This is a genomic window from Rhabdochlamydiaceae symbiont of Dictyostelium giganteum (assembly GCF_964291045.1).
Lineage (GTDB): Bacteria > Chlamydiota > Chlamydiia > Chlamydiales > Rhabdochlamydiaceae > PALSA-1444.
Window position 1 is genome coordinate 346,030 of record NZ_OZ197277.1, and the last position, 115,343, is coordinate 461,372.

A 115,343-nucleotide genomic window follows, 5' to 3' on the forward strand; every position below is an offset into this window, starting at 1 on the left:
TAATCGTTGAGGTAATAAAGAAAGGGAAGAGAGATGGGAAAAATCGACATTTCCTTTTACATAAAGTTGCTGAGGTAAAAAACAAAACGGATCTTCTGGAGCATGTAAAATCTCTTTCTGTAAGAATTGGGAAACAAAAGGAGCATCACAGGTAAGAGACCCTTCTATTTCAACATCTTTAGTCTGTAAAAGCAAAAATCCTTGAATATTTGAAGAAGAGAGTTTGATATTCCCTTGAATGAGAATACGCTTTGGTAAATGTTCTCCATTTGTCAGGTGATTGAGCTCTTCTGCTAAAAGCGTATAACGCTCATCTTGTTGATCTAACCCTAGTGATGGATGAAGAGAAGAAGAAGTGAGTGGCCAAATGTTTGAAAGATCCATAATAATCCTGAAAATTTTTCTTTAGTAAACCGTTTTACAATGCATTTTTTGCAAGAGGCGCTCTTATACACATAGGAGTATGAATTGATAATAAGGGATTTTTCCATACAGCTTATTTTTTGTACATGATCCTATTCACTAGTAAAACAATTTATTTTAATTGTTTGCTGCTTTAGAGAATGAGCTATTTCCCAAAATCTCCCTTCTCGTAGTATACTACTTTCATGTTAATGCATTTAAATCCTGAGCAGCAGCAAGCTGTCTATCATATTGAAGGGCCAGCACTGATCATTGCAGGCGCTGGATCTGGAAAAACCCGGGTGGTAACCCACCGTATTTCCCATCTCATTGAAAAGGGAGTTCCCTCTGATGAAATCTTAGCTGTGACCTTTACGAATAAAGCAGCTGGTGAAATGAGAAAGCGGGTGCAAGAAAGCTCAAATCATTTGGTGCTAACCTGTACATTTCATAGTCTTGGAGCAAAGATTTTAAGAGAGTCTATTTCTCATTTAGGGTACGATGCAGATTTTACGATCTATGATGAAGATGATAGTGAGAAGTGTTTAAAAGAGTGCTTAATCTCTTTAAATCTGCAAGGGGATAAAGCTATACTTAAAAACTTTCGCAGCCAAATTTCTGCCTGTAAAAATGGTCTTTTGTCTCCTGAGGATCTAGCTAAAGAAGATTCTACAGCTGGAGCTGTCTATGCACTGTATCAAAACCATTTAAAATCCGCAAATAGCGCCGACTTTGATGATCTTCTCTACTTGCCAATTCAGCTTTTTAAAGAACATCCAGATGTTCTTGCCCTATATCAAAAGAGATGGTCATTTATTTTAATCGATGAGTATCAAGATACCAACCACGCTCAGCATGCGCTCATTAAACTGCTCTCAGCTCACCATAAAAATGTGTTTGCAGTAGGGGACCCGGATCAATCGATCTACTCTTGGCGAGGCGCCAATGTCGATAACATCTTAAATTTTGAAGAAGACTTTCCTGGATCTATTATCATCGCTTTGGAACAAAACTACCGAAGTCCCTCAACGATTTTAAGCGCTGCTAACGCGCTCATTAGCCATAACCCAGCTCACTATGATAAAAAGTTATGGAGCACTCTTGGAAAGGGGCCCAATGTGGGGATTTATACCGCACAATCGGATCATCAAGAGGCAGAGTTTGTTGCGCAAAAAGTTGCGGAATATCAAACAAAGTTCTCTTTAGATGACTGCGTTGTGTTTTATAGAACGCACTCTCAATCCCGTGTATTAGAAGATACGTTTTTGAAGAAAAGAATACCTTATGTGATTGTGGGAGGGCTCTCTTTTTATCAACGAAGAGAAATTAAAGATATTTTAGCTCTTTTAAGAATGAGCCTTAAAGGAAACGACTTCATCGCTTTTTCAAGAACAGTCAATATTCCTAAACGAGGACTTGGAGAAAAAACTCTTCAAAAGATTAGAGATGCAGCTGTCATGACAAGTACCCCTCTCATGGTGTATTGTCAAAAACTTATTCAAGGAGATACAGATCTCTCCATTTCTGCAAGGCAGCTTCAAGGGCTTAAAGAATATACCGAGATGATGACATCGCTTAATCAAATGGTTAGAGATAACATCTCACTTCATACACTTGTGAAAGAAGTGATTGAAAGATCTCGCTATGAAATCTATCTTAAGGAAGATCCTGAGACGATGGTAGAGCGGCAAGAAAACATCAATGAGTTTTTGATCAAATCAGCTGAATGGGAGCTTGAAAACCCAGGGCAAACGCTTGCGGATTTCTTAGAAGAGCTCACATTAAAGTCATCAATGGATGAGGCTAAAGATGATGGATATAGCCTCCGGCTTATGACCCTTCATAATAGTAAAGGGCTAGAGTTTCCCATCGTCTTTTTAGTCGGTATGGAAGAAGAGATTTTCCCTCACATTAATAGCTTAGGGAGTGAAACGGCTATTCAAGAAGAAAGGCGGCTTTGCTATGTCGGAATGACAAGAGCTAAAGCGTCTTTATATCTTTCTTGCTCAAGGACGAGGTTCCTTTGGGGAGGCGCTAAAATGATGAGACCCAGCCGCTTCCTCTCTGAAATTCCTTCTGAATATACAAGAGATTTAAGCCCAAGAAGCTACACAAGGGACTCATCAGGCAGTGAAGATCTCTTACGCGGAGATGAGGTGATTCATAAAGACTTTGGAAGAGGCATCATTCAAAAGTCTTATCAAACATCTCTTGGACTTACCTATGATGTTTTTTTTCCAAATACACAAAAAATGTATAGCCTCATTGCAAAGTATGCAAAACTTGTGAAGAGTGAAGAGAGCGATTTTTATTAAAAGAGATCATCCTGTAAGCGAGGTGTCTTCTAATAAAAGGACTCTCTCTTGAAGTGTCATGCATTTATCTCTTAACTTACAAAGAAGGAAGGGTTTAACGTTTCTCTCTTTTTAAGTTGACTTATCCTCTTTTTGAGCATCAGACACTTCTTTTGATCTCATGTCTTTGATAGAAAAAGAGCTACTTATCTTTCTTTATCGATAAAATGGAAAATGCTGTAGACTCTTTAAACTTTTAGCACTAATTTTTTTTGAAAAATAATTTTTACGGATATATTATGGAATATGAACGAGTTAAAAAATTTTCAGATAAAGACTTTCGCAGATTTACAGGAATGCAAAGAAGTGCGTTTGAAAAGATGATAGAGATCTTGCAAGAGGCAAACTTAAAGAAAAAAAGTCAGCTGCCTGTAGGGGATCAATTACTCATGGCTTTAGAATATATTCGGCAGCATAGAACCTATTTGCATATAGCCGTGGACTATGGAGTTAGTGAAACTGTTGCCCGTAAGATGATACATTGGGTAGAAGATACGTTAATCCAAGATCCTGTATTTGCATCCCTAAAAAACAAAGTACGTTTAAAAAGTGATATCGAATATGAAGTTTTCGTGATAAAGGATACAAAAACTCTTCTAGAATATTTTGAAGAAAATGAGATGGAATCAGATCCGTACCCAGAATGAAGATGATCGAGCCCTTCTTAGGTTCTTTAAATTCCCTCAATTCTTCTCTACATTCAAAATAAAATACTGCTTAAACTTCTTCACAACTCTTTCACCCAATAGATAGATACCAAACGCTCTTAGCATCATTTTTTGAGGTAAAAATGTAACAGAAATGCCCATTTGCAACTAATGGGTATTTCTGTTACATTTTAGAATGTGATCAAATCAAAATATTCTGAAGCTTTTAGAGCTCTTTCCAAAAAAGAAGTTTTTTCTTCCGCAGAGGGGAGAGAGGCAGGAATGCCTCCTCGTATGCTGAGTTATTTCTGCTCTAAGGGGATAATAGAGAAGATTTGCCACGGGATATATAAAATCAAAAATCTGGATTTTGGTGCGGCATTTGAATGGGAAGAGTTAGCACTCACTGCTTTAAGTATTCCCAAAGGGGTCATCTGTCTCATTTCAGCTCTTTGTTATTACGATTTAACAGATGAAATCATGAGGGAATTTTGGATTGCAATTCCCCATGAAAAAGCTGCTCCTTCTAGAGAAAATAGCCGTATTATTCGGATGCGTAACAGTTCTTTTGGTCAAATCACCATCAAAATGGGCAGCAGTCATGTTAAAATCTTTGATAGAGAGCGAACGGTTGTTGATGCCTTTCGCTTTCTAGACAAAGAAACGGCTTTGAAAGCTCTAAAAAACTATTTAAAGGGAAGTCAAGAAAGTAAGCCTGATATCGATAAACTTCTTGAGTATGCAAAAAAGCTAAGAGTTGATTTAATCCCTTATATTTCGGCATTTATCTTATGAAATCTGCAATTGAACAATCTATCAAAGAAAAAATCAAGGCCCTTGCCTCAGAAAGAAATTCAACATTTGTAGAGTTATGGAGAAATTTGATTCTAGAGCGATTATTAACACGGCTATCAAACTCTTCCTACAAAGAAAAATTCATTTTAAAGGGAGGCACTTTACTTGCAAAGTACATCGATATCGGAAGAGAAACACAAGATCTTGATTTTTTTATTCAAAAATTATCAAACACAGAACAAGCTTTGAAGGGTATTTTACAAGCGATTTGTGATGTTGAGGTTGATGATAGCTTTTCCTTTGAAGTGATGAAAATTAAAGTTCTTGACCATTCCCAGCTTGCATATACAGGTGCTGAAATCACTCTACAGGCGGTATTTGGCGCTACAAAAACAGTGATACGCATGGACTTAGGTTTTGGAGATAGTGTAGAACCGATTGAACATCAGATCGACTTAACGGCGACATCAAAAGGGCCTCTATTTGAAAGTAGTATTTCTTTATATTGTTATCCAAAGGAATTCATTTTTGCAGAAAAGCTAGAGACAGTTGTTTTTCGAGGGAAAGGAAACACCCGGATGAAAGACTTCCATGATCTTTATTCTCTAGTCCAATTAGGTATTTCTGATCAAGAGCTTCTTCAAAGAGCTATTCAGCTGGTTTTTCACCACAGAAAGACTTCTCTTAAAAAACTCCCTATTTTCTTTGAAATAGATGCTTTTGAAATATTAGAAAAAAATTGGAGCGCCTATCTCAAAAAAATCCAATTAAAGAAAGAGAGACTAAGACCGCCTGAATCCATCAAGGATGTCATTTTAGCTGTAAATCGGTGGCTAGAAGAAAATAAACTTTTCTAACTATTTTTCCTTAAGTATTTTAAAGTAAAAAACGTTTTATCATTTTCATTTGAAATACCACATCATCTCCTTAAGATTTGCAAATAGCTTAAGCCCTTTTTTAAGTGTCATGCTCATTAAGCAAATCAAGATAGATTTTAAAAGGGCACCACCTTGAATTGACATTTTATCTTCTATTTAGTAGGAGAGGGATTTAAGGGGGAGCTTTCATGGAACTTAAAATGACAGTGAAAATGAAACCTGAGCTGGGATTATTTATCACGCCTGCCTTAAAAGAGGCGCTTCAAGTGCTAGCCATGCCGCTTTCCTCTCTTGAGGCGTGGATAGAAAAGCAGCTCGAAGAAAACCCAGCGCTAACGCGTAGTGAAGCTGTTTACCCCCATTTAGAAGAGCCCTATATTCTACATCATACAAGAAAAAGACAAGAAATTTTTCAAAAAGAAGATTTGGCATATCAATATCCGTGCCTGATTGAAGGGATTGCAAATCCTGCAAAAACGCTTCAAGAAGAGCTTTTATCACAAGGAAGAGAGCTTTCTCTCTCTCATAGGGATAGAGCTGAATTAGAAGAGCTCATTTATCAGCTAGATGATAGAGGTTTTTTAGCAGAAGAGCTTCAATCTCATCCACTCACACCTCTTTTACACACCTTTGATCCTGTGGGTGTTGGAGCCTCTAGCTTAAGGCACTGCCTGTTACTCCAACTCAAGAGACTGGGAAAAGAAAAAAGAGAAGCCTTTAAGATCATTCAGCATTACTACAATGAGTTACTTCAAGGCAAACTAATCACTATTGCAGAAGGGCTTGATTGCTCTTTGAAGGAATTACGCAGCATCATTCAAGAAGATCTTGCCTCTCTTTGTTTAAATCCGGCTAAATCTTTTCACCGTGATGTGATGCCTGTTGAAATGCCTGATGCATTTATCAGTTACCATGAGGGTAAGTGGATGATTGAGCTCAATGAACAGCTCACTTCTTTTCATATTAACCAAGATGCTGTTTTTGAGGGGAGTCACTTTAAAAAATCAGCACTTTGGGTGCAAGAGATGATTTCAAGAAGAGGGATGATCTTAAGGAAAATTATTGGATGGGCTCTTGAAAAACAAAGAGACTTTTTTGAGGGAAGAGCCTCTGTTTTAACACCGCTCACATTACAAACAGCTGCAAAAGAACTCTCTTTACATTTATCCACCATCTCTAGAGGGGTTAAAGATAAATACCTCTCACTCCCTACAGGAATTTTTCCGCTGAGAGCGTTTTTTGTGAGAAAGAGCTTATCTGAAAAGATGTCACATGACGCGCTCAAAACAAAGATACTTTATTTTGTTAAACAGGAGAGTTTGTTATCGCCGCTTTCTGATCAAAAGATCGCAGATCAACTTGTATTAGAAGGCATTGCATGTTCAAGAAGGGTCGTAACAAAGTACAGAAAAAAGCTAGATATTCCTTGCGCTTCTAAAAGACGAAGAAGAGATTTTGTATAGAGGAAGAGTTAGTCAAAAAAAAGAGCTGATCTTTTTTAGATCAGCTCTTTTAAGAGTAAAAGTTATTCAATGATAGCGTTTGCGATCACGTAATCTTCTGCTTTTTCAAACAGCATTTTTGAGAGGTTCTCAGCTTCTCTTGTCTCAGGATTTCCTGAGTTTTCATCCCTGCTATAATCTCCAAGTAGGACATCTAGAAGCGTTGTGTTTTCTTCATGGTCTTGATGAGAAGGAGAAAGAGAGATTTTAGCGTCTGCTAAAAGCTTTCTGCAAAGGTAGAACATCCGGACAGCTTTGACAGATTGCTCAGATATCGATACAATCACCTGTTTTTTCTCATTTAATGGCATTTGATTCCAATGCTTGAGATATTCTGCATCTTGAAGGAGCTGTTGCATGCGGAATTTCACTTCGCGCTCTGTTAAGCTCTCTGGCACTTCAAATGGGTAGTTGGTGAGAAAAAGTTCTGACACTTGCTCGCGCAGTTTTTCTTTTACGTGTGCATCAGCTTTACTATTTAACAGTTTTTCTACATTGACGCGAAGATCATCTACAGAATGAGAGCCAAGTTTTTGTGCCCACTCGTCACTAAGTTCCGGAGTTGTAGCTGTTTCAATGGCATGGATAGTGACTTTAACGTTTTTAGGAGTAAGCTCTTCTTGATCGCTGACACTTGCATCTACATCAGGAGTGCTGACGCCCTCTAACACTTCACCAATAGAGTGTCCTAAAATGAGGGTTTTCATCCAAGCTGCCATGGATTTATCTGTCACTTCAAAGCGGACTTTAGAAAAGAGAGGGGATAGAGAGTTTTCTTCCACAACATCTACATCAAGAAGAACAAAGTCTCCTTCTTGCACAGGGCGGTCATGGATAGATGCCCAATCTGCAAAGAAAAGAAGCGCTTGTCTAATGGTTTCATTCACTTTTTCTTCGTTAACAAGAGGTCTTTCTACAGCTTTAAGCTTAAGAGAAGAGGGGTCAATGGTGGGGATGGTAGCTTCTGTTTCAAAAAAGAGCGTTAAGGTAGCGCCTGTTTCAAGAGAGCACTCTTTCACAGAGTAGCTAATTTTAAATTCGTTGTTTAAAACAGGGATTTTTGTGAGATCAAGAGCTTGTTTAAACGAGAGTTCAGAAAGTGTTTTTTGAAGTTCAGACTCGATAGGCTTAGGATAGTTTTGTTCCACGAAGTGAGCTGGAGCTTTTCCTTTACGAAAACCTGGAATCACAACCTCTTTTCCCACCCGTTTTACCGCTTGAGTATGAGCCTCTTTAACAAGAGAAGGATCTGCTTCAACTTCTAATTCAACTTTGCAAAAAGGTTTGAAATGCGCTTTGACTTTCAGTGTTTCATTTGAAAATTCTAAAACAGAAGGTGTTGATACTGTATTTTCCATGGTGTCCTTAAATCTTGATAAAGGGAATAAGCGGGTGATGAGGCTCGAACTCACGACCCTCACGTTGGCAACGTGATGCTCTACCACTGAGCTACACCCGCAAATGGGATAGGAGACTAGGTTATTCAGACCTCAGCTTTATCCACATGGTATGCCATTATATGCGAATAAGAATTTTTTGGCAAATGAGCTCTTTGACTTTTTCGAGAAAGGCGTAAGAAAAAGAAAAATGCACAATTTTTTATTCCCTGAATCTTTAAGTCCAATAAGCGGTGTTTTTACGAGAGGAAAAGGGGGGAGAGTTACTGAAAAAAAGAGGGGGGTAAAACGGGCAAAATTTTCAAAAAATTGAAATTGGTAATCAATTTTTGTTGCATCACTTTTGAAAAAAGAGTAAAACACGGGATCAGCTGTCTTCTTTCGTCTAACTTGCCGGTTTGAGGCAGAAGAGAATGCGAATAAACTGCGAATAAACAAGGTGTGAGAATGCTTAACTTTAGAAAGCTAAGACAAGATTTTGCTTCAGGTGTTGTCAAAGAGGGGAAGGAACTTTATGACAAACAAAAGGTGGTATCGGCAAGAATTTTACACCTCGATCATAAAACAGTGCGCATTGCAGGAAGAATTCAAGGGCAGTATGACAATCACTACGAGAGTCATCTAGAGATTGACCGGCTAGATTGTGAAGCGATTGACTCAGATTGCGATTGTCCCTACAACTATGACTGTCAGCATTTAGCAGCTCTCATTTTTTTCTTAGAAGATAAGCTTGATGAGATCATGGTGAGTTATTCTAAAGAAAATAGCTTAGATGCCATTGTAGAGAAGAATGAACTAGGGGATGAAGAGAAGAGTGCTCTCATGGCCACTTTTAAAGTGGCTAAATCTAAACAGTCCCAAAAGCAAGAAGAGCTCTTTCAAAAGCAGCTACTTCAAGAGTATGAAATCTCTTCAGAGGTGCTTTCCATTTCACCATTCTTTAGACCTGAAGAGGCGTATGAAGTAGATCTTGCTGAAGTGGCCTTTATTTTCCAAATTCCTCCGCATTTAGAAGGAAAGCACTTCATTGAATTTATGATTGCGCTAAGGCTCCCTTCAAGATCCAAGCCGCTTCATATCCCTCAGATTAAAAAGTTTTTCGATGCGGTACGGTATAATGATCCTCTCTACATTGGAAGTAAAAAATACCACTTTTCCTTTAGCTCATTTTCCCCTATTCAGCAAGATATGATGAAACTTGTCATTCAGCAAGCCAGATTTCAAGAGCCAGTCACCTCAGAAAAAGGGTATAGAATTGCGCAGATTGATTTGGAACTCTTTGGAACGCTACTTTCTAAAACGTATCAAGAGGCTGTTAAACCTTATGCAGAAAGTGGCTATCACCCGTCAGATGAAGAGACGCTTGAGCTTCAAGGACTCTTTGATAGCTCGTTAGAAAATCCGGTGAAATTTTCTCCCTCTCCTGTCACCTTAAAGTTCTTACTTGAATATCTCAAACCACCCATCTCTAAAATCTTATTAACGCCTATGATTGTGGCAGATCAAAAACCTTTAGGCATTGAAGAGGTGAAATTTCTTCCGTGTGTCACGCCGGGAATGATTTATCAAAACACCTACTATAAATTCTCTTCCCACATCACAAGACGGCATCTGAAAAACTTACGTTCTCTTCAAGATCTAACCATACCTGAGCCGTTATTTGGGTCATTCATTGAAAATGCGATGCCCCAGCTTTCGCATTTTGGCCTCATTGAAAATGACGACACCCTTAATGAAGTGATTACAATCCCTTATAGCACCCCACTAAGAGCGCTTTGTGATATTGTTTACTTAGATGGAGAGTTAGAAGCTAGACTCTATTTTATGTATGAAGGGAATAAGATTCCTGCCACCTCTTCTCTTTTAAGCTTTGCTGAGACAACCTCATTTATCACCCCCCGGGGCATCATTGCAAGGAACCTTGTCGATGAAAGAAAGCTGACAGAAGATCTATTTCAAGATTTTCTCTTTAAACAAGATGAAGGGCTCTTTGTCACAAAATCGGAGAAGAAGATTGTTGAATTCATGACAGATATTATTCCCCGATATCAAAAAAGAGTCACCTTTGATTGTCCGCAAAATCTGATGGATCAGTTCATTTACGATAAAACCGAGTACTTGATTCAGCTCCTTCCGACAGAAAGAGTGGATAGCTATCAGCTTCAACTAGAAGTGAAAGGGTCGTTAAAAGGGGCCAAAATGGACCTTCTTTGGGAATGCGTTGCATCAAAAAGAGCGTATCTTGAGATTGATCCTTCTAAATCCAAAGCAAAAAAATCCGAAGGGTCAAGGCTTCCGAAAATTTTGGTGCTGGATTTAGAAAAAATTACAGCGCTTGTTCAACTCTTTGATGAGCTAGGGATTGAAACATTAAAAGATCACACATTGCAAAGGCCTCTCTGGAGTTTAGCTAGCATTGATATGTCCCATTTTGAAGGGCTCCCCGTTAAAATCACGGTGTCTGATCGTCTTTTAGAAATACGGCAGCAAATGCTGGGAGAGAAAAAGATGCACTCTTCTGTTATTCCTGATGAAATTAGAGGGTCGCTAAGACCTTATCAGCAAGAAGGGGTACAGTGGCTTGAGAGATTAAGGTCGATGTATTTAAACGGGATATTAGCAGATGACATGGGTCTTGGAAAAACGCTTCAAGCCATTGTGACGATTACGCAATACTTAAAGCATCATCAAAAACCAGTTCTCATTGTTTGCCCAACCTCTCTTGTTTACAACTGGAAAGAAGAGTGCTCAAAGTTTAATCCGCATTTAAACGTACTCGTTGTGGACGGCGTCCCTTCCCTTCGGAAAAAATTGATTGAAACAGCTAAGAACTACAATATCATTGTCACCTCTTACACCCTTCTTCAAAAAGACATCGAGCTATATAAACAGATGACACTTGGATATACCATCCTTGATGAGGCGCAGCATATTAAAAATAGAGGCACACGGAATGCTAAATCAGTGAAGATGATTGTCTCTGATCATAAACTTATTCTCTCTGGAACCCCGATTGAAAATTCTCTCGATGAGATGTGGAGCTTATTTGACTTCTTGATGCCAGGCTTCTTAAGCTCTTACGACCGTTTTGTCGAAAAATATGTGAGATCAGGAGCTGATCAATCAAAAAATCTCGAATTTTTAAGAAGAAAGGTCAGTCCCTTTATCTTACGCAGAATGAAAGCAGATGTGTTAGATGACCTTCCTCCTGTAAATGAAATTGTCTACCATTGCCAGCTCTCTGATACGCAGCTTCAGCTGTATAAATCGTATGCAGAGTCAGCAAGACAAGAGCTTGTTAAACTGGTTGAGCGTGATGGATTTGATCGGGTCCAAATCCATGTGCTTGCCACCCTTACAAGGCTCAAGCAAATTTGCTGTCATCCAGCTATTTTTGCCAAAGAAAAGGCAGAGATCGGAGACTCTTCTAAATACGACATGCTCTTAGAGCTTTTACAAACACTCATTGAAGGGAAACATAAGACAGTCATTTTTAGTCAGTACACAAAAATGCTTCAGCTGATGCGAGATGATCTTGAAATGAGAGGAATTCGGTTTGTGTATCTTGACGGCTCGTCTAAGAACCGGTTAGAAATTGTAAAACAGTTTAACGAAGATGAAACCATTTCTGTTTTCCTCGTCTCTTTAAGAGCGGGAGGTACAGGATTAAATCTTGTGGGAGCTGATACCGTGATCCACTACGATATGTGGTGGAACCCAGCTGTGGAAAATCAAGCGACAGACCGTGTGTACCGCATGGGGCAGAAGAAAAATGTGTCGAGTTATAAACTCATTACTTTAGGTACGATTGAAGAGAAGATTGCAGAAATGCAAAAACGGAAAAAAGGATTGGTCAAGAAAGTCGTAAGTTGCGATGATGAAGCTATTGCTAAATTAACTTGGGAAGATGTTCTCGAACTCTTAAAAACTTAATCAATTCAACTATGGCTCAGAAAAGATCGATCGATATAAGAAAAATGTTTGCAAATTTGATGCAATCCACATTTGGAAAAGCTGGATTTTTATCTAGTTTTTTTGCAAGTGACATTGGGATTGACCTTGGAACTGCAAATACACTTGTGTATGTGAGGGGAAAAGGGATTGTCCTTGCAGAACCCTCTGTTGTTGCTGTGGACTCTGCAACAAATGAAGTGCTAGCCGTCGGGCATAAAGCAAAGGCGATGTTAGGAAAAACTCCTCGAAAAATTCATGCGGTGCGGCCCATGAAAGACGGCGTCATTGCCGACTTTGAAATTGCAGAAGGGCTTCTTAAAGCTCTCATTAAACGGGTCACCCCTTCCAGGAGCCTTTTTCGTCCTAAAATCTTAATCGCTGTTCCTTCTGGAATTACCGGCGTAGAAAAACGGGCTGTGGAAGATTCTGCCTTAAGAGCTGGAGCTCAAGAAGTGGTTCTCATCGAAGAGCCTATGGCAGCTGCAATTGGAGTGGATCTTCCTGTTCATGAACCGTTTGGCAATATGATTGTCGACATCGGGGGCGGAACGACAGAGATCGCTATCATCTCTTTAGGGGGCATTGTTGAATCCAGATCGTTAAGAATTGCAGGAGATGAGTTTGATGAGTGCATTGTAAACTACATGCGAAGAACATATAACCTCATGATCGGCCCAAGAACTGCTGAAGAGATTAAAATCACCATTGGTTCTGCTTATCCGTTAGGGGATGAAGAGCTTGAAATGGAAGTCAGAGGAAGAGATCAAGTGGCAGGGCTTCCTGTTATGAAAAGAATCAACTCTGTAGAGATACGCGAGTGTCTTGCAGAACCGATTCAACAAATCATTGAAAGCGTAAAACTCACCTTAGAAAAATGTCCTCCAGAACTTGCAGCTGACCTCGTGGAAAGAGGCATGGTTTTAGCAGGAGGGGGAGCTTTAATTAAAGGGCTTGATAAAGCGCTCATTAAAGAAACAGGTCTTCCTGTCATTGTAGCAGCACATCCGCTTCTTGCGGTCTGCATGGGAACAGGAAAAGCTTTAGAATATCTTGATAAGTTCAAGAAGAAAAAAGCTCTTATCTAATCTCTTTCCCGTATGAAAATTGTCATTCAACGGGTAACATCTGCCTCCGTTTCCATTAACCACACTGTGGTTTCATCTATTGGAAAAGGGGCAGCTGTTCTTATTGGTTTTCATCAAAATGATACAAAAGAAACCGCTCGGTGGATGGCAAAAAAGCTCATCCACCTCCGTTATTTTCAAGATCATGAAGGAAAAACGAACCTCTCTTTACAAGATGTTCAAGGAGAGCTTCTAGTGATTTCGCAGTTTACTCTCTACGCTTCTTGTGAAGAGGGGAGAAGACCCTCTTTGATTCATGCAGCCTCTCCTGTCATTGCAAAACCTCTTTATGATTTTTTTATCCAAGAATTAACACATGAACTAAAAAACGTGAAGACGGGTGTCTTTGGAGCAGATATGGCTTTATCTCTTGTGAATGATGGCCCTTTTACACTCATTATTGAGCGGTAAAAAGAAGAGAAACTCCTCTTACATAAGAGGAGTTAATAAGAAAAAAATTACGCTCTTGCGAATACGTCTGTTCCTGAGAAGAAAAATGCAATTTCAATCTTTGCATTTTCAAGGCTATCAGATCCGTGAACAGCATTACGGTCAATCGATGTTGCAAAATCTTTCCGTATGGTTCCTTCTAAAGCATCTTTTGGGTTAGTAGCTCCCATGATGGCTCGATTTTTAAGAACGCTATTTTCTCCTTCTAAAACCATAATGACAACAGGGCCTTCTGTCATAAATTGAACAAGTTCTCCGTAAAAAGGGCGTGCTGCGTGAACAGCATAAAACGCTTTTGCTTGCTCTGTTGAGAGGTGAGCCATTTTCATCGCTGCAATTTTAAGCCCTTCTTTTTCAAAGCGCGCAATAATTTCTCCGATATGGTTGTCTTGAACGGAGTCGGGTTTTAAGATTGAAAGTGTTCTTTCCATGTTGTCAATTCCTTGTAAAAAACGTTCATTCTAACGGTTTAATGAATTTCTGTCTGGATTCAATTTCACTTAAGAAAAAGTACAGCTAATAGGCTATTTCTTGGACAAAAAAGTTTAATGTTTTTTTCTTTACTAGAGAAAGAATTGAGTTCAAGATATGAATCATTGAGAGTAAGAAGAAAGGCTAAAGAGATGTTTTTAACATTCTCTAAAGCCCCTCTTCTAATTATCAATCCATCAGCACTTTTGTTTTAAAAGTTTGATGACTTTACTCATAGAAGTCTTAAAGCGCTTCCTGTTGAAGTGGCTTAAGTAGAGAGTCTCCTTAAGACTTCTTTGTATGAGACACACGGTGTGCTCCTTCGCTATGCCCATGTGTACTTGGACGGCCGCGGTGAGCGCTTTCATGAGAAGTGTCATGCGTCTCTTTATGACCTCTTGTATGAGAGGCAGCGTGTGCCTTTTCTTCATGTTCATGCTTACTTGGACGGCCACGGGTGTGCTGCGCACCTTCATGAGAAGTATCATGGGCTCCTGCATGACCTCTTGCATGAGAGGGTGTATGCGCCTTTTCTTCATGCTCATGCTTACTTGGACGGCCACGGGTATGCGTGCCTTCATGAGAAGTATCATGGGTTCCTACATGACCTTTTGTATGAGAGGCAGCGTGTGCCTTTTCTTCATGCTCATGCTTACTTGGACGGCCACGGGTGTGCGAGCCTTCATGAGAAGTGTCATGGGCTCCTACATGACCTTTTGTATGAGAGGCGGTGTGTGCCTTTTCTTCATGTCCATGGGTGCTTGGACGGCCACGGTGAGCGCCTTCATGAGAAGTATCATGGGCTCCTGCATGACCTCTTGTGTGAGAGGCGTGATGCATCTCTTCTTCATGTTCATGTGTACGTGGACGGCCGCGGGTGTGCGTGCCTTCATGAGAAGTGTGATGCGTATCTGCATGACTTCTAGGGTGAGAGGCGTGCCTAGCTTTTTCTAAAGTCCTTTCCATTTCTGCATGATCACGGTGCTTAGCCCCAAGTTTTGAAGCTTCTGATTTTTCCTCATGGCTTCTTGCTTGAGACGCATTACGGGCTTTTTCTAAAGTTCTTTGCATTTCTGCAGAGTCACGGTTTTGAGCAGCCCGTTTTGAGGCTTCTGATTTTTCTTCGTGACTTCTTGCTTGAGAAGCACGGCGTGCTTTTTCTAAATTGGCAGAGCTACTTTTTTTATTTTTTGTAATCATAAATCACCAAAATTTTAATTTTGTTTTCTTTAATACTTAAATAAAAATAAATTTTACTTAAATAGCGATCCAACTCCATTGTTTGATTTTTTAAGTATTTTGTAAATGATTGTTTTATACTATAAAGAATAGATAGTATCACATATTACTTAGCTCAATATGGATAAAAAGATGAGAAAAAGCATACTCTTTTTACCCATGAAAAAGCGAAAAAAACGATCAATTTTTATGGATTTAGAGAAGCTTAAAAGGGGTATTTTTGATGATGATAAAAAAAGAGGGTCATACGATTTTCCTGTAGCAGATCTTCAAGAGAATAGGTTTTTAAAAAACTAAAAGTGTACCTACCGTTAGATAAGTGTTAATAACTTTAGGTTGATAAACTCCATCAAGTATCTTCATATTTCTTGGTATTTAACTTTCAAATACGAGGATGGCGTATCATCTCATTCCAAATTCTCTTTGCCTTTGAGCGAGAAGAGTTAATGTAATATATTTTATTTTGAGTTGCGAAGGAAGAAAAGATATTTCCTATACTGTGTACCATCTTAAATGTAAGAATGGCTTGATTAAGAGATGTTTCTAATAAAAAGGAGAGAGTGGTTTGAGGGTTAAAAAAAAGAGCGTTAAAAATGAGCTTTAAAGAAGGGGCTATGCGCTTGGGGAGTATGTTAGGTTGCAGCGAACAAATCATCGCTAGAAGAAATAAGATTTTAAAATTTTTCTTGCGAAGAGCATCGATTTTTTCTATCCCAGCAAAAATGTGATAGCTGATCTCTATGATAGGACGGGGAAGTTTGCTGATGAGAAAGGGGGGAATAGAGTTCTTAAATAGATAGGTTAAAGAAAAATAACATCTTTTTCCAATATAACAGGTTGCAACACCCGCACTCACGGTAGCGACAAGTTGAAAAATCTTATTTTGAAATAAACGTGCAATCTTTTCAGGAGCTTGGATGAGGGCGAGCTTTTTGAAATGAGCATAAAAGAAAGAGGTTGGGGGAGCAATCTCCTCAGCAAGAGATACGATAGCCTCTCCCTGATTTTCAAAACTTTGATGAAATACAATGTGTAGAAATTGCTCTCTGGGGTCTTGAGAAGAAAATTGATATCTTAAGGGAGGGTGATAAAGTTCATGCTGAATCATGAAATCGATAAAATATTCACACGCTTTTTTCACATCTTCTGGGTATTTTTGAGGATTTAAAGCCCTTTTTGCCCACTTAGCAGCTATTTTCTGATGGTAAGGAGGAAGTTTTTCAGAGAGTTTAGATTCCGTAATGATCAGGTCTCTATAGGTTTTGTAAAGAAGAGGAGTCATAATGATATTTCTTTTTGGATCAGTTCTTGAGGAAAGAAAATGCCTTGAGATACAAGCATCCATTCCATCATTTCAGGAGAGAGGCCATTTTCAGCTAAATCTTCCAAGGGAAAATGGCCTAAAAATTCATCTTGCCTTTGCCGGTTTATTGCAGAGTAAAGAGATGTTTCAAGAGATTCTATTCCTGTCAGTATGCGTTTAATGGTATCTTGTTCTAAAAAAGGGTTAATTTTTTGAATTTGCGAGATTTGCGAAGCATGGTGAAAAGCAGCTTGAAAAGGTTCTAGTTCAAGAGGCAAAGCTTCTTCTAAAATATAGCGCTTTAAAGAAGTGAGAGCCTTTTCACCTAAGCTCTTTTGAGAGAGAAGAGAAGATAAATGCTCTTCATGTTTTCGTCTCTCTAGTAAGACAGGGTATTTTTCGCCTAGCCAGCTCTTCACTTGACTTAAGGCAAAAAGCTCTTCCAAAAAGCTTTCCCATGAAATAGGAAGAAGCTCAGTTAAACTGAATGTTTGTCCTGATATTGCAGTAATTTTTATTTGAAGAAGATCTTTTTGTTTAACCACATCAATCAGTTCGATAAAGAGGGTAAAAAGATGAGGAAGAGGAGCATTACTGTATTTTTGATGACAGATAGGGCGGAGTATTTCAAGCTCTTTTTCATAGAGCGCAGTATAGTGATCTTGGTTCCATGTGCGCATTTCACTTTTTAGCCACTCGGTAATTTTTTCTCTTAAGGGATGCCCTTCTTTAGCTTGAATATGCCTTTGTATAGTTAAAATAATGCAATTTTCGTTGTAATCATCAAAAAATAATTTTAGATAAGTTGCTTTATCCAAAGAAGAAAGTAGCGGCTCATCGATATGCCGTGTCCCAGGTATGCCTAAGAGTGGCCCTAAGGTTTTTAGGTAGAGATTAAAGTAATGCGTATTTTGAGAATGATTGCCAAAATGTTTTTGAATTTGACTCTCAGCAATCTGCTTTCTTTGATGAGCAAGGAGCTCGGTGAGATGCTCTTTAAGAGAGAGGTCCATATTCATGAACATTTGATGCATGCCATAATAGGAGTTCATGGCATCTCCCATCAATCTTCCTCCGCAATGATTGCCTGTTAAAGCAATATCAATCACCATACGCGCTCTTGTTAAGAGTATCTCCTCATATTGCCCTCGTTCAGAAGAAGAGTATTGCATACAGTTTTTTCCGTAACGGTTTTCAAAGGCTACTAGGTCTTGATGAGATTTATTTAAGGAGAGACGAAGGGCATTTTCAATCTGTTCATAAAACTGCATTAACCTGGGAATATCATAAGAGGGGGGAGTTCCAATAAAGGCTGTTTTTTGATGGATCCTTTGAAGCACTGTTTGTAATAAAGAGCGGAGTTCATCAGGTGTGTATGTTTTTTCATCTTCTTTAAGAGAGCCTTGATCCATATACCCAATTTCCTCAGTATGGGTAAAATTGATTTCATCAAAGAAGGTTAATAAGGTGTCTATTTGAATCTCATCAGATACATGCTTGGCCTCTAGAATAAGCTCTTTTGTCCGGATATGACTTAGTTGAATAGAAGCACTTAAGAAAAGCCGCAGGGGATTGTCTTCTTGATTTATAGAGAGTTTATGGATGAAGAGTCTAGTGAATGTAGTCACGATACAAAAGAGGGAAGAGAGGACGCAAAAAGCTATTTTTAACACAATTAAAGGAATATCAAAGGTGATTTCCCATGTGTTTTTTTGAGAGTTATATCCAATGACATGATATTGAAAAGAGGTGCCAAAATAAGAAGCTGTTTGATAGAGCGATCCAGCTAAAGCCAAAGCTGCAGCCTGAATAATGATAAAAGATCTTATAGCTACCTGGATGATTTTTTGATCAAAAGATGGCGGAGGGTTTTTATAAGAGCGTGCTTCAAACTGAGTAAAGTCCACTTCGTAGAGAGGTGAAGAAATAAACTGAATCACTGCCATGTTAACAATCATGCTATAATGAGAAGAAGATTATTTTAAATATAAATTATTAATATTCTATACAGGCTTTAATAATCATTACACAATATCTTATTTTAGAGTGTGTTGTATTACTTTTTTATTTATAGAATTGTGCACTTCATCTGATTTTTATAACGAGAAGGAATAAGATCTCCGTTTACTTTAAACCCCTTAGGCAAAGCAGTAAGCCTTGTACAAGAAGAGAGATTAAGATCTTTTCCTACTTCTAAATCTTCAGGAAGCCTTTTCAATGCTGTACAATCAGAAAGGTTAAGAGACCCTCCAACTTTAAGGCCACCTGGTAAGGTGGTAAGAGATTTGCAGTAAGAGAGATCAAGATCTTTTCCCACTTCCAAATTTTCAGGAAGCTGTATCAATGCCTCGCAACCATAAAGATCAAGGTTTTTTTTAATTTTAAGACCATCTGACAAGGCAGTAAGAGATTCGCAGTAAGTGAGATCAAGATTTTTTCCTACTTCTAAATCTTCGGGAAGTTCTGTCAATCTTATACAATTAGAAAGGCTAAGAGATCCGTTGACTTTAAGTCTCTTAGGTAGGCCGGTAAGAGATTCACAGGAAGGGAGATCAAGATCTTTTCCTACTTCTAAATCTTCAGGAAGTTCTATCAATTTCATACAATTAGTAAGGGTAAGAGACCCTTTGACTTTAAGCCTCTTAGGTAGAGTAGTCAAAGACTCACAATAAGAAAGATCAAGATCTTTTCCTATTTCCAAATCTTCAGGAAGATGCGTGAATGCTGTACAATCAGAAAGATTAAGAGTCCCGTTGACTTTAAGATTTTGTGGCAAAGTGATAAGAGATTTACAATAAGAAAGGTCAAGATCTTCTTCTACTTCTAAACTCCCAAGAAGCTCTGTCAATGCTTGACAATCAGAAAGATTAAGCACCCCGTTGATTTTAAAACTTCCTAGTAAAGTGGTAAGAGATTCGCAATGATGAAGATCAAGATCTCTTTCTACTTCTAAACTCCCAATAAGCTCTGTCAATGCTGTACAATAAGAAAGATTAAGAGATCCTTTAATTTTAAATCCTTGTGGGAAGGTGGTCAAAGATTTGCAATGATGAAGATTAAGATCTTTTCCGACTTCCAAATCTTCAGGAAGATGAGTGAGTTCTGTACAATTAGAAAGATTAAGAGATTCTTTAACTTTAAGTCCCTGTGGTAAGGTAGTCAAAGAGTTGCAATCAGAAAGATCAAGATGACTTCCTACTTCTAAATCTTCAGGAAGATGTACCAATGTTTTACAATGGTAAATATTAAGAGATCCTTTGACTTTAAGCCCTTTTGGCAAGGAGGTCAAAGATTCACAATAAGAAAGATCAAGATGATTTCCTACTTCTAAATCTTCAGGAAGATGTACCAATGCTTTACAACGATAAATATTAAGAGATCCTTTAATTTTAAGCCCTTTGGGTAAGGGAGTAAGAGATTCGCAATCAGAAAGCTTCAGATCTTCTTCTACTTTCAAACCTTCAGGAAGCTCTCTCAGCGCTTTACAATCATAAAAGATAAGAGATCCTTTGACTTTAAGCCCTTTTGGTAAGGTAGTAAAAGATTCACAATGATAAAGAGTAAGATTTTTTCCTATTTCCAAATCTTCAGGAAGCTCTGTCAATGCTGTACAATGAGAAAGATTAAGAGATCCTTTAACTTTGAGTCCTCGTGGTAAGGTCGTCAAAGATTCGCAGCTAGAAAGCTTCAGATCTCCTTCTACTTTTAAATCTTCAGGAAGCTCTGTCAATGCTTTACAATCATAAAAGATAAGAGATCCTTTGACTTTAAGCCCTTTTGGTAAGGTAGTAAGTCCTGTACAATTAGATAAGTGAAGATTTCCTTCTACTTCTAAATCCTCAGGAAGTTTTGTCAAGGGTGTATAAACATCAATTGAAAGAGATCCTTTAATTTTAAGCCCTTTGGGTAAGGGAGTAAGAGATTCGCAATACTGAAGATTAAGATCTTTCTCTACTTTCAAATCTTCAGGAAGCTCTGTCAACGCTTTACAACGAGAAAGTGAAAGAGATCCTTTGACTTTAAGGCACTGTGGTAAGGTAGTAAGTCCTGTACAATTAGATAGGTCAAGATCTCTCTCTATTTCTAAATTTTCAGGAAGATGAGTCAATGCTGTACAACCAGAAAGATTAAGAGATCCTTCGAGTTTAAGGCGCTGTGGTAAGGTAGTAAGTCCTGTACACTTAGATAGGTCAAGATTTCCCTCTACTTCTAAATCTTCAGGAAGATGAGTCAATGCTGTACAACCAGAAAGATTAAGAGATCCTTTAACTTTAAGGCGTTGTGGTAAGGTAGTAAGTCCTGTACACTTAGATAGGTCAAGATTTCCTTCTACTTCTAAATCTTCAGGAAGATGAGTCAATGCTGTACAACCAGAAAGATTAAGAGATCCTTTTACTTTAAGTCCTTTGGGTAAGGTAATAAGCATGTTACAAAAAGAGAGATGAAGATCTTCTTCTACTTCTAAATCGTCAGGAATTTTTTTCAATGCTTGACACCAAGAAAGATCAAGAGACCCTCTAACTTTAAGTCCTTTGGGTAAGGGAGCAAGCTTTTTACACTCCCAGAGGTCAAGATCTCCTTCTATTTCTAAATTTTCGGGCAGTTTTGTTAATAAGCTACACTCCCGAAGTGAAAGAGCTCCTTTAACTTTAAGCCGGCGTGGTAAGGTAGTCAAAGATTTGCAATAAGAGAGATTAAGATCTTTTCCTACTTCTGAGTCTTCAGGAAACTTTTTCAATGCTTTGCAACTAAAAAGATTAAGCGACCCTCCTACTTTAAGTCCTTTTGGTAATGAAGTAAGCTTTGTACAATTAGAGAGATCAAAGTTTCCTTCTACTTTTAAATTTTTAGGAAGATAGGTTAATGCTGTACAACAAAAGAGATTAAGAGTTTCTTTAACTTTAAGCCCTCTTGGTAAGGTAGTCAAAGATTCGCAATAAGAAAGATCAAGATCTTTTCCTACTTCTAAATCTTCAGGAAGCCCTATCAATTCTTGACAATGAGAAAGATTAAGAGACCCTTTAACTTTAAGTCCTTGTGGTAAGGAAGTAAGCTCTGTACAATTAGAGAGATCAAGGTCTCCTTCTACTTCCAAATCTTCAGGAAGTTCTACCAACTCTTGACAATGAGAAAAGTTAAGAGTCCCTCCTACTTTAAGCCCTCTTGGTAAGGTCATAAGTCCTGTAAAATCAGAGAGAGGATCGCATATCAAGGAGCCATCTATTTCAACATCTTTAGATTGTAACAGGGCAAAAAATTGGATATTAAAGGCACATATTTTTACATCCCCCTTAATGAGTATTTGGGTTGGTAAAATCTCTAGATTTGTAAGCTGATTGAGATTTTCTGCTAAAAGGGTGTATGGATGTTCTTGCTGGTTCACATCTAATGAGCAATTAAGAAAAGAATGGGTCTTATGATAGTTATGTGAAATATACATGATAAATTTTAATGGATGCATTTTTCCATAATGCATTGTTTTTGTAAATTCAAAAAATGCAACAAATTAAATTTTTTTAATCATTCGGAATGAGTGTGTTGCATAATGCTATAAAAAATATTAATTTTTTGAAAAAAGCCTCTTGTCTTCAAAAAAGCTCATCACATTTTTAAGATGCATATGTTAGAGATTATAACTTAAAGTCTTCCCCAAAATAGAAAAGTCTAGCTTCTTGGTGATTAAGGAGCTCTTCTACAGTTCCTGAAATGAGAATTTTACCCTGACGAATTAAATAGCTCCTGTCCACAATAGAGAAAATTTCTCTTGCGTTATGATCAGTAACCTAACTTGCTAGTTACCTAAAATAGCCCTTATACATGAAAAAGCATCTTTTTTTAATAAAATTCCATGTAAAAAACAACGGAATTTTAAAAAAAACACGCAAAAAAAATCATTAAAAAAGGCTTTTTCAAGATAATTTGCATAGAAATTAAAAACTGCTTATCAACTAACAAGTTAGGTATCAGTAATCAAAACGCTAATCCCTTTACTTTTTAAGTGGTGGATCATTTTTTTTACATCAGCGATTGAGAGGGGATCGATATTTGCAAAAGGCTCATCAAGAAGGAGAAGAGAGGGATTAGAGACAAGCGCTCTTGTGATTTCTAGCCGTCTTCTTTCTCCGCCAGAGAGCATTCCCGCTTTTTTCTTCGCAAGAGGGGCTAAATGGAGCTCATTTAAAAGGAGTTCTAGCTTCTCTTTTTGCTCTTGAGGAGAACTCGTTAATGTTTCTAAGACACAGAGAATATTTTCTTCAACAGAAAGAGATCTAAATACAGAAGGTTCTTGAGCTAGATACCCCATGCCAAGAGAGGCTCTTTTGTGAATGGGTAAATGGGTGATCTCTTGATCTTTAAAAAATACAGATCCACTATCTGGTTTAATCAGTCCCATTGCCATGTAAAAGGCGGTTGTTTTGCCGGCTCCATTAGGGCCTAGTAATCCGACAACTTCCCCTGCATTAACAGTAAAAGAGAGACCGCTGACAACAGCTTTATGGTGATATGCTTTATGGAGATTATCAACTTTAAGAAGCGTGTTTTTTGTCATGAAATACCTGATTGAGAAGTTGTTGTTCTGTAGCAGAAAGAGAAAAAGAGACACATCCCACTCCTTGAATGGAATACTCTTTTGCAAAAGGATCATAGATGAGATGGATCTCATCTGCACTCATTTTAAGAGACGGGGATTCTTGGGTGATGAGTACTTTAGAACCTGTATGTGCTTTTAAAATGCAGTTTTTTGTAGAAGGGTGATAACTCACATGGTCTGCAACCGCTTGGATTTGATGGGAGAGAGCCTCTTTAGACAGGATTTTAATCGCGCCTTCAAGCTCTAACTGATGCGGAGAGAAAAGTTTGCCCCCTTCTTCATAGGTGAGTATCGCCTCTTGTGCTTCAAGAAGGAGCTCCTCTCCTTCATAAAGAAGAGGTGTATGACAAGAAGAGGGGTGAGCTGTGATGGTATGCGTAAGAGAATCCACATGGATAGGGCCGTAAGAGGTAATATGATCGCCTGTGATGCTCTTAAGGGTCGTGACACCTGTTGTATAAAGATCAGCTGTCAGGTGATTTTCAAGAAACAGCTTCATTTCCTCAGAAGAGGATAAACACCCAAGAGGGGGGAATTCAATGAAGGAAGCTCCTTTCAAAAAGACGGTGCTCTCTTGATGTTTAAAATCAATACAATCACTTTTAAGATGAATCTTTTCTTGAGCAAGAGTATGAAGAGAGCCTACAACTTGATAGAGTCTTAGTTCTTCTAAAGCAAAGTTGAGATCAAAATGCGTAGCCTTTAACAATCCTATAATGATAAGGGAATTATTTTACATACAAATCATGAACATTCTGCATGAGGTTTTAATAATCAATGATCATTAAAAAAATCGCCTGTTTTTAGGAGCATAAGAGTGTAAGAATAAGACAATGCCGCCCCTCTACACAAATGCATGTATAGGGGCGTCATCTAAATCGTTATTTTCTATCTAAAGTGTTTGAAGAGAGCTCAAGAACGGCAGCAATTTTAAGACGAAAAAGTTGATTGATAACAACTTTTATACCGTATAAATCCACGCCTTCTTCAATATATCTTCGGATAAACGCATCGTAATCATATACAGTATTGTTATAAAGCACAGGTTTGATGGGTGTATCTTGAAGATAAGGGCAAATATCTATAGAAGATAGCGCTCTCTCTACAGCAGGAAGAAGCTCCCATTGTATAGTAGAGATTCTTCTTTGATATCTTATCCAAGGGTCCCAAGCAGCTAAATATGTTATCCATGCATCCTCTGTTACTTCTTGTAATACTTCCTCTCCTACTCTAATAATCTCTTCATCTGAAATATCTAGATAGGGTCTAAAGAGCATTCCCTTTGTTTCAATAGGAAGAGTTAACATCTCTTTTAGCGCCGTGTGAAATGCCATATACACTTCCACTTCATCCACAAACTTAAGCGTTTTGATATATTCCCGTATTTTTTTATTGAGCTTCTCGAAAAGGAAAAAACCTCTTCCTGCAGTTTTAAGTTCTTCCTCCGTTACTGATGCACGTTCTAAGTCGCACAGTGTTTGATAAAACCCGATGTCATCTAAAACCCCCATCACACGGTCATCACAAGATGAGAGTCCTTGATGAATTAAAAAAGCGGCATGATGACACAGTTTTTTATCTTTTACCATCAGCTGAAGCATTTGAATCACCCTTATTGCAAGAGATACTCTCGTAGAGCTGTTGTAATAATCCGCAGTGCCTGTAAGGCGGATAAGAAATGTTAAGAGATTTTCATGGTCTTGCACCTGGGTAAGTATTTGATGAAGTTGATGACATATTTCTTCAGGAGTTATGGACGTTTCTTGACTCGCCTCTTCTTGCCAAAATTCTATAGCAGGAAGTAATGTGCTAAATTCGATGATATAATCATCTGCAGCATCCATAGAAAAGTGAAATTGAATGCATGTGCTATTATAAGTATCTTCTTGTAATCTTCTAATCACTGTAGGCGACAATCCGCATCCCGTAAGATCTATAATACATAGACTCCCATTCAACCTCTCACTTAAAGTGGTGATCCAACTAGGTAAAGATGTTAGATGGATGCATTCGCTTAAATCTAAATTTCCTCCAAATTTTAGAGAATGAGGTAAAGCAGTAAGAGCTATACACTGAGAGAGATTAAGATCGTATTCTACTTCTAAATCTTCAGGAAGATGAGTCAGCCCTATACACTCAGAGAGATCAAGATTCCCCTCTACTTTAAGTCCTTTGGGTAGAGAAGTGAGAGCTATACACTGAGAGAGATTAAGATCTTCTCCTATTTCTAAATCTTCAGGAAGATGGGTCAATCCTGTGCATCCACGAGCATCAAGGTTTTTTTTAACTTTAAGTCCTCTAGGTAGAGAAGTCAAAGCTATACAATGACAGAGATCAAGATCGTACCCTACTTCTAACCCTTCAGGAAGATAAGTGAGCCTTTTACAATAAGAGAGATTAAGACTTTCCTCTACTTTAAGTTTTTTAGGTAGAGATGTCAAAGCTGTGCAATGACAGAGATCAAGATTTTCTCCTACTTCTAAGTCTTCAGAAAGATGAATCAGTCCTGTACACCCTGAGAGATCAAGCCTTGCCCCTACTTTAAGCCCTTTAGGTAGAGAAGTGAGAGCTGTACACTGAGAGAGATTAAGACTGTGTCTTATTTCTAAATTTTCAGGAAGCTGAGTCAGTCCTATACAACCAGAGAGGTCAAGGTATCCCTTTATTTTAAGCCCTTTAGATAGAGAGGTCAAAGCTGTACACCCTGAGAGAGTAAGATCTTTTCCTATTTCTAAATCTTCAGGGAGATAAGTTAACCTTGTGCATCCATCAAGAGCAACCCATCCTCCTACTTTAAGCCTCTTAGGTAGAGAAGTGAGAGCTGTACACTGAGAGAGGTCAAGATTTTCTCCTACTTCTAAATCCTCAGAAAAATGAGTCAGTCCTGTACAATCAGAGAGATCAAGACTTCCTGCTACTTCTAGATCTTCAGGAAGATGAGTCAGTCCTGTACACCCTGAGAGAGTAAGATCGTGTCCTACTGTTAAATCTTCAGGAAGATGAGTCAGGCCTATACACTTATAGAGGTTAAGATTTCCCCTTAATTTAAGTCCTTTAGATAGAGAAGTCAAAGCTGTACAATCAGAGAGATCAAGACTTCCTGCTACTTCTAGATCTTCAGGAAGATGAGTCAGTCCTGTACACCCTGAGAGATCAAGTCCTTTTAATTTAAGTCCTTTAGGTAGAGTAGTAAGCGCTGTACATTTAGGGAGCCAAAGAAGATATTTTAATTCTAATCCTTCAGGAAGATGAGTCAGTCCTGTACACCCTGAGAGATCAAGATTCCCTCCTACTTTAAGTCCTTTAGATAGAGAAACCAAATCTGTACATCGAGAGAAGTTAAGATTTCCTTTTACTTCTATATCTTCAGGAAGATGAGTTAGCCTTGTACAATCAGAGGAGTCAAGACTTCCCTTAATTTTAAGTCCTTTAGGTAGAGTAATGAAAGCTGTACACTTGGAGAGATTAAGACTTCCCTCTACTTCTAAATTTTCAGGAAGATGAGTCAGCCCTGTACAATTAGAAAGGTCAAGACTTCCCTTGATTTTAAGTCCTTTAGGTAGAGTAATGAGAGCTGTACACTTGGAGAGATTAAGACTTCCTTCTACTTCTAAATTTTCAGGAAGATGAGTCAGCCCTGTACAATTAGAAAGGTCAAGACTTCCCTTGATTTTAAGTCCTTTAGGTAGAGTAATGAGAGCTGTACACTTGGAGAGATTAAGACTTCCTTCTACTTCTAAATTTTCAGGAAGATGAGTCAGCCCTGTACAATTAGAAAGGTCAAGACTTCCCTTGATTTTAAGTCTCTTAGGTAGAGAAGTCAAAGCTGTACGCTCAGAGGGATCAAGACCTTCTTTTTCTGTAAGTTTATTAGATCGAATAGGAAGACCTGTACGTTTGCGGTTAACCCTTCTCTTAGCTTTAAGTCCATTAGATTGTATTAGAGATAGGTCACGAAATGTAAGTGAGCCTTCTATTTCAACATGCTTAGATTGTAAAAGAGTAAAAACATGAATATTAGAAGAATCAATGGTGACATCACCTTGAATTAAAATATCATTAGGCATATCTTCCAAACTCGTTAGTTGATGTAACTCTTCTGCTAAAAAAATGCGAGGGGGGGCCATGGCATTAATATCTAAAGGAGGATTAAGAAGGGAAGAATGTGAACAGCCTGTATTTAAAATTTGCATAAAAATCCTTATTTTTTTAATTACTGCTTCTTTTTAAAATTCACTATGTTGATTTGGAGTGAAAACAGAAAAGTAAAATTATTTTTAATTTAAGGAGTCTAACTTTCTCATAGGAACATTTTTTTGTAAAGAGTCTAATTTTTCTTACCCAGTCGCAAAAAATTTAACCTTAACTCCGCCATGATTACGTAATAAAATACCATTAACCACATAATTCTCTTGATGTTATGGTCTTTTTTTTGCTACAATCATATTACGTATCTAACGTAATATATTGGAGATTTATGAAAACAGTTAGTAACCATCCCAAATGGGCATTAATCCATAAAAAACCCGGTATGGAACTCCGGTTGATTAAAGGACATTACTATCTCTATGAAGTCTCCAGTAAATGGAATAAAGAAAAAAAACGGGCTCAAAAAATTACAGGAAAAATCTTAGGTAAGATTACGGAAAAAGAGGGATTTATCCCCTCTAGAAGTAAGTTTATCGATCAAATAGAGTTCAAAAATCTTTCCGTAAAGACCTGCGGGGTGGGATCGTTTTGTGAAACGGTATTACAAGATGTTTTTGCTGCGCTGAAAAAACATTTTGGAAAAGAGGGTGAGGCTATTTACTGTGCAAGTTTAATGAGGCTCTCTCATCAAGCTCCTTTAAAGAACATGGATCTCCATTTTAAACACGACTTCTTATCAGAGTCTTTTCCGCATCTTTCTCTTTCTGATAAAAAAATGACAGCGCTTTTAAGAGATCTTGGAGAGAGCCGAGAAAAAATTAATGCCTTTTTTAAAGAGTTCTTTAAAAAAGGAGAGCACATCCTGGTTGACATGACAGCTATTCACTCTGTATCCAAAGAAATGGATCTTAATCAAAGAGGCTATAACTCCAAGGGAAATAGCGACCCTCAAGTCAATCTACTCCTTTTATTTTCAGAGTCTCAGCAAGAGCCTGCCTATTACCGTCTTTTGCCAGGTCATGTTAGAGACGTCAAATCTGTAAAACTCTCTCTTAAGGAGTCAGGGATTGATGATGCGATCTTTATTGCAGATAAAGGGTTTTACTCAAAAAGCAATATAGATGAATTAGAACAGCTTAAGCTTCAATATCTGATTCCTCTCAAAAGGAATCATTCCCTCATCGATTACACCCCTTTTCAAAAGGCTGGAAAAGAAGGACTAAATCACTATTTTAAGTTCCAAGAGCGGTATATCTTTTGCACGGTAACAACGCATCAGTCAGGCCAAACCCTCTATACATTCCTGGATGATAAACTTAAGTTAGTAGAAGAAGAGTCATACTTAAACCGTATTGAAACTTCTAAAGAAGAAGAGCTTTCGATACAAGATTTTTATCAAAAATCTTGTATCTTTGGAACTTTTGCTCTGTTAACAAATATTACTGGTAAAACGCCTTCGGATATTTATGAACTTTATAAATCTCGAATGGATATAGAAACCGCCTTTGATGCGTTTAAAAATACACTTCAAGCTGACCGTACCTATATGCAAAATGATCAAGCCATGGAAGGGTGGATGTTCATTAATTATCTTGCCCTCCTAGCTTACTGGCGCATGTTAAAACTCCTTTTTGGGAAAGGACTGTTATCAAAATTTTCAATCCATGATTTACTCATCCATTTATCTCACATTAAAAAAATCAAAATCAATGGAGAGTGGGATTTGGCTGAAGTGACAGACAAAACAAAGAAGTTATTTGCTAAGCTTGGGTATAATATTACGTAATGATGGCGGAGTTAGGGGTTTAAATATTTTTATTAATTAAGAGCAGTATAAAAATTGAAATAGTGCTCCATTTCCAATGATTTTGCCCTGCAAAATGAGATTTTAAGAACGGATTTCTGATCAAGATAAGATGTGTTAATTAATGCACTACAAATAGTGATTTTTTATAGGATTTGTAGAAAAAATATGATGGTAAAATGGTTAAAAAAATAGGGATTTGAGATGCTACATAGCACACTACTATTGAAAGTATGATTTTGTTAGGTAGAAGATCATTTGTTTTTGAAGCAATGAAAACGATTGCTTATAACTTAAAATCTTCCCCAAAATAGAAAAGCCTAGCTTCTTGGTGATTAAGGAGCTCTTCGACAGTTCCTGAAATGAGAATTTTACCCTGACGAATTAAATAGCTCCTGTCCACAATAGAGAAAATTTCTCTTGCGTTATGATCAGTAATCAAAACGCTAATCCCTTTACTTTTTAAGTGGTGGATCATTTTTTTTACATCAGCGATTGAGAGGGGATCGATATTTGCAAAAGGTTCATCAAGAAGGAGAAGAGAGGGATTAGAGACAAGCGCTCTTGTGATTTCTAGCCGTCTTCTTTCTCCGCCAGAGAGCATTCCCGCTTTTTTCTTCGCAAGAGGGGCTAAATGGAGCTCATTTAAAAGGAGTTCTAGCTTCTCTTTTTGCTCTTGAGGAGAACTCGTTAATGTTTCTAAGACACAGAGAATATTTTCTTCAACAGAAAGAGATCTAAATACAGAAGGTTCTTGAGCTAGATACCCCATGCCAAGAGAGGCTCTTTTGTGAATGGGTAAATGGGTGATCTCTTGATCTTTAAAAAATACAGATCCACTATCTGGTTTAATCAGTCCCATTGCCATGTAAAAGGCGGTTGTTTTGCCGGCTCCATTAGGGCCTAGTAATCCGACAACTTCCCCTGCATTAACAGTAAAAGAGAGACCGCTGACAACAGCTTTATGGTGATATGCTTTATGGAGATTATCAACTTTAAGAAGCGTGTTTTTTGTCATGAAATACCTGATTGAGAAGTTGTTGTTCTGTAGCAGAAAGAGAAAAAGAGACACATCCCACTCCTTGAATGGAATACTCTTTTGCAAAAGGATCATAGATGAGATGGATCTCATCTGCACTCATTTTAAGAGACGGGGATTCTTGGGTGATGAGTACTTTAGAACCTGTATGTGCTTTTAAAATGCAGTTTTTTGTAGAAGGGTGATAACTCACATGGTCTGCAACCGCTTGGATTTGATGGGAGAGAGCCTCTTTAGACAGGATTTTAATCGCGCCTTCAAGCTCTAACTGATGCGGAGAGAAAAGTTTGCCCCCTTCTTCATAGGTGAGTATCGCCTCTTGTGCTTCAAGAAGGAGCTCCTCTCCTTCATAAAGAAGAGGTGTGTGACAAGAAGAGGGGTGAGCTGTGATGGTATGCGTAAGAGAATCCACATGGATAGGGCCGTAAGAGGTAATATAATCGCCTGTGATGCTCTTAAGGGTCGTGACACCTGTTGTATAAAGATCAGCTGTCAGGTGATTTTCAAGAAACAGCTTCATTTCCTCAGAGGAGGATAAACACCCAAGAGTGGGGAATTCAATGAAGGAGGCTCCTTTAAGAAAGACGGTGCTCTCTTGATGTTTAAAATCGATACAATCACTTTTAAGATGGATCTTTTCTTGAGCAAGAGTATGAAGAGAGCCTACAACTTGATAGAGTCTTAGTTCTTCTAAGGCAAGATTGAGATCAAAATGCGTAGCCTTAAGTTCATCATCTAAATGCGTCCAAATACACCCTTCAGAAGAGGAGGTGATATGGTGATCTTTAAATGTTAGAGCATCTGCATGAAGATGGTAGAGAGCATCATACACTAAATGCACTCCGTTTGAGGCTTGAATGGATGTTAACTGATAAGAAGAAGGTAAATGCTGCATTTGAAGCGTCACTTGCGGAGTGAAAAATTCAAAAGGGGTCTTTTTATCTTTACGTCTTAGTTGATCTGAGTAGTGAATATTAGAGGGAGAAGAGAGGAGCGCTTTAAGCGCCTTAAAATCAAAGTAGGCCTTTTCACAAGAGAGCCTGGCTTGATTGGCTAGGGTAATTTCAATGGAAGAGAAGAGTTCAAGGGATGTGATTGGATAAGATACTTCTTGAGAGGCATTTCTTTTCATCACAGCAGAGTCTGCTTTCATCGTCCCTAAAGAGTGTTCAATGGTGACGCTTCCTTTGAGGAGAAGATCATTTTCACTATAAGAGGCGCTCTCTGCAGAAAGAGATCCCATATCAGCTAAGCAAAGCTGATTCCACGCTAAGAGAAGGAGTAAAAGTTTACGCATTTAATACCTATCTTTGCTCTTGAAAATGCGCCTCAAAATGCGTGGCTTCAAATTGAGGAGATTTACCCATTACTGTTAAGGAAATATCTTTGGCAACCCCTGTGAGGTAAGGCTTTGAGGTAATGTGTCTTGGGAGTTCTATGCCAGGGAGCTTAAAAAAAGAGAGAAGAGCGTGATGAGCGATCAGCTCATGAGAGGAGTAGTTATACGATCCATGGACCGCTTTAAACGACCTAATCTGTTGAAAAGGAGCCTCCTTTTGTCCTAGAATACGGTCTTGAATGAGGCACTCAAGAGAGCCTAAATGTTCAATGACCACAAGTTTTCCCTCTTCTTTGGTAAACTCTAGGGAAGAGTTTTGGCTTTCAATATGGTGATGAAGACGTCCGCCCTCTTCTTGACTGATAAAGAGATCTTTTGTCACACCCCATCTGTTTTGTTTAGGAGCACTTTTGGGCGGATTTTTTGTCACAAGGACAGCTTTTTCTTTAGCCTGTTTAAAATCATACTTCTCAAGAGAGGTAATGGGAAAATAGAAGAGTAACCCTCCTCCAATAAGGAGGGTAAACACCATTAAAGAAAAAGCAAGAGCTCTACTTAGCATGTAACGCGTTGACTTGCAAACTGTTGAAGGGCGTCATAGATCACTTTAACTTCTTGCAATAGAAGTTTCAGTTCACTAAAGGGGTAGACCGTTTCTTTATCACTTTTAGCTTGAGAAGGTTCTGGATGCGCTTCAATAAAAAGAGCATTGACTCCTGCAGCAATGGCAGCTTTTGTAAGAGTCGGGATGAACTCTCTTTGCCCTCCTGATGAGGTGCCAAGTCCTCCTGGAAGCTGAACAGAGTGAGAAGCGTCGTAACAAACAGGAAACCCTGTTTTTTGTAAAATGGGGATTGAGCGCATATCGCTCACTAAATTGTTATACCCAAAGCTTGTTCCTCTATCTGTCAGTAAGATGTTAGAATTTCCTGTAGCTAGAAGCTTTTGAACGACATTTGGCATATCCCAAGGAGCCATAAATTGCCCCTTTTTGACATTCACAACAGCCCCTGTCAGTCCAGCTGCTGTGATAAGATCGGTTTGTCTACAGAGAAAAGCAGGGATTTGAATCACATCACATACAAGTGCTGCAGCTTTTGCCTCTTCAGGGGAGTGAACATCTGTAAGAGTAGGAACATTAAACTCTTCTTTCACTCTTTGTAATATTTTTAGCCCCTCGGTAAGACCTGGACCTCTAAACGATTCATAAGAAGATCTATTGGCTTTATCGTAGCTTGATTTGTAGATGAACTGGATACCCAGCTCTTCTGTTAATATTTTTAGAAACTTTGCGGTTTCTAACGCATGAGATAAACTTTCAATGACGCAAGGGCCGCAAATCAAGGTTAACGGTGTATTTAACCCAATAGAAAAATCTTTTACTTTAATATTACGCATTCATTAAATCCTTCATTGTATAGTACCCAGGAGGCTTGTGCATCAGAAAAAGAGCTGCCTCAAGAGCCCCTCTTGCAAAAATCGATCTCTCATGTGCTTCATGTTGAAGCGATAGCGTTTCTCCTAAGAGCTCAAAAGCGATGTGGTGAGTCCCAACTGCTTCGTTAGAGCGGATAGACAAGATGTGACTTACCGGCTGCTCTAAACCGTTTGCAATCAAAAGCGCTGAGCCGCTAGGGGTGTCTTTTTTATGCACATGGTGGGTTTCTGTGATGTGAATCAAACTGTCTTGAGGAGCTTGTTGTTTGATGAGATCAAGAGCGTTCATCAAAAGAGCCATCCCGATACTAAAGTTAGGAGCATAAAAAACAGGGATCTTTTGAGACGCTTTTTCTAGCTCTTTCTGCTCTTCTACAGAGTATCCTGTTGTTCCAATCACTAAAGGTTTTTGAGTCTGCAGGCACTCTTTTAAAAGAGAGGGGAGTTTAGAGGGGGAAGAAAAGTCAATCACCACATCACTTAAAAGTATGGAAGAGGCTAGCAAAAATAAAGGGCTTTTTTCAAGTAAGGAAGAAACGGCCTTACCCATTTTCCCTTGCGCTCCGCTGATTGATATTGCTACTTTCATAGGGAAATAGTGTAGCATAAGAGGATACGCTTGTGCAACCTTATCAAATAGGGGAGCCTTAAGTAAGAGAGACCCTTTTTCTCTCTAAAAGAGAAGAAAATAGAGTCTTCATAAAAGAGCGCTTGAGTTTTCATCTCTTCTTCAGCTACAATGGAATAGATCTTTTTTCTGGATTGATAGCTCAGTGGATAGAGCACCCGCCTTCTAAGCGGGTGGTCGCAGGTTCGAATCCTGCTCAATCCAATGATTTCCCCTTTACAAGGTGTTCATAATGTTAGGCGATCTTCTTTTGTCCTCTCGCGCATTCCCTCATACTGAATCATGGATTGAGCAGTTTAAAATAGCTCCTTTTATAGAGCTTTCTTCTCATGAAAAATTTACGCGCATTTGCCGTACACTCGTAGAAGCTATTTCCCAAGAGACTTCTCACTCTTTTACCCTCATACCAGTTCTGGATTTCATGACGCGGGTGGTTCAGGAAGGGATTTTACCCTCTTTTCATTTTCTTCAGTTTGAAACATGGCTAAATAAAGAGTCAGGGCTCTCTTTAGAAGAAAATATCAAAATTCGGGGACAAATTGCAGGGAAATGGATCCCAAGAAATCACTATCAAGCGCTCTTTCCTTTAGGAGGGGGTAAAGTTTACAAAGGGCCTCATTTTATTACAGCTCACGCCTCTCCTGATGTAGATACAACAATTGCCTCCTTTTGGGGATGGGTTGATGCTTTTGCAGCGCGCGTGACAGAAGGGGTTCACATTTGGAATGTTCCAGGAAATACCCCTCCTGAACATCTAGAAATCAATCTTCTTTTTAAAGCCGTACTAGGAAATAACCTCTTTTCCCTTCTTTCTAGGAGTGATCAAGCATTAAAGGTGATAGCTCAAGATCTTTTTATTCAAGGTACAGCAAGCTCTTCTGCAGCACTTTTAGAAACAGCTTCTTTAGAAGAGATTCAGGCTGTATTAAGAGAGCATCCTGATGTCACCATTTTGCGGCAAGATGACAACAAAGTCACCGCTTCTTTAGGGGTGATCACGGCTAAAGAGATATCTCACACATCTCTTGGGACGGTTTCTTTAAGAGATTTTTCTAACTATGAAGAGACAAAAGTTCCCTCTTATCTTGAAGTGATCTCTGTCTTAGATCACCATAAATGCCATCTTGTTACAAAAGGGGCAGCTACCATTTCTTTAAGTGACGCGCAGTCGTGTAATGTGCTTGTTGCAGAAAAGAGCCTAACGCTTTCAGATCCTTACGCATTAGGGGGAAGCACTTTACAAGAGGTTCAAGAGCAAATCAAAGAGATAGAAGGGAATTTAAACACCCCTTCTACATTGCGTATTTTTCAAAAGCTCCTTCAAAAACTCTCCATTTTCCAACAAAATACTCCCTATTTTGTTGCCAAAGAGAGAGAGATAATGGAATATCTGCACTACCTTTATGCCATTTTAGATGATACAGATCTCTTATCCAAAGTGACTTATCAAGATGTGATGTGCATTAAAGAGCTTTTAAACCGGCTTAAATCCCTCTCTTTAGGAAGAGAAGTAGAAATTATTCACTTTGATGACATTAAGATAGATGAGCTGTTTGTAAAAAAAGCAGCTGAGCGCATTTTACAAAATAAAGATATGTACTCTCTTTATCAAAAGATTTACGCCTTAAAAGAACAAAATGTAGATGAGCATTTGTTACTTGCTGCTCAAGGGCTGCTGTCTAATCTTTGGAGCGATACGAAAGAGCAAAATGGGTGCTGCCGTATTGGGCAAACAAAGATGTTTGCGAATAATTATGCTCTTTTTTCTAGCAATAGGGATGAGCTTTATCACAAATGGCAAGAAAGAGCCAGTGAAAGTTCTCTAAATAATACTAAGCTAGATCTTCATCTTCAGATGATCAGTACAATTGCAGGGGCAGAAGAAAAGTATAAGGGAGGATCTCAAGGGTATACCCATCTTGATGAGCTATGGATATGGACGACTTCTACTCAAGAGGCTTTTAGTCACTTGAAATTTTTCCTTCAAGGGTTTTTAAGCTCTTCACATGTTGCAAGGCTCTCTCTTCAGGTAGAGTCTTTAGGGAAAGAGTGGGAAACATTTATCCAAAAAGAGTTCCCAGTTATTGATATCTACTCTAGTGAAAAATGCGGGAGGGAAGTAAATCAAGGGATTATACTTAGGTATCCAGCTGCAGCTTTGAATTCACGTAAGGCAGTCATTTCTCCTTACCTTCCCACTCTTACGTAAGATACAACCTTACCTTTGTATTGAAGGTAAGGCTATGTAACTCTTTAAACGGTCTCTTGGGCAGTAGGAGTTTTAGGTTCTTCAATAATTTCTAAAGAAACTCTAATTCCATTTCGGCTAGCAACGGACATTAAAAGTGTGCGAATGGCATTAATGGTTTTTCCTTTCTTTCCAATAATCTTTCCAATATCACTTTTATCAACCGCAAGTTCGATGATCAATGTGTGTGAACTTCCCACTTCATTGATTTTGACTTTATCTGGATTATCGACCAAATTCTTAACAATATATTCGACAAATTCTTTCATAATCGATCCTCAGTGTAAAAAAACCTAAACTCCTAAGATACGAGCGGAAATATTATTTAGCAAGGCATGAGATGAAAAAAACGGAGAAATGGCCATTTATTTTAGAGAGAGGAGGTAAAAGAGCTGTTTTCCTACGGTTTTTGCCCTTTTTTTCTATGGCTATTGTAGGCTTTATAGGATGAAAAAAAGAAAGGACTAAGATCCAATAAGTAAGATATTGATGAGTCCTAAAAGGGAGGGGAAAGAGAGCCTCTTATTCTTACCTAACATGTTATTGTTGAAAATGATTCAGGGAGCTTTAGCGGAAAAAAACGGTATAAAGATTGTATTTAATGGTATGAACGGCTAATTTTTTTTTATCATTTTTTTAGAGGATATTATGACAATACAGCCAAGATCTCCCTATCAAGACAATCTATCTCCAGAGACTTTTGAAAGGTGTTATCAGGAAAGACATAAGAATCATCAAGGGAGTGAGTTTTTGGCAACGCCTTTAATTGATGAACTAGGAAGAGAAGCGATCATTTCTTTGCAAGAGATACAAAATGATCAACCTACTATACAAAGTAGAAGCATCTCCTCTTTAGCTTTAGATGATCCAGAACTCTCTTTTGAACAGATTAAAGATATCTCTCTAGCAGAATGGATTGAGGCTATTCGTCAGAGTCCTCATCAAAGCGTGCTGTATTCCAACACCGTAAGAGGGCTCTTCGAAGAGAAGAGATTTGTTTTAAATTCTACAGTAACTTTAAGCAAAGAAGATCTTCTTGAAAGAGCCATAGAACTTAATCCTCTGAATATTTCTGCAGTGTACTACAGGTTTATCAGTACGACTTCAACACAAGTTTTAGAGACTGACCTCATGTCTCAAAAACAGTATCTTGATGCACAAATGAAAAATACAATGCTTTCTCTTGAGCAAGTATACTGTATCCCTAAAGAATTATGGATCTTAGCAATTCAAGAAAATCCTCAGGAGCCCATGCTTTATCTCCATTTGGCAAGAAGAGTTGAAATGGGGGAAGAGGTTTTACTTCAAGATAACCTTAAGATGACATGGTATGAACTCTATGTAGAGTCCATAAAGCTTCAAGAAGATCATGTTCAGAGTTATCTCTTTCTTGCAAAGAGATTGATAGAATATAAGGAAAAATATTCTTTATTCAATCCAAATGTTTTTTATTTAAATCCTGAGCTTCTTTATTTGAAAGCAATTGAGATCGATCCTCTGCATCCTGACGCTTATCTTGGCCTTACAGATTGTCTCATAAAAGATGCAAAAATAGATGTAAATAATATTTTAATGACGAGTGAAGAGTTGTGTCTTAAAGTCATAAAAGAGCATCCTTGCCATAGTCAAGGGTATAGCCATTTAGCAAAGTTATTAAGAGTAAATCCAGCTCTTTTAGAAAAGTATGGCACCTCTTATTTTAAAGAGCTACTGCTTAAAGCTCTAGAACTCGATTCTCATAATATGAACGCCTACCTCACTCTTTATGAAGGGTGGAATTTGATCACACAAGAAAATACAATTCAGCTATTTGAGGGTCAATATTATCAAAAAGAGGATCTTTTGATTACAGCGATGACTCTTAGTCCTCATCATCAAGATTTAAGATTATTTTATGTAAAAGAGAGTGTATTGAAAGATCCTTGTTTTTTTTCTTTTTTAGAAAAACTCTCTTTAACTCCACTTTCTTCAAAAGGCAAATTATATATTTATCAACAACTTTTAACAGCCGTTTTTTATAAAGAAGAGATAAAAAATCAAGTTTATAAATATGTAAAATATTTAATCGAAGTGATTCGTAAAGAATATCCTATTCATCTAAATAGTACTTTAAAAAATAAAAAATTTTCTCAAGAAGTTGCTGTGGCTTATCAAAAGATAGGAAAAAAGTTTCCTCTTAATCAACAGATAAGAGAAGACTTTTACAAGATATGGAACGCTAAGTTTTGGGCAAAAGCTCTTTGTTTTCATCATGAATCAGGCTTATCTTATGTTCTTATTGCTCAGCAATTGGAAGACTATAACCAAAATATGATGCGGCATTATAGCGATGATCAGAAAGTTTGCTTAATGGGCTTTTTCTATTTAACAGCGATTGATATCAATCCTAATCTTTTAAAAGGGTATTGGGGGCTTTACTGTTTTGCTGATTTTAGGCCCAGTCAATCACGAAAACCTCAGGTGCCTCTAAAAAGCGATATATTCTTTGACGGGCCTCTATTTTGTTCAAAAAAACCGATCCCTCTCATTAATGGATCTTCTTTATCAAAAAATGATCTATGTCAGAGAATATTGATTCTTGCTGGAGAACAAGTAGATTGTAATTCACTTCCTTTTGCCCCTTCTTTAAGAGATCTAAGTGAAATGATTCATCGCTATAAAAGTCAGGAAGTGTCGTATGATACTTTCTTTAAACAAGTAGAGAATAGAAAAATAACACCACTTCATTTAAGTCATCTCTATTTAGAAATGTTAAAGATTGAAGTAGAATTGAAGATCACAGATTCAGAGACCCACAAGCTCTTGATAAATCTAGCTCAAAGCGTGAAACGACTGGGGCCCATCACCTCTTTAGAAGAGACTACTTCACTGCAAATAGATCTGTTTATTCTCTATCCCCAGATGATCGATCCTGTGAGTTCTTTAGAAGAGCTTACAAAGATTTCTGATGAAGTGTGGAAAAAAGCGCTTCACACCTCACCTCGTAATAGTTATTTTTATTGTAATCTTGCAAGGCATCTTTCTTTTTGGACGACTTTAGATCAATATGGAAAACGATCTTCTCTATTTTATTCATATAGTCAAGATCCTTTATGTTTGAATAACCCCCATATACATAGGGATTTCATCTATAACCTCTACTTTAAGAGTTTACAACTTAATCCAGCAAATCAGTGGACCTACTACTATCTTGCTGAAAACTTACCCATGATCTATAGGGGTGAGCAGACGAGGACTTTGATTGAAATGGAATATCTGTACCTTTTGTGTATTCATCTCAATCCAAAGAGATACTTAAATTATTGCGCTCTTTTACAGCTTAATAGAGGAAAAGAGTGTTATGAGCTTTTAGATGGGACGTCTATAACAGAACAAGATCTTTTTATCAAAATATTAAGCTTAAACCTTGAAGATCAAAAAGATGTCTTTCTCTTCATTAAGAAAGCTAATCAAGCATCTTTTGGAAGTTATTTTTACCAAGATGTTTTACAGATAGAATTACCAGAAATCAATAAACTTTCTGAGCAACAAAGAGAGCAATATGTCAGAAAAGGGATACAACATCTTCAGCAAGAATTTCCTGATGCATCTGTGTATTTTAAGCTATCTAGTGAACACTACCCCTACATTCAATATGATATAAAGGAATCAAAATTTTGCTTTCGATGCTATCCCTTAGATTATTTATCAGGAGTGTTTCAGGAGGTTACAGGAAAAACTAGCTATTTTGATTTTAAACAGTTGGCTAAGTGGTTTTATGTCAACAGCTTGTTAACAGATAACCCTTTATTGAGTCTTGAACTGATTAACAAAAGCTTTATCTCTCGCTTATTGAAGCTAAAACTGTATGAAGCTTTATTACAGGCGATTTCAACTATCCCTTTTAATGACGATATTTCTGATTATAAAAGTGGATCTTATAATAAAGATGACTTTAAAGATCCGACCGATAAAATGTTGACCTATAAACTGGCAGCAGATATTGCTTTACAACTACGAAGAGGAGAAAATGTTGCCCATGATCTAGGGGATCAAAAACTTAAGAGTTTTTCAAGATTCTATCCTTCTTTAAAAAACTTTCTTCCTCATCCTGTGACAACAGGATTTTCCTCGAGAATCCAAGATGAATTAAAAAATAAAATTACAGACGAGGTCAATTTCCAGAAAGAAGAATTTAAGCAGTTAAAAGAGAGGGTTGCAAATCCCCATTCACGCTATAGCCGTGGTAATATGCACGCATCTAAGTTATTTGCTTACTATCTTAATGAATATCAAAATGTGTTACCTATTGATGAGACAGCTGCCAAAAAGATCTATAATAATGTGCTCTCTTTTTATCTTAATACTCAGGTCCATTGGCTCTTACCTGATGATGAAATGAAGGCACTCTTCTATACAAAGCTTGCCCAAAGCTTAAATGAGAATGAACATGTTCAAATCATCAAAAATGCATTAGAAGCTATGGAAAATTTAGAGGGGGATAAAGAAGATCAGTTACGCTTTACGCCTCAAATAATTGACCGGTTTCAAGAGCTAGAGGATGATGAAAATAACATTTCTATCCTCAAGAAATACTCAAAAAAGGATCTCTACTTTGAGGCAATTCAATCGGATCCCTCTCTTAAGTATGCCTATTTAGAGATGGAAAAGCTTCTCAAAGAGGCTGTTCAGGTGCAAATGGATGAGTCTCTTTCACAAGAAGAGCTCTCTTCTTTTTTAGTAAAAGAATTAAAAACTTCATTAGCTCTTGAGAAAAGAAAAGAAATGGATTCCTCTGATTATAACATGAGAAATAAATTGATGAGTCATACCGTTTCAAAATTGGATCATATGAAATATTCACGGTCATCTGTCATATACACTTTTGAGACGATCTCTCATTTTTATCTTAAAATGATTGATCTCTATCCCAATCAGCCCTACCCTTACTATTTCTTGGCTCAGCAGTTAAGCGATGAGGAAGAGATTAAACTCATGAATGGAGTGAGGCTAACAACCCATCAGCTCTATAGGAGATCTGTTCAACTCGGTATTGAAGAATCTAGAGCGTATTATAAGGCAGCAATACATTTAAGAGAGAGAGGCGGTGTGGCTCTTTTTGATGAGAAGACGGTGCTTTCAAAACAAGATCTTTTAACGAGCGCTTTTCTCTTAAGTCAAGATTCATATTTTTATCTTAAAGAATGGGTATGGCATTTAGTGAGAGAAGCTTCGAAGACTTAAGCATGAGAAGGTGTTCTTTAAGAAGGGTCTTTTTGATAAGGGAATAAGGCCTTACTAAAAAATAGGGATAGCTTTTTCATTCATCCATCTCAATAACACCCCTAGGATGAAGAGAGCTTTATCTTAAAGATATATGGGCTTTTGCATATAGAGGAAATAGAAAGCGGAGAGAATCATGAAGGCAAGAGAAGAGAGAAGCTCCACTTTATCAGGAGAGCGTCATCTGCTCTTTATAGACCACAAAGAAATAATATGTAACGATCCTTCAATGTTATAAAAGAGCTAAAAGAGGGTGTCATAAATTCCTAAGATATGAGTGGAAATAGGATTTAGCAAGGCATGAGACAAAAAAACCACAGAAAATAGCATTTATTTTCAATAGAGAGGAAAAAGAGCTGTTTTCCCTTGGGTTTTTTGCCCTTTTTCTATCTAGCTACAGCGGCTTTATGAAGCGAGATCAAGGTAAGATCTATCAAAAATTAGATAGAATGAGCACCTACAAATTCTCTGATATACTCATGAATGGATAAAAAATAATACTCATCAACAAACACCTATTTTTTATTTCATCCTTCCTAAAAAAAGTGCCCTATGAAACAATTGGCTCATAATAACCATGGAGGAGTGTTATGCATATTTCTTCAGTTCAATCTAGAGTTTCTAATCCTTCTCATCTTCTACAAGAAGGAAATCCAAGAGAAGAGTACCACACACTTTTAGGACAAGAGCTTCATCAATTAACAAGTGCCGTGGATCTTCCTCAGTTTATTGTGATTAGGGGGGATGTTAACATTCACACCTCTAATTTGGAGGCTTTCACTCTTTTACGATCAAAAGATGTGACAATAGAAGGGTCTCTTAAATGTTATCAAATGCCTCTCATAGAGCTTCCAGACTATTTAACGGTAGAAGGAGATGTTAATTTCTCTTCTTGTAAAGCTTTGAGTGTGTTACCTAAAAGACTAACAGTTAAAGGGTCTTTAAACCTTTATGATTGTAAACATATCACGCAGCTTTCAGAGAACTTAAGTGTAGAAAGAGATTGTAATCTCTCTCATTGTGAGTCTCTAACGACTTTATCTACAGAGGTAAAAGTCGGGGGGTATTTTAACATCTCTTATTGTAAAAATCTCATAGAGCTTCCAGAGAACTTAAGTGTAGAAAAAGATTTTAATGTCTCTTACTGTAACTCTTTAACGGCTCTACCTCAAATGCCATATGTAAGAGGACGGTTTAACTTTTCTTCTTGTCAACATCTTCCTCAGCCTACTGTCGGTATAAAAATAGAAGGAAAACCTCTAGCTTTCTCAGGGTGTAACTTTCACTACAATGCTTAAGAGGGTTAAAAAATATAACTTGTAATAGTTGATAGAAGGGCATTTTTTTCATATGAATGTGTATGCTTCATAAGATAAAAAACAGATTAAAATCAGAGGGTAGCTCTACTCTCTGATTAGTCGTAGAAGAGTTTTTTCATTTTCATATAACACGGTATTTTTAAGGAAGATTGAAGGAGTTATAACCAAAAAATCACTATTTAGGTTGTATTTAATGATTATTAAGCCTAATCTTCATTAAAATTTTTAGGATATGTTATGACAATAAGGCCAAGATCCCCTCAGGAAGAGATTTCTTCATCAGATACTTTTGAGAGCTCTTATAAGAAAGTACGGGAAGATCATTCAAGTAGTCATCATGAATTGATGTCTACCATTACCCAAGTAGGGCAGCAGGCCATCACATCATTACAAGAAAGCGAAAACCCTTCCTCTTTAGAGGATCACGTAGTCTCTTCTTTAGCTTTAGATGATCCTACGCTCTCTCTTGAACAGATTAAAACAATACCCTTATCTGAATGGATTAAAGCAATTCATAAGAGCCCAGATCAAAGCACACTCTATTCTAATACAGCAAGAAGGCTCTTAGAAGAAACACATGTGCTGCTTAGTTCTACAGAAATTCTTAGTAAGGAAGATCTATTAGAAAGAGCCATAACGCTTGATCCTTTTAATATTTCTGCTGTCTACCACGCATTGATGCATAAAGATTTATCACAAAGTTTAGAAACAGATGGTGTTTTGCAAAAACAGTATATTGATGCGCAAATGAAAAATCCGTATCTTTCTCTTGAGAAAGTGTACGCTATCCCGAAAGAGCTATGGATCTTAGCGATTCAAGAACATCCTCAGGAGCCTATACTCTATCTGCATTTGGCAAGAAGAGTTGAAATAGGGGAAGAGGTTTTATTGAAAGATCACCGAAAGATGACATGGCATGAACTTTATGTCGAATCTATAAGACTTAAAGAAGATGATGTTAAGGGTTATATCTTTCTTGCAAAAAGACTTTTGTATTATAGAGAAAAATATTTTTTATCTAATGCAGATCTACTGTATTTAAATCCTCAGCTTCTTTATTTAAAAGCACTAGAGATGGATCCTTTACATCTTGATGCTTATCTTGGCCTTGCAGGGGATCTCAGCAATGATCAAACAATCTCTCTCAATCACCATTTGATGACGGGAGAGGATTTATGCCTTAAAGTGATGAAAGAGAGTCCTAACTATAGTCAAGGTTATAGCTCTTTAGCCAAGCTATTAAGTAATAATACTACTCTTTTAGAAAAATATGGTGCCCCCTATTTTAAAGAGCTGCTTTTGAAAGCTCTAGAACTAGACCCTTGTAATATTCAAGCTTATATCACTCTTTATGAAGGGTGGAATCTTGTCGCAGAGGAAAATGCCACTTTGCTATTTGCGGGAAAGCGTTATCAAAAAGAAGATCTTTTAATTAAAGCCATAACTTTAAGTCCTCATGATCTTGAGTTAAATATCCTTTATAAAAAAGAGAGTTTACTCAAAGACCCGGGCTTTTTGTCTTTTTTAGAAAAACTCTCTTTAGCACCTCTGTCTTCAAAAGGTAAATTATTGATTTATGAGCAGCTTTTAACAGCTGTTTTTTATCAAGAGGGGATGAAAAATCAAGCTTACGAATATATTAAAGCTTTAATTGCAGTCATACGTAAAGAACCTATAAGTCATCTTCATCCTATCTTACCAAGTAAAAATCTTCATCAAGTAGCGAAATTTGCTTGTGACCAAGTGAGGCAAATATGGCATATTCCTCAATCTGATTCTATCATCATGAAAGGGTTTAGTCATGCATGGAGTGCAAGACTATGGGCAAAATCTCTTTGTTTTGAGCATAAAGGAGGCTTAGCTTATGTTCGTCTTGCTCAAATGTTAAGTAGAGGCCGGCTAGATTTTATGGCGCATTATGAGTCTCATGAGAAATTGAAAATAAGACCTCTACTCTATTTAACAGCAATTGACATCAACCCAGAGCTTTTAGCAGGGTATTGGAGTCTTTACGTTTTTTTAAGATTGAAGCCGAGTGAAGTTCATCAATCTAGTCAACAGCGGCAGTTAGCACTTCATCAATTATTCAATAAACACTCTCAAGTATCTCCTAAAAAATTAATAAAACCTGTTAATCAACCCATCGCATTAACTATACCGCTTATTAATGGAGAAGTGTTATCAAAAAGTGGTCTATGTAAGAAAATATTAACTCTTGCCGGGGATCAAATAGATGACAATCTAGCTTTTTCAACCCCTGGTTTAGAAAAACTGACTTTAAGAGACTTAATTGAAATGATTCATCACTACGCAAGTGAAGAAATATCATATGATTTTTTCTTTAAAGAGCTGGAGAAGAGAAAAATCGCCCCTCTTAATTTAACGCATTGTTATCTAAAGTGTTTAAGGGTTGAACTTAAAATAGGTATCACAGACTTAGAGACCCGTAAATTCTTGATCCGGCTTACGCAAAGTCTTAAGCGGCTAGAGCCTATTTTCCATTTAGAAGAGACTGCTATAGCACAAACGGAATTATTTACCCTTTATCCTCAGATGATTCATCCTTTGAGTTCGTTAGAAGAGCTTACAACCATTTCTGATGAAGTATGGAAAGAAGCGCTTGAAACTTCACCTTGTAATAGCTATTTTTATTGTAATCTTGCAAGGCATCTTTCTGCTTGGATGAGTTGGGATCAATATCATAAACACTCTTCTCTTTTTCATTCGTGTGATAAGAATCCTTTTAATTCAAAAGCCAAGCATCTTCATATAGAATTCATCTATGGTCTCTACTTTAAGAGTTTACAGCTAAATCCTCTCAATGCATGGACATATCACTATCTGGCTGAAAACCTATTCATGCTCAATAGATATGAGCCGTCTTATGCTCATATCCAAATGGAATATCTCTATCTTTTGAGTATTTATTTAAGTCCAAAGAAAGATGCGCATTATCTTGCTCTTTTAGAGCTTAGCCATGGAAAAGAGCGTTATGAGTTCTTAGATGGCACGTCTATGACAGAACAAGACCTTTTTATCAAAGTATTAAGGTTGAATATTCCAGATCAAGGGGACTTCTCTTTAATCATTAAGAAAGATGGGGAGGAGTTACTTGAAAGGTGTTTTTATCAAGATCGTTTTAAAGTAGAATCTCAAAAAATCCCTGAACTTTCTGAGCCGCAAATAGAACAATATATTAGAGAAAGTATACAACATATTCAAAAAGAATTTTCTCATGCGGCCGTGTATTTTAAGCACTCTAGTGAGCAGTATCCCTATATTCAGTATGATACAAAGACATCAAAATTTTGCCTTAGCCACTACCCTTTAGATTATTTATCAGGAACCTTTCAGCAAATTACAGGAAAAACGACCTATTTTGATGAGAAACACCTGTCTAGGTGGTTTCATATGAATAGCTTGCTACTAGATAACCCTTTATTTGGTCTTGAACTCATTGAAAAAAGTACTATAACACGTTCTATTAAATTAAAGATCTACCAAGCTTTAGTAGACTCTATTGTAGAGTGTTCATTTGAAGATAATATTTCTGATAGTCGTACTCTGGACACATTTCAAGAGGACTATCATGAAGATGAGAGAGGCAAATTGTATATGTGTAAACTAGTAGCTGACATTGCTTTAAAAATCAGAAGAGGTGAGATTATTCATTGCGATGATAGTCAGTCTAAAATAAAAATGCATGTTACACATTATCCTTCTTTGAAATCAATGCTTACGCCTTCTGCTGCAAGGGGATTTTTCTTCAAAACTCAAAGTTATTTTGAGAGTCACCTGATAAATCCGATAGAGGACGATGAGGAATTCAAGAAAGACGAGTTTGAAGACTTAAAAACATTCCTAGAAACATTTGAGACATCCTACAACCAAGAGAAGATGTATGGTTTTATTCCACTTGCAATCTCTATCAATGAGTATCTTATTTCATTAGAAAAACAAGAATTATTGACTAACGGGATACCTATTAGAGAACTCTATATGAAACTCTTCTCTTTTTATCACAATAACCCAAGTAACTGGCTCTTTCCTGATCACATAACAAAAGCACTTTTTTATCCTCAAATCGCTAACTGCTTAAATGAGCATGAACGGATTCAGCTCACTTGCCAAGATAGAGAAGAAATGGAAGAGGATGAAGAAGAAATGAAAGAAGAGCAAGAAAATCAACTGCACTTCACATCTCAAATCATTAGCTTGTCCCAAGAACAAAAGGATACAGAAGAGCCTTTAAGCAAGGTCAATATTTTATCCAAACAAGATCTCTATTTTAAGGCAATAGAGGCAGATCCTTCTCTTAAATTTGCTTATCAAGAAATGGAAAAGCTTCTTACAGAGCCTATTCAGGTACGCATGGATGTTATGCCTTCAAAAGAAGAGCTTTCTTATGCTTTAGAAAAAGAACTAAAAGTCTTTGCCCATCATAGTCAAAATGCTTCTTCAAGTTCACAAGAAGTCATGACGACTAAAACAATGAAACCGATTGTTGCAAAACTGAACCAGATAAAAAATTCACGGATATCTGTGATGCACACCTTCACCTCTATTTTGGATTTTTACCTGAAAATGATTGATCTACACCCTAATCAACCCTATCCTTACTACTTTCTCGCAGAGCAGCTTCGTGATGGGGAAGAGATGACGCTTATGAACAAAGTTACATTAACAACCCATCAACTGTATGTGAGATCTGTTCAGCTGAGTATTGAAGAGCCAAGAGCGTATTATAAGGTGGCAACTGGCTTAAGAGAAAGAGGAGGTGTTTCTCTTTTTGATAAAAAGACAGTCCTTTCAAAACTGGATCTTTTAATATCTGCTTTTTTCTTAAAGGAAGATTCTTATTTTTATCTTAAAGAGCTCGTATGGAATTTAGTTAAAGCCTCTCAAGAGAAAAAAATAATAAGAGAGCTCAAAACACTAGAAAAGGTACTTTAAGAGAAGGTTTTGATCAGGGAAAAGCTTGATTCAAAAACTTTAAGGATGGCTTTTCCCTATCTCTTAATAAAGCCCTTAAGAGGAAGAGAGCTTGATCTTAGGGTGTGTAAACTTTCGCATACGGAGGAAGTATACGGCAGAAGGTATCATGAGAGAAAGAGAGGAGAGAAGCCACACTTTATCAGGAGGGCATAATCCGCTTTCAATGGACCACACAAAGAAGTAATAGACAGCAATCCATGAAAATAAAATATTATAAAATAGTTGAAAGAGGGTGTCGTAAAACGCAGTTAATAGGTTGTGAGCTAGCGAATTTAAGCTTTGAGCGATGAAGAAGAAGAGGCTAAAGAAACAGCAGCTACGAAGTAATTTGAGTGTCTCTAAAGAAAGAGATTGAGGGAACATGAAGTGAATCAAGGGATCTGCAAAAATATAGAACGGAATACAAAGAGCTAGCGTGCAAAGTAGTGTAAATAATATCACTGTTTTTTGAAATTTCGTAATGAGCTCCTTTTGTTTAAGCGCGGCAATGTAGGCTCCAATTGAAATAATGGCTTGACTCATACCATCTACAATAAACAGGAAGAAAAAATGAATGCTCTCTCCAAAAGAATAAGCTAGTAGATAATCTCCTCCTTTTAAAGATAAAAAACGTATGACAGAGGCCCACTGAAATAACAAGACAATACGGCTGAGTGATCTTGGCACTCCAATTCGAAGACACTCCCATAGTAAAGAAGGTCTTAGTTGATAGTCATTTGTTTGATAAAGAAGTTGATTTTTTTTGCTTAAGAAATTTTTTAGTAGGAGGGTGCAGAGTAGAAGCTGACTTGTGATTTTTGCAAGGGCAGCTCCTTGAAGTCCAAGAGGGGGAAAGAGCCCTGAAATCCCAAAGATCAAAAGAGGATCGAGTATAAAGAAGATGAAGTGGGACAAAAAGGTAAGGGAGAGAAGGTTTTTAACTTCACCTTTTCCAATATAAAAAGCAGAAAGAGCAGCTGTTAAAGGCATGAGAAAATTAAGAGGCAGTAAGGTGTAAAAGTAAGGAACCGTGAGCCCTTGAAGAGGAGAGCTAGATAAAAAATAAGATATGCCTAGCGGGATGAGAGCTAGCGATAAAATGGATGTGATAAGAGAGAGCCAGATCATCTGCCACACGCAAGCTCCAATTTTATGAAGAGTGTTATTTGCTTTATATTGCGCAATGAATGCTTGAGTGATCGATATGACTCTAAGTAAAGGGAGCTGAAAGAGAGCGCAAAGAGAGAGGGTGCAAGAGTTTGCTTCTAAAGCTTCAATAGAATACCTTGATAAACACAGCCGATCTCCAAACTTAATTAAGCTCTCTGAAAGAGCAAGGAGAATGAGGGGCATTGCAATCAGAATGAACTCTTGCAAGCTTCCTACTGGATAAGCGGTGAGGGTAGATGTATTTTGACTTTTTGACACAATAAACAAAGTGTATAACTTTTTTAGAAAGAAAAAAACCCTTCTTTTACAAGAAGGGTTTTTTGAGAAAAGAGTGATTTACTCTTTATCCTCATCGAGGATTTCAACTTCAGCATCTTGAACATCAGGCTGCCCTTGAGGAGCTGCTTGATCCATAGGACCTGCTGCTTGCATCGCTTCTCCAATTTTTTGCATCGCAGTATTAAGGTTTTGAGACGCCTCTTTAATGAGGGTATTATCATTTGTCTCAAGCGCTTTTTTAATCAAATCGATGTGTTTTTGAATATCAGATGCAACATTTTCAGGAAGCTTATCTTTATAGTCTGTAAGCGCTTTTTCTGCTCTAAACGCTAAAGAATCGGCTTCGTTACGCACTTCCACTTCTTCTTTCCGTTTTTTATCTTCTTCAGCATTATCCTCAGCATCTTTAAGCATTTTTTGGATTTCTGCTTCTGAAAGACCAGACTTTGCTTCAATCCGGATTTTTTGTTCTTTTCCTGATTGGCTATCTTTTGCAGACACATGCAATATGCCGTCTGCATCAATATCAAAGCTTACCTCAATTTGAGGAGTGCCTCTTGGTGCTGGAGGGATATCAGAGAGATCAAATCGTCCAATCTCTTTGTTATCTCTTGCCATTTTACGCTCTCCTTGAAGAACGACAATAGTCACTGCTGGCTGGTTGTCAGCAGCTGTTGAGAACACTTGCTTTTTCTGAGTTGGAATGGTTGTGTTTCGCTCCACAATCGGCGTAAATACACCTCCCATTGTTTCAATACCAAGAGTGAGGGGAATCACATCCAAAAGAAGGATGTCTTTCACATCACCTGTTAAGACAGCCCCTTGAATTGCAGCCCCGATTGCGACCACTTCATCAGGGTTGACACCTTTATGCGGCTCTCTTCCAAAGATCTCTTTTACTTTTTTCTCAACAGCCGGCATTCTTGTCATTCCGCCTACTAAGATCACTTCTCCAATCTCTTCTTTAGAAAGTCCTGAGTCTTTAATCGCTTTAAGGCAAGGCTCAACCGTTCTTTCGACGAGATTGTGTGCAAGAGATTCAAATTTTGCACGGGAAAGCGTGAGGGCTAAGTGTTTAGGTCCTGTTGCATCAACGGTGATAAACGGCTGATTGATATCTGTTGTTTGGGTTCCAGACAGTTCAATCTTAGCTTTTTCAGCAGCGTCTCTTAAACGTTGAAGCGCCATCTTATCTTTACTTAAGTCGATGCCGTTTTCTTTTTTGAACTCATCTAACATCCAGTGTAAAATCACGTTGTCAAAGTCGTCTCCGCCAAGGTGAGTATCTCCGTTTGTAGCAAGCACTTCAAAAACACCGTCTCCAAGCTCTAGAATCGAGACGTCAAATGTTCCGCCGCCAAGGTCAAACACCGCAATTTTTTTATCGTGCGATTTATCAAATCCGTAAGCTAGCGCTGCAGCTGTTGGCTCTGGAATGATCCGTTTAACATCAAGTCCTGCAATTCTTCCTGCATCTTTTGTCGATTGTCTCTGAGAGTCGTTAAAGTAAGCTGGGACTGTAATCACAGCTTCTGTAATTTTTTCTCCTAAATACGCCTCTGCTGTTTCTTTCATTTTTAAAAGAACTTGCGCGCCAATTTCTTCTGGAGTCATGAGTTTTCCGTCGATCTCAATCACAGCGTCGCCGTTTGTGTTTTCTGTGACTTTATAAGGAACGGTTTTGATTTCCCCTTGAACTTCTTTAAATTTTCGTCCAATGAACCGTTTTGCAGAGGAAATGGTTTTCTCAGGGTTCATCACAGCTTGACGCTTGGCTGGAACTCCGACGAGTCTTTCACTTCCTTTAAAGCCAACGATTGAAGGAGTTGTTCTTCCTCCTTCTGCGTTAGCGATCACAACAGGAGATCCTCCTTCCATGATGGAAACGCAAGAATTGGTGGTTCCAAGGTCAATACCGATAATTCTACTTTTTTTAGTTGTCATGATTATTCTCCTCTTCTGTTTTCTTTTTCTTTGCAACTTTCACACGGGCCACACGGATGATGCGGTCTCCAGATTTGTACCCTTTAAGGAACTCTTTTAAAATGGTTCCTTCAGGGGCAGTGTCTGTTTCTTCAGATTCCACAGCTTCATGCTTTAAAGGGTTAAATAACTCTCCCTCTGAAGTAAAGGCTGTAATGCCGTGTGAAGTTAATACTTCTTTAAATTGATTTAAAATCATCTCAAATCCAATTGCCCAGTTTTTCACTTCTCCTTGCATTTGCGAAGCAAAGCCTAAAGCGTTTTCCAGTTGGTCAATAGGAACTAAAATGTCTGTTAAAACGTGATCAATTGCAAACCGCATCATGTCTTGCTTCTCTTTTTGCAATCGTCGTTTCGTATTTTCTGAATCGGCTAAGACTCGTAAATATTTATCTTTGTAATCGATCATAGCTTCTTGTTCAGCTTTGATTTGATCAAGGGTAAGAGATTCAGCCTCAGGAGCTGGCGGCTTCAGTTCTTCTTCATCTGTATCATGCATTTTTATTCTCCAAAAGTAAGCAAATCGGGTGAGGGTTACCTTCTGGCTGTCTAAAAGAGATTCTAAATTTATACAGGCTCTTTGTTAAAGAGAGTGAAATCGAATCTGCAGTTGCCAAAAGGGTTCCAAACAGTTTACGGTAAGGGATGCGGTGAGGCCCTAAGATGGCAATGGCCCCCACAACTGTTTGATTAATACGGTAAGGGACAGCAATCGCTGAGCACCCTTTCAAAGTGCCGCCAATCCAGCAGCTTAAATTTCCACTTTTACAACACTCTTGTAAAAGAGATTGCAAAGCGGCTTTATTTTCAAAAAGGCCAAGTCCCTCTGCTAAAGCGGTTGCATCATTAAAGTCAGCAAAGGAAAGAAGTCTTGAAAACCCTGTTTTCGTGATTTCTGGGGTGTTATTATGTGTAGATCCCACCAGATGCCTTAAAATCATCTCGTTATAAAACCTGTTTCCAATCACTTCTTCTTCTGCAGAAAGAGTGGGTTTATCCATCCCTTTAAACTTATAATGAAAAAATCTCTCCAATCTCTTGAGTGTAAAATTACTCAGTTTTTTCTCAAGGTAAAGAATCTCTGTGTGAACAAGGCCAAAATCGGTAATCAGCACACATAAACACCTGTGAGAGTCAATGAGGACAAGCTTGATATCCATCACAAAGTCTTGATCAAACCTAGGAGAGGAGAGAAAAACGGCGCATCCAGCGATTTCAGAAACGATCTCTGCCGCTTGCTGAAGGTAGCTAGCTAGCTCTCTTGTTTCTTTAACAAGAGATTTTTTAATGATTTTCAGCTCTTTTTCATCAAGTGTGGGGGACTTAAGATACATCTCAGCATAGAGTTGATACGCAAGGGACGTGGGAATTCTTCCGCCGGATGAATGCTGCTGCTTTAAGAGCCCTTCAGCTTCAAGCTTAGAAAAGTAATTACGAATGGTAGCAGAGCTTAGCGAGCTAAACCCATTTTCTCGTAACGTGTTAGAGCCGACCGGTTTTCCTGTCTCTAAATAGAGCTCAATGAGTCCAATGAGAACAAACCGCTCTCGTTGATCTTTCGGGGGTTTTCTGGGGGCTAAACTCTTCATGCTCCTCATTATAAGAGGAGAGGTAGCTAAAAATCAAGCATTTTTAGCACTCACTATCTTTGAATGCTAAAAATGATGATTAATAACTCATAATCAATGAGATAAGATGTTTTCGTCTTGAAGGATAAGAGGGAGAACATCGAGGACGGAAGGGGCCCAGGTGACCCCTTTACGGTACACAAGGCGCTGGGCAATAAAAGCTGCGATAATAGATTTTTGATGCAGGATAGGAACGCGTGTTAAGAGTTCTTTTTCATAGTTATTTCTTAAGAAAGGAAGGGCGTAGTTCATGAGACTTCTTGTAAAAAGATCTTGTTTTTCTTGAGATAAAGTGATCTGTTCTAAATAGGCAAAGAGTTCATCTGTATAGTGATTAATCTTTTCTGAGATCTCTTCTGAGAGCTGAGTGAGAGAGCTTGTCTTTTCTTGTTTAAAGGCTCTTAAGAGCGCTTGAATTTCATCATACGATCTTGATTGAATCACAGATAAAATTTCTTTAGCTAAAATATCTTTTGCGTTAATAAACGCCTCTTCAGAAAGAACAAGGCCTCCAAGCACTTCAAAAGAGGAGCAGATGACCCCTCCTTTATTTGCAGAGCTATCTTTCACAATGAGTACGCCTTTTTCCTCAAGCAGACTTCTTGCTTCTTGAGAGAGGTAAAGGTTTCCCCCTTCGATAATTGCCTTAGAGGTCGGGCGCCCTTCTTGATCTAGAAAATCTTGATAGTTATTTGCATGAAGCGTTTTGGGTCTTCCTCCTCCAGGAATAAAGATATCAGCTTTTACTTGATGAATGTGAGTTCTTAAAAGGTGATGACAAGCATCAGAAGAGATAGGAGAGTATGTGACTTTTCCCCCTTCTTTTTTGATCATCATGGCCTCTTGCCTTAAGGGACTTCCCGAAGCCACTTTGAGTAAAAAACCTCCTTCATGAAGAAGCTCAGGAGGGTAGTAGCTAACCGGCTTTCCCTCTTCAAAGAGTGTATTGACGGCATTTAAATGGAGCCCTTCAGGATCAAAGATAGCCCCTGATATATCAAGCGTTGCAAGAAGACGTGCCGTATGCGGGTAGTATTTAAAGAGGTTATGCATTTGATTACCTGCCACATCTCCATCTGGCCCTCCTGTCATTTTCACGGTGAAGATATCTTGAGAGGGGTTAATGCCCATGAATTTTAAAACCTCTTCCATGTAAACATGAATGCCAGATGAGGTGACGCCGTACTGTTTATGATTAATACCAGCTCCTGGCTTACTTGACATAAAGCAAATACCTGGTTTGTAGTGATACCTTTTGGCGTAGTTTGCAATCCATGTGATCATCGTGTTATGCATGTTTTCATCTGGACCTAAATAGATGTATTCAGGTTTTTGATAGTAATCAATGAGGTGTTTAGCTCTTAATATGCCTGTATCATCACAGTTTAAAAGCGTGATAAAGCTCTCGGTATAAGCGCGCTGTGATTCATAGAGATGCTCTTGTTTTTGCTGTTCATAAAAAAGTGTGGCTTTTGTTTCAATATCTTCTGAAGAAACTCCTTGTTCTTTTAAAAAGGCGCGGTATCTAAGGCACCGCTCTTCTAAATCAGAGGAGGGCTCTAATAAAATCACCCCTTTTGCGCCCCCTTCAGGGATATCTTTATTTTTCTTTTGCTGCGTGAGAGCAAGGTTATAACACTCTGTAAAAAGCGTATTACGGTCGGTGAGGTAAGCCTCTTTTTGTTGCGGGCATACCGTTCTTAAGCCGCCTCTTGCAAGATCGCGAAAGCGGATATGAAATCCGGTAAAATGGAGCCCCTTCATAAAGAAAACGGCAAAGGGGAGCTCAGGGAATTTTTCTTTTAAGTTAATGGGGGCATTTTCTAAATAGAGAGGATCCATCCGGAAGGAAAACGCAGTTTTATTCCGGCGGTAGACATTGGTTTTGAGAAGATGGAAGATGAAATTAATCCCTTGGCTTAAGATCACTTTTCTTCGTTTGTCATTCATCTCTTGCCCTGTATCAATGTGATCAATGAGCCTAATGCACTCTTTAAGCGTCTCTAACGCTTGATTAAGGTTTGCTTTTTCAGGATGAAACTTCTCTTCAAACGCTTGCATAAGTTTAACTGTGATATCCATATGGCGGCAAAACGCCTCTTCAATCAAGGAAAAAGTGTAGAGATGAGGGTCAACATGCACAAGGAGCTGATGAATGAAATCACACACGGCTTTTAAGACATTCCCTAATGTTTGACTTAACCGTTTGGATTCTACAAACACTCTATCTAAAAGTTCTTGATGAGGAAAATATTTCACCATCACAAGATCTTGTAATAGGTGAGAAAGAGTCCTCTCAAAATCCTCTTCTTTTAAAGCTTGAAGCGTGAGAGACATGACAAGTGTGTTATCTTTTTCATACGGCGTCATATGAGTAGCTGACAAATTTTTTAAAGAAAATCCGTGGTGATGAATCACTTTAGCAATTTGAAAGAGAAAATCTTGCTGAGGGACATTCTTCCAGGCCAGCGTGATGGATAGAGTTTGATGACTGTTTAAAGCAGTTGAAAGTGGGTATCTCACCTCTAGTTGGCAAGGATCTTTGGCTTGAGACCGAATGAAAACATCGATTGCTAATAAGAGCTTCTCTTCAGAAAGAGACCGTATAAATCTTGATCCCATCAATTGCAAAACTGTGTTTAATTCTTCTTTGGTCATTAAGGGAGTTTTTTTCTGCACCTTGACTAGAAGGGGATCTAACATTAGAGATAGAGGCTCTAGTTGTAATTCTTCTTGGATGAAGTGAATGAGGGTGATCCGTAACCCTACAGTGACATCAGCAAAAGGGGGAGGGATATCTGAGAGAAAGGTTTTATAATCTTGAATCGTGCTCATTTTAAACCTGGCTAAAATCTGCATGTCTGCATCTTCTTTATCTAGTGAGAGGACAACGGTTTGATGATTAAAGGTCATTAAGGAGAAAAACCCTTGCACATCAAAGACGGCAAGGTTGTGGGTCATGATTCTTAATGTCTGCTCATCCATCTCTTGAAATAAAGAAGCGGGAAGATGCATTTGCATCCATGCATACATGGTTTCAAAGCTTGTAGCTTCTTGAGAGAGAGCGTGAGTTAAAAACTCTTTTCTTTCTATTGTCATGACCTTGCCTTATCTTCTAATGATTTAAGAAAAAGAGATCTTGATCTATCTCAAAAGAAGGTCATGCAACGTGTTCAATGAACACTTTTGATGTTTTTTTTAGTTTAACGGGTTTTTTCTTTTGAAATGATCAAATCAGTTAAACTTATTTTTACTATAAATTTTATTTTTTTAAAAGACGTAAACTATTTAATCCCACTAAAACAGTGCCGCCTTCATGAAGAATAACAGCTAGCCAAAGAGGAATGAACCCTAAGAGAGAAGGGGTTGTAGCAAGAAGAATCACGCTAAGCGCCAGCGTAATATTTTGCATTAAGATCCGTCTTGTTGACTTTGCTTTTTGGATTAGCCAAGGTAAAAGAGAGAGATCATCATGCATCAAAATGACATCAGAGGCTTCAATAGCTGCCATGCTGCCAGCTTTTCCCATGGAAATGCCAACAGTTGCTCTTGCAATGGAGGGAGCGTCATTAATCCCATCTCCTACCATAATGAGCTGATGGCTTTGAGATAACTCGGTAATCTTTTGGAGTTTATCTTCTGGTCTTAAATCAGAAAAGATGACATCTAAGCCAGCCATCTCTCCAACGGGGTTAGCATTGACAGCGTGATCTCCTGTTAACATGAGGGTCTTCATCGATGAGCTTTTCATAAAAGAGATCATATCTTTTGCATGCTCTCTCATTTGATCTTGAAAAGTAAACAAGATGACAGATTCTTCCATCCACAGGTATGCTGAGACTTGAATGGACTCAGGAAGGGTGAAAGTTTTTCCTAGTTTTTGCTGGATAAAATCTCTATGCCCAATCAACACAGGGCTGCCTTGGTATGTCCCTTGTAGCCCAAGACCAGGTATAGCTTTAAAATCTTCAATAGACTCAAGAGAGAGCTCTTTTTCTTTAGCAAGTCTTGATATCGCCTTAGCAATCGGGTGCACAGCATTTCTCTCAAGAGAGGCTCCTACTTGAAGCGCTTTGTTAGAGTTCATGAGAGGGCCATACAAATGCGTACACCCTGTACAGATGAGATCTCCTGTTGTCAGAGTCCCTGTCTTATCAAAAGCGATCATGTTACAGGTGGTGAGCGTATCAAGTATAATGCCGCCTTTAGGAAGGACTCCTTTTTTTGCGCAGCTGCTCAGCGCGCTTAAGTAAGCTGTTGGAGTCGCTAAAATGAGAGCGCAAGGAGAGGCTGCAATAAGAAAGGCAAGAGCTCTATAAAGAGATCCTTCACTTCCTAAAAAGGGGATACGTAAAAGATAGGGGAGTGTGAGAGCAAAAAGAAGAGACAAAATCATAATCGAAGAGGCGTAGAGCTCACTGAATGTATCAAAAAACTGCTGCGCTTTGGGTTTAGAGTCAGCAGCTTCTGTCATGAGCTGAATAATGCGGCTTAGTGTAGAATCTCCTGAACTTCTTGTTACTTGAATGGTAAGAGAGCCATCTAGATTATGCGTTCCTGCTGCCACCTCATCAGAGACATCTTTTGCAATCGGGGCGCTCTCTCCTGTTAAATGCACCATATTCACATACGATCTTCCGTTTAATATCACCCCATCTAAAGGGATAATTTCTCCTGCTTTCACAAGAATGTGGGTGCCAGGGGTGATATCCCGGATCGATTTTTCAATCAAATGCCCTTTTTCTCCAATCACAAAAGCGCATCTAGGAGAGAGTTTATGCAGATGGTGTACACTGCTCTTGGTTTTCGTCTCGACAAGCTCTTCTAAAGCGCTAGAGAGCTCAAATAAAACAAGGAGAAGCGCCCCTTCAAAAGGGCTTCCAATCACCACAGAGAGAAGCGCTGCAAGCGTCATGAGCACATCAATGTTCACAGTTTTTCTAGATAACTCTTGAAGAGCATGGATAAGAGCTGGCGTCCCTACGATAAAAAATACAACCGAGAGCGCTAAGTAAGCCATTGTGAGATGGATAAAATAACAAAGATAAGCCAAAAGAAGGCATCCAGCGGCTAGAAGAGACGCTTTTAAAGAGAGGTTAACTGCCCACTTTCTTGCATGAGGAGTGAGGAAAGGGGATATGCTTTCTTTTTCATTCGAGGCAAAAAATTCATCAAAATTTTCATACCGACTCATACTATTCCTCTGAGTAAAACCGTGATCACAAAAAGAAACGTGGTGAGAGAGAGGTTCCACACAACAGCTTCTAACGCATTATTTTTCTCTTTAACCGCCATGCCATAAGAAGAGAGGCCCATGATGAGAAGCGTTACAGGAATGAAACCCGGGGTATAAAAGAAAAAAGCCATCAGCATCACAAAAGAAGAGATAAAAACACCGATAGAGGCGCCTAAACTTTGCTCTAAAGGGTGAGGATGGATCTCTAATGAAAGTCCTAGTTCCTCTTCTAGCATGATCTCTAATAAACGGTTATCATCAGAAGAGAGCACGGTGATGACATCATCAAGCAGCTCTCCAGATAACCCTTTAGCTGCATATAACGCTTTAAGCTCACTCTCTTCTTCTTTTCTGTTTTTTAAAATCTCACTCCGCTCTTCTTTCATCAAACGGTGCAGTCTTTCAAGTCTTGCCCATCCTAAAAGAGCAGATCTTCCAGCTTTCCAAATCAGAAAGCTTAAGAAAATTTTGCTCAGTATTCCTAGCGAAAGAGCTGGGATAAGAAGGAAGATGGCGCCGCCAAGTAAGGCTGTCTCTCTTGCAGCATCAAATCCTGCAGCATAAGGCCCTGGCATCTCTAATCCATGCGTCTCTAGGGAAGCTACATACCCTTTTGCTCTTGCCTCTTTTAAATGCTCAAGGATAGATTTATCTTTAAAGTGAGAGGGTGTCATGTATGAATCCAATGTTGTAAAAGCTGACACATGAAGGCGTGATCTTTTAAGGCAATCACTTCACGGGTGGAATGCATGGAGAGTAAAGGAATACCGATATCAACGGTTGATATGCCCATTTGCGCTCCAAAAATGGGGCCAATGGTGCTTCCTCCTGGCATGTCAGATCTTGCGGTGTAATGTTGATAAGAAACATTGAGTTTTTGGCAGCTTAAGAGAAGAGAAGAGAGCGCTTTTTGATCGGTCATGTACCGCTTTAAGCTACTATGTTTAATGACAATACCTTTTCCTAAGAGAACTGGGTGATCAGGATCTGATTTTTGTCCATGGTTTGGGTGAAGGCCGTGCGCTACATCCAAAGAGAGGGCAATTGAATTGGCTTTTAAGGATAAAAATTGATCTTCACTCCATGCGTAAGCCTGTTGAATACGGCTTAAAATATCGTTTGCAAAAGAGGAGCCTGCGCCCTCTGTTGTTTGGGATCCAATCTCTTCATGATCCCAAAGAAAACAAAGGGATAAATCTTGAGAGTGCTGCATATCTTTTGCTGATCCTAAGATAGCGTGGGAAGAGGCGATATTATCTAAACGGTAAGAGGCGAGCATCTCTTGATGCATCCCTATCACTCTTGGCTCTTCTAAAGGAACAAGAAAGAGATCAGCTGCTAATATTTGATGAAACGTAGTCTCTTGTTGAATGAGGCTCTCTAACGTAAGAGGCTCTTCTCCTAAAGCAAGAAGAGGCCTTAGGTGGTTTTGTTTATCTAAAATGAGCCCTTTATCATTCACTTCTCTATCGAGGTGAATGGCTAGCTGAGGAATAATGCAAGGAAAATTTTTAAGAAATACCAGCTCTTCTTGAATCGCTCCGCCATCTTTTTCAAGAGTGATTTTGCCTGCTATCCCAAGATCTCTATTCATCCAAGAAGAGAGGATTGGGCCTCCATAAAGCTCTGTTAAGAGCTGATGATATCCTTGATGAGAGATAAGGGGATGCGGCTTTAATTTAAGGGCCGGGCTATCGGTATGAGCCCCTAGGATTTTAAACCGGGATGGGTTAGAGGGAAGGGTAAAAAAGGCAAGAGATCCGTTTCTTTGAACAAAATAGCTCTTCCCTTTTTCAAGATTCCAAGGGCGCCTCTCTTCTAAAGGGATAAACCCATATTGAAAGAGCTCTTCTTTAGCACACTGAACAAAGTGCCAAGAGGTAGGTGAGCGTTTAATGAGAGAAATAAGAGAATCTGTTACTCCGGACATAGCTCTTTAACTCCGTTTAGATACGGTCTTAACACTTCAGGAACTTCCACAGATCCATCTTCTCTTTGGTTATTTTCTAAAAGAGCTACCATGAGGCGTGAAGTGGCAAGTCCTGAGCCGTTTAACGTGTGAACAAATTCAGGTTTATCGTCTTTTCTTCGGTAACGGATCAGTGATCTTCTTGCTTGAAAATCACCGCAATGAGAAATAGAAGACACTTCATAATATCTATTTTGTCCAGGGAGCCACACTTCAATATCCCATGTTTTCATGGCAGCAAATGACATATCTCCTGTCACAAGCTCCATATTACGGTAGTGAAGGTTAAGCCCTTGTAAGATCTCTTCTGCCCCTTGTACCATCTGCTCAAAGATCGCATCGCTTTGCTCTGGCATAGCAAAAGCAAACATTTCGACTTTATTAAACTGATGCATCCGGATGAGCCCTCTTTCTCCAGATCCTGCAGCACCCGCTTCTCTACGGAAGCAAGGGGTGTAAGCGACATACCGCTTAGGAAGCTCTTCACTTAAGAAAATTTCCTCTAAATGCAGTCCATTTAAAGCAGACTCTGCGGTGGGAATCAGATAAAGATGGTAGTCTTCATCTTTAATTTTAAACAGCTGAGATTCAAATTTAGGAAGATGCGCAGATCCTAGCATCGCCTCTTGTCTTGCTAAAAGAGGCGGGATCCAAAGTTCTAATCCGTTTTTAAAATGGATTTGCAGCATGTAATTAATGAGAGCCCACTCAAGTCTTGCTCCTAAATTTTTATAAGCTGGCCAGCCGCTTCCGGCTACTTTAGCACCTCGTTTAAAATCAAAGAGATGGAGTTTTTCATTGAGCTCAACATGATTTTTAAATGGAAAGGTAAATGGTTTTTTCTCTCCCCAAGATTTGATGCAAACATTGTCTTTAGGATCAAGAGACACTTTAACATGAGGAAGAGGGAGGTTAGGAAGAAGCATGAGGCTATGCTGAAGTTTTTCTTCAATCAAGGCTCTTTCTTGGTTTAACGTGGTAATACGGTCTCCAAAAGAGCTAACTTTTTGCATTAAAGAAGAGGTGTCAATACCTTGCCGCTTCTTCTCCCCAATTTCTTTAGAGAGGCTATTTTTCTCTGCTTGAAGCGTCTCTACTTCTAAAATCACTTCCCGAATTTTTTCATCAAGCTGGATTATGGAATCTAAGGAGATAGAAGGGTCTTTTGTTTTCAGCTGAGCTTCAATAGCGTGGGGATCTTTTCGAATCAATTTCATATCTAGCATGGGGAAATCCTTTTCATATAACCAAGCTTTATCATACAAGGAGTGCTCAAAAGTTGTATATAAGATCTTTAGAGAAGTGGATTACTTCTAACAGTAAAAGATCGATCTATGAGGTCAAAAAGGGGAATATGCTTTGATGATTTAAAAAATATATATGGTACAGCTTTTCCTTTTTCTTAATTGCATGATTTTTGGCTTTTAAAAGAGCTAGAAAAATCTAGGAAGCCCCAAGAAGTTAGAGTATTTTAAGTCTTAAAAAGCTCTCTTTATGAGTTTAGAAAGAAGACTAGTATTAGAAAAACACACTATTTTAAAATAATATTTACTAAGTCTATGCCAGTTAGTAGAGAGCAGTTAAATTCTCATCCCCCAACTTGGAGATCTACCTTCCTTTCTGTCTTTTGAAGTAAGTCCCGGAAAAGATGTCTTTCTCAAATTTAGCATTAAGCGAGACCAGGGTGCTATATTAATAGCTATCGATCAGGCAGTTTTTAACTGCGCCTGTTTTATAGGAGTAGGTGTGGGTATTGGGGCTACAATTGGGCTAGGGGCTATTGCAATTAAGTGATTAGGAAATTCAGAAACTCTAGCTTCTTCTACTCCTGATCCTAAGGCTCTTCCTTCTAGTTTGTATAAGACAGGCTATCACCGCGTGCAAAATTATATCCAGCAAGCCACCAGAATGCATCTGATGAATCTAGGTTTGATGACTGGGGGTGACTTCTGCATTCACCTTCGGCTCACTTCATGGTGCTTATCACATTTTGAAAGTGATTGTTATCCGAAACGAAGCTTTTCAAAAATCTCATGAAGTTTCTATTAAAGCATTTGAAATCGTGAATCTGTTTATTGAGACAAAAATTCAACAGCCGGATTGGGAGTGTCCTATTTCAAAAGAGCTCATGGCATTTCCTGTGGTGATAAATTGTGGTCATATATTTGAACTCTTTTCTCTTGCACTGATGATGACGTGGGCAAGGCCTCCTCAATCTGCATCACCAATGGCATGTCCTCTTTGTAGAAAGTCTATTTTTTACATTGAACATCGAAAAAGAAGTAGCGATAACATCCATCAAATAGCGCATAAGATTTTTGAAAAAATAGAGATGCTCCTCAATCAATCCCACATTCTGGATGACCTTACAACGGGTGAAATACATGAAGCTACTCAGAGATGAAAAACCTTGTATATTCAGCTAAATTTAAGCTTAAAGCCATTGGTCTTAAAAGGTAAAAAGATCATGATTTTAAGCTAGCAGGAGACAAAGAGGCGCGTCCTTAACTTCTCTCTAGCTAGAAAAAGGGCTTAATATCTTAAAAAAAACAGTCAAAAAATTCTAAGTAATATTTTCTTAAGTGACAAAAGAAAAAATAGAGCTTACCAGACAGACTAGTAGGTTAAAAATAGACGAGAAGTCTCAAAAAAAAAGATCCAATATTTTGACTTAAGTCAAAGGAAGATCATCATAGACCTTCAATGTAAGGGTTATCTTAACGCCAGTTTTAGATATATTAAAACAAGCGTTAAGGTCATTTTAGCCCATATCATAACAATTGCGATCTTTCAAAATCTTGGACTTTTAAAGACAATGATCTTAAGAAGGCTCTCTTAGAGAAGCGGTTTTTTCAAAATTTATGATTTCATCAAGGGTTATCACTCTCTTAAAAAACAGATCATTTTTTTCTCTACCTTTTAACCTTTTTTTTGTGAGATCATTTTATTCTTCCAAAACTTCCGAAGTAGAGGACTCTATTAAGAAAGATTCTATGCGAAAAAGGTTCTTTATTTGAACTTTTATTCCGTATAGATCCACCCCTTCTTGGATATATCTTTTTATAAATGCATCGTAATCGTAGATGACCTGATTGTAGAGTACAGGATGGGTAGGGACATCTTGAAGATAAGGACAAATATCTGTAGAAAATAGTCTTTTATTTGCCCTAGGAAGATTTTCCCAATCAAGGACAGATATTCGCCTTTGATACAGGTTCCAAGGGTCCCAACTCGTTAAAAAGGAGTTAAAGGCCTCATCTGAGAATGTTTCTAAAAGCTCTTTTCCTATCAGATCAATTTCCTCATTAGAAATGGCGACACACCGTCTAAAAAGCATATTTTGGATATCTACTGGAAGATTTAACGCTTTCTGCAACTTCATATGAAATGCCATGTAAATCTCCACTTCATCTACAAACCGAAGTGTCTTGATCTGCTCTACAATCTTTTGATTCAGTTGCTCAAGGAGGAAAAATCCTTTTGCAGCATTTTTCAGCTCTTCAGCAGTCACTAAAGGGTGCTGCAGTTCCTTGAGCTTTTGATACAGGCCAATATCACTTAAGGTAGCTGTGATCCTATCATCACAAGAAGAGAGCCCTTGATGAATGAGATATGCGGTATGGTGACACACCTCTATATTTTCAGCGATGAGCTGAATCATCTTAAGGACACGTTTTGCTAGTAGTTCTCTTGTTGCAGTATTATAAAAATCTGCAGTCCCAGTTAGACGGATGAGAAAGGTTAAAAGATTTTGATGATCTTGTGCTTTAGGTAAATTTTGATGGAGTTGCTTATCTATTTTTTTCAGATCCACCAATGTCTCTTTTGCTTCTTGTTGCCAAAATTCAAGAGATTTAAGAAGAGTTTTAAACTCTATGAGATGTTCTTTTTCAGCTGCTAAAGAAAAATGAAACTGCATCCCTTGAGCAGAAAGGGATTCTTGTTGTAATCTTTGAATAATAGCAGGAGAGAGTCCTGTTTCTGTAAGATCGATAGAGCGAGTACGCTTATTAGAATGGGGGCCTAAATTGAGGATCCAATTAGGTAAAGATGAGAGGTTATTACATCCTCTTAAGTTTAAATCTCCGCCGAGCTCGAGTTGATTGGGAAGCTCCCTCAATTGCGTGCAACCCAAAAAGTCAATGTTATTTTTTATGCTGAGTCCTTCTGGAATCACCGTAAGGCTTGTACAGTTAGAAGCATTAAGATCATATTTTATTTTAAGTCCCTTAGGGAGCGTTGTAAGAGCTATACACTTAGAAATATTCAGGTTTCCCTGTAATTCAAGTCCTTCAGGAAGAAATGTAAGATTTGTACAATCACGCATCTCAATACTTTTTTTGATTTTAAGCCTCTTAGGGAGTGCTGTAAGGGCTGTGCATCCATAAAGATAAAGGCTTTCTTGTACAATGAGCCCTTCTCCAAGAGAGGTAAGAGATGTACAATCAGATAGGTCAAGGTTTCCTGGAACTTTCAGTCCTGTAGGAAGAACCTTAAGCTTCTTACATTGAGAGAGCTTAAGATGATTCTTTACTTTAAGATCATCAGGTAGGGTTGTAAGAGCTGTGCAGTTGGAGAGGATCAAATCCCCTTCTACGTTAAGATCATGAGGTATGACTTTAAGAGCTGTACAATAAGAAAGGTCAAGATTGCCTGCTACCTCAAGTCCTTTGGGAAGAACCTTAAGCTTCTTACATTGAGAGAGATTAAGATAATTCTTTACTTTAAGATCATCAGGTAGGGTTGTAAGAGCTGTGCAGTTGGAAAGGATCAAATTCCCTTCTACGTTAAGATCATGAGGTATGACTTTAAGAGCTGTACAATAAGAAAGGTCAAGATTACCTGCTACCTCAAGTCCTTCGGGAAGAAATTTCAGAGCTGTACAATTGCTAAGGGTTAGATTTCCTTTGATTTTAAGCCCATTAGGGATGGCCCTAAGAGCTGTACACTGAGAAAGATAAAGGTCTCCCTTAACATCAAGTCCTTCTGGAAAAGAGGTAAGGCGTGTACATCCTCCAAGGTGAAGATTTTTCTTAACCTTAAGCCCATCTGGTATTGTTGTCAAAGATGTACAACGAGGGAGAGCAAGGTTTCCCTCCACCTCTAGTTCTTCCGGAAGAGATGTAAGAGCTGTACAATTATGAAGGCTAAGATCACCTTTTACTTTAAGTGCATGAGGAAGGGCTGTCAGAGATGTACAATCAGAGAGAGATAGGTTTCCCTCCACTTCAAGATTATCTGGGAGAACTAGAAGAGCTTTACAACAGCTAAGGTTAAGGTTCCCTTTTACTTTAAGTGCATGAGGAAGGGTTGTCAGAGATGTACACTGATAAAGATCAATATTGCCTGCTACTTCAAGCTCTTCAGGAAGAGATTGAAGGGCAGTGCACCTGGAAAGATCAAGATCTCCTTTCACTTTAAGCCCTTTAGGAAGAGATGTCAGGGCTGAACAATAAGAAAGGTCAAGATTTCCTGCAACTTCAAGTCCTTCGGGAAGAGATGGAAGTGCTGAACAAGTACTTAGATGAAGATCTCCTCCTACTTCCAGTCCTTCTGGAAGACATTGAAGGTTCTTGCAATCTCTTAAATAAAGTGCATTTTTTACTTTAAGAGCACGAGGAAGAGATGTCAGGGCTGAACAATAAGAAAGGTTAAGATTTCCCGTGACTTCCAATCCTTCGGGAAGAGAGGTAAAAGCTGTCCCACTCAGGTTAAGGTCACCGCCTACTTTAAGCCCATCAGGGAGTGTTATCAGTGCTTCACAATCAGAGAGGTTAAGATCACCGTCCACTTTAAGTTGGTTGGGTAGAGCAGCAAGATTTGTACAACGGGAAAGATCAAGATTTCCTTGTACTTGAAGATTTTTAGGGAGGGATTTAAGGGATGAACAACCGGAAAGATTAAGATCTCCTTCCACTTCTAGCTCTTCAGGAAGGGATTGAAGAGCTGAACAATAGGAAAGCGTAAGATTTCCAGCTACTTTAAGTCTTTGAGGAAGAGCGATAAGATATTTACAATGACAAAAATCAAGATTTCCAGCTACTTTAAGCTGTTTTGGAAAAAACATCAGGCTTTTACAACTGACAAGACTCAGGTTTCCTAACACCTCAAGTCCTTCAGGAAGAGAGGTCAAAACTGAGCATCCGGAAAGATCAAGATTCCCTTTAACTTTAAGCTCTTCTGGAAGAGATGTAAGAGCTGAACAGCGAGAAAGAGTCACGCTTCCTTGCACCTCAACCCCTTGGGGAAAAGATGTTAGAGCTAAGCAGCTGAAAAGACTCAAATTTCCTCCCACTTTAAGCCCATGAGGGATGGTTCTAAGAGCCTCGCATTCATTGATGTCAAGATTGCCCTTTACATGCAGCCTATTGGGAAGTGCTGTAAGAACCTGGCAACGAGAAAGAGTGAAGTTCCCTTGGACTTCAAGTCTTTCTGGAAGAGATAGGAGATTTTCACAATAAAAGAGGTAAAGGTTTCCCTTAATTTTAAACTCACCATGCATTGCTCTAAAAGCTGAACAATGGGTAATATTAAGATTCCCGTTAACTTTAAGCTGACTGGGTAAAGATGTAAGAGCTAAACATCTAGAAAGAGTAAGATTTCCTTCAATTTCAAGCTCTTCTGGAAAAGATGTAAGAGCTAAACATCCAGAGAGGTCAAGATTTCCTTTAACTTCAAGTCCTTCAGGAAGAGATGTAAGAGCTAAACATCCAAGAAGATCAAGATCTCCTTTAACTTTAAGTCCTTTAGGAAGAGATGTAAGAGCTAAACATTGAGAGATATGAACATTCTTCTGGATATTAAGCTGATGAGGTAGTGCTCTAAGAGCGTTACATTCTTTTAAAATAAGATTGTTTCCAACTTCAAGCTTTTCAGGAAGATGTGTAAGAGCTTGACATTCAGAGATCTGAAGATTTCCTTCAACTTCAAATATTTTAGGTAGTGAAGAGAGCTCAAAGAGTTTTGAAAAAATCACATCGCCTTTGACTCTAAGCTGTTGGGGGAAAAAGTCATACATGTCTTCTTCAGAGTCTTTAATAGCGTCATCTAAAAATACAGAAAAAAATAAGTTTTCACAAGAAAGTCTGCCCTCGATCTCAACATTTTTAGATTTTAAAAGGATAAAAGAAGAGATATTAGAGGCGCAAATTTTTACATCGCCTTTAATGATAATGTGATGGGGTAGTGGTTCTAAAGCCTTGAGCTGGCTTAGTTCTTCTGCAAAGATCTCTAAGCTAGCCTCGTTATTTTCTAGGTTGGAAAGTTGAGAGGGTGCATATGTGGATGAAACAAAAGTTTGTGGAATTTGCATGATAAAATCCAATAATTATTTTTGATTTGCGGACACTCTACCATAGGGGGTGTTATAACGTCATTAAAAAATGTCATGAGGGGCTGAAGAAAAGGGATGCATTGCGTTGATCTGAGATCAAGAGTTTAAAATACATTTAAAAAATATTGATAAACTTGCATCAAGTTCATTTTTTATCCTAGCCCCATTCATGACATAAGCTTAAATGGGTATGGAAGGTAGCCATAAACCCCCTGTCTTAAAAAAAGAGTTCCTTTTCGGTTTCTTATTTTGAAGTGAGTGCTCTCATTGACACTTTGCACTCAGATTCTACAACATTAAATCCTCTATTCCTTCCATTTAATGCAAAAAGCTATTGAGACACTTCAAGATGCATGTAAGATTTGTATGCTGATGAGTAGGAGAGAGTGAAGAGAAATATTTACCCTTATAATGAGAGTATTCAATATTTCTAATAGAGCTATGCTTTAAATGTATATTTTTTTGTAACAACGATTTAAAATGGTGTTTGCACTATTTGCCAAGATCTCTCTATTGTGCTACTCTTCTTTTAATCAATGGACACTTTTTAATATGAAAAAAAATGCTTATCCTGTTGCTCAAAACCCTCTGATTCTTCGCTTCCACCGTTTAATTGACGCCTTTGCCAAATCAGATGATGAACGTGACTTCTATCTAGACCGTGTAGAAGGATTTATTCTTTATGCAGATTTAGATAAAGGACAGAAAGAGCTTGATGACTTAAATCAAGAAGTTGAGGCTAATCCTGAGCGTTACACCATGATTCCTAAAATGACTTTTTATGAAAGTAAGAAATTCATGGAAGGGTTTGCGAATGAAAAAGTGTACGATGTTGATACGAAAGAAAAGCTTTTAGATCTTATTCAATCCAAAGAGGCGAGGGAAAACTTCCTCGAGTTCATTTATGATCACCTTTCAGAACTTGAAAAATGGCAGCAATACTACGTCGAAAGAATGCGTATTCGGCTCATTGAGTGGTTAAGAGTTAAAGAGTTTAACTTTGTGTTTGAAGAAGATCTTGATCTTCCTAAAAATGTAATGGAAAAAGTGAAGCAGCAGCTTTTTGATGTGAAAGTGAGTAAAGATGTGGTTCAAGCAAGAGACGCTCTTTCTCAAAAAGCAAAAACATACTATTCAAGTGAAGCGCTGAATCCAAGACCCAAAAGAGGACGTCCTCCTAAGCAGCAAGTGAAAGTGGAAGTTGAGCCTCAACTCACAGGAGATATTTTTACCACTGTTCCAGCTTCTTGCAGAACGTTTCTTTATCTTCCAGATAATAGCAGCGCAACAGCTGCTGCCTTTTCATCTCGTTATGATTCAGAAGCTGATCTCATGGCAAGCTTAAGAGGAACAACCCGGATTAAAGTCGATACGAAGCTTGAATCGTTATCTCAAAGGTTAGAGTCACTTAAACAACTCTCGCATAAGCTCTCGCAATCTAGTGATGTGGTAGGGGCTAAAGAGGCAAGGTTTCTTAAAGCTGTTGCAGAGTCAGAGCATCTAGATAATGAAGAGAGATCTGCGCAAACAGATCTATCTGATCTCATTAAAAATGTTTCCTCTAAAGCAAAAAAATCTTTAGAAAAATCAGTAACGCCTGAGCCTAAAAAGAAAAAATGATTCCAGCAATTTTATCCGGTTACGAAGAGAGCGCTCTTCCTATTAAAGCGCTCCAAGTTGCGCTTTTAACTAGATACATGGATGATAAGTGCTTTAAGCTCTCTCGCCAAAATAAGGGAGGAACTTTTCAACTCTCTGTTGCAGGGCATGAACTTGTAGGAGCTGTTGCAGCACTTCATCTGATCCCAGGAAAAGATTGGGGTCTTCCTTATTACCGTGATAGAGCGTTTGCAATTGGCCTTGGAAGCTCTCTTACAGATCTTTTAGGGGCCTTTTTAGCAAGAGATGTGCCTCACCACTCCGGTGGAAGGATGATGCCTGAACATTTTGTTCACGCTCCTTTAAACCTCGTCTGTCAATCTAGCTGCGTAGGCTCTCAATTTCTGCATGCTGTTGGAGTGGCTAAAGCTTTAAAGCTCAAAAATGATACAGGCGTAGTTTACGTATCAGCTGGAGAAGGGGCAACATCGCAAGGGGACTTTCATGAAGCGCTTAACTTCTCTTGTCTGCATAAACTAGGTGTCATTTTTACAATCCAAGATAATGGATGGGCAATCTCTGTTCCAAGAGCTGAGCAGACTGCTGGGGGCTCGATTGCTAAAATGGCAAGAGGGTATGAAAATCTCTCTCTTTTTGAAGTGGATGGGTGTGATATTGAAGCCTTATCATCAGCTTACCAAGAGGCTGTCTCTTTAGCAAGAAGAGGAGAGGGCCCAAGTTTAATCATTGCTCAAGTGCCTCGGATGGGAGCGCATAGTAATAGCGATGACCCTTTAAAATACCGAGATGAAGCTTGTCTTCAGAGTGAAAAAGCAAAAGATCCGCTTCCTCGTCTTGAATCGTGGCTAATTCAAAACAATATGCTGAGCTCATCTGAAGTTGAAGAGATCAAGAAAGCTCTTTTTGATAAGATTGAAGCATCAGCAGCTGTTGCAGAAAAAATTCCTTTTCCTTCGAAGTCAGCAGCAACAACGGGTGTTTTTGCAAAAAGTCCTGAAATTCCTCTTCAAGATCCTCTTATAGAAGGTGAATCTACTGTGATTGTCGATGCGCTTAACCATGCCCTTGATGAAGAGATGGAAAAAGATCCATTCATTATCGTATTTGGAGAAGATGTAGCGCACGGTAAGGGAGGGGTCTTTGGGGTGACAAGGCATTTGACTGCTAAACACGGCGTTTCTAGATGTTTTAACTCTCCTCTTGCAGAATCGACGGTGATTGGGGTCGCTTTGGGGATGTCTCTTGTTAAACCGTTTAAGCCAGTTGTAGAAATTCAATTTGCCGACTATTTATGGCCAGGGATCAATCAACTCTTTAATGAAGTGTCAAGCTTTCACTATCGATCTAATGGAGAGTTTAACGCACCTCTTGTGATCCGGATGCCTTATGGAGGCTATATCCAAGGGGGGCCTTACCACTCTCAAAGCATTGAAGCGTTTTTAGCTCACTGCCCCGGGTTAAAGATTGTGATTCCAAGTAACGCCTCCGATGCAAAGCGGCTTCTTAAAGCAGCGATTTTAGATCCGAATCCCGTCATCTTCTTAGAGCATAAAGGGCTTTACCGGCAAAGAGTGTTCTGCGCTAGAAAAGAGCCTGGAAAAGATGACCTTTTACCGATAGGAAAAGCGCACGTTGTGAGAGCAGGGTCTGATGTCACCTTTGTAGGGTGGGGTATGATGATTTGTATGGTGAGTGAAATTGCTGAAACGCTTTCTCAAGAAGGGATATCTGTAGAAGTGATTGACTTAAGAACCATCGCACCACTTGATAGTGAAACCATTTTAGCCTCTGTGAAAAAAACAGGAAAGCTTCTCATTGCACATGAAGCTTCGATCTTTGGAGGATTTGGAGCTGAAATTGCAGCTCAAGTAGGAGATCTAGCGTTTCATTATCTTGACGCTCCGATTAAACGAGTTGGCGGAAAGCATTGCCCAGTCCCTTATTGTAAAGATCTTGAAGATGAGGTGCTTCCTCAAAAGAAAGATCTCGAGTTTGCTTTAAGAGAGCTTGCTCTTTATTAAAATGTTAAGAGGCTTTTTTTCCAAAGAAGCCTCTTTTTTATTAGCCCTTTCCCTTAAAACACCTCTTTTGTTTTTATGACTCCTTTCATTGAAAAGAAGGATGTATTTCTTATTTCATCCGTTTTAAGCCTCTAGAGCTTCATGCCATAGAAGGGATTTATGGATGCTAGGGAATAAGATCTCTTTGGTTTAAAACCCACATCAAACCCTTATAGAGTATTTTTCAAAAATCTCATTATGATTCCCAACAGCTAGGTAGAGACCTTTAGCATACAACATGCCTAGGACTTTCCAGGCTTTCTTAGAGTAAGTTAAGTGAAAGAGAGGGCTTTACATGTGTTATTGTGTAGAGCGGATAAGGAGGGTAGAGTCTTTCAAAAAATATGTATTTCTCACATATTTTGAGATTTTGATCCAAATGAAAAATTGCCTCAATTCAGGGCTTCACACAATTTTGGCGATGAATCATCAAGAGTAAGCACGTATTTTTTCTTTATGGATTACAATTTTATTTATTATTTTTATTTAATCAATTTTATTAAGTTAATTATTATTTTTTATAAAATATAATAAATATTTAATTAAAAACATTTAAATATTAAATTAATTAATGTAAAATAAAATATGTAACAAGGAGTTTTTATGACGCCCTTAAAACTATTTTCTTTTACCAATCTATTTCCCCCAATCCTAAAGAGCCATTCAAATATGGGGATAATATCTCTAAATGCCATTAATCAGATGGCTAAACGATGCTTTTCGTCAAAAAGATTTTCAGTGGGGGATGTGGTTATATTCAAAGGAGAAAACCCCTTAAAAGGGGAAAATATTTCACAAAAAACCGGAAGGCCAGGAGTTATTTTTAAAATCACAAAAGATTTAAAAGAAGGGAGTTACATAACCAGAATAACAATCGTATTTTTTACTTCTCTGAAAGGTACCAAAAACGATGAAAGAGGGTTAGTAATTCAAAAAGATGAATGGAACAATCTTACAAAAGATTCTAGGCTTATGTCCAATCAAGTCCTCACTATTGATGATGCGGATAACTTAATCAAGAAAATCGGGGTTTTAACAGCTGATAAATGCCGGGCATTTGTGAAAACAGTTTTAGATTCATTCAAGCCAAATTTAAAGCGTAAATCTGAGCAAGGAAATATTGTCGAAGTTAAAGCAGAAGAAAATTTATTGTACACAGGTGTTGTTATCTCTAATGGAAAACAAGAGGAGCCGACAGCTATTGTCGCAAAAATCATAGAGGAGAAAAATAGAGAATCCTCTTTATCCATTGCAACTTCATTTCAAAAGATTGGAGAATCTCAACGCAAGAATATAGTCATTGATGTTCAAGATATAAATACAGCTTCTAGAGAAACAATGACCGTAGTAGGGAAAGTAAATCCTGAATTGGCTACGGATATTTATAACAAAATTAATCAATAAAATATTGATTAATTTTTGGAAAATACGAAGCGCTTTTTGAATCATTTAAAAAAGCGCTTCTATGAGAGGTTTAAGAAGGTTTTTTTTATGTTTTTGGGAAGTGTTCTGGGTAATCACTAAGCCAGTCACGAGGGTCTTTTTCTTCCTCTAGCATGTCTTTTGTTAGCTGAATATTGTAATCACTTATGTAATCATAAATTCTTTGAGATGTTTCTTCATCTAGCATTCCAATATCTGCCCTATGTGCTAAATCATACATATCAAACGCGTCAAGATTCTCAACTCTGCCGTTATTAGCTGCAATAAACTGGTCAAGTTCTGGGTTAGCATATCTTAAGGCACAAGTTTCATGAAATTTATTATCAAGTCTCTTACGCATTTCACCTTCAATTTCAGGAGCAATGATTTGCCTACGTAATAAGCTGCTAAGATCGATAAGGTCATCATCTGTAGCTTTTTCTAGATCAATTTGGATGAAATCATTTGGGTTAGATATCCAATTATCATTGAATGATGCATTCAATTTTCTTTCTGCTTCAGAGTCGACAATTTCTTTTGTTATAAATGGCTTAAGCCATGGAATGCTTACATCTGCTGTTTTATTAGACTTAATTTCTTCTTGAGGAGCATTTTGTTCTTGATTAGAATTTATTTTAATAAGAGGCTCTATTTGTTGAGCATTTTCGTGAGATAAGGAGATAGGAGAAGAAAAATTTAAAGAAGTAGATTCTCTTAGCTTAGAAGATGTTGCTTCAGCAACTTTATTCGTTGTACTTGAAAAAGCAGCAGTAATCATTTCTCTATTTATTCGTTTAGGAAAGAAAAGAGAAGTTGATTTTCCTATAAATTGAAAACTATTTCTAATAAACATTAATTCCTCATAAAGTGTGATAATTTCTTATTATTGATATCAATCAATCAAAAAATCAATAAAAATGATTTTTTAATAGGGTGATTGGATACATTGCAAAGCTGTATTCAAAAAAGAGGGGTGATGGAAGTAAAGGGAGAGAATCTGTTTATTTTGGGGGGAAGTGTTCTGGGTAATCACTAAGCCAGTCACGAGGATCCTTTTCCTCCTCTAGCATGTCTTTTGTTAGCTGAGTATAGTAGTCATCTATGTAATCATAAACTCTTTGGGATGTTTCTTCATCTAGCATTCCAATACGTGCCCTATGTGCTAAATCATACATGTCAAATGCATCAAGATTTTCAATCCTGCCGTTATTAGCTGCAATAAACTGATCAAGTTCTGGATTAACATGTCCTAAGGCGCAAGTTTCATTGCACTTGTTAATAAGTCTTTCATCTATCAACTCTTCAATTTCCGGAGCGATAATCTCCCGGCCTAATAAGCAGGTAAGATCGATCAGATCATCATCTGTAGCCTTGTTTAAATCGAATTGGATGAAATCATTTGGATTAGATATCCAATCATCATTGAATGATGCATTCAATTTTCTTTCTGCTTCAGAATCAATAACCCCTCTCGCTATAAATGGCTTAAGCCATGAGAAGCTTATAGTAGTTATTGGTTTAGATGGAATCTCTTCTTGAGGAAGATTTTGTTCATCCCTAGAGTCTATTTTAAGATGGGCCTCTTCTTTTTGAGCGTTTTTATGAGATAAAGAGATGGGAGAAGAAAGTTTTGAAAGGGCAGAAGGTTTTAACTTAAAAGAAGTTATTTCAGTAACTTTATGAGTTGTGCTGGAAAAAGCAGCAGTGATCATTTCTCTCTTTATTCGTGTAAGAAAGAAGAACGAGGTTGTTTTTCCTATCAATTGAAAACTATTTCTCATATACATTCGTACCTCATGTAATGGATTCTCATTATTGAGATCTAAGGGGCAAAAAATCAATCGATTTTTTTTAATCACACGGTAAAAATTGCATACCATAAAAAAGGTGAGAGCTCCTTCACTGACATAAAAGAATTACAAGTTTTTATATTTAAAAATTGATTTCATTTACTGTTTTTTTTACTGTAGATTTTCTTATAGTTTTAAGGAGTTTTATATGACAATCCTTGCTTCTCTAGGTACTCATTACTCGGAAGAGTATAAAATTAAGTTTTTTGAAAAAATAGAGAGCGGTAGTTCTTCTCTTGGGGCAAATGTCTATCAACTTCCAGAGCGGAATTTGATTGGAAAATTTCTGCCTGTAAAAGACTTATGCTATGAACATAAAGAAAGTCTTGTTTCTTTAAAAACACGAATCGAAAGACTCCTCAGAAATTGCTTAGTGACATCACTCTATCAACCAGAGGAAAAAGAAGTTCAGATCATTCCTCATCCGGTTCCTATTACCTCTTGGATAGAGCTACAGCAGGCAGAGCTACCTTTACATAGTCTCTCATGCATTAGGTCCGATGGAACGATTAGCTATGCTTACTTTAATACAGTCAAAACTTGGGATTGGAGAAGTAATACATGGAGTCATACATCCTATCCATTAAGAGAGATCACTGCTTTAGTAGAAGATCAGGAAGGGCATTTATGCATAGGGGATAATAAAGGAAGCCTTTATCTTCAAAATGAGCTTATTTCTTCTATCATTCAGGGTAAACTTAAGGATATCAAGCGCCTATCAACTGACCATTATTTAATTCAATTTTATCAAGAATTGGGCCCTTCAGATCATTCTGATTATCCAGGATATATTGATGATTTTAAGATTATAGATCTTAAGAAAAAACAATTGATTCTTGGTGTAAAGTTTAATCAACCTCTTGTTAGGAAAGATGGAATCATCATCGATTTTAATCAGGAAACATCAACTCTCTTTCGCTATGTCTTTCAAGGAGAAACATATCAAAGCCAAGAGATTTTACAGCTTAATCAAAAGATAAAGGCAATTCGGCATGCTGAAGGGAATACGATCGCTATATGGATTCAAGATACTCATGCAGTTATATTTTTTGATATAAAGACAGGAGTGCAAACAAGTATTCATCACCCTAGATTCAACGAAGATTATTTGAACTCGGATTTCCATACTCTTTTAAATCAGGATAAATTGACCTATATCCCTAGAAAAAAAGAACATCTCATTCTTTATCCAAAAATGAACAATTCAAGCACTGACATTTTTCTACAAGGTAACAAATGGGGGGTGAGAAGCGTTACAGTTTTATCAAATGGTTTAGTAGTGTGCGGTACACAATCTTCCGGTGCAGGAATCTATACGGTTGATAGTAAAAAGGATGTTTACATAATTAAGGATCAGCTTGATCAATCAGTTGAATGGTGTCAGGAGTTAGCAAACGGCTATTTAGCTATTTTTCTTCAAACCCAAATCAAAATTTTTAGGCCACACTTTAAAGGAAAAAAAGAAAGTAGCTCATTTAAGGATAAGCCATTTCAAGATCAAACTCATTTATTAGGGTTAGAAATGGCAGCCAAGTTATCACTTCCTCAAGAGGAAGTTATTTATAAAAAAAAACTTTTTATAGGGGAAGGAACATTTTCTTTTACAGAAGCGTTACTGGATAAACATCAAAAAACGCATCCTGGCTTAAGATATGTAATTACAGCTACAGAGTTTGGATACCCTGTTGATGATGAAGCCGTTTATACAAGAATCGACAATTTACAAAAACAAGGAGTCTCTATTTTTTTTGGAATTGATGGAACAAAGATTGATCAAGAGTTTAGAGGAAAACGATTTCAGCGTATTCATTGGAATTGCCCGTTTGGAGAAAGTGCAAATGAGAAGGTAGAAGAGGCTTTTAAGAAAGTAATTCCTGATTTTTTTAAGGCTGCTTCTTCTTTACAACTAACCAAAGATCGTATTCACGTAACTTTAGTTCAACCCACAAATTCTGATTGGAAGAGAATAAGACAGTTACAAAATCCTATTGTTAAAGGAGCAACAGAGGCTAACTATAGACTGATTCGAAAAAGACAGTTTAGTCAAGAACGTTATCCTAAGTATCAACATAATAATACGGGGACTACTGTATCTAATATTGGTGAACAGCCAAAAAGAGAATTCGTTTTTGAAAAAGTAGGCCAACCTGAAAAGGGATTACATCCTTATATGCTCAAAGATCCTTTACAAAAAGAATACACAATTAACAAAGAATCTAATAAAGATGATAGCCCTGAAAATTACTATTTTGAGTGCAGTACAGATGAAGACTCATCTGATTATTACGATTCTGATACTGAGTTTTAAGCTTATAGGACAAATACAGCTATAAAACTTATTTGTAGGCAACTACTCAATATCCAAGGAACTACAAGAGAGCTTAAAGCTGTAAAATGGATGTAATTTAAGATCTATGCACTTTGCATAATCATGACACAGTAGATCTATTCTACTGAGCCAGGATGGGTTCATCATGGAATAAAACCGCTTTACTGATTTCATGCTGTTTAGCAATAGAGAGCTCTGTTTTTAACCCAAGTGTGTTAAGAGTGTTTTGAATGATTCCCAATGCTTTTTGAGGATGGTTACACTCTTCAGAGAGGTGAGCAAGATGGAGGTGCTTCAGTTTGATACAGGCAATATCTTGCAGAAGCTCTGCACATTGCGCATTAGAGAGGTGACCTTGGCGGCTAAGAACCCGTTGTTTATACACCATAGGGCGAGATGATGCATGCACCATAGAAGGTTCGTGATTGGCTTCTAGATAGAGAAAATCACACCCTTGGAGGCGATTTTTTACAAGAGTTGTCGCAAATCCAAGATCTGTGCAAAACCCTAGCTTTAACTGAGCTGTCTCAATGGTAAAAGCCACAGGATCAAGTGTGTCATGCTGAATGCTAAAGGGGTGGATTTCAAGATCGCCAAATTCAAATGTCTCTCCTGTTGAGAAGATCTTAAACTTTGGGATGTGATCCATGGTTTCTAAGATAGCGTGCGCTGTATCGCTATTTGCAAAAATAGGGATAGAGTATTTTGATGTGAGTGTTTTTAACGCTCTAATGTGATCGATATGCTCATGGGTAATTAAGATCGCATCGATATCACGAAGATGCATGTGGATGTGAGATAGCCTCTCTTCTAACATTTTTAAAGAGAGCCCTGCATCGATTAAAATACGGGTGTTTTTAGTTCCGATGAAGATGGAGTTTCCTTTAGAACCAGATGCTAGCGGGCAAAATCCAATCATGGGCTTTATGATCACTCAGGAGGTATTTGCTGTGCAAGTTCGCTTTTCTTTTTCACATAGAAAAGAAGGGAGGTGATTCCCATGAAGACAAAGGCACCTGATACAAAGTAGTTGTTTAAAGAAGGGGGAGGCTCTTCGACTTCTAAAAGAAGTTCACTCAGCTCTTCTTCAGGAAAAGGGAGAAGATCCCAAATCGCTGCAATAAGAGCAAACACGCAGAGGATAATCCCCACCATTTTCAGGCGGGAGTTAAGAGTCTTTTCAAGGGAGTTATTCATCTTTGTCATTTTTAATTAATACCTGCCTCTCTTTATTGCCTTCTTGAGTACTTACAACGCCGTGAAGCTCAAGCGCATCAATTAAGCTTGCAGCTCTTGAATACCCGATTTTGAACTTTCTTTGCAAATAGGTTGTAGAGGCTTTTTGCGTATGGATGACAATTTGTTTTGCCTCTTCATAAAGCTCATCTTGAGGCTCATCATCCATGTCATCTCCTCCTAAATGAGAAGACATCGTATCAAATGAAGGGATGAGGTATTGAGGAGATGCTTGACCATAGAGGTACTCTAACACTTTAGAGATGTCATCATCACTTAAGTAAGCCCCTTGAGAACGGAGAAGCTGCGATGTTCCAGGAGCTAAGAAGAGCATATCTCCATTTCCAAGAAGGGTTTCAGCTCCTGTATCATCGAGAATAATTTGAGAGTTAATCCGGCTAGCTACTTTAAACGCAATACGGGTAGGGAAGTTAGCTTTAATGAGTCCTGTGATCACCTCTCTTGAAGGGCGCTGAGTGGCTAAGATGAGGTGAATGCCAACCGCTCTTGCCATTTGAGCAATCCTTGCAATCGGGGTTTCTAAATCAGAACTTGAGGCCATCATGAGATCGGCAAACTCATCAATAATCCCTACAATGGCAAACATCTTTTCGGGAATAGAAAGACTTAAAGACGCCTCAAACTCTAAATTAATTTTACGGGAGTTAAATGCAGTGATATTACGGACCCCTAGCTGCTTTAAGATTTCATACCGATTTTGCATCTCTTTTACCATCCAGTTAAGCGCTGCATAAGCGCCGTGAGGCTCGGTGATGACAGGAGCAATAAGGTGAGGTAAATTCGTATAAGGTGTAAGTTCTACTTTTTTGGGATCGATCATGATGAGTTTCACTTCATCAGGGGATGCATTCATCACAATCGACATGATAATTGTATTAATACAGACAGACTTTCCAGAGCCGGTAGCTCCCGCAATCAGACAGTGAGGCATCTTGGCAAGATCACTCACCACGTTTTCTCCTGTCACTGTTTTTCCTAAGATCACAGGGATGTGAAGCTTTTTAGACCCTTGCTGATAGCTAATAAGCATCTCTTTAAAGCTCACCTCTTGAGGGTAAGGAGACGGTATTTCAACACCGACTGCAGCTTTTCCAGGGATGGGGGCTATGATCCGGATCGATTTGGCTTGGAGTTTAAGGGCGATATCGTTTTCAAGAGCGGTGATTTTTTGTACCTTGACTCCAACTGCTGGATGAATTTCAAATGAGCTAATGGTCGGGCCGCAATTAATATCTCCCACTTTGGCTTCAATACCAAAGCTATGCAGCGTCTCTTCTAAGATCTCTGCTTGCCTCTTTAGCTCTTTTTTTAAAGACGGCTGATCAATTTTTTTCGCATTGGTAAGAAGTGAAGGAGGGGGAAGCGTGTATCTTCCTGAAGAAGAGGGCTTAAACGGTTTAACGCTTTTTTTTTCCTCTCTTTCTGCAGCGGTGCGAATTTTAGGCTCATAAGAGAGCGCTTTCTCAGGTTTTTCTTGAGGAGGGGGAGTGTAGACAGGTGTGATGTGTTTATAAGGGATATCAATAGGCTCAACTTCAAAAGAAGGCACTTCTTCTTGAAGAGAGGGTTTGGGTTTTAAGAGCTTAACGAGGTTAATCTCTAGTAAAAAGACAAAGGAGAGAAAAGCTAGAAGGAAGAAAGTGATAGCTACCCCCAAATTCCCGAGAAGATGGTAGAGATTATAGAGCGGAATATCTCGGTAGAGATAGTAAAGGGGGACCCCTCCTAAATAGTTTCTTAAGGCGTAGTGAGGGTAGGGGAAATTAAATCTTAAGTTTTCAGAGAGTATTTTATGCTTCAGCGCTCCTGGAAGGGGAAGAGCAATATCTGCATAAAGGCTAAAGAGAACTCCTAAAGAAATCATGAATAAAAGTAAGTAGATCGCTTTAGATTTAAGAGAGGGGATTTCAGAATAAATGAGAAGAGACCATCCCATCCATCCCATGAAAGCTAGAAAAGGGTAGGCGGTGAGTCCAAAAAGATAAAGGAGGAGCCAGGCGTAGTGGTGGCCGATGAGCCCTAGCCAGTTAGGAGTTGTTTCAAAGCTGTTATAGCTTAGTAAGCTAAGTAGAGATAAAAATGTGAAAAAAAGGAGTAAAAGCCCTTTAAGTTCAGGGTGAGAAGGCGGTGTGCTAAGTGTACGGGTGTCTTTTTTTATCATAATATTGAGTGAATCATTAAGAAAATTGAGAGCATCAGGCAATACCTTGCAAACGGGAGAAACTGCTTTTTCTCTAAGAGAGGAATCATCATATTAATAGAGATAAATCCCGATGCTATTGATGCTAGTAAGCCCATCATACAGGGAATAAGGGAATTCGATAAAGAGGTTAAATGCGGCGTCTTATGAATGAGATGAAAACTCTCTAATATAATCCCTCCCATAACTGATGGAATAGAGAGAAGAAAAGAAAAAGCAACAGCTTCTTTAATAGAGATATCCAAGTAGAGCCCGGCTGTAATTGTAGAGGCGCTTCTTGAAATTCCAGGGATGAGCGCAATCACTTGAGATAATCCGATGCCAAAAGCTTTTAAAAAGGAAAGAGGTGAGGGGTTTTTTTCACGCTTTTTGGCAGCTAGAAATAAAATGCAGGCAGTTATTAAAAGACCCGGCCCTAAAAGATACGGCTGAGTAAGCACGCTTACATACGGCTTAACAAGAAGGTAAGCTGGAACTAAGGGAAGGAGCGCTACCAAGTAGAAAAGAAGTTGAAATGGATAGTTAAAAATGAGTGCGTAAAGGGTTTTTCTAAAATACCATATGAGTACAATAAGCGTTCCAATATGACACGTGAGGTCAAAAAAGAGAGTGTTTTCATCAGAGGAAAGAGAAAGAAGACGCCTTGCTAAAGCAAGATGCGCAGAAGAACTAATCGGGAGGAATTCTGTAAACCCTTGAATCAAACCTAAAATGATTGATGATAAGATATTCATGAGAAGTATCCTTGCTTTAAGGGGGGCGCGTTCACCACGAGATACTTTAAAGAGAGTCAAAAATGGGCGATCGACGGGGATCGAACCCGCGACAACTGGATCCACAATCCAGTGCTCTAACCAACTGAGCTACGATCGCCATTAAATAGCTGTTTTAGCATGGCTTAAACAGAGACTAAAGTGTAGTCCAATCAGAGGGTTTCCGTCAAATGGAGAATTTTATTCAGAAAAATTCTTTCCTCTCTACGCTATTACCCTTTCACAAAAATTTGGTTATTTATAAAATCGAAGCTTTGAGTGTCACTATACATACGAGGAAAGAGGATTCACCATGTTTCAAAAGACGATATTTCTCCTGAGCGCTCTTTGCGGAGCTTACCCTGGAATGGTCCATGAAAGGCAGCCTCTTGCTCAAACTAGCGAATACACCATTAACTTTAATGATGTCCCTGTAGTGGAATTTATTCAGTTTGTGAGCCGTATCTCTGATATGAATTTCATCTTTGATCACAAAGATTTACAATTTAACATCACACTCTCTTCAGGAAAACCAGCGTCTCCTGATCAAGTCGTTAAAGCGCTTGTTCAAGTGTTAAGAGCGCACGGATTTTTTATTGGAAAAGAAGATGGTTATCTTGTGATTCATAAAGGAGGAGAAGACAGTTTTTTGCAAAGAGCTTATGAAAAATCACAAGACCCTTCAAACTCTCCTTTTCAAACAGATCAGCTCATCTCATCGCTCCAATCTTTAAGCGGCCTCTCATCTGAACCTCGCAGCAACTCGACTCCTCAATTTCTTGTGTATAAACTGCAATATCATGATGGATTAGAAATTGAAGAGTCGGTGAAAAAAATTGCAGCAGATCTTGCGACAAAATCTGCTACTTCTCCTCAATATTTAAATGCGCTTAAATCGGTGCAGTGGGTTAAATCCACCAACTCACTTGTTTGCTCAGGAGATGAGTCAACATTAAGTAGCATTAAGCAGCTATTTCAAAGTTTAGATGCTCCTTTAAGACAGGTGTTCATTGAACTGCTTGTTGTGGAAGTAGATAACCGCCATACCGTAGACTTTGGACTTCAGTGGGCAGCAGGGGGCTCTTTGGATGGAAAAGTGGGATTTGGAACAGGGAACTTCCCTCCAACAGCTTCCGCAGGACCGTTTGCAACGGCTTTTCAAGGGATTAATGCTCTTTCCACTCCAAAAGGCCCTAGTCAAATTCCTCTTGGAAATGGCTTTGATATGGGAGTGATTGGAGATATTATTTTCCATAAAGGAAAATCGTTCCTCTCTTTAGGCTCACTTGTCTCTGCCCTTCAGGTAGATGGCGATAGCTCAATTGTTTTAAATCAAAAAATTATCACCCAAGATAATAAAAAATCGACCATCTTCGTAGGGGATAATATCCCTTTTACAGGATCGATTGTTCAAACAGTGGGAACAAGTCAACAAACAACTGCTAACATTGAATATAGAGATATTGGGGTTAACTTAACCATCACTCCAAAACTTGGCGAAGGGGATGTGATTACGTTAGATCTTCAAGAAGAGATCACAGAGGCTGTACAAACAGGACTAGAATCGGTATCCACTGCTCAAGTGACAGGGATCCAAACAACAAAAACCAACATGATGACTCACGTGCATGTTCCAGATAAACACTTCCTCGTCTTAAGCGGAATGATCCGGAATGCTAAGCGGTTTCAAAAAGCTGGCGTTCCTTGTCTTGGAGGACTTCCTGTGATAGGAGCCGCGTTTAGTAAAACAAAAAACAAAGATGAAAAACGGAACATCATGATCTTTGTAAGGCCTCATATCATTCGGTCAGTAGAAGACTACCGTAAGCTTTCAGATCATCAAGAATCTCTCTACAGTGAGCTTACATCAAAAAAACTCATGGAAGAGGCGAGAGCGCTTGTAGAATAAAGCTGTAAGACAGCTTAAATAGATCACTGCATACACCGCGCTAAACTCTGAAATCCTCCACTGCACATCAAAGAGCTGTGGGGGATTTTCTGCTAAAAAGAGGGTGAGTTTTGTGAGCGCTTCTGTCACCTTCACAAAAGGGAGTGCAAGCAGATGAGAAAAATAAGATAGAAAAAGTGCCGGGAGTAAAAACACATAAGCTGCTGAAATCATAGGGGGTAAAAAGAGGTTGTAAAGAACTCCTAGTAAAGGCACCTTATGAAAATGGTAGAGCATAAGAGGAAAAGCAATAAGGCTGACTGAGATATTTAAAGAGAGGAGCTCTTTTCCCAAGCATAACGCCCTATAACCTATCTTATCTAATAAAGAGAGGTTTCTTACCTCTATAAATGATCTCTTAATGAGTACCTTATCAAGAGCGCTTTTACACCCCGGATAAATGCAAATGAGCCCAAGTGTACAAAGAAAGCTAAATTGAAATCCCAAATGAAAAATGGCATAAGGACTGATTAGTAGCTGAGCCATTAAAGCTACTCCTAATCGATTTAGCTGTGATGTTTGTAATGAGTAAAGAGAGGCAGTGATTGATAAAGCAATCATCATAAAAGCTCTTCCAACTGGCGGCGTGTAGCCTAGTATCACAGTATAATACGCAAAGAATGTCAGAAGAAGATAGAGTGCACATCTATAAGATAAAAACAGTCTTAATACTTTATAGAGTACAAAAAATAGCATTGAAAATTGAAACCCTGAGACTCCTAAAAGATGAACAAGACCAATTTTATTAAAGTGCAGCGCTAAAAGATGGTGATCCATTTCTGCAGTGATGGCCGAGAGTAAAAAGGCATGCACTGAAGGGTCTTTAAAAAGCTTTACTAACTGTTTACGGATCTGATCTTTTTTCTGAAATCTCCACTCAGCTAGCGACTTATTTGATAAATCAAGCGTTACTTGAGAGGGCTTCAGCGCATATCTGTGTCCTCCTTTCGGGATAAGTCTTCCTTCTACTTTCCATGCATGAGCCGATTCTAATCGTTTCTTTTTAGGGGGGACGTAGCAGAGGCAAGGGATATTTTTCCATGTAGTATCTTCTGTTTCAAATTTTTTTAAGATCCCTTCTACCCTCCATGATGATCCAAATGATGTTTGCGCATAGGACACTTTTTGAGGATAGAATATTCCTTTCCCTTGAACGCCTTCTTCTGAAATAGTGGGGAGCGTCACAGAAAAACTTCCGTAGATGAATCCAAGGAGCATGAATAAACACCCTTTGAATAGTTGCTTTTTCCACAGCAAGATGACAAACAGTAAAATCAGAAAATAGATAGGAGTAAAGGCAAGATGAGAGGCTATTCCTAAGAGAAAACAGATCCCATAAAAGAGCATGGGATGGGGTAAAGAAGGAGTTAAAGACATCTTTATCCTCTTCGTTGTTTTAAGTGTAAAAATTACCTTTTATAGAACTTAAATACAAGAGGGTAAGGAGAAGATAGGGGTTAGCTTGCATTTTTAAGAATAAAAAATCTTGATCAAATATAACTGCATATTTCATATTTGATTTTATAGGCAATCATGAGAGGTTAAAGATGGGTATTAATACAAAAATCTTAACTGAAGCAGGGCTGATTAAAATGGCTCTATCTCCTTATCTCTCCTCACATCCTAAGATCCGGCTCTATTCTTTTTCTGAACTGAGTTCAGAAACGATTATCAAGACTCAAGATGCACTTCAAAAAAAACTTTCTAAGGGAGGAGAGTATCAAGGGGAGCTGGGGTTAATAGATCAAGAGGTGACATCAAAGCCGTATTTGCTGAAGGAAGGCAAAAGATTCAAGTTGATTTCAGAAGAAGAGGCTTTTACATTGAATACCTCTGATTTTTATTTAAAAGAACTTGTTAAAGAAGCCTTACAAGATTGTAGTGACGTAGAAAAAAATAGCCTTCTTTCTCACTCTGTATCCTTAGAAGAGCAAGATCTTGATCCACTTTCTTCTACATGGGAAGAGACTCTTAACTCTATTTGGCAAGAGTCTTCAGAATCGATTAACTTAAAGTTATTGCAATGGATGACAATTTTAGGAAAAGAGCCGATTCCTGAAGAATTGCTCAAAATGGTATTTGTAAGCGTATATCCAGATAGAGACTCTTCTGATTTGACAAACGCTTTGAATTATTTTTTAAAAGATTCTTTGATTAAGCAGTCTCATTATGCAACTACCAGTTGGCAATGCTATCAGATGCACCCTCTTGTACAAAAAATAGCCTATGAAAAGCTCTCTTTGGATCAGCAGAAAATAAATTGCCCTCTCCTTTGGAATAAGGTTTTTGCGCATCTTAAGCTTTTATCTCAAGCAGAAGAATTGAGTGAAGATGCACTTTATATCTATTTATATCAGGCAGATTCTTTGATAAAGAATACCCATTTCATGTCACTATTAAGCCCAGATAAAAAAATTGATATGCACTTTATTTTGGTAGAGATGTTTGAACAAGAAATGTTTTATCAAAAGGTTATCGAACAGCTAACGCAAGTGCTAGTTCTCAAAGCAGCTATGGAAGAGATAGATCAAGAAAATATTTTATTGATATTAAGTAATTTGGGAACTAATTATGAGTCACTTAAAGAGTATCAGGTGGCTGTTAAGTATTACAAAAAAGCTTTACACCTTGCCAAGCAGCTAGGTAATAAAGCTGAAGAAGAGGCTGCTTATGAGAATTTAGGAAATGTTTATGACTCTTTAGGGAAGTATGAAAAAGCAATTGATTATTATGAAAGAGCATTAACGGTTGCAATAGAGCTAAATGATAAAATTGAAGAAGAAAATATATATTTTAATTTAGCAAATACCTACCAATCTTTAGAGAGCTACTCAAATGTGGTCGCATGTTATGAAAAGGCTTTAAATATTGCACAAGAACTAGGCAACCAAGCAGAAGAAAAGCTTTTGTATTGTAAATTAGGAAGCACCTACTACTGCTTAGGGGATAATCAAAAGGTTATAGAGTTTCATCAAAAGGGGTTAGCTGTTCCATTAGAGTTTGAAGATACGGCGATGGAAGGGATAGCTTATAATAATTTGGGGGTAGCCTCTCTAGCTTTAGGAAAGTATGAAGAGGCCTTAGAATTTCATGAGAAAGAGCTAGATATTGCACTTGAGCTTCAAGATAGTATAAAAGAAGGAGCGGCCTGTCACAATCTAGGAAGAGTTTATCATGCTTTAAAAGACTACCCAAAATCTATAGAGTGTCATGAGGAAGACTTAGCTATTGCGCAATTAATTGATGATTCATTAGGAAAAGAGAGAGCCTATTTTCATCTAGGCCTTGCTTATGATAATTCAGGGGATGCGGATCAAGCCATTCAGTTTTATACAAAGCACTTAAAAATGACTCAAGAGCATAAAAATCGGTTAAGAGAAGCCAAAGCTTACTATGCTTTAGGAAAAGTTTATCACTCTTTAAAAGAGGACCAAAAAACTCTTGAGTTTTACGAGAAAGGGTTAGTCATTTCTCAAGAGCTGAAAGATAGAAAAACGGAAGGGAAAGTTTATCATGACCTTGGAAGTATTTATCAATCTTTAGGAGAGCACTCTAAAGCGGTAGAATATTATCAAAAAGAGCTAGCTATTTTACAAGAATTTCAAGATTTAGAGCGTGAGGGAATCGTTTATGCAGGTCTTGGGCAAGCTTATGACTTTTTAGGTGCCTATAGAGAATCGATACAGTGTTATCAAAAAGGATTGCCTATTTGTTTAGAGCTAAAAGATCAAGAACTTGCGATGACAATATGTAATCAATTAGGGGTTGCTTACTTTTCTTTACATTACTATGAGAAAGCTTTAGAGTTCCATCAGAGAGGCTTAATCATTGCTCAAGAGCTTCAAAATAAAGGGGGAGAAGGATCTGCTAACACGAATCTAGGAAATGTGTATCACGCTTTAGGAGAGTATGAAAAAGCCATCAAGTTTCATCATGAGGGATTAAGTATATCTCAAGGGCTTAAAGACCCAGTTAAAGAGGGAATTTCTTATACCAATTTAGGCAATGTTTATCACTCAATAGGAGAGCATAAAGAAGCGATCAAGTTTTATCAGCAGGGATTAAGCCTATCCCAACAGCTTAAAGACCTAGGAACAGAAGGGGCGGCTTACACCAATCTAGGGAATGTATATTACGCTTTAGGCAACTATCAAAAAGCGATGGAGTATTACACGAAGGGATTGACGCTTGCAAGAGAGCTTAAAGATCCAGTCAAAGAGGAGATTGCTTATAACAAACTAGGGAGTGTGTATAACTTTTTAGGAGAGTGCAGCAAAGCAATGGAGCTTCATAACCAGGGATTAACACTTGCGCAAGCAGCTAAAAATCTAGAAGGAGAAGGGAGATCTTATAGGGGGCTTGGTCACACTTATCACATGCTAGGAGATTATCCAAAAGCGCTACAGTTTCATAGGAGGGAGCTAGCCGTTGCAGAAATCATGAAAAATAGGGTAGGAGAGGCGAGTGCTTATGGGCATTTAGGGTGTGTATACCGCTCATTAGGAGAATATCAAAAAGCCGTTGAATGTCATGATAAACATTTAAATATTGCGCTAGATCTACAGGATAGAGTTGCACAAGGCATTGCCTATGGTAATTTAGGAAATGCTTATGATTCATTAGGGGAGTATGAAAAAGCTGTCGAATTTCACGAGAAGGACTTAAAAATTGCCCAGACCTTCAGCAATAAAAGTGCAGAAGGGAATGCACTAGGAAATTTAGGGAATACCTTTGAGGCTTTAGGAGAGTATCAAAAGGCTTTAGAGTGTCATGAATCCCACTTAAACATTGCAAAAGATCTTCAAGATAAAGTTGCAGAAGGGATTGCTTGTGGCAATCTAGGAAATGCATACGATTCTTTAGAAAATTATGAAAAAGCTATAGAGTTTCATCAAAAATATTTAAAGATTGCAACAGATCTTCATGACAAAATAGCACAAGGAAATGCAAGTTGCAATCTAGGGAGTAGTTACGTTTTTTTAGGAAGATTTCTTGAGGCAGTAGAGTGTCTTAAAAAATCTTTGGATATTTTTCTAGAGAGTGGTAACCAGGTTGGATTAGGAATTGCTTACTGTAATCTTGGCAATGCTTACTTTTCTTTAGGGAATGATAAAGAAGCCATGCAGTATCACGAGAAGGCTTTAACCATCGCTCTTCATCACGGCAGCAGGTTAGGAGAAGGTCTAGCTTATAACAATCTGGGCTTTATTTCACGTTCTTTAGAAAAGGATCAACAAGCGGAAGGATATTTTTACAAAAATATCAAAATAGCTGACTCTCTTCAGCAAGATGCAAGACGGCCTCAATGGCAGGTGACTATATTTGAAAAATTATCCACTTCTTATTTTTTACTCGAACAGCTTCTCTTATCTCAACATAAGAGTGCAGAAGCTTTGCAAATAGCAGATGCTAGAAGATCGCGAGCGCTTGCCTCTTTCCTCTCTCAAAAAATGCATCCTCAAGATCAAGCTTTAGAGCCTCTTTCATTTAACGCTATGAAGCTTTTAGCTGAAAAACTTCATACCACATTTATTCTCTACTCTTTAACACCTTTAGCTACTAAAGAGGGATACATTCAAGTGTGGGTCATTTCTCCTAGGCATCCTCTTCCTCTATCGATTAGTCTATCTTCTTTACCGATGGAATTCTTAGAGCCGGATACCATTTTTAAAGCATTTCCTTATCAAGCAGAGTCTCCTAAAAGAGGAAAAAAACTACCCAGTGGGCTTTTTATTGAAAAGCTATCTGCTTGGTATGATAGCTTAATCAAGCCTCTTGAACCGTACCTTCCTTCGCAAGAGTCTCAAGAGATACTCACCTTTATCCCTGATGGTTTTTTAGCCCATATTCCTTTTGGAGCGTTTTATAACCAAGAAAAAGATCACTATCTGATTGAAAAATATCCTGTAACAGTAGCTCCTTCTATTCAAGTTCTCTCTCTTCTGGATCAGCTGCCTAAAGAATCCTCCAGTCAAGTGCTTCTCATGGGTAACCCTACGATTTCTCAGAAGGAAGGAGGTTCATTAGAAAAGGCTGAGCATGAAGTACGTGACATCCTTGCACCCATGATGAATATTCCTCAAGATCAAGTACTAACTCAGAAAGAGGCAACAGTTGCAAATATTTTTAAATACGCTCCTGATGCGCGTAATATTCATATTGGATGCCACGGAATAGAGGGGCAAAAATCCATTGAAAACTCTGATCCTTATTCTGTGATTGAAGGCCGCTTTAATCTCACTCCTAATGAGGAGCATCCATTAGGATATCTTTATGCAAAAGAGATCATTAAAATGACGCTGAAAGCAGATCTTGTGTTTATGAGTATCTGTCATTTAGGAAGAGGCAAGCTTAAACGAGAGGGAAGTATTGGTCCGATTTGGTCTTTTTTAGGAGCAGGTGCTAAATCTACAATAGCTAGTTACTGGCTACTTCCTGAAGGAGAAATGACAGTCAACATGGTCAAGACATTTTATCAGCACTATTTGGGTATTGGGGCTCCTAAGTTAAGTAAAGCTAAAGCTCTTCAGCAAGCAGTCCTCATGGCGATGAAAACAGAGAGAGATAAACCACGTCAATGGGGATCGTTTTTCTTAGCAGGATTAATGGAATAAGCCCAGCTTGCTTATTAAAATGATCAGCAAAATTGCGACATGTCGACCTAATTCTTAAAGGAGACCTAATCATTGAGATAAGTTAAAGATTAAAAAGGAAGATTTTTCATATTTTTTTATTAATTTTTACGTGTTGGAAATATTAGAATTGGTTTCTTTTTTAAGCTTAAAAAATATTGATTATAAATGTAAATATATTTAGCATTTTGATGTTCTATTAAAATTATTGGAGAGTAGAGGTGAGCATTACTAAAAAAATCTTCACTGAATCTGGTTTAATGAAAATATCTATAGCCTCTTCTAATTCTTCGAAGGGTAAAATTCGACTCTACTTTTTTATTGATCAAACTCCAAGCATTATTGAAAGCATTAGGACAATATTTTACTTCCAATCTAAGGGAAAAATTTACAACGGGATTATTAACCAAATCTTTCAAGATATTCAAACAAAGCCGTATCTTTTCAAAGAAGGGAAAAATTTTAAGCTGATATCAGAAGAAGATGTCCTTCGATTAAGAATAGATAGAACTGATGATGATTTGAAAAATACCTGCTATAAATTGAGAGAAATGCGTAAAGCGATTGAGTATCACGAAAAGGATTTAATGAGGGCTCTAGCGTGTATGGACCCATTAGGTAAAGGAGCAGCTTACTGTAATTTGGGAAATACCTACCACCGCTTAGGAGAGATCCGTAAAGCAATCCACTATCATAACCAATATTTAACATCTGCTCAAGAGCTTAAAGATCAAGTATGGGAAGAGAGGGCTTATTACAAGTTGGGAATGGCTTATCATAGTTTAGGAGACATTCGTAAAGCAATTGGGTACTACGAAAAGGAGTTAAATATTGCTCAAAAGCTCGAAAATTTAGAAGAGGTAGGCACTGCTTATAGTAACTTAGGAAATGCTTATTATAGTTTAGGAGAATATCCTCAAGCGATTGATTATTACGAAAAGGATTTAAAGATTACTCTAGAGCTTAAGGACCTAGTAGGGGAAGGGATTACTTATAGTAATTTAGGAATGGCCTATGACAGTTTAAGAGAGTACAAGAAAGCGGTTCAGTACTACGAGCAGAATTTAAATATTATTCTAAAACTTAAAGATCAAGCAGGAGAATGGAAGGCCTATTACAATTTAGGAAATGCAAGCCTCAATTTAGGAAATTACTCTAAAACAATAGAATATCATGAGAAAGGCTTAAAGATAGCGCAAGATCTTAAAGACCAGATAAGAGAGGGAAACTCTTATAGTGGAATGGGAAATGTCTATCGTTGTTTAGGACAATGCCATAAAGCAATTGAGTATCATAATAAGCATTTAAATATTGTCTTAGAGCTTAAAGACCTAGCAGGAGAAGGAATTGCTTATGGTAACTTAGGAAATGCTTATTATAGTTTAGGAGAATATCCTCAAGCGATCGAGTACCATAAGAAACATCGAGAGATTGCTCTAGAACTGGGAGATAAGTTAGGAGAAGGGAACTCTTATAGTGGAGAGGGGCAAGCCTACTGTCATTTAGGAGAATGTCATCAAGCGATCAAGTGTTATAATAAGCATTTAAATATTGTCATAGAGCTTAAAAATCGAATAGAAGAAGGAAAAATTTATGGTAATTTGGGAAATGTCTACCACAGCTTAGGGAACTATATCCAAGCGATCGAATATCATGAGAAACACCAGGTAATGACTCTAGAACGGGGGGATAGGTTAGGGGAAGGGATAGCTTATGGCAATTTAGGAAATGCTTACGATCAATTAGGAGAGTACCATCAAGCAATCCAGTGTCATAATAAGCATTTAAATATTGTCCTAGAGCTTAAGGACCTTGTAGAAGAAGGGGCAGCTTATAACAATTTGGGAAATGCCTATCATAATTTAGGAGAATATTGTAAAGCAATAGAATATCATAAAAAGCACTTAATAATTAGTTTAAATCTTCAAAATAAAGTAGGAAAAGAGAAAGCTTATTCTAACTTGGGAAATAGCTACTATGGTTTAGGTGAGTTTGATAAAGCAATTAAATATTACAAGAAGAGCTTAAAAATTACTCAAAAGCTTAAAGATCACGTAGGTGAGGGAAGATTATATTGTAATTTGGGAATAGCTTTTCATGGGTTAGGAGAGAACCATCAAGCGATTGAATATCACAAAAAATATCTGGAAATTGTTTTAAAGCTTCAAGATAAAGTAGGAGAAGAGAAAGCTTATAGCAATTTGGGGAATGCTCATAGCGATTTAAAAGAATATGATCAAGCAATCAATTACCATAATAAGGCTTTAAAAATTAATCAAGATCTTAAAAATCAATTAAGAGAAGGGATTATTTATAGCAATTTAGGCATAGCCTACTATGGGTTAGAAGATTTTTATAAAGCGATTCAGTATCATACAAATTATTTAAAAATTAATCAAGATCTTAATAATCAAGTAGGAGAAGGGTTTGCTTATGGTAACTTGGGCGAGGCCTATGTTGGCTTAAAAGAGTACAAGAATGCAAGTAAATATTTTTATAAAAATATTGAGATTGCTACAGCTCTTCAGAGGAATATAAAAAAGATTCAACGGCAAATTACTTTCTTTGAGCAGCTATCAAAGCCTTATATAGCTCTAGAAAAAGTGCTGTTATTACAAAATAAAAATCAGGAAGCCTTAGAGATTTCTGATACAAGAAGGTCCCGAGCTCTTTCTTATCTTCTATCTCAAAAATTGCATTTAAAAGAAGGTCAATCATCTCTTCTAAAGCCTCTTTCGGTTGAAAAGATCCAAAAACTAGCTGTTAAGTTGATGACAATTTTAATTGTCTACTCTATTACATCTTTAGATGAAAATAAGCCCTTTATTCAAGTGTGGGTCATTTCTTCCAAAAAAAGAGCGATCTCGTCTATTTCTCTTCCTATTCCAGGTGAAATCTTTTCAAAGTTGGATCAAATTTTTGAGACATTTCCCTATAAGATTGAAGATAGACGTCCCATAAGAGGCGCTAAGCCTATAAGCCAGCTTTTTAAAGAAAAACTCTCTATTTGGTATGATCTGCTCATAGCTCCTTTAGAGCCTTATTTATCTGCACTAGATTCTGGGGAGACACTGACATTGATTCCGGATGGTTTTTTAGCCCACCTTCCTTTTGGAGCGTTTTATAATAAAACAAAAGATCAATATCTTATTGAAAAATATCCGATAGCAGTTGCTCCCTCCATTCAGGTGCTCTCTCTTCTTGATCAGCTTCCTAAAGAAACGTCTTCTCAAGCTCTTCTAATGGGCAATCCTACAACATTTCAAAAAAAATATAATAATCTCAAAAAATCTGAAGCTGAAGTTCGTGATATCATTGCGCCTTGCATGCAATCGTTCACTCTCCAAGTGCTGACTCAAAAAGAGGCGACAGTAGAAAATGTGTTTACGCATGCTCCTGATGCTAGCATCATTCATATTGCAGGTCACGGTGTGGCAAATCAAAAGCCAACAGATGATCCTCACTCTGTTTTTGAAGGATTCTTTAGATTAGCGCCAGATCAAAAACATCCAACAGGTGACCTTCATGCGAAAGAGATAAATGAGCTTTCACTTAAAGCAGATCTTGTTTTCATGAGTGCTTGTCACTTAGGAAGAGGAAATCTCAAAAAAGAGGGAAGCATTGGGCCGGTTTGGTCTTTTTTAGGCGCGGGTGCTAAATCTACCATTGCTAGCTACTGGCCTCTTCCTGAAGGAGACATGACAGTCAAAATGGTAGATATTTTTTACCGCCACTATTTAGGCATTGATACCCCTAAGCTAAATAAAGCAAGGGCTCTTCAGCAAGCTATTCTCATGGCAATGAAAACAGAGCGAGATAATCCGCGTCAGTGGGGAGCATTTTTCTTATCAGGGCTAATGGGTTAAGAGCTTTGATCACGTAAGAGGTTTTATCTATGGATTTTACTTAGGAACTTTATAATCTAGTAGCTTTCATCCTTTGGCAAACTATCCTCAAGAGATTTAGGGAATATTTTATAATAGAAAATAGCTAGTATCTTTATTCTCTCAAGAATTTGCCTTGGCTTTTTGATGCTTCAAAATATCTGTAATATCACTCATGAAAGAGTTATAAAATAGTTAAATTAAGATTCGCTAAAAACCATTGATTGAATTTAATTTTTTATTTAGTATTTGACCTTTTGTGAAACTCTTGTAGATTACAGATATATATTGATAAAAAAATCTTCACGGGAGCCGGGCTATTTAAAATACAGATGCCCCCTTCTGATGCTTCTAATGATAAAATTCGGCTCTATGGCTTTTCTAATCCAACGCCAGAGTGCATTGCAAAGATTCAGAAAATATTTGCATTCAAAATTAAAGGAAAAATTTATGATGGGCTGATCAATGAAATGCTTCAAGATCTTTCAAATAAGCCGTTTTTATTAAAAAAAGGAAATCATTTTCAGCTGATCTCAAAAAAAGAAGCTCTTTTATTAAGATATAGCAATTTGGGAGATGTCTACTATGAGTTAGGAGAGTACCGTAACGCAATCCCATACTATGAGGCGGATTTAAAGTTCGCTCTAGCGTTTCAAGATAGGGCAGGGGAAGGAATTGCTTATAGTAAACTAGGAAATGCTTACGAGCCTTTAGGAGAGTATCGTAAAGCGGCTTACTATCATAAGCAGGATGTAAAGATCGCTCTAGAGCTTCAAGACAAGAGGAGGGAAGGAATAGCTTATAGCAATTTGGGAAATACTTATTGGATATTAGGAGAGAACCATAGAGCAATCTACTACCATGAAAAGCATTTAAAGATCGTGCTAGAGCTTCAATACAGGATAGGGGAAGGCGTAGCTTACGGCAATTTGGGAAATGCTTATTGGAAGTTAGAAGAGAGTCATAAAGCAATCCAATATCATGAGAAGCATTTAGAGATTGCGCTAGAGTTTGAAGATAAGTTAGGGGAAGGGTTGGCTTATGGCAATTTAGGAAATGCTTATACTTCTTTAGGAGAGTACCGTAAAGCAATTGATTTTCATGAAAAGTGTCTAAAAATCGCGCTAGGGCTTCAAGATAAGTTAGAAGAGGGTAGGGCTTATAACAATTTAGGAAACGCTTATCAAAAGTTAGAAGAGTACCGTCAAGCAATCGATTTTCATGAGAAGCGGTTAAAGATTGCTCTAGAGCTTCAAGACAAGATAGGAGAAAGTAGAGCTTATGGCAATTTGGGAATTGCGTATGCTGACTTAGGAGAGCTATCTCAAGCAGAAGAGTATTTTCGTAATAGCATTAAAATTTTTGCCTCTCTTCAACATGATGTAAAACGTGCTGAGTGGCAAATTTCTATATTTGAGGAGCTAGCAAAACCCTATCTAGGTTTAGAGCGAGTTTTATTACAGGGGGGAAATGCCTGCGCTTTAGAGATTTCTGATACAAGGCGCTCTCGTGCACTATCTTCACTCCTATTTCAACGCTTAAGTTTAAAAGAGAATCAAGATTTTTATCTTAATCATCTTTCAGTTCAAAATATACAGGATTTAGCTGAGAAATTTGATACAACTTTCATTATCTATTCTATTAATTCTCCAATTAAGAATTTAATATCTGTTCGCGCATGGATTGTATCTTCTGATAAAGATCCTCTCCAATCCATTTCTCTACCTATTCCAGATGATGTATTTTCAAGATTAGATCACATTTTTAAAACATTCCCTTATCAAACTGAAAAAACTCGTCCAGTCAGAGGTCAGAAACAACCTAGTCAACTTTTTGAGGAAAGACTCTCTTCTTGGTATGAGCTTTTAATTGCTCCTTTAGAAAAGCATATGCCTTTACCAAGTTCTGAAAAAACGATTACCTTTATTCTTGATGGTTTTTTGGCCCACCTTCCTTTTGGAGCCTTTTATAATCGTCAAAAAGATCAGTACCTTATTGAAAACTATTCAATTTCGGTAGCCCCTTCCATTCAGGTGCTCTCTCTCGTAGATCAACTTCCTAAAGAAGCCTCCAATCAAGCTCTTTTGATGGGCAATCCTACAACATCTCAAAAAGAATATAATAACCTCAACAAATCTGAAGATGAAGTCCGTGGTATCATTGCACCTCTTATGCAATCTTGTACTGTTCAAGTGCTAACTCAAAAAGAGGCAACTGTAGGAAATGTCTTTACGCATGCTCCTCATGCTAGCATCATTCATATTGCAGGTCACGGTGTGGCTAATCAAAAGCCTTCGGATGATCCTCACTCTGTCTTTGAAGGATTTTTTAGATTAGCGCCAGATCAAAAACAGGCAGCAGGTGATCTTCATGCGAAAGAGATAAATGAGCTTTCACTCAAAGCAGACCTTGTATTTATGAGCGCTTGCCATTTAGGAAGAGGAAACCTCAAAAGAGAGGGAAGTATTGGTCCTATTTGGTCTTTCTTAGGCGCGGGTGCTAAATCAACAATTGCTAGTTACTGGCCTCTTCCTGAGGGAGATATGACAGTCAAAATGGTAAACACTTTTTACCGGCATTATTTAGGGATTAATACTCTCAAGCTAAATAAAGCAAAAGCTTTGCAGAAGGCAGTCCTCATGGCGATGGAAACAGAGAGAGATAAACCTCGTCAATGGGGAGCGTTTTTCTTATCGGGGCTAATAGAATGAGCGCATCTTTATAGTGCGCAAGGATTTATGAATTTTTTTATAACGGTGTAAGAGTGTGTTGCGTTAATGCTGAAAAATAATATTTTAGATCAAAAAAATGACAATAGTTCCCTTTTCCAGGGAGCTTTTATCCACGTTTTCTAGAAATTAATTTATTAATCGTGCTAGGTTTTTAGAGAAAATTCAATCTTTTTCCTGTGTAGAAATCTACTTTTTAAGCTTCCATTAAAGATTATTTTGCATCTGGACATCATACTTTCTACCAAGATCTTTGACTATATCTCGTCAATTTTCCCCATAAGGATCTAGCTTCTAGATCATTTCCTAATCCCTTGATGATGCGGGCAGCTTCATTTCTTTTTTCCTACACAGGTTCATCATGAATAATCGCTCCTTTTCTGGGCAGAGTAAGAAGCTCCTGATTATACTTCTTTGCTTGGGGCTGCATTTTTCACTGTCAGCGATACTATCTATGAGAGCTCTCCCTTTCTCGCTACCAGCTTTTTTAAGTGCTTTTTCAAAATGAGTAGTGCCCAAGTTCATACCCATCTCTCACTTCAGCTAAGATAATATCTTGTGTCTTTAAATCCATTGCTATATGGAGCTTATGCCACCTAGATTTTCCTCCATATTTAGAGGCTTTGCCACTCTCTTTGCTCCCTACATTTTTAATCCTGTAGAATCTAATACAATTGCCCATGTCTAACAAGGTTTTTAGGAAGAGAAAGAATTTATGCTTTGCCTAGCTACGTCGTGATTGTATGGGATCTCCTTTTTGTGTGATGATAAAAAGTCTAATCTCCCTGCTGCTTCTTTAATCAATAAAAATTTTCCCCATTCCTTTTCTGACTTATGAATAGATTAGCGCAACACACCCAGTCTAAGTACAACCTCCTCATTACCTAATGATTCTATGCAAGAAAAACTATATTTACAAAAAAAAAGCTCTTATGAGAGGATTTAATATCCTCGGTTCATACCCCTTTTACTTATTCTTTTTCTGAATTTCCACTTCCAACCGAAACCGTGATTAAAAAGAGGAATTCATTAAAAAATAAGGATTTTTATGCATATTTCAAGTGCCGGGTATCCCCGTTTTTCAACTCTTAATCCTTCATTGGATTATCATGATATAGAGTTTAGGCAAGCCTTTTTAGCAGAAGAGTTACATCAGCTCACAAGTTTGGAAGGTATTTCTCATGATATTGTGATTAAAGGTGATGTAACCATTGATTCTTCTAATACTCAGGCTTTTGCCCTTTTACAATCCAAAAATGTTAAGATACAAGGTTCACTTTGTTTTCGTGATATATCTCTAATCCCATTACCTGAAGATTTAGAAGTAGAAAAAGATCTTAACCTCTCTGGGTGTAAAGCTCTTACTGTCCTACCAAAGGGGCTTAAAGTAAAGGGGAGTCTTAACCTCTCTTGGTGTACAGGACTGACCTATCTTCCCGAAGATCTAGAAGTAGGAGAAGGCCTTAATCTCTCTGGGTGTAAAGCTCTTACTGCTCTACCGAAGGGGCTTAAAGTAAAAGGGGATCTTAATCTCTCTGAGTGTATATGGTTGACTTATCTTCCCTCAGATCTAAAAGTAGAAAAAAGTCTTAACCTCTCTTGGTGTACAGGACTGACCTATCTTCCCGAAGATCTAGAAGTAGGAGAAGGCCTTAATCTCTCTGGGTGTACAGCTCTTACTGCTCTACCGAAGGGGCTTAAAGTAAAAGGGGATCTTAATCTCTCTCAGTGTACAAAGCTGAGAGGTCTTCCCGCAGATCTAGAAGTAGGAGAAGGCCTTAATCTCTCTGGGTGTAAAGTTCTTACTACTCTACCGAAGGGGCTTAAAGTAAAAGGGGATCTTAATCTCTCTCAGTGTACAAAGCTGAGAGGTCTTCCCGCAGATCTAGAAGTAGAAAAAAGTCTTAATCTCTCTCAGTGTACAAAGCTGAGAGGTCTTCCCGCAGATCTAGAAGTAGAAAAAAGTCTTAATCTCTCTGGGTGTAAAGTTCTTACTGCTCTACCGAAGGGGCTTAAAGTAAAAGGGGATCTTAATCTCTCTCAGTGTACAAATCTGACAGGTCTTCCCGCAGATCTAGAAGTAGAAAAAAGTCTTAATCTCTCTGGGTGTAAAGTTCTTACTGCTCTACTGAAGGGGCTTAAAGTAAAAGGGGATCTTAATCTCTCTCAGTGTACAAAGCTGACAGATCTTCCCGAAGATCTAGAAGTAGGAGAAGACCTCAACCTCTCTGAGTGCGCAGCTCTTACTGCTCTACCGAAGGGGCTTAAAGTAAAAGGGGATCTTAATCTCTCTCAGTGTACAAAGCTGACAGATCTTCCCGAAGATGTAGAAGTAGGAGAAGACCTCAACCTCTCTGAGTGCGCAGCTCTTACTGCTCTACCGAAGGGGCTTAAAGTAAAAGGGGCTCTTAATCTCTCTCAGTGTACAAATCTGACAGATCTTCCCGAAGATCTAGAAGTAGGACAAGATCTTGATCTCTCTTGGTGTAAAGCTCTTACTGCTCTACCAAAGGGGCTTAAAGTAAAAGGGGCTCTTAATCTCTCTCAGTGTACAAATCTGAGAGATCTTCCCGAAGATCTAGAAGTAGGACAAGATCTTAATCTCTTTAGGCATAACATTCTTACTAATCTACCAAAGGGGCTTAAAGTAAAGGGAAGTCTTAATCTTCGTGAGTGTACAAATCTGAGAGATCTTCCCGAAGATCTAGAAGTAGGACAAGATCTGAATCTTGCGGAGTGTAAAGCTCTTACTAGTGTACCAAAGGGGCTTAAAGTAGAGGGAAATCTTAATCTTTCTGAGTGCACAGCTCTTATCACTTTACCGAAGGGGCTTAAAATAAAGGGAGATCTTAACCTCTCTTATTGTATATGGCTGACAGATCTTCCCGAAGATCTAGAAGTAGGACAAGATCTGAATCTTGCGGAGTGTAAAGCTCTTACTAGTGTACCAAAGGGGCTTAAAGTAAAGAGAAGTCTTAATCTTCGTGAGTGTACAAAGCTGACAGATCTTCCTGAAGATCTAGAAGTAGGACAAGATCTGAATCTTGCGGAGTGTAAAGCTCTTACTAATCTACCAAAGGGGCTTAAAGTAAAAGGGGATGTTAATCTCTCTGGGTGTATGAGGCTGACCTATCTCCCTGAAAATCTAGAAGTAGAACGAGGCCTTAATCTTTGTAAATGTAAAGCTCTTACTGCTCTACCAAAGGGGCTTAAAGTAAAGGAAAGTCTTAATCTTCGTGAGTGTACAAAGCTGACAGATCTTCCCGAAGATCTAGAAGTAGGAGAAGACCTCAACCTCTCTGGGTGCGCAGCTCTTACTGCTCTACCCAAGGGGCTTAAAGTAAAGGGAAATCTTAATCTTCGTAATTGTAAAAAGCTGATAGATCTTCCCGAAGATCTAGAAGTAGGACAAGATCTTAATCTTTCTAAGTGTAAAGCTCTTACTGCTGTACCTAAGGGGCTTAAAGTAAAGAGAAATCTTAATCTCTCTGAGTGTATGGGGTTGACCTATCTCCCTAAAAATCTAGAAGTAGGAGAAGACCTTAACCTCTCGGAGTGTGAAGCTCTTACTAATCTACCAAAGGGGCTTAAAATAAAAGGGGATCTTGACCTCTCTTATTGTATAGGGCTGACAGATCTTCCCGAAGATCTAGAAGTAGGACAAGATCTTAATCTTTCTAAGTGTAAAGCTCTTACTGCTGTACCAAAGGGGCTTAAAGTAAAGAGAAATCTTAATCTCTATGAGTGTATGGGATTGACCTATCTCCCTGAAAATTTAGAAGTAGGAGAAGACCTTAACCTCTCGGGGTGCAAAGCTCTTACTGCTGTACCTAAGAGGCTTAAAATAAAAGGAAATCTTAACCTCTCTTATTGCACAGGACTCACTCATCTCCCTGAAGATTTAGAAATAGGAAATAACCTTAATCTCTCTCATTGCATAGCTCTTACAGCTTTATCTCCCACTCTAAAATTGGGAGGGAATTTAGATTTAAGTGACTGCACGTATCTGACATCTTTACCCAATTGGATTACAACTTTAGGCAGCTGTTCTAATGGGGAGGAGCGTACTGTATACCTTACGGGATGCGGGCTCTCACCTGCAGTGATGAGAAGATTGGAAGAAGATACTGTAAATATCGAAGGGATGCAATTTCACTTTTCAATAGGTGCTGCTGATGATTATATCATCGAATTTAGCACATTACTTCCTGCTATTCAGTTTTGGCAAGAAGAAGCTGGAGGGGAATTTCTAGATCCTGAAACAGTGTGTCACAAGCTGCATCAAAATCTCACTGAGGTGCAAGATCATGAAAATCTGTTAACATTTTTGATACGTCTTACAGGGACTGAAGATTATTATAACAGCTCTACAAGGAGTGCTCTTGCAGTCCGCGTACTCACAATGCTTCAACTGATGGAAACAGATGAAACATTTTGTCACCATGCCGCGTTTTTGATCCATCAAGGGCTTTCATCTTGCGATGACCGTGTGATGACAACTCTGGATGATATTGGCTTTTATCAAAAACTCTGTCATTTAGAGCGTCCCTCTATCACAGAGGAAGAGCTTAAAATTGCTGGGAGAGGTTTTTTCCTTTTAGAAAAGCTGAATCAAAACATAAGGAAGTATATCAAGACACTTCGCTTTGTGGATGAAGTAGAAGTGCATATGGCATTTCATACAAGGTTACAAGAAATGCTCCATCTTCCTATTGAAACAAAAAATATGCTTTTTAGACGGTATGTTGATATTTCAGATGAAAAGATCGATAGAGTGGGAGAGGAAGTGTTACAAGAAGAAACAGAGGCTGAACTTAGCGCATTTTTAGCTACGTGGGACCCTTGGATAAGGTATCAAAGAAGAGTCTCCATAATGCAGTGGGATCTTCTTCCTAATATAGAAAGAGCTCTATGTTCTACAGACATTTGTCCTTATCTTCAAGATGCCCCAATAAAACCAATCCTTTATCGGGGCACCCTGTACGATTACGAGGCATTTATTCGAAGATATATTGAAAAGGGTGTGGATTTATATGGAGAGAAAGTGGCGCTTCATCAGCTTTTTCGTATCCATATTCCTCAAGCTCTTCCACCCTCTTTAGAGTCTTCAGAGGAAAAGAGGCAAGACGAGGATTGAAGATAATAGGCTACTGAAGAAAGTTAAGCAGAAAAATAACTAGCTTGACTCTAGCTGTTTGATCTCATAACTCATCCTTGGTTGGTAATTTTTTATAATACAACCCGGCATATTTTGGGATCAAACATGGGATACTCCAAAGTTCAATAAAGCAAAGGCTCTTTAGCAAGCAGTACTCATAGTGATGAAAACAGATCAGAATAAACCCCGTCAAAGGGGGAGCATTTTTCTTATCAGGGCTAATGGATTAAAAACTTCAGCAAAGCAAGAGTAGGTTTCCCCATACGCGAGAATTAAAAAGAGCTGAAAGCTTATCTCATGAAAGGTTGGATTTTCATTTTGAACTGTTTAAATATTGAATTTTAGAAAGAGCCATTTGAGGAGCAATACCCTCATATGAGGGCATTGCTGACAAAATTAAAAAAGATCACTCTTTGATAGAGCTAATATCTTGTTTTTCCCCGTAGATAAGTCTTGATCCTCTTTTTCCTGTTAAATAGCAAAATATCCATTCAATCATGACAGAAAGCCGGTTACGGAATCCAATGAGATATGCAATATGCACAAAACACCACATGAGCCAGGCAAAAATGCCAGTAAATTTAAGCTTACCTACAGAGACGATTGCTTTTCCTCTTCCAATTGTTGCCATGCTTCCCTTATCAAAATAGGAAAACGGACGTCTTTCTTTTTCAAAATTAGAGAGGAGTTTAGCGACATACTTTCCTTGTTGAATCGCAACAGGCGCAATACTAGGAAGCGGTTTTTGATCTTTTCCTAAAACACAGGCAGCATCTCCAATCACAAAGATAGAGTCATCATCTGGAAGAGAAAGATCACTTTTTACAATCACCCTTCCTTGCCGGTCCAGCGGGACATTGAGCGTTTTTAAAAGAGAAGAAGCTTGGTTTCCTGCTGCCCATAGGACATTATGCGAGGAGAAGAACCCCTTTTCAATTTGAACCCCGTTGGATGAGACATCTATCACTTTTGCCCCTTCTAAGACAGTGACTCCTAATTTTTCTAAATCACGCTTGGCTCTTAATGAGAGACTTTCAGGGTACATCGGAAGAATACGGGGAGCGGCTTCTATAAGATAGATCTTGGCTTTTTCAGGGTTAATTTTGCGGAAGTTCTTACGGAGTGTTTGACGGGAAATCTCTGCAATGGCGCCTGCCATTTCCACACCTGTCGGGCCGCCGCCAATGATGATAAAATTTAAATATTTTTCTCTCTCTTCTAGACTCTCTGTACATTCTGCTTTTTCAAAAGAGAGTAAAATCGATTCCCTAATTTTAAGCGCATCTTGCACTGTTTTAAGACCAGGAGCAAACTCTTCCCAAGCGTCATGTCCAAAGTAAGAGTGCCTAGCTCCTGGAGAGACAATAAGATAGTCATAGCTGTACTCTTCTTGATGAGAGAGATGTACTTTTTTCTTCTCTTTATCAATGGAGGTAACATTTCCCATCACGACAGTCACATTGCTTTGTTTTCGAAGCACTTCCCGGATGGGTATGGCAATTTCTCCAGGGGAAAGCGCTGCACTTGCAACTTGATAAAGAAGCGGTTGAAAGAGGTGGTGATTGGTTTTATCAATGAGTAAAATATCAACAGGTGCGTTTTTTAAAGCTTTAGCAGCGTTAAGACCTGCAAAGCCTCCGCCAATAATGATAATTTTTTTAGGGTTCATACTCTTGGTCTATAGCTTAGGGTGAATATAAATGTCATCTTTTTAGTCATTTTTACAGATTATATTTGAAAGAAGTGAAATTGTAGAAAAACCTTCCTAGTTCAAATAGAGAAAAACAAAAAATGGTAATATTTTAACTCTTTCTTAGCAAAAAAAAATCCATGCAAACATTTTTTATCAACTAGGGGTTGCACCTTTATAACTAATCAAGTTAAACTTTAACCTCATTTGGTAATGGCTAGTGAGGGGATATTTTTTGCTTCCCTTTGCTTGAAAAAATCAAGCTGATCAGCCATAGATCAAAATAATAGCGAGGTGTTTTTATGAAAAAAATCGTCCATAAGCTCAAAGTTAAAAACGCTTTAGGGTTACATGCAAGACCAGCTGCAACCATTGCAAAACTTCTACAAACTTCAAAGTCTCAAGTCTCCTTTTCGTATCAAAAAGAGACCGTCAATGCGCGTAGCATCATGAGCATTTTAATGTTAGCGATCAAAAAAAATAGTCTTGTTACCGTCACAATTGAAGGGGAAGATGCCGATGAGACGCTGGCAAGATTGATTGAGGTTTTTGAAAATCGATTTGGAGAGTAGTTTTTGGATCATCAAGGAAATGGACAACATGAGATCAGATTAAAAGGCGCTCCTATTAGCCAAGGAATTGCGATAGGAAAACCGATTTTTCTCTCCCCAGAAGCTGAAGAAATTCCGAATTTTCCCATTACAATGGGGGAAGTTGAAGGAGAAATTGGAAGATACCGGCAAGCGCTTGTCTCAAGCCGTGAAGATTTAAAAAGACTTCATGAAGATCTCACACAAGCAGGCTCTAGTGAAGTAGCTGCCATCATCAGCACCCATATTGAGATGCTAGGGGACCCTTTGATGACAACGCACATGGAGTGTAAAATCCAAGAGATGCTCAAAAACACAGAATCGGTTTTTCATATTGTCATTAACGACTATGAAAGACGGCTGGGGCGTAGCAAAGATATTTTCTTTCAACAAAGACTGAGCGATGTTAAAGATCTTTCAAGAAGAGTATTAAGAAAGCTCAGTGATTCTCATAAAGTACCCTTTGATCAAGTGCCTAAAGATGCCATCATTTTTGCAAGAGAGCTTGTTCCCTCTGATACCGCCTCTCCTCAAACCTCTTATGTCAGTGCCTTTGTCACCCAAGCTGGGGGAGGCATGTCGCATGCTGCTTTGATTGCAAGAGCTAAAGGGATTCCTTATGTGTCTAATGTGGCGATTGATTTCATCGAAAAGATTAAAAGTGATTCTGTCATTGTGGATGGAAGAACAGGTGATATTATCTTAAACCCCTCTCAGTCAACCTTAGAAAAATACCTAGCACTTAAAAAGCTTCTTGATAAGCAATATCAACAATTAGAAAACGGGATTGATCTCCCTTCCAAAACCTTAGATGGAGAGATCATTCAGCTTTATGCCAATATTAATCATCTAGGAGAATCAAAGCTTGCCTCGTATCATAAAGTGGAAGGGATTGGACTCTTTAGATCTGAATACCTCTTCTTACAAGATAACGCGCTTCTTTTTGATGAAGAGAGGCAGTACCGTATTTATGAAGAGCTCTTAAAAGAGTCAGGTAGCTTAAGTGTGACAGTGAGAGTCATGGATCTTGGCGGAGATAAATATATGGAATCTACCCAAGAGATGAAAGAGCAGCTGATGGTAGAGTCAAGAGGTATCCAGTTTCTTCTTAAAAGAAAAGATATCTTTAAAGTGCAGCTAAGAGCGCTTTTAAGAGCGGGCTATAACTACCCTTATTTACGGATCTTATTCCCGTTTGTCACAAGCATTGAAGAGTTAAGAGAGGGTAAGAGGGTTGTAGATGAGGTGAGAGAAGAGCTCCTTTTGCAGCATATCCCTTTTCTAAAAACTACGCCGATTGGATGCATGCTAGAAGTGCCGTCAGCTGTCCTCATTTGTGACGCTCTTGCTGAAGAGAGTGATTTCTTAGCGCTCGGGACAAACGATCTTATTCAATATACGTTAGGGATTGATCGAACTAATTTTGATATCACCCCTTTTTATCACCCGACACATCCTGGCATTTTACGGATGATTCATATGGTGCTAACAGAGGGGAATAAGCAGGCAAAACCTGTGACTATTTGCGGAGAGATGGCTTCAAATCCCCGTTTTACAGAGCTTCTTTTGGGCTTAGGGATGCGTCAATTTTCCTGCGCCCCCAGATTTTTACCGCTCATTAAAAAGACATTAAGAGGCATTTCACTTTCTCAGGCAACAGGGATGGCAAAGCACATTCTTTCATTAAAAACCTCTCAGGAAATTTCTGCTTTTTTGGAGAGATAGGGTTTAAGTAGATTCATTTTTGAATTTCTTTTATTGAAATCAAAAAAAATGTTCCCAAAAAAATAACAGTTACTTTATATCCCATTTTCATGAAAGAAAGGGTTGAAATTTGGGTGATTCTCCTTTGGGTCAGTTGTAGCTGTACGGCAAGTCGGTCAGTCATTGATCAAGCGCCTTATAGCGTATCTCAAAATAGTAGCTATTATGCCGCTCCTATCACACCTGAAAAAGCTTTAGAAGAAGAGCTACCGTCTACTTTAACGCTTGAGGCGATCATTCACCTAGCGCTATCTCACAACCCCTCTACAGCTAAAGCGTGGGCTGAGGCAAGAGTTGCAGCAGCTACTTGGAGAGAGTCTCAAAGCGGGGACTTCCCCATCATTTCAGGGGGGTATCAACTGAGTAGAAGTAAAGAGCCTGTGACAGCTGCGCTCTCACCTGAAGTCATCTCAGAATATGCAACAGAGTGGGGCCCTCAGCTAGATTTAACCTACACTCTTTTAGACTTTGGACAAACAAGCATGCAAATTCAAGCTGCCAAAGAAGCGCTTTTGAGCGCAGATTGTCTGCATCGCTACCAAATTCAAACCACACTTCAGCAAACACTTTTTAGTTACTATAGCTACCTCAGTCAGCAAAATGAGCTCACATCCCAAGAGTTAAATGTTAACACTGCCGCTTTAACAGAGCATATCGTTGAAAAAGAGGTAACGCTCGGCATTAAAGACGCCTCTGATCTGTTACAAGCAAAAACAGAGCTTTTAAAAGCACAAATTGAAGTGGCCCTGCAAAAGCAAAAGGTCATAGAGGCTAAGGCTAATTTGTTAACGCAAATAGGGATGAAGTGTAATCACCCTGTGGAAATTGAGGCGTGTTTTGATAAAATTTATAGCTTAGTGACTCACTACGACACTGAGGCTCTTTTAAAGATTGCTTTAGCCAAAAGATCTGATTTACTCTCCAGTCAGGCATCTCTTAGAGCTCAAGAATTTAGAGTTAAAGGGGCTAAAAGGCAGTTTTTTCCAGAGGTGACATACGATCTCTCAGCTTTTACAGGCCGGGTAAAACCAGGAGGAGATGTAGGCATAAACTATAGCAGTGTAATTGCTTTAAATATTCCGTTATTTAGCGGATTTTCCTCCCTCAATCAGCTAGAAAAGGAAAAGTCTTTAAGAGATGTGTACGCTGCTTCTTTAAAACAAAGTGAGCTTCTTGTAAGAGAGCAGGTGATCACCTGTCATGCGGCTATGCAAACATCAACGACTGTATTAGAGCTTGCAAAGGCGTTTGAAAAGGCTTCTTTAGAGCAGTATGAAGCGGCCCTTGGAAGGTATCAAGCAGGTGTAGGGTCTATTCTTGAGCTCACAACTTCTCAAAATACATTAGGAGTAGCTAGATCACAGCTTGTAAAAAGTCAAACAGAGCTATTAAGTGCCTTTGTGAATTTGCATTATGTCACCGGGCTTTTAGCCCCTTTATCTTAAGGAGAGAAAATGAAAAAATGGATGCTCTTCTTATTACTCTGTAGTTGTTCTAAAGAAATACATAAGGCGCCGGTTCTTCCATATGTGAAGATCGCCTCTGCAATGCAGCAAGATGTCCCTCTTTTTTTAGAGTATGTAGGGCATATTGAGCCGAACTTACAAGTTAGCCTCAAATCTGAGGTGAGTGGTATTTTAGAAGAGGTGCATTTTATCGAAGGCAAATCTGTTAACAAAGGAGATCTTCTTTTAACTATTCATAAGGCGCCTTTTGAGGCAGCAGTTCAGCAGTGTGAGGCAGTTTTAAATCACAACTTAGCGCTTTATCAGCAAGCCCAAGACACCCTCAAGAGGTATCATGATCTTCAATTAAAAAACTATATCTCTCAGTTAGATTATGAAAATTTAAAAACAAATCTATCAATCACAGAAGCGGCTGTTGAAGAGTCTAGAGCTTTATTAAGAAAAGCACAGCTTGATTTAGATAACTGCTGCATTTACGCGCCTTTTACAGGGGTCATGGGAAAACTTTATCAAGACCCAGGAAGTTACATCTCAGTAGGGGGAGAGAGCCCTTTAGTGACGTTAAATCAAATTACCCCGATTCGTCTTACCTTTCATGTCCCTGAAAAAGATTTTGGACTCATCACCTCTTTTCAAGCTAAAGGGTCTCTTAAGACAGAGATTTTTTATCAAAATAAGTGGATTGAAGGCACTCTTTTTCTAATAGATAATGCCATTAATGAATTGACTGGCACCTGTCTTTTACAGGCACTATTTCCCAATCAAGATCAGGTATTATGGCCGGGGATGTTTGCAGATGTGAGGCTGATCTTAACCACTCAAAAAGGGGCTATCACGCTCCCTTCACAATCAGTATCATCCGGGCAAAAAGGCCCGTATATTTATGTTTTACAAGATGATCAAACAGTCGAATTAAGAGAAGTGATGTTAGGACAAGATGATCTGCAATCTGTTGTGATTACAAAGGGCGTAAATGCCGGTGAAAGAGTGGTGACGGAGGGGCAAATTCATTTAACACCAGGGGTTAAAGTTCAGGTTAAACGATGAACCTCTCTTCTTTCTTTATTCACCGCCCTGTTATGACCCTTTTACTGACGGCCTCAGTGATTTTTTCTGGAGTCCTCGCTTATCAAAAACTTCCCGTAAGCGCGCTTCCAAATGTCAATTATCCAGCGATCACCGTTTCAGTCAGTTATCCAGGATCTAGCCCTTTGGTGATGGCAAACACGGTTGTCAGCCCGCTAGAGAGGCAGTTTTTAACCATTGGGGGGTTAAAAACCTTAGCGTCGACAAGTTCTTTGGGAAGTGCAAACGTTGTTTTACAGTTTGATCTCAATAAAAATATCGACGGAGCAGCGCTTGATGTGCAATCTGCGATTAATGCAGCGCTTGGAGATCTTCCTCAAGATCTTCCCCATGCCCCAACCTACAGTAAAGTGAGTACGGCGCAGACGCCTGTCTTATATTTTGCCCTCACCTCAGTAACCATGCCGCGGTATGAGCTTTATGACTACGCCTACACGTTAGTGGGCGAGAGACTGAGCACCGTATCAGGAGTGGCTAAAGTAGAAGTGTACGGCTCTCCTTTTGCCATTCGGGTTCAAGTGGATCCTCAAAAGCTTGCAGCAAGAGGCATTGGAATTGATGAAGTGGCTATCGCTTTAGAAAAAGCTAATACCCACCTTCCTATAGGTGTGCTTAATGGCCCTTATAAAGAGGTCATGATTTCAACAGACGGTCAGCTAGAAAAAACATTTAACTATGACAATGTGGTCATTAAAAATAGTAATAATCAAATTGTACGGATTCAAGATGTGGGAAGAGCTGTGAATTCAACATCTAGTGATCAAGAGTATCAGCAGCTACTTACAGAAGAGGGGGCGCAAGATAGCGTGATCTTTGGGATTTTAACGCAGCCAGGTGTCAACACCATGGAGGTGATTGAAGCCATTGATGAAGTATTACCGCATCTCAAATCCACACTTCCTGGTTCCATTACACTGAAAAAATTTTTCGATAAATCAGATTTTATCCAAGAATCTCTCTTTGATGTAGAGATCACCGTCATCCTTTCCTTTATTCTGGTGATCGGGGTGATCTTTTTTTATTTTGGAAAACTACGCAATACTCTCATTCCAGCCCTCTCGCTTCCCTTGGCTGTCATGGGAGGGTTTACAGTGATGCTGATGGGGGGCCTTAGTTTAGATATTTTATCTCTTTTAGCTATCACGCTCTCTTTAGGGTTTTTAGTTGATGATGCCATTGTTGTGTTAGAAAATATCATGCGGCACGCTGAGATGGGAAAACCTCCTCTACAAGCAGCACTTGAGGGCTCAAAGGAAATTGTGATGACTGTTGTCTCGATGACCCTTGCTTTATGTGCGGTTTTTATCCCTCTTTTTGCGATGAAGGGGGTAATTGGAGAGCTCTTTTATGAGTTTTCTTTCGTGATTGTCATCTTAATTGGATTATCAGGAGTGATCTCTTTAACACTCACACCTTTACTATGTAGCCGCTTTATTGCTGTAAAAACACGGGAGCCACACAAAAGTCAGATGCAAGAATTCTCCTCTTCTTTTCAAGAGGCGCTGCAAACAATCTATCAAAGAACACTCCAAAAATCGCTAGCCTGTCCTAAGGCAGTGCTAAGTATTTGCGTCATTTGTATTAGCGCCACCGTGGGCTTTTTTGTCTTACTTCCTTCTGATTTCTTACCCCCAGATGATCTTGGCCTCATCATCATGCGCGCGCAAGCACTACCTGGCACATCTCCTCATGAGATGAAAACCATTCAGAAGGAACTTGAGCAAAAAATTCGGTTTCATCCAGCAGTTCAAGAAATCATCTCGATCGCCCCGTTTCCAGATAGTAATAAAGGCGGCCTCTTTGTGAGTCTAAAACCTTTTCAAGAAAGAGAATCTATCTTTAAGGTGATGGACGATTTTAACAAGGTTTATGAAACCTCTACCAAAGCTAAAATCTACATGAAGCCGCTTCCTCTCATTGATCTTCAGGTGAGCACTTCAAGCACAAATGCAGCTTATCAATACACTCTGCAAAGTTTAAATACAGAAGATCTCTATTTAGTAGCAGATACGTTCATGAATAAGATGAAAATGATCCCTGAAATCAAACAAGTGAGCTCTGATATGGAGCTTAAACAACCAGGTCTTTTTCTCTCTCTTCAAAGAGATCAAGCTGATCTCTTAAGTGTCTCTGCAGAAGGGATTGAGTCTGTTTTATCATATGCCTTTGGAAAGCGCCCAATCACGTTCATGAATCAATCTCAAAATCAATACGATGTGATTTTAGAGGTGGAAAAAAAGTTTTCCAGAGATAAAACTAATCTCAATCAACTCTATGTCAGATCTTCAAAAGGCCCCCTTGTGCCGCTAAGTAGTTTAGTCAAAGCTCATGAAACAGTTGGTCCCTTAAATATTAACCGCATTAATGGGATGCCAGCTGTGAACTTATTCTTTGATATTGGTAAAGCGCCGCTTGGGCCTGTGTTAGAGCAGATTAAAACAGTGGCTCTAGAAACACTTCCCTCAACTGTAATCGGGACGGCTCAAGGAAATGCCGAGGTGTTTCAAAGCTCTTTGAGCAGTCTCTACATTGCTCTTGTGATTGCTTTTTTCGTGGTCTATGTGATCTTAGGCATACTATATGAAGATTTTTTACATCCGCTCACGGTGATGTCAACACTTCCTCCTGCTGCTTTTGGGGGGCTTGCGACACTTGCTCTTTTTAGAGAGCCTCTTTCTCTTTACGCCTTTGTAGGACTTATTCTTCTTTTAGGAATTGTGATGAAAAATGGCATCATGATGGTGGATTTTGCAACAACCTACTTTAAACAAGGCAAAACACATCACGACTCTATCACTCAAGCGTGTTTAGAGAGGTTTCGTCCGATTTTAATGACAACATTTTCAGCGCTCATGGGAGCAGTTCCCATTGCCATAGGGATTGGAGGGATGACAGCTCAAAGTAGACGGTCTCTTGGTCTTGTGATTATTGGAGGGCTTCTCATTTCTCAAGTGATTACGCTCTATGTCACTCCGGCTCTTTATCTTTTTTTAGAAAGGATACGAAGCTATTTTCTGAAGTCAGAATAGATTTTATCTAAAAAAATAAAGCCTCCTTAAGCTTTTGATTGTAAAAGAAGTAGGGGCAATCATGCCCATTTGAGAGCCATATCCTCTCTTCTTCAAAAATAAACGGTATGATAACCTAATCGCCTTGAAACAAAAAAATAAAATTTAAAATTGTTGAGATGGCTGTTTTCTCTTAAAAAAGAGAAGACGCTCTTAAGGCTATTTACAAGGAGTTTTTCTATGACCATCAGGCCCTTATCTTCCATTATCGAGTCTTTAACACAAGCCGCTGCTGATCCTGTTTTACATGACTGCTTAACAGAGGCTGTTAGGTTATTTCCGTGCGGGCATCATGTGAATGAAGATGTTGCAAAACTGATCATGGGAAAAAGAAAAGTGTGTCCGATTGATCAACAGCTGATTGAAAAATATGAACCTGATCATAAATTAAGAGAAATTGCTAGGCAGATTGCTCTTTTAACACCTGCTTTGCATGAGCAGCCTCCTCTAGAAAGACCTCTGATAAGAACAACACCAGCACCTGTTCCTGTGCCTGTAGAAGTGGATATTGCGCACAATTTATCTCCTTTAGAGCTGAAAAAAATTCCGACTTCAGAGTTTAAAAAACGGCTAAGAGATGAGCCTGATAATGGAAAGCTGTATCGAAATCTTGCAAAAACACTCTCCCTAGGAGAGACAGTCAGTTTAAATAAAAAATCTTTTTCCCGGGAATTACTCTATACAACAGCGATTGAGCTGGATGCGCAAGATAGCATCGCTTATTGCGATCTAGCTAATATCTTAGTAGAAGAGAAAAAAAGTGAAATTAAGATCAAAGAAAAAACGTATAGTGTGAGTGACTTGTATTTTCAGGCTCTATTATTAGATCCTAATAATAGTGAGGCGTGTGTCCATGTAGGAAAACTTCTTCAAGGTGAAGAAAAATTCCCCATTTTAGGTGAAGAACTAGGGCAGCAAGCACTTTATTTAAGGGCTATTGAAAAAGAGCCAAATCTCGCAATTGCCTATGCAGCTCTTGGAGATAGTTTTCAAGAAGGCGGCTCTATTAATGGACTTGGTGAAGAGCTTCAATCTAAAAAAGCGCTTTATATAAAAGCTATTGAGCTTTCTTTGGAGGAAATTAGGCCCTATATTGATCTTGCTAATCATATAAAAGATGAAGTCATTCCAATTAATCAAACCCCGTTTACAAAAGAGACGCTATATCTTAAAGCGATTGAACTAGGGGCACAAGCAAGCGAGCCGTATTTCAAACTCGCTCAAATTCTTCCTAAAAAAGGGATGACCTATCAAGGTAAACTATTCACAAAAAAAGAACTTTATCAACAAGTCATTGAAAAAGATGACAGATACCCTGAAGCATTTTTTCACCTAGCTTCTCTAGCAACCCTTAAGGAGTCTTTTTTAATTGCTGGTAAGGAATTTGTAAAAAAAGACCTCTTATGTGAGGCGATTAAAAAGGGATTTGTAGAGAGTAGAGTGTATGTCATGCTAGCTGATCTTTTACAAAAAGATGAAACGGCTTCCTTGCCTAAATCCATGACAAAAAAAGGGCTTTATCTTGAAGCGGTGCGGCGCAATCCTCACGACTCTGCTGCCTATGTGGGTATTGGCTCTTGCTTAGAGGCTGGAGAAAAGGAGCCTCTTTTTAAAAATAGTACTGAGAGTTTTTCTTCCCTTGAGCTTTATCAAGAGGCTATAAAAATCAATCCTAAAGAGCCAAGAGCTTATGTAGCGATTGGAAAGACGTTAATTGGTAAGAGACCTTTTGAAATGAATGCAAAAAAATATTCAAGAGAAGCGCTATATCAACTTGCCATTGATCTAGATCCCTTTTATGCAGATCCTTATCTAGAACTTGCGCTTCAGTTAGATGGAGAAAAAACGATCGTCTTAAAAGAGGGAGAGTTCAATAAACAAACCCTTCTACAAAGAACCTTAGAGTGTAATCCTGATCAGCCTTCTGTATATTTACAACTCGCACAAATGATTCCAAATGATGGAACAGTTACTATCGGAGAAAAAACGTTTTCCAAGAAGGAGCTCTATATTAAGGCAATTGAATTAGGGGCTCGCCATAGTCAACCTTACTTTGATTTAGCAGAGCTATTAAATCATGATGAACAAGTAACTGTATCAGGACAGAAATTTGAGCAAAAAGATCTCTATCTTAAAGTAGTTCATCTGAATCGTCATAAAAGTAGTGCCTATAGGCGGTTGGCACACCTTTTAGAAGAAGGCGAAACAGTTACTATAAGAGAAGAGAAATGGAACCAGGATCATCTTAAGAGAGCAGCAGAAACAGTTGATCTGATGGAAAAGTATATTCAAGGAGTTGAAAGGGCTGTTGATAAAAAAGAGGCTTATCTAAATCTTGCTGATAAGATTGACCAAGGAGACCCCGTTGAGCTTGTAAATGGAGAGAAAATTGATAAAAAAGGGCTCTATCTGAAATGCATTGACATAGACCCAACAGATGGTAGGCTCTATATTGAAGCTGCTGCTTTTCTTAAAAAAGGGGAGTCATTAACGTTAATCAATAAAAAAAAGATGTCTAAAGAAGCGCTGTATTATAAAGGAATGAAGCTTCTTCCTGAGACAGTTGAAAAATACCACTGGATAGCCGATACTCTCAAAGAAGAAGAAGAATTAACATGGACTATTGAAGGCAAAATTCCTGAAATTGTCACGATTTCACGTAAGGAGTTATATGTTAAGGCGATTGAGATAGATCCGAGTGATGCAGACTCTTACTGTTATCTTGCCAATCATATCAAGCAGAAAAAAATCCAGATGGGTAGAGATAAGATGTCTAAAAGAGATTTGTATGTTAAAGCCATTACACTCACTCCAAAAAAGAGTCATCCTCATCTTAGGCTAGCCATACCTCTTTTGAAAAATGAATCAATTAAGGTGAGAGAAGAGATGCTTTCTAAGAGGCAGCTTTGTTTAAGAGCTCTTGAACATATACGCAATAACAATTTAGAAGATAAAGGGGAGAAGGCTCTAGCTTACTACTACTTAGCAAGCACCTTAGAGAAGACAGAGGAGGATGTCACGGTTGAGGGGAAAGTTTTTTCTTTAGAAAAACTTTATTGCAAGGTGATTGAACTGGGTGTAAATTATAAAGATGTCTATGAAAGACTTTTGAATATAAAACCTCCACTTCCTTCGATTCAATTGATGAATGGAGACACCCTATCTAGGGAGGAGATGAAGCAAAGGAAGAGAATGGCTCCAAGTAAAAGAGACTTATTACACGGCTAAGAGCTAGCTTCTTGATAAGAAGAGTAAAAAATCTTTTTTTACTCCTCTTTTTTTATGTCAGAAATGATCTTAAGTTCAAAACAGCTTTTAGGAAAACTTAGGATGAAACTTTTCAAAAGCTGTGTGCAAATGCTTACGGCTCACATGTGTATAACGGTCTGTTGTTGCAATATGAGCATCTTTTAGAAGCTCTTGTATAATCCGTAAATCAGCCTCATTTTTTAGAAGAGGTGTTTTTAATGGGTATTAGAGAGGTGATAGCTGAAAATAGGATATCTCTTGATCTTATCATTGTTAAGAGGCTTCTTATTTCTCAAATGATTGCACTCTATGATCCTTCTTAACTTTATCTTTTTTAGAAAGAGTAATAGGTTATTTTCTAAAAATTAGAATAGATTTTTTTTCTGAAAAAATAAAGCAATCTTAAGCTTTTGATTGTAAAAGAAGTAGAGATGATCGCATATTGGAGAGTCATATCCCCCCTTTCTTCAAAAATAAACGTTATGTTAACCTAATCGAAGTTCATCTAAAAATAAAATTTAAAATTATTGAGATCGCAGGTTTCTTTTAAAAGAGAGAAGGCGCTCTTAAGAGTATTGATCAGGAGGTTTTCTATGACCATTCAGCCACTATCTTCCATTATCGAATCTTTAACACAATCGGCTAACGATCCTATTTTTCATGACTGTTTAACAGAGGCTGTCACATTATTTCCGTGCGGGCATAATGTAAATGAAGATGTTGCAGAAAGTAGCATGAAAAAAAGACAAGTGTGTCCCGTTGATAGGCATCCCATTACGGGATATGCACCGAACCATACATTAAGAAATATGGCTCGGCAGATTGCTCTTTTAACCCCTGCTTTCAATCAACAAATGTCTGCAAAAGCGCCCACAATAGATGATGTCCAAATGCCGATTTATGCGCTCAATTATGAAGTCGATATTGCACATAATTTATCTTCTTCGGAGCTTAAAAAAATTCCTGCTTCAGAATTTAAAAAACGTTTAAGAGATGAGCCTGATAATGGGAAGCTTTATAGAAATCTTGCAAAAACACTCTCACTAGGAGAAACGGTGAGTGTAAATAAAAAAATTTTAACTAGAGAGTTACTCTGTAAAAAAGCGATTGAATTTGACGAGCAAGACAGCATGGCTTATTGCTATCTAGCTGATATCTTAATGGAAGAGAGAAAAAATGAAATCAAGCTTAAAGAAAAATTTTATTCTATAAGAGAGCTCTATTATAAGGCGTTATCATTAGATCCTAATAATAGTGAGGTATGTGTGCGGGCAGGAAAGTTTCTTCAAGATGGAGCCACATTCTCTCTTTTAGGTAAAGAGCTAGGGCAGCAAGAACTTTACTTAAGAGCCATTGAAAAGGATCCTCATTGTTCTATTGCATATGCAGCTCTTGGCGACTGTTTTCAAGAAGGGAGCCTTATCAATGGATTAGGTGAGGAGTTTCAATCTAAAAAAGCGCTTTATGTCAAAGCCATTGAGCTCTCTTCAGAGGAAAGTAGGCCATATATTGATCTTGCCAATCATTTAAAAGAAAAAGAAGAAGTTCAGGTTCATCAGGAAGTATTTACCAAGGAGGATCTTTATATTAAAGCGATTGAATTAGGAGTGCAGGAAAGCGAGCCGTATTTCAAACTCGCTCAAATTCTTCCTAAACAAGATATTCGCCTTCAATTGCAGCTATA

62 protein-coding genes and 3 tRNA genes (2 of these 65 only partly in view) are annotated in these 115,343 nt (G+C 38.3%); 29 read left to right on the plus strand and 36 right to left on the minus strand.

Annotation, left to right across the window (positions count from 1 at the left end; translation table 11 throughout):
- A protein-coding gene (locus ACI7T6_RS01245; protein ID WP_404665783.1) for an NEL-type E3 ubiquitin ligase domain-containing protein crosses the window boundary here: on the minus strand, positions 1 to 384 show its 5' end (the start). 2,151 nt of this gene lie to the left of the window's left edge; 384 of the gene's 2,535 nt are visible here — the first part of the coding sequence; it begins with the start codon at positions 382 to 384; its stop codon lies off the left edge, out of view.
- A 224-nt stretch (positions 385 to 608) separates the two neighbouring features.
- Here ACI7T6_RS01245 and ACI7T6_RS01250 point away from each other — a divergent pair, with 224 nt between their 5' ends.
- The 5 genes from ACI7T6_RS01250 (at position 609) to ACI7T6_RS01270 (ending at position 6,539) form a co-directional block, all read left to right on the plus strand.
- On the plus strand, positions 609 to 2,717 hold the full coding sequence (locus ACI7T6_RS01250; RefSeq protein WP_404665784.1) for an ATP-dependent helicase: 2,109 nt from the start codon (positions 609 to 611) through the stop codon (positions 2,715 to 2,717).
- Between the two features lie 278 nt (positions 2,718 to 2,995).
- Entirely contained in the window at positions 2,996 to 3,403 is a 408-nt protein-coding gene (locus tag ACI7T6_RS01255) for a transposase family protein (RefSeq protein WP_404665785.1), read from the plus strand.
- Between the two features lie 198 nt (positions 3,404 to 3,601).
- Positions 3,602 to 4,198: a type IV toxin-antitoxin system AbiEi family antitoxin domain-containing protein gene (locus tag ACI7T6_RS01260; RefSeq protein ID WP_404665786.1), complete on the plus strand. Its 597-nt coding sequence runs from the start codon at positions 3,602 to 3,604 to the stop codon at positions 4,196 to 4,198.
- Positions 4,195 to 5,055, plus strand: coding sequence for a nucleotidyl transferase AbiEii/AbiGii toxin family protein (locus tag ACI7T6_RS01265; protein ID WP_404665787.1), 861 nt, complete (start codon positions 4,195 to 4,197; stop codon positions 5,053 to 5,055). The genes ACI7T6_RS01260 and ACI7T6_RS01265 overlap by 4 nt, the downstream gene beginning before the upstream one ends.
- 209 nt (positions 5,056 to 5,264) lie before the next feature.
- Positions 5,265 to 6,539, plus strand: a complete 1,275-nt coding sequence (locus ACI7T6_RS01270; RefSeq protein ID WP_404665788.1) for a hypothetical protein — start codon at positions 5,265 to 5,267, stop codon at positions 6,537 to 6,539.
- A gap of 62 nt (positions 6,540 to 6,601) precedes the next feature.
- Here ACI7T6_RS01270 and tig read toward each other — a convergent pair whose 3' ends face one another.
- Positions 6,602 to 7,936, minus strand: a complete 1,335-nt coding sequence (gene tig / locus ACI7T6_RS01275) for a trigger factor (RefSeq protein ID WP_404665789.1) — start codon at positions 7,934 to 7,936, stop codon at positions 6,602 to 6,604.
- Between the two features lie 29 nt (positions 7,937 to 7,965).
- A tRNA-Gly gene (locus ACI7T6_RS01280) sits at positions 7,966 to 8,037 on the minus strand.
- 385 nt (positions 8,038 to 8,422) lie between these two features.
- On the opposite strand from ACI7T6_RS01280, the gene ACI7T6_RS01285 reads away from it, so the two are divergent.
- Genes ACI7T6_RS01285 through dtd form a run of 3 tightly spaced genes read left to right on the plus strand, consistent with a single transcriptional unit; the run spans position 8,423 to position 13,464 of the window.
- Positions 8,423 to 11,908 carry an SNF2-related protein gene (locus ACI7T6_RS01285; protein ID WP_404665790.1) on the plus strand — a complete coding sequence of 1,162 codons (3,486 nt, stop codon included), beginning with the start codon at positions 8,423 to 8,425 and terminating at the stop codon, positions 11,906 to 11,908.
- A gap of 59 nt (positions 11,909 to 11,967) precedes the next feature.
- On the plus strand, positions 11,968 to 13,014 hold the full coding sequence (locus tag ACI7T6_RS01290; RefSeq protein WP_404666120.1) for a rod shape-determining protein: 1,047 nt from the start codon (positions 11,968 to 11,970) through the stop codon (positions 13,012 to 13,014).
- 12 nt (positions 13,015 to 13,026) lie between these two features.
- A complete protein-coding gene (gene dtd / locus ACI7T6_RS01295) occupies positions 13,027 to 13,464 on the plus strand; it encodes a D-aminoacyl-tRNA deacylase (protein ID WP_404665791.1) in 438 nt (145 codons plus the stop codon).
- Positions 13,465 to 13,511: 47 nt separating this feature from the next.
- Here dtd and ndk read toward each other — a convergent pair whose 3' ends face one another.
- The 8 genes from ndk to ACI7T6_RS01335 all read right to left on the minus strand — a co-directional run bounded on the left by ndk (position 13,512) and on the right by ACI7T6_RS01335 (position 27,301).
- The gene (gene ndk, locus ACI7T6_RS01300; RefSeq protein WP_404665792.1) at positions 13,512 to 13,934 is read right to left on the minus strand and encodes a nucleoside-diphosphate kinase; all 423 of its coding nucleotides are present in this window, start codon (positions 13,932 to 13,934) and stop codon (positions 13,512 to 13,514) included.
- Between the two features lie 325 nt (positions 13,935 to 14,259).
- Complete coding sequence (locus ACI7T6_RS01305) at positions 14,260 to 15,174, minus strand: hypothetical protein (protein ID WP_404665793.1); 915 nt, start codon at positions 15,172 to 15,174, stop codon at positions 14,260 to 14,262.
- A 421-nt stretch (positions 15,175 to 15,595) separates the two neighbouring features.
- Positions 15,596 to 16,495, minus strand: coding sequence for a hypothetical protein (locus ACI7T6_RS01310; protein ID WP_404665794.1), 900 nt, complete (start codon positions 16,493 to 16,495; stop codon positions 15,596 to 15,598).
- Entirely contained in the window at positions 16,492 to 18,462 is a 1,971-nt protein-coding gene (locus tag ACI7T6_RS01315) for a hypothetical protein (protein WP_404665795.1), read from the minus strand. The genes ACI7T6_RS01310 and ACI7T6_RS01315 overlap by 4 nt, the downstream gene beginning before the upstream one ends.
- A gap of 122 nt (positions 18,463 to 18,584) precedes the next feature.
- Positions 18,585 to 21,977, minus strand: a complete 3,393-nt coding sequence (locus tag ACI7T6_RS01320; protein WP_404665796.1) for a hypothetical protein — start codon at positions 21,975 to 21,977, stop codon at positions 18,585 to 18,587.
- A 495-nt stretch (positions 21,978 to 22,472) separates the two neighbouring features.
- Positions 22,473 to 23,162: an LPS export ABC transporter ATP-binding protein gene (gene lptB, locus ACI7T6_RS01325; RefSeq protein ID WP_407075206.1), complete on the minus strand. Its 690-nt coding sequence runs from the start codon at positions 23,160 to 23,162 to the stop codon at positions 22,473 to 22,475.
- The gene (locus tag ACI7T6_RS01330) at positions 23,044 to 23,817 is read right to left on the minus strand and encodes a hypothetical protein (protein WP_404665798.1); all 774 of its coding nucleotides are present in this window, start codon (positions 23,815 to 23,817) and stop codon (positions 23,044 to 23,046) included. The genes lptB (ACI7T6_RS01325) and ACI7T6_RS01330 overlap by 119 nt, the downstream gene beginning before the upstream one ends.
- A 172-nt stretch (positions 23,818 to 23,989) precedes the next feature.
- Positions 23,990 to 27,301 carry an NEL-type E3 ubiquitin ligase domain-containing protein gene (locus ACI7T6_RS01335; protein WP_404665799.1) on the minus strand — a complete coding sequence of 1,104 codons (3,312 nt, stop codon included), beginning with the start codon at positions 27,299 to 27,301 and terminating at the stop codon, positions 23,990 to 23,992.
- A gap of 284 nt (positions 27,302 to 27,585) precedes the next feature.
- On the opposite strand from ACI7T6_RS01335, the gene ACI7T6_RS01340 reads away from it, so the two are divergent.
- Positions 27,586 to 29,043: a transposase gene (locus ACI7T6_RS01340; protein ID WP_404665800.1), complete on the plus strand. Its 1,458-nt coding sequence runs from the start codon at positions 27,586 to 27,588 to the stop codon at positions 29,041 to 29,043.
- A 304-nt stretch (positions 29,044 to 29,347) separates the two neighbouring features.
- Here the strand turns inward: ACI7T6_RS01340 and lptB (ACI7T6_RS01345) are convergent, their stop codons facing one another.
- From lptB (ACI7T6_RS01345) to ACI7T6_RS01365, 5 genes are read right to left on the minus strand one after another with little or no spacing between them, the layout of a single operon-like run.
- Positions 29,348 to 30,175 carry an LPS export ABC transporter ATP-binding protein gene (gene lptB / locus ACI7T6_RS01345; RefSeq protein ID WP_407075207.1) on the minus strand — a complete coding sequence of 276 codons (828 nt, stop codon included), beginning with the start codon at positions 30,173 to 30,175 and terminating at the stop codon, positions 29,348 to 29,350.
- Positions 30,057 to 31,397 (minus strand): hypothetical protein, encoded by a 1,341-nt coding sequence (locus ACI7T6_RS01350; RefSeq protein WP_404665802.1) that lies wholly within the window; start codon positions 31,395 to 31,397, stop codon positions 30,057 to 30,059. Before ACI7T6_RS01350 ends, lptB (ACI7T6_RS01345) begins: the two co-directional genes overlap by 119 nt.
- 7 nt (positions 31,398 to 31,404) lie before the next feature.
- The gene (locus ACI7T6_RS01355) at positions 31,405 to 32,001 is read right to left on the minus strand and encodes a hypothetical protein (RefSeq protein ID WP_404665803.1); all 597 of its coding nucleotides are present in this window, start codon (positions 31,999 to 32,001) and stop codon (positions 31,405 to 31,407) included.
- Positions 31,995 to 32,837: a 3-deoxy-8-phosphooctulonate synthase gene (kdsA, locus tag ACI7T6_RS01360; RefSeq protein ID WP_404665804.1), complete on the minus strand. Its 843-nt coding sequence runs from the start codon at positions 32,835 to 32,837 to the stop codon at positions 31,995 to 31,997. Before kdsA ends, ACI7T6_RS01355 begins: the two co-directional genes overlap by 7 nt.
- A complete protein-coding gene (locus ACI7T6_RS01365; RefSeq protein WP_404665805.1) occupies positions 32,830 to 33,483 on the minus strand; it encodes a 4-hydroxy-tetrahydrodipicolinate reductase in 654 nt (217 codons plus the stop codon). Before ACI7T6_RS01365 ends, kdsA begins: the two co-directional genes overlap by 8 nt.
- 152 nt (positions 33,484 to 33,635) lie before the next feature.
- Here ACI7T6_RS01365 and ACI7T6_RS01370 point away from each other — a divergent pair.
- Both ACI7T6_RS01370 and ACI7T6_RS01375 read left to right on the plus strand, forming a co-directional pair.
- Positions 33,636 to 33,708: transfer RNA gene (locus ACI7T6_RS01370), tRNA-Arg, on the plus strand.
- 46 nt (positions 33,709 to 33,754) lie between these two features.
- Positions 33,755 to 35,713, plus strand: a complete 1,959-nt coding sequence (locus ACI7T6_RS01375) for a hypothetical protein (RefSeq protein ID WP_404665806.1) — start codon at positions 33,755 to 33,757, stop codon at positions 35,711 to 35,713.
- 44 nt (positions 35,714 to 35,757) lie between these two features.
- On the opposite strand, the gene ACI7T6_RS01380 is transcribed toward ACI7T6_RS01375, so the two are convergent.
- Entirely contained in the window at positions 35,758 to 36,021 is a 264-nt protein-coding gene (locus tag ACI7T6_RS01380) for a KH domain-containing protein (RefSeq protein WP_404665807.1), read from the minus strand.
- 379 nt (positions 36,022 to 36,400) lie between these two features.
- Here ACI7T6_RS01380 and ACI7T6_RS01385 point away from each other — a divergent pair, with 379 nt between their 5' ends.
- The 3 genes from ACI7T6_RS01385 (at position 36,401) to ACI7T6_RS01395 (ending at position 47,286) form a co-directional block, all read left to right on the plus strand.
- Entirely contained in the window at positions 36,401 to 40,975 is a 4,575-nt protein-coding gene (locus ACI7T6_RS01385) for a hypothetical protein (protein WP_404665808.1), read from the plus strand.
- Positions 40,976 to 41,604: 629 nt separating this feature from the next.
- Positions 41,605 to 42,312 (plus strand): hypothetical protein, encoded by a 708-nt coding sequence (locus tag ACI7T6_RS01390; RefSeq protein WP_404665809.1) that lies wholly within the window; start codon positions 41,605 to 41,607, stop codon positions 42,310 to 42,312.
- 258 nt (positions 42,313 to 42,570) lie between these two features.
- Entirely contained in the window at positions 42,571 to 47,286 is a 4,716-nt protein-coding gene (locus tag ACI7T6_RS01395) for a hypothetical protein (RefSeq protein ID WP_404665810.1), read from the plus strand.
- 75 nt (positions 47,287 to 47,361) lie between these two features.
- Here the strand turns inward: ACI7T6_RS01395 and ACI7T6_RS01400 are convergent, their stop codons facing one another.
- The 9 genes from ACI7T6_RS01400 to serS form a co-directional block, all read right to left on the minus strand.
- Positions 47,362 to 48,735 carry a hypothetical protein gene (locus ACI7T6_RS01400; RefSeq protein WP_404665811.1) on the minus strand — a complete coding sequence of 458 codons (1,374 nt, stop codon included), beginning with the start codon at positions 48,733 to 48,735 and terminating at the stop codon, positions 47,362 to 47,364.
- A gap of 78 nt (positions 48,736 to 48,813) precedes the next feature.
- Positions 48,814 to 50,700 (minus strand): molecular chaperone DnaK, encoded by a 1,887-nt coding sequence (gene dnaK, locus ACI7T6_RS01405; RefSeq protein ID WP_404665812.1) that lies wholly within the window; start codon positions 50,698 to 50,700, stop codon positions 48,814 to 48,816.
- Positions 50,690 to 51,238, minus strand: a complete 549-nt coding sequence (grpE, locus tag ACI7T6_RS01410; protein ID WP_404665813.1) for a nucleotide exchange factor GrpE — start codon at positions 51,236 to 51,238, stop codon at positions 50,690 to 50,692. Before grpE ends, dnaK begins: the two co-directional genes overlap by 11 nt.
- Positions 51,231 to 52,328, minus strand: a complete 1,098-nt coding sequence (hrcA, locus tag ACI7T6_RS01415; RefSeq protein WP_404665814.1) for a heat-inducible transcriptional repressor HrcA — start codon at positions 52,326 to 52,328, stop codon at positions 51,231 to 51,233. Before hrcA ends, grpE begins: the two co-directional genes overlap by 8 nt.
- Before the next feature lie 93 nt (positions 52,329 to 52,421).
- Positions 52,422 to 55,466 carry an NAD-glutamate dehydrogenase domain-containing protein gene (locus ACI7T6_RS01420; protein WP_404665815.1) on the minus strand — a complete coding sequence of 1,015 codons (3,045 nt, stop codon included), beginning with the start codon at positions 55,464 to 55,466 and terminating at the stop codon, positions 52,422 to 52,424.
- Between the two features lie 163 nt (positions 55,467 to 55,629).
- Complete coding sequence (locus ACI7T6_RS01425; RefSeq protein ID WP_404665816.1) at positions 55,630 to 57,561, minus strand: heavy metal translocating P-type ATPase; 1,932 nt, start codon at positions 57,559 to 57,561, stop codon at positions 55,630 to 55,632.
- Positions 57,558 to 58,277: a VIT1/CCC1 transporter family protein gene (locus tag ACI7T6_RS01430; protein WP_404665817.1), complete on the minus strand. Its 720-nt coding sequence runs from the start codon at positions 58,275 to 58,277 to the stop codon at positions 57,558 to 57,560. Before ACI7T6_RS01430 ends, ACI7T6_RS01425 begins: the two co-directional genes overlap by 4 nt.
- The gene (locus tag ACI7T6_RS01435) at positions 58,274 to 59,533 is read right to left on the minus strand and encodes a M18 family aminopeptidase (protein WP_404665818.1); all 1,260 of its coding nucleotides are present in this window, start codon (positions 59,531 to 59,533) and stop codon (positions 58,274 to 58,276) included. The genes ACI7T6_RS01430 and ACI7T6_RS01435 overlap by 4 nt, the downstream gene beginning before the upstream one ends.
- On the minus strand, positions 59,521 to 60,798 hold the full coding sequence (gene serS / locus ACI7T6_RS01440) for a serine--tRNA ligase (RefSeq protein WP_404665819.1): 1,278 nt from the start codon (positions 60,796 to 60,798) through the stop codon (positions 59,521 to 59,523). Before serS ends, ACI7T6_RS01435 begins: the two co-directional genes overlap by 13 nt.
- Positions 60,799 to 61,514: 716 nt before the next feature.
- Between serS and ACI7T6_RS01445 the strand changes: the two genes are divergently transcribed.
- A complete protein-coding gene (locus tag ACI7T6_RS01445; RefSeq protein WP_404665820.1) occupies positions 61,515 to 61,976 on the plus strand; it encodes a hypothetical protein in 462 nt (153 codons plus the stop codon).
- A 540-nt stretch (positions 61,977 to 62,516) separates the two neighbouring features.
- Here ACI7T6_RS01445 and ACI7T6_RS01450 read toward each other — a convergent pair.
- Entirely contained in the window at positions 62,517 to 66,884 is a 4,368-nt protein-coding gene (locus ACI7T6_RS01450) for an NEL-type E3 ubiquitin ligase domain-containing protein (protein ID WP_404665821.1), read from the minus strand.
- 573 nt (positions 66,885 to 67,457) lie between these two features.
- On the opposite strand from ACI7T6_RS01450, the gene ACI7T6_RS01455 reads away from it, so the two are divergent.
- From ACI7T6_RS01455 to ACI7T6_RS01465, 3 genes are all read left to right on the plus strand, one after another.
- The gene (locus tag ACI7T6_RS01455) at positions 67,458 to 68,525 is read left to right on the plus strand and encodes a UPF0158 family protein (RefSeq protein WP_404665822.1); all 1,068 of its coding nucleotides are present in this window, start codon (positions 67,458 to 67,460) and stop codon (positions 68,523 to 68,525) included.
- Positions 68,522 to 70,546 (plus strand): thiamine pyrophosphate-dependent enzyme, encoded by a 2,025-nt coding sequence (locus ACI7T6_RS01460; protein ID WP_404665823.1) that lies wholly within the window; start codon positions 68,522 to 68,524, stop codon positions 70,544 to 70,546. Before ACI7T6_RS01455 ends, ACI7T6_RS01460 begins: the two co-directional genes overlap by 4 nt.
- Before the next feature lie 642 nt (positions 70,547 to 71,188).
- Positions 71,189 to 71,989: a hypothetical protein gene (locus tag ACI7T6_RS01465; protein ID WP_404665824.1), complete on the plus strand. Its 801-nt coding sequence runs from the start codon at positions 71,189 to 71,191 to the stop codon at positions 71,987 to 71,989.
- A gap of 85 nt (positions 71,990 to 72,074) precedes the next feature.
- On the opposite strand, the gene ACI7T6_RS01470 is transcribed toward ACI7T6_RS01465, so the two are convergent.
- On the minus strand, positions 72,075 to 72,860 hold the full coding sequence (locus ACI7T6_RS01470; RefSeq protein ID WP_404665825.1) for a hypothetical protein: 786 nt from the start codon (positions 72,858 to 72,860) through the stop codon (positions 72,075 to 72,077).
- A 148-nt stretch (positions 72,861 to 73,008) separates the two neighbouring features.
- Complete coding sequence (locus ACI7T6_RS01475) at positions 73,009 to 73,719, minus strand: hypothetical protein (protein WP_404665826.1); 711 nt, start codon at positions 73,717 to 73,719, stop codon at positions 73,009 to 73,011.
- Between the two features lie 286 nt (positions 73,720 to 74,005).
- Between ACI7T6_RS01475 and ACI7T6_RS01480 the strand changes: the two genes are divergently transcribed.
- Positions 74,006 to 76,165 (plus strand): Rossmann-like fold-containing protein, encoded by a 2,160-nt coding sequence (locus tag ACI7T6_RS01480; RefSeq protein WP_404665827.1) that lies wholly within the window; start codon positions 74,006 to 74,008, stop codon positions 76,163 to 76,165.
- Positions 76,166 to 76,307: 142 nt separating this feature from the next.
- Here the strand turns inward: ACI7T6_RS01480 and ACI7T6_RS01485 are convergent, their stop codons facing one another.
- The 5 genes from ACI7T6_RS01485 to ACI7T6_RS01505 form a co-directional block, all read right to left on the minus strand.
- Positions 76,308 to 77,120: an MBL fold metallo-hydrolase gene (locus ACI7T6_RS01485; RefSeq protein ID WP_404665828.1), complete on the minus strand. Its 813-nt coding sequence runs from the start codon at positions 77,118 to 77,120 to the stop codon at positions 76,308 to 76,310.
- Positions 77,117 to 77,392: a hypothetical protein gene (locus ACI7T6_RS01490; protein ID WP_404665829.1), complete on the minus strand. Its 276-nt coding sequence runs from the start codon at positions 77,390 to 77,392 to the stop codon at positions 77,117 to 77,119. Before ACI7T6_RS01490 ends, ACI7T6_RS01485 begins: the two co-directional genes overlap by 4 nt.
- Positions 77,376 to 79,604, minus strand: a complete 2,229-nt coding sequence (locus ACI7T6_RS01495) for a DNA translocase FtsK 4TM domain-containing protein (protein WP_404665830.1) — start codon at positions 79,602 to 79,604, stop codon at positions 77,376 to 77,378. Before ACI7T6_RS01495 ends, ACI7T6_RS01490 begins: the two co-directional genes overlap by 17 nt.
- Positions 79,601 to 80,377 (minus strand): undecaprenyl-diphosphate phosphatase, encoded by a 777-nt coding sequence (locus ACI7T6_RS01500; protein WP_404665831.1) that lies wholly within the window; start codon positions 80,375 to 80,377, stop codon positions 79,601 to 79,603. Before ACI7T6_RS01500 ends, ACI7T6_RS01495 begins: the two co-directional genes overlap by 4 nt.
- Before the next feature lie 65 nt (positions 80,378 to 80,442).
- Positions 80,443 to 80,516: transfer RNA gene (locus tag ACI7T6_RS01505), tRNA-His, on the minus strand.
- A 192-nt stretch (positions 80,517 to 80,708) separates the two neighbouring features.
- On the opposite strand from ACI7T6_RS01505, the gene ACI7T6_RS01510 reads away from it, so the two are divergent.
- Positions 80,709 to 82,304, plus strand: a complete 1,596-nt coding sequence (locus ACI7T6_RS01510) for a hypothetical protein (protein ID WP_404665832.1) — start codon at positions 80,709 to 80,711, stop codon at positions 82,302 to 82,304.
- On the opposite strand, the gene ACI7T6_RS01515 is transcribed toward ACI7T6_RS01510, so the two are convergent.
- Entirely contained in the window at positions 82,263 to 83,720 is a 1,458-nt protein-coding gene (locus ACI7T6_RS01515) for a ComEC/Rec2 family competence protein (protein ID WP_404665833.1), read from the minus strand. The two genes, ACI7T6_RS01510 and ACI7T6_RS01515, sit on opposite strands and share 42 nt — an antisense overlap.
- Before the next feature lie 9,471 nt (positions 83,721 to 93,191).
- Here ACI7T6_RS01515 and ACI7T6_RS01530 point away from each other — a divergent pair.
- Together ACI7T6_RS01530 and ACI7T6_RS01535 are read left to right on the plus strand one after the other, a co-directional pair.
- Complete coding sequence (locus ACI7T6_RS01530) at positions 93,192 to 95,570, plus strand: CHAT domain-containing protein (RefSeq protein ID WP_404665834.1); 2,379 nt, start codon at positions 93,192 to 93,194, stop codon at positions 95,568 to 95,570.
- Between the two features lie 1,066 nt (positions 95,571 to 96,636).
- Positions 96,637 to 100,725: an NEL-type E3 ubiquitin ligase domain-containing protein gene (locus ACI7T6_RS01535; RefSeq protein WP_404665835.1), complete on the plus strand. Its 4,089-nt coding sequence runs from the start codon at positions 96,637 to 96,639 to the stop codon at positions 100,723 to 100,725.
- Positions 100,726 to 101,152: 427 nt separating this feature from the next.
- On the opposite strand, the gene ACI7T6_RS01540 is transcribed toward ACI7T6_RS01535, so the two are convergent.
- Positions 101,153 to 102,415 carry an NAD(P)/FAD-dependent oxidoreductase gene (locus ACI7T6_RS01540; protein WP_404665836.1) on the minus strand — a complete coding sequence of 421 codons (1,263 nt, stop codon included), beginning with the start codon at positions 102,413 to 102,415 and terminating at the stop codon, positions 101,153 to 101,155.
- Positions 102,416 to 102,738: 323 nt separating this feature from the next.
- Between ACI7T6_RS01540 and ACI7T6_RS01545 the strand changes: the two genes are divergently transcribed.
- From ACI7T6_RS01545 to ACI7T6_RS01575, 7 genes are all read left to right on the plus strand, one after another.
- Entirely contained in the window at positions 102,739 to 103,008 is a 270-nt protein-coding gene (locus tag ACI7T6_RS01545) for an HPr family phosphocarrier protein (protein ID WP_404665837.1), read from the plus strand.
- Positions 103,009 to 103,011: 3 nt separating this feature from the next.
- Complete coding sequence (ptsP, locus tag ACI7T6_RS01550; protein ID WP_404665838.1) at positions 103,012 to 104,751, plus strand: phosphoenolpyruvate--protein phosphotransferase; 1,740 nt, start codon at positions 103,012 to 103,014, stop codon at positions 104,749 to 104,751.
- Between the two features lie 89 nt (positions 104,752 to 104,840).
- Positions 104,841 to 106,235, plus strand: coding sequence for a TolC family protein (locus ACI7T6_RS01555; RefSeq protein ID WP_404665839.1), 1,395 nt, complete (start codon positions 104,841 to 104,843; stop codon positions 106,233 to 106,235).
- 9 nt (positions 106,236 to 106,244) lie between these two features.
- Complete coding sequence (locus ACI7T6_RS01560; RefSeq protein ID WP_404665840.1) at positions 106,245 to 107,303, plus strand: efflux RND transporter periplasmic adaptor subunit; 1,059 nt, start codon at positions 106,245 to 106,247, stop codon at positions 107,301 to 107,303.
- The gene (locus ACI7T6_RS01565) at positions 107,300 to 110,371 is read left to right on the plus strand and encodes an efflux RND transporter permease subunit (RefSeq protein ID WP_404665841.1); all 3,072 of its coding nucleotides are present in this window, start codon (positions 107,300 to 107,302) and stop codon (positions 110,369 to 110,371) included. Before ACI7T6_RS01560 ends, ACI7T6_RS01565 begins: the two co-directional genes overlap by 4 nt.
- Before the next feature lie 219 nt (positions 110,372 to 110,590).
- Positions 110,591 to 113,638, plus strand: coding sequence for a hypothetical protein (locus ACI7T6_RS01570; protein WP_404665842.1), 3,048 nt, complete (start codon positions 110,591 to 110,593; stop codon positions 113,636 to 113,638).
- 614 nt (positions 113,639 to 114,252) lie between these two features.
- A protein-coding gene (locus ACI7T6_RS01575; RefSeq protein ID WP_404665843.1) for a tetratricopeptide repeat protein crosses the window boundary here: on the plus strand, positions 114,253 to 115,343 show its start. 1,915 nt of this gene lie beyond the right edge of the window; only the first 1,091 of its 3,006 coding nucleotides appear in the window; it begins with the start codon at positions 114,253 to 114,255; its stop codon lies beyond the right edge, outside the window.

Excerpts from the sequence above, each read along its gene's own strand:
- ACI7T6_RS01460 (WP_404665823.1), top strand. The coding sequence starts at position 68,522 with ATGATTCCAGCAATTTTATCCGGTTACGAAGAGAGCGCTCTTCCTATT.
- ACI7T6_RS01350 (WP_404665802.1), bottom strand. The coding sequence starts at position 31,397 with ATGCGTAAACTTTTACTCCTTCTCTTAGCGTGGAATCAGCTTTGCTTA.
- ACI7T6_RS01455 (WP_404665822.1), top strand. The coding sequence starts at position 67,458 with ATGAAAAAAAATGCTTATCCTGTTGCTCAAAACCCTCTGATTCTTCGC.
- ACI7T6_RS01270 (WP_404665788.1), top strand. The coding sequence starts at position 5,265 with ATGGAACTTAAAATGACAGTGAAAATGAAACCTGAGCTGGGATTATTT.
- ACI7T6_RS01490 (WP_404665829.1), bottom strand. The coding sequence starts at position 77,392 with ATGACAAAGATGAATAACTCCCTTGAAAAGACTCTTAACTCCCGCCTG.
- ACI7T6_RS01335 (WP_404665799.1), bottom strand. The coding sequence starts at position 27,301 with ATGCAAATTTTAAATACAGGCTGTTCACATTCTTCCCTTCTTAATCCT.
- dnaK (WP_404665812.1), bottom strand. The coding sequence starts at position 50,700 with ATGACAACTAAAAAAAGTAGAATTATCGGTATTGACCTTGGAACCACC.
- ACI7T6_RS01470 (WP_404665825.1), bottom strand. The coding sequence starts at position 72,860 with ATGTTTATTAGAAATAGTTTTCAATTTATAGGAAAATCAACTTCTCTT.
- ACI7T6_RS01535 (WP_404665835.1), top strand. The coding sequence starts at position 96,637 with ATGCATATTTCAAGTGCCGGGTATCCCCGTTTTTCAACTCTTAATCCT.
- ACI7T6_RS01555 (WP_404665839.1), top strand. The coding sequence starts at position 104,841 with ATGAAAGAAAGGGTTGAAATTTGGGTGATTCTCCTTTGGGTCAGTTGT.
- ACI7T6_RS01515 (WP_404665833.1), bottom strand. The coding sequence starts at position 83,720 with ATGTCTTTAACTCCTTCTTTACCCCATCCCATGCTCTTTTATGGGATC.
- ACI7T6_RS01310 (WP_404665794.1), bottom strand. The coding sequence starts at position 16,495 with ATGACTCCTCTTCTTTACAAAACCTATAGAGACCTGATCATTACGGAA.
- ndk (WP_404665792.1), bottom strand. The coding sequence starts at position 13,934 with ATGGAAAGAACACTTTCAATCTTAAAACCCGACTCCGTTCAAGACAAC.
- ACI7T6_RS01495 (WP_404665830.1), bottom strand. The coding sequence starts at position 79,604 with ATGATAAAAAAAGACACCCGTACACTTAGCACACCGCCTTCTCACCCT.
- tig (WP_404665789.1), bottom strand. The coding sequence starts at position 7,936 with ATGGAAAATACAGTATCAACACCTTCTGTTTTAGAATTTTCAAATGAA.
- ACI7T6_RS01560 (WP_404665840.1), top strand. The coding sequence starts at position 106,245 with ATGAAAAAATGGATGCTCTTCTTATTACTCTGTAGTTGTTCTAAAGAA.
- ACI7T6_RS01545 (WP_404665837.1), top strand. The coding sequence starts at position 102,739 with ATGAAAAAAATCGTCCATAAGCTCAAAGTTAAAAACGCTTTAGGGTTA.
- ACI7T6_RS01565 (WP_404665841.1), top strand. The coding sequence starts at position 107,300 with ATGAACCTCTCTTCTTTCTTTATTCACCGCCCTGTTATGACCCTTTTA.
- ACI7T6_RS01475 (WP_404665826.1), bottom strand. The coding sequence starts at position 73,719 with ATGATCACTGCTGCTTTTTCCAGCACAACTCATAAAGTTACTGAAATA.
- ACI7T6_RS01305 (WP_404665793.1), bottom strand. The coding sequence starts at position 15,174 with ATGATTACAAAAAATAAAAAAAGTAGCTCTGCCAATTTAGAAAAAGCA.
- ACI7T6_RS01540 (WP_404665836.1), bottom strand. The coding sequence starts at position 102,415 with ATGAACCCTAAAAAAATTATCATTATTGGCGGAGGCTTTGCAGGTCTT.
- lptB (WP_407075207.1), bottom strand. The coding sequence starts at position 30,175 with ATGATCCTTTTGCAAAAGAGTATTCCATTCAAGGAGTGGGATGTGTCT.
- hrcA (WP_404665814.1), bottom strand. The coding sequence starts at position 52,328 with ATGAAGAGTTTAGCCCCCAGAAAACCCCCGAAAGATCAACGAGAGCGG.
- kdsA (WP_404665804.1), bottom strand. The coding sequence starts at position 32,837 with ATGCGTAATATTAAAGTAAAAGATTTTTCTATTGGGTTAAATACACCG.
- ACI7T6_RS01285 (WP_404665790.1), top strand. The coding sequence starts at position 8,423 with ATGCTTAACTTTAGAAAGCTAAGACAAGATTTTGCTTCAGGTGTTGTC.
- ACI7T6_RS01395 (WP_404665810.1), top strand. The coding sequence starts at position 42,571 with ATGACAATAAGGCCAAGATCCCCTCAGGAAGAGATTTCTTCATCAGAT.
- grpE (WP_404665813.1), bottom strand. The coding sequence starts at position 51,238 with ATGCATGATACAGATGAAGAAGAACTGAAGCCGCCAGCTCCTGAGGCT.
- ACI7T6_RS01570 (WP_404665842.1), top strand. The coding sequence starts at position 110,591 with ATGACCATCAGGCCCTTATCTTCCATTATCGAGTCTTTAACACAAGCC.
- ACI7T6_RS01320 (WP_404665796.1), bottom strand. The coding sequence starts at position 21,977 with ATGCATCCATTAAAATTTATCATGTATATTTCACATAACTATCATAAG.
- ACI7T6_RS01290 (WP_404666120.1), top strand. The coding sequence starts at position 11,968 with ATGCAATCCACATTTGGAAAAGCTGGATTTTTATCTAGTTTTTTTGCA.
- ACI7T6_RS01390 (WP_404665809.1), top strand. The coding sequence starts at position 41,605 with ATGCATATTTCTTCAGTTCAATCTAGAGTTTCTAATCCTTCTCATCTT.
- ACI7T6_RS01530 (WP_404665834.1), top strand. The coding sequence starts at position 93,192 with ATGCCCCCTTCTGATGCTTCTAATGATAAAATTCGGCTCTATGGCTTT.
- ACI7T6_RS01250 (WP_404665784.1), top strand. The coding sequence starts at position 609 with ATGTTAATGCATTTAAATCCTGAGCAGCAGCAAGCTGTCTATCATATT.
- ACI7T6_RS01315 (WP_404665795.1), bottom strand. The coding sequence starts at position 18,462 with ATGGCAGTGATTCAGTTTATTTCTTCACCTCTCTACGAAGTGGACTTT.
- ACI7T6_RS01340 (WP_404665800.1), top strand. The coding sequence starts at position 27,586 with ATGAAAACAGTTAGTAACCATCCCAAATGGGCATTAATCCATAAAAAA.
- ACI7T6_RS01435 (WP_404665818.1), bottom strand. The coding sequence starts at position 59,533 with ATGTCCGGAGTAACAGATTCTCTTATTTCTCTCATTAAACGCTCACCT.
- ACI7T6_RS01425 (WP_404665816.1), bottom strand. The coding sequence starts at position 57,561 with ATGAGTCGGTATGAAAATTTTGATGAATTTTTTGCCTCGAATGAAAAA.
- ACI7T6_RS01255 (WP_404665785.1), top strand. The coding sequence starts at position 2,996 with ATGGAATATGAACGAGTTAAAAAATTTTCAGATAAAGACTTTCGCAGA.
- ACI7T6_RS01385 (WP_404665808.1), top strand. The coding sequence starts at position 36,401 with ATGACAATACAGCCAAGATCTCCCTATCAAGACAATCTATCTCCAGAG.
- ACI7T6_RS01430 (WP_404665817.1), bottom strand. The coding sequence starts at position 58,277 with ATGACACCCTCTCACTTTAAAGATAAATCTATCCTTGAGCATTTAAAA.
- ACI7T6_RS01510 (WP_404665832.1), top strand. The coding sequence starts at position 80,709 with ATGTTTCAAAAGACGATATTTCTCCTGAGCGCTCTTTGCGGAGCTTAC.
- ACI7T6_RS01480 (WP_404665827.1), top strand. The coding sequence starts at position 74,006 with ATGACAATCCTTGCTTCTCTAGGTACTCATTACTCGGAAGAGTATAAA.
- ACI7T6_RS01420 (WP_404665815.1), bottom strand. The coding sequence starts at position 55,466 with ATGACAATAGAAAGAAAAGAGTTTTTAACTCACGCTCTCTCTCAAGAA.
- serS (WP_404665819.1), bottom strand. The coding sequence starts at position 60,798 with ATGCTAGATATGAAATTGATTCGAAAAGATCCCCACGCTATTGAAGCT.
- ACI7T6_RS01365 (WP_404665805.1), bottom strand. The coding sequence starts at position 33,483 with ATGCTACACTATTTCCCTATGAAAGTAGCAATATCAATCAGCGGAGCG.
- ACI7T6_RS01500 (WP_404665831.1), bottom strand. The coding sequence starts at position 80,377 with ATGAATATCTTATCATCAATCATTTTAGGTTTGATTCAAGGGTTTACA.
- ACI7T6_RS01450 (WP_404665821.1), bottom strand. The coding sequence starts at position 66,884 with ATGCAAATTCCACAAACTTTTGTTTCATCCACATATGCACCCTCTCAA.
- ACI7T6_RS01465 (WP_404665824.1), top strand. The coding sequence starts at position 71,189 with ATGACGCCCTTAAAACTATTTTCTTTTACCAATCTATTTCCCCCAATC.
- ACI7T6_RS01380 (WP_404665807.1), bottom strand. The coding sequence starts at position 36,021 with ATGAAAGAATTTGTCGAATATATTGTTAAGAATTTGGTCGATAATCCA.
- dtd (WP_404665791.1), top strand. The coding sequence starts at position 13,027 with ATGAAAATTGTCATTCAACGGGTAACATCTGCCTCCGTTTCCATTAAC.
- ACI7T6_RS01265 (WP_404665787.1), top strand. The coding sequence starts at position 4,195 with ATGAAATCTGCAATTGAACAATCTATCAAAGAAAAAATCAAGGCCCTT.
- ACI7T6_RS01355 (WP_404665803.1), bottom strand. The coding sequence starts at position 32,001 with ATGCTAAGTAGAGCTCTTGCTTTTTCTTTAATGGTGTTTACCCTCCTT.
- lptB (WP_407075206.1), bottom strand. The coding sequence starts at position 23,162 with ATGATCCTTTTGCAAAAGAGTATTCCATTCAAGGAGTGGGATGTGTCT.